At 64.9% G+C, this 111,663-nt stretch carries 104 protein-coding genes and 1 pseudogene (1 of these 105 only partly in view); 48 read left to right on the plus strand and 57 right to left on the minus strand.

The window, feature by feature from the left end; translation table 11 throughout:
• Nucleotides 1-14: 14 nt before the first annotated feature.
• Nucleotides 15-296, minus strand: coding sequence for a hypothetical protein (locus tag ACTJK4_RS09085; RefSeq protein WP_316869418.1), 282 nt, complete (start codon nucleotides 294-296; stop codon nucleotides 15-17).
• A 754-nt stretch (nucleotides 297-1,050) separates the two neighbouring features.
• On the minus strand, nucleotides 1,051-1,377 hold the full coding sequence (locus ACTJK4_RS09090; protein WP_440817628.1) for a hypothetical protein: 327 nt from the start codon (nucleotides 1,375-1,377) through the stop codon (nucleotides 1,051-1,053).
• A 168-nt stretch (nucleotides 1,378-1,545) separates the two neighbouring features.
• Between ACTJK4_RS09090 and ACTJK4_RS09095 the strand changes: the two genes are divergently transcribed.
• Nucleotides 1,546-1,944: a hypothetical protein gene (locus ACTJK4_RS09095; RefSeq protein ID WP_440817631.1), complete on the plus strand. Its 399-nt coding sequence runs from the start codon at nucleotides 1,546-1,548 to the stop codon at nucleotides 1,942-1,944.
• A gap of 186 nt (nucleotides 1,945-2,130) precedes the next feature.
• On the opposite strand, the gene ACTJK4_RS09100 is transcribed toward ACTJK4_RS09095, so the two are convergent.
• The 7 genes and pseudogenes from ACTJK4_RS09100 to ACTJK4_RS09130 form a co-directional block, all read right to left on the minus strand.
• Nucleotides 2,131-3,132 (minus strand): transketolase family protein, encoded by a 1,002-nt coding sequence (locus ACTJK4_RS09100; protein ID WP_414561801.1) that lies wholly within the window; start codon nucleotides 3,130-3,132, stop codon nucleotides 2,131-2,133.
• On the minus strand, nucleotides 3,129-3,980 hold the full coding sequence (locus tag ACTJK4_RS09105) for a transketolase (RefSeq protein ID WP_343619140.1): 852 nt from the start codon (nucleotides 3,978-3,980) through the stop codon (nucleotides 3,129-3,131). Before ACTJK4_RS09105 ends, ACTJK4_RS09100 begins: the two co-directional genes overlap by 4 nt.
• A 55-nt stretch (nucleotides 3,981-4,035) precedes the next feature.
• Nucleotides 4,036-5,361 (minus strand): MFS transporter, encoded by a 1,326-nt coding sequence (locus tag ACTJK4_RS09110; protein WP_414561803.1) that lies wholly within the window; start codon nucleotides 5,359-5,361, stop codon nucleotides 4,036-4,038.
• 99 nt (nucleotides 5,362-5,460) lie between these two features.
• Complete coding sequence (locus tag ACTJK4_RS09115) at nucleotides 5,461-6,210, minus strand: SDR family NAD(P)-dependent oxidoreductase (protein WP_343619142.1); 750 nt, start codon at nucleotides 6,208-6,210, stop codon at nucleotides 5,461-5,463.
• 149 nt (nucleotides 6,211-6,359) lie between these two features.
• A complete protein-coding gene (locus ACTJK4_RS09120) occupies nucleotides 6,360-7,250 on the minus strand; it encodes a LysR substrate-binding domain-containing protein (RefSeq protein ID WP_343619143.1) in 891 nt (296 codons plus the stop codon).
• Nucleotides 7,251-7,349: 99 nt separating this feature from the next.
• Complete coding sequence (locus ACTJK4_RS09125; protein WP_232039891.1) at nucleotides 7,350-7,673, minus strand: hypothetical protein; 324 nt, start codon at nucleotides 7,671-7,673, stop codon at nucleotides 7,350-7,352.
• Nucleotides 7,674-7,794: 121 nt separating this feature from the next.
• Nucleotides 7,795-9,369 (minus strand): annotated as a pseudogene (locus tag ACTJK4_RS09130) (methyl-accepting chemotaxis protein); the annotation flags it as partial.
• Nucleotides 9,370-10,112: 743 nt separating this feature from the next.
• On the opposite strand from ACTJK4_RS09130, the gene ACTJK4_RS09135 reads away from it, so the two are divergent.
• Nucleotides 10,113-11,156: a hypothetical protein gene (locus tag ACTJK4_RS09135; protein WP_440817636.1), complete on the plus strand. Its 1,044-nt coding sequence runs from the start codon at nucleotides 10,113-10,115 to the stop codon at nucleotides 11,154-11,156.
• Nucleotides 11,157-11,253: 97 nt separating this feature from the next.
• Here the strand turns inward: ACTJK4_RS09135 and ACTJK4_RS09140 are convergent, their stop codons facing one another.
• From ACTJK4_RS09140 to ACTJK4_RS09150, 3 genes are read right to left on the minus strand one after another with little or no spacing between them, the layout of a single operon-like run.
• Nucleotides 11,254-11,823: a YdeI/OmpD-associated family protein gene (locus ACTJK4_RS09140; RefSeq protein ID WP_433867841.1), complete on the minus strand. Its 570-nt coding sequence runs from the start codon at nucleotides 11,821-11,823 to the stop codon at nucleotides 11,254-11,256.
• 17 nt (nucleotides 11,824-11,840) lie between these two features.
• Nucleotides 11,841-12,266 (minus strand): lipocalin-like domain-containing protein, encoded by a 426-nt coding sequence (locus tag ACTJK4_RS09145; RefSeq protein ID WP_433867842.1) that lies wholly within the window; start codon nucleotides 12,264-12,266, stop codon nucleotides 11,841-11,843.
• A gap of 22 nt (nucleotides 12,267-12,288) precedes the next feature.
• Nucleotides 12,289-12,951: a dihydrofolate reductase family protein gene (locus tag ACTJK4_RS09150; RefSeq protein WP_260801449.1), complete on the minus strand. Its 663-nt coding sequence runs from the start codon at nucleotides 12,949-12,951 to the stop codon at nucleotides 12,289-12,291.
• Nucleotides 12,952-13,126: 175 nt separating this feature from the next.
• Here ACTJK4_RS09150 and ACTJK4_RS09155 point away from each other — a divergent pair, with 175 nt between their 5' ends.
• On the plus strand, nucleotides 13,127-14,050 hold the full coding sequence (locus tag ACTJK4_RS09155) for a recombination-associated protein RdgC (RefSeq protein ID WP_322018488.1): 924 nt from the start codon (nucleotides 13,127-13,129) through the stop codon (nucleotides 14,048-14,050).
• A 231-nt stretch (nucleotides 14,051-14,281) separates the two neighbouring features.
• On the plus strand, nucleotides 14,282-15,466 hold the full coding sequence (locus tag ACTJK4_RS09160; RefSeq protein WP_316869683.1) for a GGDEF domain-containing protein: 1,185 nt from the start codon (nucleotides 14,282-14,284) through the stop codon (nucleotides 15,464-15,466).
• Between the two features lie 13 nt (nucleotides 15,467-15,479).
• On the opposite strand, the gene ACTJK4_RS09165 is transcribed toward ACTJK4_RS09160, so the two are convergent.
• Nucleotides 15,480-16,337 carry a LysR family transcriptional regulator gene (locus ACTJK4_RS09165; RefSeq protein WP_232039883.1) on the minus strand — a complete coding sequence of 286 codons (858 nt, stop codon included), beginning with the start codon at nucleotides 16,335-16,337 and terminating at the stop codon, nucleotides 15,480-15,482.
• A gap of 123 nt (nucleotides 16,338-16,460) precedes the next feature.
• Here ACTJK4_RS09165 and mdtD (ACTJK4_RS09170) point away from each other — a divergent pair, with 123 nt between their 5' ends.
• Nucleotides 16,461-17,879, plus strand: coding sequence for a multidrug transporter subunit MdtD (mdtD, locus tag ACTJK4_RS09170; RefSeq protein WP_440077380.1), 1,419 nt, complete (start codon nucleotides 16,461-16,463; stop codon nucleotides 17,877-17,879).
• Nucleotides 17,880-17,907: 28 nt separating this feature from the next.
• On the opposite strand, the gene ACTJK4_RS09175 is transcribed toward mdtD (ACTJK4_RS09170), so the two are convergent.
• Nucleotides 17,908-18,339: a hypothetical protein gene (locus ACTJK4_RS09175; RefSeq protein ID WP_440817641.1), complete on the minus strand. Its 432-nt coding sequence runs from the start codon at nucleotides 18,337-18,339 to the stop codon at nucleotides 17,908-17,910.
• Nucleotides 18,340-18,724: 385 nt separating this feature from the next.
• On the opposite strand from ACTJK4_RS09175, the gene ACTJK4_RS09180 reads away from it, so the two are divergent.
• The 3 genes from ACTJK4_RS09180 (at nucleotide 18,725) to ACTJK4_RS09190 (ending at nucleotide 22,109) form a co-directional block, all read left to right on the plus strand.
• Complete coding sequence (locus ACTJK4_RS09180; RefSeq protein ID WP_232039880.1) at nucleotides 18,725-19,825, plus strand: branched-chain amino acid aminotransferase; 1,101 nt, start codon at nucleotides 18,725-18,727, stop codon at nucleotides 19,823-19,825.
• 7 nt (nucleotides 19,826-19,832) lie between these two features.
• Complete coding sequence (locus ACTJK4_RS09185; RefSeq protein WP_440077378.1) at nucleotides 19,833-20,645, plus strand: alpha/beta fold hydrolase; 813 nt, start codon at nucleotides 19,833-19,835, stop codon at nucleotides 20,643-20,645.
• Nucleotides 20,646-20,945: 300 nt separating this feature from the next.
• Nucleotides 20,946-22,109, plus strand: a complete 1,164-nt coding sequence (locus ACTJK4_RS09190; RefSeq protein WP_232039878.1) for an alkane 1-monooxygenase — start codon at nucleotides 20,946-20,948, stop codon at nucleotides 22,107-22,109.
• A 9-nt stretch (nucleotides 22,110-22,118) separates the two neighbouring features.
• Here the strand turns inward: ACTJK4_RS09190 and ACTJK4_RS09195 are convergent, their stop codons facing one another.
• A complete protein-coding gene (locus ACTJK4_RS09195) occupies nucleotides 22,119-22,382 on the minus strand; it encodes a cupin domain-containing protein (protein WP_440077377.1) in 264 nt (87 codons plus the stop codon).
• Between the two features lie 226 nt (nucleotides 22,383-22,608).
• Between ACTJK4_RS09195 and ACTJK4_RS09200 the strand changes: the two genes are divergently transcribed.
• From ACTJK4_RS09200 to ACTJK4_RS09210, 3 genes are all read left to right on the plus strand, one after another.
• On the plus strand, nucleotides 22,609-23,508 hold the full coding sequence (locus tag ACTJK4_RS09200; RefSeq protein ID WP_440077376.1) for a helix-turn-helix domain-containing protein: 900 nt from the start codon (nucleotides 22,609-22,611) through the stop codon (nucleotides 23,506-23,508).
• 95 nt (nucleotides 23,509-23,603) lie between these two features.
• Nucleotides 23,604-24,494 (plus strand): NmrA family NAD(P)-binding protein, encoded by an 891-nt coding sequence (locus ACTJK4_RS09205; protein WP_440077375.1) that lies wholly within the window; start codon nucleotides 23,604-23,606, stop codon nucleotides 24,492-24,494.
• Between the two features lie 102 nt (nucleotides 24,495-24,596).
• Nucleotides 24,597-25,118: a BON domain-containing protein gene (locus ACTJK4_RS09210; protein WP_440078069.1), complete on the plus strand. Its 522-nt coding sequence runs from the start codon at nucleotides 24,597-24,599 to the stop codon at nucleotides 25,116-25,118.
• 33 nt (nucleotides 25,119-25,151) lie between these two features.
• Here ACTJK4_RS09210 and ACTJK4_RS09215 read toward each other — a convergent pair whose 3' ends face one another.
• Complete coding sequence (locus tag ACTJK4_RS09215; protein ID WP_232039873.1) at nucleotides 25,152-25,631, minus strand: YbhB/YbcL family Raf kinase inhibitor-like protein; 480 nt, start codon at nucleotides 25,629-25,631, stop codon at nucleotides 25,152-25,154.
• Nucleotides 25,632-25,864: 233 nt separating this feature from the next.
• A complete protein-coding gene (locus ACTJK4_RS09220; protein WP_232039872.1) occupies nucleotides 25,865-26,227 on the minus strand; it encodes a DUF1304 domain-containing protein in 363 nt (120 codons plus the stop codon).
• A gap of 184 nt (nucleotides 26,228-26,411) precedes the next feature.
• On the opposite strand from ACTJK4_RS09220, the gene ACTJK4_RS09225 reads away from it, so the two are divergent.
• Nucleotides 26,412-27,128, plus strand: a complete 717-nt coding sequence (locus tag ACTJK4_RS09225) for a dienelactone hydrolase family protein (RefSeq protein ID WP_316869695.1) — start codon at nucleotides 26,412-26,414, stop codon at nucleotides 27,126-27,128.
• A gap of 420 nt (nucleotides 27,129-27,548) precedes the next feature.
• Nucleotides 27,549-27,821: a hypothetical protein gene (locus ACTJK4_RS09230; RefSeq protein ID WP_433867851.1), complete on the plus strand. Its 273-nt coding sequence runs from the start codon at nucleotides 27,549-27,551 to the stop codon at nucleotides 27,819-27,821.
• 24 nt (nucleotides 27,822-27,845) lie between these two features.
• Here the strand turns inward: ACTJK4_RS09230 and ACTJK4_RS09235 are convergent, their stop codons facing one another.
• Complete coding sequence (locus ACTJK4_RS09235) at nucleotides 27,846-29,468, minus strand: NAD(P)-binding protein (protein WP_440077374.1); 1,623 nt, start codon at nucleotides 29,466-29,468, stop codon at nucleotides 27,846-27,848.
• Between the two features lie 13 nt (nucleotides 29,469-29,481).
• Nucleotides 29,482-31,059 (minus strand): polyamine aminopropyltransferase, encoded by a 1,578-nt coding sequence (locus ACTJK4_RS09240; protein ID WP_440077373.1) that lies wholly within the window; start codon nucleotides 31,057-31,059, stop codon nucleotides 29,482-29,484.
• A gap of 175 nt (nucleotides 31,060-31,234) precedes the next feature.
• On the opposite strand from ACTJK4_RS09240, the gene ACTJK4_RS09245 reads away from it, so the two are divergent.
• The 5 genes from ACTJK4_RS09245 (at nucleotide 31,235) to speD (ending at nucleotide 34,873) form a co-directional block, all read left to right on the plus strand.
• Nucleotides 31,235-31,633 carry a DUF350 domain-containing protein gene (locus ACTJK4_RS09245; protein WP_232039867.1) on the plus strand — a complete coding sequence of 133 codons (399 nt, stop codon included), beginning with the start codon at nucleotides 31,235-31,237 and terminating at the stop codon, nucleotides 31,631-31,633.
• A gap of 49 nt (nucleotides 31,634-31,682) precedes the next feature.
• Nucleotides 31,683-32,732, plus strand: a complete 1,050-nt coding sequence (locus ACTJK4_RS09250) for an SPFH domain-containing protein (RefSeq protein ID WP_440817650.1) — start codon at nucleotides 31,683-31,685, stop codon at nucleotides 32,730-32,732.
• 88 nt (nucleotides 32,733-32,820) lie between these two features.
• Complete coding sequence (locus ACTJK4_RS09255) at nucleotides 32,821-34,269, plus strand: DUF4178 domain-containing protein (RefSeq protein ID WP_440077371.1); 1,449 nt, start codon at nucleotides 32,821-32,823, stop codon at nucleotides 34,267-34,269.
• Nucleotides 34,266-34,451, plus strand: a complete 186-nt coding sequence (locus ACTJK4_RS09260; protein WP_039375299.1) for a hypothetical protein — start codon at nucleotides 34,266-34,268, stop codon at nucleotides 34,449-34,451. The genes ACTJK4_RS09255 and ACTJK4_RS09260 overlap by 4 nt, the downstream gene beginning before the upstream one ends.
• Nucleotides 34,448-34,873 (plus strand): adenosylmethionine decarboxylase, encoded by a 426-nt coding sequence (speD, locus tag ACTJK4_RS09265; RefSeq protein ID WP_433867856.1) that lies wholly within the window; start codon nucleotides 34,448-34,450, stop codon nucleotides 34,871-34,873. Before ACTJK4_RS09260 ends, speD begins: the two co-directional genes overlap by 4 nt.
• A 1-nt stretch (nucleotide 34,874) precedes the next feature.
• On the opposite strand, the gene ACTJK4_RS09270 is transcribed toward speD, so the two are convergent.
• Nucleotides 34,875-35,921, minus strand: a complete 1,047-nt coding sequence (locus ACTJK4_RS09270; protein ID WP_440817655.1) for a sensor domain-containing diguanylate cyclase — start codon at nucleotides 35,919-35,921, stop codon at nucleotides 34,875-34,877.
• 90 nt (nucleotides 35,922-36,011) lie between these two features.
• A complete protein-coding gene (gene fumC / locus ACTJK4_RS09275; protein ID WP_440817658.1) occupies nucleotides 36,012-37,397 on the minus strand; it encodes a class II fumarate hydratase in 1,386 nt (461 codons plus the stop codon).
• A 135-nt stretch (nucleotides 37,398-37,532) separates the two neighbouring features.
• On the opposite strand from fumC, the gene mdtD (ACTJK4_RS09280) reads away from it, so the two are divergent.
• The gene (gene mdtD / locus ACTJK4_RS09280) at nucleotides 37,533-39,008 is read left to right on the plus strand and encodes a multidrug transporter subunit MdtD (RefSeq protein ID WP_440817661.1); all 1,476 of its coding nucleotides are present in this window, start codon (nucleotides 37,533-37,535) and stop codon (nucleotides 39,006-39,008) included.
• Nucleotides 39,009-39,033: 25 nt separating this feature from the next.
• On the opposite strand, the gene ACTJK4_RS09285 is transcribed toward mdtD (ACTJK4_RS09280), so the two are convergent.
• The 11 genes from ACTJK4_RS09285 to ACTJK4_RS09335 all read right to left on the minus strand — a co-directional run bounded on the left by ACTJK4_RS09285 (nucleotide 39,034) and on the right by ACTJK4_RS09335 (nucleotide 51,089).
• A complete protein-coding gene (locus tag ACTJK4_RS09285) occupies nucleotides 39,034-41,184 on the minus strand; it encodes an ATP-dependent helicase (protein ID WP_440817664.1) in 2,151 nt (716 codons plus the stop codon).
• 88 nt (nucleotides 41,185-41,272) lie between these two features.
• On the minus strand, nucleotides 41,273-41,590 hold the full coding sequence (locus tag ACTJK4_RS09290) for a hypothetical protein (protein ID WP_316870737.1): 318 nt from the start codon (nucleotides 41,588-41,590) through the stop codon (nucleotides 41,273-41,275).
• Nucleotides 41,591-41,730: 140 nt separating this feature from the next.
• Nucleotides 41,731-42,063, minus strand: a complete 333-nt coding sequence (locus ACTJK4_RS09295) for a YnfA family protein (RefSeq protein ID WP_316870738.1) — start codon at nucleotides 42,061-42,063, stop codon at nucleotides 41,731-41,733.
• Between the two features lie 79 nt (nucleotides 42,064-42,142).
• A complete protein-coding gene (locus ACTJK4_RS09300; protein WP_440077366.1) occupies nucleotides 42,143-43,090 on the minus strand; it encodes a carbohydrate kinase family protein in 948 nt (315 codons plus the stop codon).
• Nucleotides 43,087-44,586 carry a xylulokinase gene (gene xylB / locus ACTJK4_RS09305; protein WP_440817670.1) on the minus strand — a complete coding sequence of 500 codons (1,500 nt, stop codon included), beginning with the start codon at nucleotides 44,584-44,586 and terminating at the stop codon, nucleotides 43,087-43,089. Before xylB ends, ACTJK4_RS09300 begins: the two co-directional genes overlap by 4 nt.
• A gap of 68 nt (nucleotides 44,587-44,654) precedes the next feature.
• Nucleotides 44,655-46,073 carry a D-arabinitol 4-dehydrogenase gene (dalD, locus tag ACTJK4_RS09310; protein WP_440817672.1) on the minus strand — a complete coding sequence of 473 codons (1,419 nt, stop codon included), beginning with the start codon at nucleotides 46,071-46,073 and terminating at the stop codon, nucleotides 44,655-44,657.
• Nucleotides 46,074-46,106: 33 nt separating this feature from the next.
• Nucleotides 46,107-47,216 carry an ABC transporter ATP-binding protein gene (locus tag ACTJK4_RS09315; RefSeq protein WP_440817674.1) on the minus strand — a complete coding sequence of 370 codons (1,110 nt, stop codon included), beginning with the start codon at nucleotides 47,214-47,216 and terminating at the stop codon, nucleotides 46,107-46,109.
• Between the two features lie 34 nt (nucleotides 47,217-47,250).
• Complete coding sequence (locus ACTJK4_RS09320; protein ID WP_440817677.1) at nucleotides 47,251-47,967, minus strand: HAD family hydrolase; 717 nt, start codon at nucleotides 47,965-47,967, stop codon at nucleotides 47,251-47,253.
• Complete coding sequence (locus tag ACTJK4_RS09325) at nucleotides 47,964-48,785, minus strand: carbohydrate ABC transporter permease (protein WP_260801485.1); 822 nt, start codon at nucleotides 48,783-48,785, stop codon at nucleotides 47,964-47,966. The genes ACTJK4_RS09320 and ACTJK4_RS09325 overlap by 4 nt, the downstream gene beginning before the upstream one ends.
• Nucleotides 48,782-49,735 carry a carbohydrate ABC transporter permease gene (locus ACTJK4_RS09330; RefSeq protein WP_373407717.1) on the minus strand — a complete coding sequence of 318 codons (954 nt, stop codon included), beginning with the start codon at nucleotides 49,733-49,735 and terminating at the stop codon, nucleotides 48,782-48,784. Before ACTJK4_RS09330 ends, ACTJK4_RS09325 begins: the two co-directional genes overlap by 4 nt.
• Nucleotides 49,736-49,763: 28 nt before the next feature.
• Nucleotides 49,764-51,089: an ABC transporter substrate-binding protein gene (locus ACTJK4_RS09335; RefSeq protein WP_373407719.1), complete on the minus strand. Its 1,326-nt coding sequence runs from the start codon at nucleotides 51,087-51,089 to the stop codon at nucleotides 49,764-49,766.
• 216 nt (nucleotides 51,090-51,305) lie between these two features.
• Between ACTJK4_RS09335 and ACTJK4_RS09340 the strand changes: the two genes are divergently transcribed.
• Both ACTJK4_RS09340 and ACTJK4_RS09345 read left to right on the plus strand, forming a co-directional pair.
• Entirely contained in the window at nucleotides 51,306-52,259 is a 954-nt protein-coding gene (locus ACTJK4_RS09340; RefSeq protein ID WP_440817681.1) for a sugar-binding transcriptional regulator, read from the plus strand.
• Between the two features lie 21 nt (nucleotides 52,260-52,280).
• Nucleotides 52,281-52,589, plus strand: coding sequence for a DUF1272 domain-containing protein (locus ACTJK4_RS09345; protein WP_440817684.1), 309 nt, complete (start codon nucleotides 52,281-52,283; stop codon nucleotides 52,587-52,589).
• Nucleotides 52,590-52,593: 4 nt separating this feature from the next.
• Here ACTJK4_RS09345 and ACTJK4_RS09350 read toward each other — a convergent pair whose 3' ends face one another.
• Together ACTJK4_RS09350 and ACTJK4_RS09355 are read right to left on the minus strand one after the other, a co-directional pair.
• Nucleotides 52,594-53,616, minus strand: a complete 1,023-nt coding sequence (locus ACTJK4_RS09350) for a TraB/GumN family protein (RefSeq protein WP_440817686.1) — start codon at nucleotides 53,614-53,616, stop codon at nucleotides 52,594-52,596.
• A gap of 85 nt (nucleotides 53,617-53,701) precedes the next feature.
• Nucleotides 53,702-54,883 (minus strand): hypothetical protein, encoded by a 1,182-nt coding sequence (locus ACTJK4_RS09355; protein ID WP_440817688.1) that lies wholly within the window; start codon nucleotides 54,881-54,883, stop codon nucleotides 53,702-53,704.
• 188 nt (nucleotides 54,884-55,071) lie between these two features.
• Between ACTJK4_RS09355 and ACTJK4_RS09360 the strand changes: the two genes are divergently transcribed.
• The 4 genes from ACTJK4_RS09360 to ACTJK4_RS09375 all read left to right on the plus strand — a co-directional run bounded on the left by ACTJK4_RS09360 (nucleotide 55,072) and on the right by ACTJK4_RS09375 (nucleotide 59,640).
• Entirely contained in the window at nucleotides 55,072-55,473 is a 402-nt protein-coding gene (locus ACTJK4_RS09360; RefSeq protein ID WP_232039846.1) for a DUF2946 domain-containing protein, read from the plus strand.
• Nucleotides 55,474-55,553: 80 nt separating this feature from the next.
• A complete protein-coding gene (locus tag ACTJK4_RS09365; RefSeq protein ID WP_440077359.1) occupies nucleotides 55,554-57,872 on the plus strand; it encodes a TonB-dependent receptor in 2,319 nt (772 codons plus the stop codon).
• On the plus strand, nucleotides 57,872-59,125 hold the full coding sequence (locus ACTJK4_RS09370; protein WP_440078068.1) for an exo-alpha-sialidase: 1,254 nt from the start codon (nucleotides 57,872-57,874) through the stop codon (nucleotides 59,123-59,125). The genes ACTJK4_RS09365 and ACTJK4_RS09370 overlap by 1 nt, the downstream gene beginning before the upstream one ends.
• Nucleotides 59,122-59,640: a hypothetical protein gene (locus tag ACTJK4_RS09375; protein ID WP_440077358.1), complete on the plus strand. Its 519-nt coding sequence runs from the start codon at nucleotides 59,122-59,124 to the stop codon at nucleotides 59,638-59,640. Before ACTJK4_RS09370 ends, ACTJK4_RS09375 begins: the two co-directional genes overlap by 4 nt.
• A 247-nt stretch (nucleotides 59,641-59,887) precedes the next feature.
• Here ACTJK4_RS09375 and ACTJK4_RS09380 read toward each other — a convergent pair whose 3' ends face one another.
• Both ACTJK4_RS09380 and ACTJK4_RS09385 read right to left on the minus strand, forming a co-directional pair.
• A complete protein-coding gene (locus ACTJK4_RS09380) occupies nucleotides 59,888-60,166 on the minus strand; it encodes a hypothetical protein (protein ID WP_232039843.1) in 279 nt (92 codons plus the stop codon).
• Between the two features lie 17 nt (nucleotides 60,167-60,183).
• Entirely contained in the window at nucleotides 60,184-60,942 is a 759-nt protein-coding gene (locus ACTJK4_RS09385) for a sulfite exporter TauE/SafE family protein (RefSeq protein WP_440077357.1), read from the minus strand.
• Nucleotides 60,943-61,073: 131 nt separating this feature from the next.
• On the opposite strand from ACTJK4_RS09385, the gene ACTJK4_RS09390 reads away from it, so the two are divergent.
• The 3 genes from ACTJK4_RS09390 to ACTJK4_RS09400 all read left to right on the plus strand — a co-directional run bounded on the left by ACTJK4_RS09390 (nucleotide 61,074) and on the right by ACTJK4_RS09400 (nucleotide 64,473).
• Nucleotides 61,074-61,958 (plus strand): LysR substrate-binding domain-containing protein, encoded by an 885-nt coding sequence (locus ACTJK4_RS09390; RefSeq protein WP_147218306.1) that lies wholly within the window; start codon nucleotides 61,074-61,076, stop codon nucleotides 61,956-61,958.
• Between the two features lie 143 nt (nucleotides 61,959-62,101).
• Complete coding sequence (locus ACTJK4_RS09395) at nucleotides 62,102-62,623, plus strand: hypothetical protein (RefSeq protein ID WP_440077356.1); 522 nt, start codon at nucleotides 62,102-62,104, stop codon at nucleotides 62,621-62,623.
• Between the two features lie 152 nt (nucleotides 62,624-62,775).
• Nucleotides 62,776-64,473 (plus strand): AMP-binding protein, encoded by a 1,698-nt coding sequence (locus tag ACTJK4_RS09400; RefSeq protein ID WP_232039839.1) that lies wholly within the window; start codon nucleotides 62,776-62,778, stop codon nucleotides 64,471-64,473.
• Nucleotides 64,474-64,543: 70 nt separating this feature from the next.
• On the opposite strand, the gene ACTJK4_RS09405 is transcribed toward ACTJK4_RS09400, so the two are convergent.
• Nucleotides 64,544-64,885 (minus strand): DUF1488 family protein, encoded by a 342-nt coding sequence (locus ACTJK4_RS09405; RefSeq protein ID WP_004627574.1) that lies wholly within the window; start codon nucleotides 64,883-64,885, stop codon nucleotides 64,544-64,546.
• An 890-nt stretch (nucleotides 64,886-65,775) separates the two neighbouring features.
• On the opposite strand from ACTJK4_RS09405, the gene ACTJK4_RS09410 reads away from it, so the two are divergent.
• The 3 genes from ACTJK4_RS09410 (at nucleotide 65,776) to ACTJK4_RS09420 (ending at nucleotide 70,159) form a co-directional block, all read left to right on the plus strand.
• Entirely contained in the window at nucleotides 65,776-66,834 is a 1,059-nt protein-coding gene (locus ACTJK4_RS09410) for a hypothetical protein (RefSeq protein ID WP_433867874.1), read from the plus strand.
• Nucleotides 66,835-66,966: 132 nt separating this feature from the next.
• Nucleotides 66,967-68,565 (plus strand): S53 family peptidase, encoded by a 1,599-nt coding sequence (locus ACTJK4_RS09415; protein WP_440476785.1) that lies wholly within the window; start codon nucleotides 66,967-66,969, stop codon nucleotides 68,563-68,565.
• Nucleotides 68,489-70,159 carry a S10 family peptidase gene (locus ACTJK4_RS09420; protein ID WP_440077354.1) on the plus strand — a complete coding sequence of 557 codons (1,671 nt, stop codon included), beginning with the start codon at nucleotides 68,489-68,491 and terminating at the stop codon, nucleotides 70,157-70,159. Before ACTJK4_RS09415 ends, ACTJK4_RS09420 begins: the two co-directional genes overlap by 77 nt.
• Nucleotides 70,160-70,196: 37 nt before the next feature.
• On the opposite strand, the gene ACTJK4_RS09425 is transcribed toward ACTJK4_RS09420, so the two are convergent.
• Nucleotides 70,197-70,328, minus strand: coding sequence for a hypothetical protein (locus ACTJK4_RS09425; RefSeq protein WP_260801500.1), 132 nt, complete (start codon nucleotides 70,326-70,328; stop codon nucleotides 70,197-70,199).
• A 447-nt stretch (nucleotides 70,329-70,775) separates the two neighbouring features.
• Here ACTJK4_RS09425 and ACTJK4_RS09430 point away from each other — a divergent pair, with 447 nt between their 5' ends.
• Complete coding sequence (locus tag ACTJK4_RS09430; RefSeq protein WP_232039835.1) at nucleotides 70,776-70,922, plus strand: hypothetical protein; 147 nt, start codon at nucleotides 70,776-70,778, stop codon at nucleotides 70,920-70,922.
• 143 nt (nucleotides 70,923-71,065) lie between these two features.
• On the opposite strand, the gene ACTJK4_RS09435 is transcribed toward ACTJK4_RS09430, so the two are convergent.
• Nucleotides 71,066-71,692, minus strand: coding sequence for an FMN-dependent NADH-azoreductase (locus ACTJK4_RS09435; RefSeq protein WP_343620196.1), 627 nt, complete (start codon nucleotides 71,690-71,692; stop codon nucleotides 71,066-71,068).
• Nucleotides 71,693-71,819: 127 nt separating this feature from the next.
• Between ACTJK4_RS09435 and ACTJK4_RS09440 the strand changes: the two genes are divergently transcribed.
• Nucleotides 71,820-72,767 (plus strand): LysR family transcriptional regulator, encoded by a 948-nt coding sequence (locus ACTJK4_RS09440; protein ID WP_414561875.1) that lies wholly within the window; start codon nucleotides 71,820-71,822, stop codon nucleotides 72,765-72,767.
• 90 nt (nucleotides 72,768-72,857) lie between these two features.
• Nucleotides 72,858-74,438, plus strand: a complete 1,581-nt coding sequence (locus ACTJK4_RS09445; protein ID WP_440817699.1) for an MDR family MFS transporter — start codon at nucleotides 72,858-72,860, stop codon at nucleotides 74,436-74,438.
• Nucleotides 74,439-74,450: 12 nt separating this feature from the next.
• Here the strand turns inward: ACTJK4_RS09445 and ACTJK4_RS09450 are convergent, their stop codons facing one another.
• Complete coding sequence (locus tag ACTJK4_RS09450) at nucleotides 74,451-75,347, minus strand: oxygenase MpaB family protein (protein WP_440817701.1); 897 nt, start codon at nucleotides 75,345-75,347, stop codon at nucleotides 74,451-74,453.
• A 188-nt stretch (nucleotides 75,348-75,535) separates the two neighbouring features.
• Between ACTJK4_RS09450 and ACTJK4_RS09455 the strand changes: the two genes are divergently transcribed.
• Nucleotides 75,536-76,453 (plus strand): hypothetical protein, encoded by a 918-nt coding sequence (locus ACTJK4_RS09455; RefSeq protein ID WP_316870760.1) that lies wholly within the window; start codon nucleotides 75,536-75,538, stop codon nucleotides 76,451-76,453.
• Nucleotides 76,454-76,457: 4 nt separating this feature from the next.
• Here the strand turns inward: ACTJK4_RS09455 and ACTJK4_RS09460 are convergent, their stop codons facing one another.
• The gene (locus ACTJK4_RS09460; protein ID WP_322018451.1) at nucleotides 76,458-76,889 is read right to left on the minus strand and encodes a PGDYG domain-containing protein; all 432 of its coding nucleotides are present in this window, start codon (nucleotides 76,887-76,889) and stop codon (nucleotides 76,458-76,460) included.
• Nucleotides 76,890-77,217: 328 nt separating this feature from the next.
• On the opposite strand from ACTJK4_RS09460, the gene ACTJK4_RS09465 reads away from it, so the two are divergent.
• On the plus strand, nucleotides 77,218-78,645 hold the full coding sequence (locus ACTJK4_RS09465; protein WP_440817703.1) for a dipeptidase: 1,428 nt from the start codon (nucleotides 77,218-77,220) through the stop codon (nucleotides 78,643-78,645).
• A gap of 66 nt (nucleotides 78,646-78,711) precedes the next feature.
• Here the strand turns inward: ACTJK4_RS09465 and ACTJK4_RS09470 are convergent, their stop codons facing one another.
• The gene (locus tag ACTJK4_RS09470) at nucleotides 78,712-80,814 is read right to left on the minus strand and encodes a hypothetical protein (protein ID WP_440817705.1); all 2,103 of its coding nucleotides are present in this window, start codon (nucleotides 80,812-80,814) and stop codon (nucleotides 78,712-78,714) included.
• A gap of 251 nt (nucleotides 80,815-81,065) precedes the next feature.
• Between ACTJK4_RS09470 and ACTJK4_RS09475 the strand changes: the two genes are divergently transcribed.
• On the plus strand, nucleotides 81,066-82,184 hold the full coding sequence (locus ACTJK4_RS09475) for a helix-turn-helix transcriptional regulator (protein WP_440476791.1): 1,119 nt from the start codon (nucleotides 81,066-81,068) through the stop codon (nucleotides 82,182-82,184).
• Between the two features lie 7 nt (nucleotides 82,185-82,191).
• Here the strand turns inward: ACTJK4_RS09475 and ACTJK4_RS09480 are convergent, their stop codons facing one another.
• The 4 genes from ACTJK4_RS09480 to ACTJK4_RS09495 form a co-directional block, all read right to left on the minus strand.
• Entirely contained in the window at nucleotides 82,192-82,497 is a 306-nt protein-coding gene (locus ACTJK4_RS09480; protein ID WP_260801510.1) for an NIPSNAP family protein, read from the minus strand.
• A gap of 62 nt (nucleotides 82,498-82,559) precedes the next feature.
• Nucleotides 82,560-83,591, minus strand: coding sequence for a cytochrome d ubiquinol oxidase subunit II (locus tag ACTJK4_RS09485; protein WP_232039824.1), 1,032 nt, complete (start codon nucleotides 83,589-83,591; stop codon nucleotides 82,560-82,562).
• Nucleotides 83,588-84,961 (minus strand): cytochrome ubiquinol oxidase subunit I, encoded by a 1,374-nt coding sequence (locus ACTJK4_RS09490; RefSeq protein WP_260801512.1) that lies wholly within the window; start codon nucleotides 84,959-84,961, stop codon nucleotides 83,588-83,590. Before ACTJK4_RS09490 ends, ACTJK4_RS09485 begins: the two co-directional genes overlap by 4 nt.
• 18 nt (nucleotides 84,962-84,979) lie before the next feature.
• Nucleotides 84,980-85,540 (minus strand): GbsR/MarR family transcriptional regulator, encoded by a 561-nt coding sequence (locus tag ACTJK4_RS09495; protein ID WP_260801513.1) that lies wholly within the window; start codon nucleotides 85,538-85,540, stop codon nucleotides 84,980-84,982.
• 423 nt (nucleotides 85,541-85,963) lie between these two features.
• Here ACTJK4_RS09495 and ACTJK4_RS09500 point away from each other — a divergent pair, with 423 nt between their 5' ends.
• The 10 genes from ACTJK4_RS09500 (at nucleotide 85,964) to ACTJK4_RS09545 (ending at nucleotide 99,430) form a co-directional block, all read left to right on the plus strand.
• Complete coding sequence (locus ACTJK4_RS09500; protein ID WP_440817711.1) at nucleotides 85,964-87,508, plus strand: methyl-accepting chemotaxis protein; 1,545 nt, start codon at nucleotides 85,964-85,966, stop codon at nucleotides 87,506-87,508.
• Between the two features lie 112 nt (nucleotides 87,509-87,620).
• Nucleotides 87,621-87,875, plus strand: coding sequence for a GlsB/YeaQ/YmgE family stress response membrane protein (locus ACTJK4_RS09505; protein ID WP_004627540.1), 255 nt, complete (start codon nucleotides 87,621-87,623; stop codon nucleotides 87,873-87,875).
• Between the two features lie 161 nt (nucleotides 87,876-88,036).
• Entirely contained in the window at nucleotides 88,037-88,330 is a 294-nt protein-coding gene (locus tag ACTJK4_RS09510; RefSeq protein ID WP_316870764.1) for a hypothetical protein, read from the plus strand.
• Nucleotides 88,331-88,724: 394 nt separating this feature from the next.
• Nucleotides 88,725-90,047 carry an MFS transporter gene (locus ACTJK4_RS09515; protein WP_440817715.1) on the plus strand — a complete coding sequence of 441 codons (1,323 nt, stop codon included), beginning with the start codon at nucleotides 88,725-88,727 and terminating at the stop codon, nucleotides 90,045-90,047.
• Between the two features lie 14 nt (nucleotides 90,048-90,061).
• On the plus strand, nucleotides 90,062-92,617 hold the full coding sequence (gene nirB / locus ACTJK4_RS09520) for a nitrite reductase large subunit NirB (RefSeq protein ID WP_440476795.1): 2,556 nt from the start codon (nucleotides 90,062-90,064) through the stop codon (nucleotides 92,615-92,617).
• 26 nt (nucleotides 92,618-92,643) lie between these two features.
• Nucleotides 92,644-92,982 carry a nitrite reductase small subunit NirD gene (gene nirD, locus ACTJK4_RS09525; protein ID WP_260801516.1) on the plus strand — a complete coding sequence of 113 codons (339 nt, stop codon included), beginning with the start codon at nucleotides 92,644-92,646 and terminating at the stop codon, nucleotides 92,980-92,982.
• Between the two features lie 79 nt (nucleotides 92,983-93,061).
• The gene (locus ACTJK4_RS09530) at nucleotides 93,062-94,294 is read left to right on the plus strand and encodes an NAD(P)/FAD-dependent oxidoreductase (protein WP_232039816.1); all 1,233 of its coding nucleotides are present in this window, start codon (nucleotides 93,062-93,064) and stop codon (nucleotides 94,292-94,294) included.
• A 293-nt stretch (nucleotides 94,295-94,587) separates the two neighbouring features.
• Nucleotides 94,588-97,341, plus strand: a complete 2,754-nt coding sequence (locus tag ACTJK4_RS09535; RefSeq protein WP_440817719.1) for a molybdopterin-dependent oxidoreductase — start codon at nucleotides 94,588-94,590, stop codon at nucleotides 97,339-97,341.
• Nucleotides 97,342-97,451: 110 nt separating this feature from the next.
• A complete protein-coding gene (locus ACTJK4_RS09540) occupies nucleotides 97,452-98,066 on the plus strand; it encodes a DUF2239 family protein (RefSeq protein WP_440817722.1) in 615 nt (204 codons plus the stop codon).
• Nucleotides 98,063-99,430 (plus strand): MATE family efflux transporter, encoded by a 1,368-nt coding sequence (locus ACTJK4_RS09545; RefSeq protein WP_232039813.1) that lies wholly within the window; start codon nucleotides 98,063-98,065, stop codon nucleotides 99,428-99,430. The genes ACTJK4_RS09540 and ACTJK4_RS09545 overlap by 4 nt, the downstream gene beginning before the upstream one ends.
• Before the next feature lie 52 nt (nucleotides 99,431-99,482).
• Here the strand turns inward: ACTJK4_RS09545 and ACTJK4_RS09550 are convergent, their stop codons facing one another.
• The 9 genes from ACTJK4_RS09550 to ACTJK4_RS09590 all read right to left on the minus strand — a co-directional run bounded on the left by ACTJK4_RS09550 (nucleotide 99,483) and on the right by ACTJK4_RS09590 (nucleotide 108,511).
• On the minus strand, nucleotides 99,483-101,129 hold the full coding sequence (locus ACTJK4_RS09550; RefSeq protein ID WP_440817725.1) for a fatty acid--CoA ligase: 1,647 nt from the start codon (nucleotides 101,127-101,129) through the stop codon (nucleotides 99,483-99,485).
• Between the two features lie 48 nt (nucleotides 101,130-101,177).
• Nucleotides 101,178-101,495: a Rieske (2Fe-2S) protein gene (locus ACTJK4_RS09555; protein WP_440817728.1), complete on the minus strand. Its 318-nt coding sequence runs from the start codon at nucleotides 101,493-101,495 to the stop codon at nucleotides 101,178-101,180.
• Between the two features lie 5 nt (nucleotides 101,496-101,500).
• The gene (locus ACTJK4_RS09560; RefSeq protein ID WP_440817730.1) at nucleotides 101,501-102,220 is read right to left on the minus strand and encodes a DsbA family oxidoreductase; all 720 of its coding nucleotides are present in this window, start codon (nucleotides 102,218-102,220) and stop codon (nucleotides 101,501-101,503) included.
• Entirely contained in the window at nucleotides 102,207-102,782 is a 576-nt protein-coding gene (locus ACTJK4_RS09565) for an RBBP9/YdeN family alpha/beta hydrolase (protein WP_440817733.1), read from the minus strand. Before ACTJK4_RS09565 ends, ACTJK4_RS09560 begins: the two co-directional genes overlap by 14 nt.
• Nucleotides 102,783-102,884: 102 nt before the next feature.
• Nucleotides 102,885-104,018: a porin gene (locus tag ACTJK4_RS09570; RefSeq protein WP_440817736.1), complete on the minus strand. Its 1,134-nt coding sequence runs from the start codon at nucleotides 104,016-104,018 to the stop codon at nucleotides 102,885-102,887.
• 57 nt (nucleotides 104,019-104,075) lie between these two features.
• Nucleotides 104,076-104,924: a TauD/TfdA dioxygenase family protein gene (locus ACTJK4_RS09575; protein ID WP_316870774.1), complete on the minus strand. Its 849-nt coding sequence runs from the start codon at nucleotides 104,922-104,924 to the stop codon at nucleotides 104,076-104,078.
• A 9-nt stretch (nucleotides 104,925-104,933) separates the two neighbouring features.
• Nucleotides 104,934-105,914 (minus strand): quinone oxidoreductase family protein, encoded by a 981-nt coding sequence (locus tag ACTJK4_RS09580; protein WP_316879396.1) that lies wholly within the window; start codon nucleotides 105,912-105,914, stop codon nucleotides 104,934-104,936.
• A 129-nt stretch (nucleotides 105,915-106,043) separates the two neighbouring features.
• Nucleotides 106,044-107,384, minus strand: coding sequence for an MFS transporter (locus ACTJK4_RS09585; protein ID WP_232039805.1), 1,341 nt, complete (start codon nucleotides 107,382-107,384; stop codon nucleotides 106,044-106,046).
• Between the two features lie 71 nt (nucleotides 107,385-107,455).
• The gene (locus tag ACTJK4_RS09590; RefSeq protein ID WP_440817740.1) at nucleotides 107,456-108,511 is read right to left on the minus strand and encodes a 3-keto-5-aminohexanoate cleavage protein; all 1,056 of its coding nucleotides are present in this window, start codon (nucleotides 108,509-108,511) and stop codon (nucleotides 107,456-107,458) included.
• 143 nt (nucleotides 108,512-108,654) lie between these two features.
• Between ACTJK4_RS09590 and ACTJK4_RS09595 the strand changes: the two genes are divergently transcribed.
• The gene (locus ACTJK4_RS09595) at nucleotides 108,655-109,719 is read left to right on the plus strand and encodes an AraC family transcriptional regulator (RefSeq protein WP_232039803.1); all 1,065 of its coding nucleotides are present in this window, start codon (nucleotides 108,655-108,657) and stop codon (nucleotides 109,717-109,719) included.
• Here ACTJK4_RS09595 and ACTJK4_RS09600 read toward each other — a convergent pair.
• Both ACTJK4_RS09600 and cls read right to left on the minus strand, forming a co-directional pair.
• Nucleotides 109,674-110,936 carry an MFS transporter gene (locus ACTJK4_RS09600; protein WP_440817744.1) on the minus strand — a complete coding sequence of 421 codons (1,263 nt, stop codon included), beginning with the start codon at nucleotides 110,934-110,936 and terminating at the stop codon, nucleotides 109,674-109,676. The two genes, ACTJK4_RS09595 and ACTJK4_RS09600, sit on opposite strands and share 46 nt — an antisense overlap.
• A gap of 86 nt (nucleotides 110,937-111,022) precedes the next feature.
• Nucleotides 111,023-111,663 carry the end of a cardiolipin synthase gene (gene cls / locus ACTJK4_RS09605; RefSeq protein ID WP_232039801.1) on the minus strand. The gene runs 793 nt beyond the window's last position, so only the last 641 of its 1,434 coding nucleotides appear in the window; its start codon lies beyond the right edge, outside the window — the gene reads right to left on this strand; its stop codon occupies nucleotides 111,023-111,025.

A 111,663-nucleotide genomic window follows, 5' to 3' on the forward strand; every position in this document is an offset into this window, starting at 1 on the left:
TACTGCTGTTTTAGTTATTTCTTCTTGCGGTTCACGCGGTCCAGCACTTGCAGCACTTCCCACCGGTACAGGTCAACTGTCACACCATCGAGCGTGGTCAGCATGTAGGCCCCAATCGCGTCCATGAACCCGGCCTGGTAATCGAGGGCCTTGTCCTTGACGTGGAACTGAAGCTCAAAGCGCAGCGTATGCGGCTCGAACTGGCGGTGCATCTTCATGTGCATCTGCGTGCGCCGCAGATAATCCCGCGCGCTCAGGGCGCCTTGTGCATACAGGATGTTGGTCTCAAGGCTCATCGGGCACCTCCGGACGGAGGACGTTGCGCGATGCAGGTGGAACAGCAATTTGCAGGGCGATGCCCGCGTGGGATGGGTACGGCTTGGGTCGGTTGATCCATTGTCTTGCCTCTGGTTGAGTGAGGAGCCACCCACCGGTGAGGGTGGGCGGGCACACGACAAGGTCTGCAATACCGATCAAAACAAACCAAAAAATCGGCAGGGCCGAAGCCCTCCCTGCCGGGCCCGCCCATATAGGCGAACGACGGCACGCAAGGGCCTAACGGCACTCGCGGATTTGTCTTGATTCGGGATTGCAGTCCCGGCTGCGCTTGGTTTGCGCGAGCGGGACAGAGTTTAGGGGTGGCGAGCAGCGGCGGCAAGTTGCGGTTTGTCTCGGCGGCCAAATCAGAGCGCATTCGTGGAGTCCAGAACGCCGTGCGTCGGGTTCCGAACTCGAATCGCCGAGTTCCGAACCTCAAATGCCGAGCAAAAAGCCTGACACGCCGGGTTCCGAGCCTCAACCGTCGAGTCCAGAACACCAATGGCCGAGTTCAGAACCTCGACCGTGCTCAAAAAAGCAGCATGTGTTGCTGAAAAAAGCAGCAAAGGCGAGGCAAAAAGAGTCACGCGTCGAGTTCAGAACCCCATGCGTGGGGTTCGGAGCGTGGTGCGTCGAGGTCAAAGGTCCGATCTGTTGCTGCAAAAAGCAGCAGCGGCGGGGCAAAAAGCCCCACGGGTGGGGCTTGGAGGGCGGCGAGCGGGGGATTAAGCCTCAAATGTCGAGCTTGAGGCTCCGAATCCGCTCCGCCTGCCATGCCGCCAACGCAGTGCTCGCTTCGGCTTCTTCTTCCTTGGTCGCTTTCCGGGTTTTATAGGGCGACAAACTGGCAGACAAAATCGGCGCGCCGTTATGTATGTCCTGAGCGAGCCAGCTCAGGTAATCCCGACCCGCATCGCGATACCGTTGAACTTCCGCCGTGGTCAGCCGAATCATGAAGCTGTAGCCAAAAGCGCCATGGTTGCAATTGGCATCGAGATACAGCTCGCCATCCGCTTCAAATAAAAACCAGCTCTGCGGTTCGTGGTCCAGCACCTGCATCAACGCCTCCGAGCGCGTAGTGGATTGTGTGAGTGGTTGCGAGCGATGGTGAGATATGCCATGACGTATGTGCAGGCTTCGCATATGCGATCGCACTTTCGCATGATCGTGCTGGACGCTGCAATCGGCCGCCTAGCATGCAAGCGTTATTGACCATAGCTGCCCGCCATGCCGATTCCATCGAAGATCAGCGGACCGAGCGTCCAGACACACATCAGTAGCAACGACGCGCCGGGCTCGTCGCCGGTAAAGCCGCCGCAACCGCAGGGGCCGCAGCGCACCGCGCGTACATCGCAAGGGCAACTAGGGGCGTTGTCCGCGCGCGGCAACAAGCGCGCACATGCATCCGGCGGTGATGGTGCCGCTGCGAAACCTCAAGCCAAGCACCGCCGCTCGGAACTTCCCCGCACACAGGGGGATGCCGACTCGCGCATGGAGCGCATCATGCAGATGCAGGCCGACACCATGATCCGCAGCGCGGAGATGCAGAACGTGCTGAACCGCGCCAACGCGCAGGCCAAGCTGATGGAAGAGGGCAGCAAGGCGGCAAAGGATCTGATCAACTAGCGCCTACGTGCCGGCTAGGCGTGCTTGGCGCGCGCACGATGTCGCTCAAATCCAGCCATATGTCGCGGGTTTCACACCCGTCAGCGGTGGCCGATTTCATTGAACGGGCAGCCAATCAAGCCCAGCGCTAACTGCCTTGGGCGGCGAAATCTCTGCCTCCGCCACCGCGGGCGGAGGCTCACTCTGTCAGTCCAACCAGCTCCGAATCGTGGATGCCATGACATTGGTGGAAATGCCGTAGCGGTCGTGCAGCGTCGGGAGAGCCCCTGCATCCAGAAACGCGTCCGGCAGTCCTACCTGGCGGAACGGCACGCTCACGCCGGCGCGCATCAGGGTGCCGGCGACCGCCTCGCCCAAGCCGCCGATCACGGTGTGGTTCTCGGCCACCACCACGAGCCGGCCCGAGCGTCGTGCCTCGCGCAGGATCGTCTCGGTATCGAGCGGCTTGATCGTCGGCACGTGCAGCACGCCCACGCCAATGCCGTCGCCCTCCAGCGCCTTGGCCACTTCCAGCGCGCGCATGGTCATGATGCCCGACGAGATGACGAGCACTTCGGCGCCGTCGCGCAGCAGCTTGGCCTTGCCCAGTTCGAACTGATAGCCGTATTCGTCGAGCACCACGGGCACGTTGCCGCGCAGCAGGCGCGCATAGACAGGCCCTTCGTGCGCCGAAATGGCTGGCACCATCTGCTCGATCTCCAGCGCGTCGCATGGGTCGATGACGGTCATGTTGGGCATGGCGCGCATCAGTGCCAGGTCTTCGGCGGCTTGGTGGCTCGGCCCATAGCCGGTGGTCAGGCCGGGCAGCGCGCAGACGATCTTCACATCGAGGTTGTCTTCGGCAATCGTCTGGTGCATGAAGTCGTAGGCACGACGGGTGGCGAAGACGGCATAGGTGGTCACGAACGGTTGCGTACCTTCGTTGGCCAGGCCGGCAGCAGCGCCCATGAGCAGTTGCTCGGCCATGCCCATCTGGTAGTAGCGGTCGGGGAATTCCTTGGCGAAGATGTGCAGATCGGTGTACTTGCCAAGGTCTGCCGTCATGCCGACGACGTTCGGCTTCATGCGCGCCAGCTCGGCAAGCGCGTGGCCGAACGGCGCCGGGCGTGTCGCCTGACCCTCACCCGCAATGGAGGCAATCATTGCGGAGGTCTTCAGCTTGGGCTTGTTGATGACGGTGTTGCTCATGCGGTCCTCCCGGCTTCCAGTGCTTGCAGCGCGAGCTGCCATTCGTGCGCGTCAACGCGGATGAAGTGATTCTTTTCGCGCTGCTCCAGGAACGGAACACCGCAACCCATGCGGGTATCGCAGATGACCATGCGCGGCTGCGCACCCTTGTGTGCGCGCGCTGCGTCAAACGCGGCCTTCACCGCGTCGATGTCGTTGCCATCCACGCGCTGGGTGAACCAGCCGAACGCTTCAAGCTTCGGCAGCAACGGCTCGAACGCCATGATCTGCGTCGACGGGCCGTCGGCCTGCTGGTTGTTCACGTCCACCACGGCGATGAGGTTGTCCAGCTTCCAGTGCGCGGCGGACAGCAGACCCTCCCACACGGCACCTTCATCCAGCTCGCCGTCTGAGAACAGCGTGTAGACGAACGCGTCGGAGCCCTTGCGTTTGAGCCCGAGGCAGCGGCCGACAGCAATCGTGAGCCCCTGACCGAGCGAGCCGCCGGACATCTCCATGCCGGGCGTATAGCTGGCCATGCCAGACATCGGCAGGCGGCTGTCGTCACTGCCGTATGTCTCCAGCTCTTCGGCGGGCAGGATGCCGGCTTCGAGCAAGGCGGCGTAGAGCGCGATCGCATAGTGGCCGTTGGAGAGCAGGAAGCGGTCGCGGCCTTCCCAGTCGGGGTCTTCGGGTCGATAGCGCATGGCGCCGAAGTAGGTGACGGCCAGCACGTCGGCAATGTCGAGCGCTTGCCCGATATAGCCCTGGCCCTGCACTTCGCCCATCAGCAGGGCGTTGCGGCGGATCCGGTAAGCGCGCTCGGCCAGGGGCAGGGCGTCGGTTGGGGGCAATGATGTGGAAGTCATGATGGTTCCTGTGATGAAGCTGGAAGCACGGGGGGGGGCAGAGACAGTCAGCGCCTCAACGGTTGACGGTCTTTGCGGGCACGAAGAACACCAGCACGGCGCCAAGCACGATGGCTGAGGAGATGAAGATCAGGCCAGCCGTTGATTTGCCCGTCAGGTCGTTGAGCCACCCGACGATGGCCGGCGAGAAGAACCCGGCAAGGTTGGCGAAGCAGTTGACCGCAGCGATGCCCGCAGCGGCCGACATACCGCCCAGCATGGCGGTGGGCAACGACCAGAATTGCGATGAAGAAGACAGGATTCCGGCGGCAGCAATGCTCAGGCACACCAGCGCAGCGCCCACGTTGCCAATCAGCGGCAGTGCGGCGAATCCGCCGGCGGCCACCAGCATCGGCACGGCAAGGTGCAGACGGCGCTCGCGGCGGCGGTCCGCGCTCATGCCAATCAGCGGCAGCGCGACGATGGCGCAGATATACGGCACGGCGGTGAACACGCCCACCCACAGCGGGTCCGCCACGCCAGCCTTGCGGATCAGGGTCGGCAGCCAGAACGTGAGCCCGTATTGCCCAAGCACCACGCAGAAGTAGATGGCGGCCAGCAGCCACAGGCGGCGGTCTGCGATGAATGCACCCACGGAGCCATGCGCCGTCTTCTGCGCGTTGTCTCCCGCGACGTTGCGCTCAAGCAGGGCCTTCTCTGCGTCGGTCAGCCACTTGGCCTGTGCGATGCCATTGTCGAGATAGAACAGGATGGCGACGCCCAGCAGCAGCGACGGCAAAGCTTCGATCAGGAACAGCCACTTCCACCCAGCCAGCCCCGCCACATCGTGAAAGGTGTGCAGGATGTAGCCCGAGAGTGGCCCCCCGACGATGCCCGCAAGCGGAATCGCCATGAAGAACATCGACAATGCCTTGGCCCGGCGCTGCGACGGAAACCAGTACGTCATGTACAGGATGACGCCTGGCGCGAAGCCGGCTTCGGCCACCCCGAGCAGAAAGCGCAGCACGTAGAACGACGTCGGTGTGTTGACGAAGGCAAAAGCTGCTGAGATGAGTGCCCACGTCAACATGATGCGTGCGAGCCAGTTGCGCGCGCCGACCTTGTGCAGGATCACATTGCTCGGCACTTCAAACAGGAAGTAGCCGAGAAAGAAGATGCCGGCACCAAGGCCGTACACCGTCTCGCTGAAACGCAGGTCGTTGAGCATCTGCAGCTTGGCGAAGCCCACGTTGACGCGGTCCAGATAGGCGCCCAGGTAACAGATCATCAGGAAGGGAATGAGCCGACGCGCAACCTTGGCGTAGGTGCGGGACTCGAACGTGGCCGCATCCGCGCGCGCCGACTCGTCGCCCGGCAAGGGCGATGCAAACTTCGTGGCCATGGTGTCTCCTACCATGTGCCCCGGGTGGGCCCGGGTGCGTGTGTGTCTCGAAGAAGTCCACGGCCGGTGTACGCGCCGTGGCGATGTAGGTTGGATCGTTCAGTGAATCAGCATGCCGCCGTTCACGTCGAGCGTGATGCCGGTCAGGTAGGCAGACAGATCGCTCACCAGGAACAGGCACGCGTTGGCAACGTCGGCCGCATCGCCGAGCCGGCCAAGGGGGATGCCCTTGATGATCTCGGCGCGCATGTCGGGCGTGAGCTTGTCGCCGGTGATGTCGGTCTGGATGAGTCCTGGCGTGATGGAGTTGACGCGGACATTGTCGCCGCCGAATTCGCGGGCCATGGCCTTGGCAAGGCCAAGCACGCCTGCCTTGGCAGCGCTGTAGTGGGGGCCGCCGAAGATGCCGCCGCCGCGTTGCGCAGACACCGACGACATGCAGACAATGCTGCCGCGCTTGTGCGCTTTCATATGCGGCAGGACGGCCTGCGACATGTACAGCGTGCCGCGCAGGTTGACGTCTAACACCGCATCGAAATTGCCCGCCTGGATGTCGAGCGTGCGCAGAGGCTGGGTGATGCCTGCGTTGTTGATGAGCCCATCAATGCGGTCGTATTTGGTCAGCGTGGCCTGCACAGCCGCATCGCACGCAGCCCGATCGGTCACATTACAGGCCAGGCCCAGATGGCCTTCACCGAGTTCGCGCGCCGCCTGTTCGGCATCTTCACGCCGCAGGTCGAGTACGACCACATGTGCGCCTTGTGCGGCAAGTGCCTTTGCGGTGGCTCGCCCAATACCGCGCGGCGAGGCGGCACCGGTCACGATCACGACCCTGTTCTCAAGCAACATCGTTGTCTCCTGGCTGTTGGAATCTTGTTGGCTGCAGTGTTGTTCCAGCAGACGATTCGATCAACGCAGTTGGATTCAACTATGGCTGAGAAATTTTCAGATGACGCTGGGCACGCCACTGGTGCGGCGCACCATGCCGCCCCTGCACGTTAGGCGGGCGCGGCTTTGAGCTGCCGGTCGACCCAGGCGAGAAAGCGCGCCACGCGCGGCAGTTCGGCATTCTGGGGCGGGAACACGATATGGTGGCCCGCCACCTCCAGCGCGTGGTCCTTGCCAAATACCGGCACGAGCCGGCCGTGGTCGATCAGGACAGATGCGAGCAACGTGCTCTCCAGTGCGACGCCCAGGCCGAGCGCCGCAGTCTCGAGCGACATGTACGAACGGTCGAAGGCGAAGTCGAACGACACGTGCATGTGCTCGACGCCAACGCGTGCAAACCACTGCTGCCACTGCACGATCGGCGTCTCTGACCGAATGAGCCGATGCGCGAGTAAGTCTTGCGGCGACTGCACGGGGTGCCGCTCAAGGTATGCCGGTGAAGCCAGGGGAGCGATGTGCTCGGTGCGCAAGGTCCTGATCTGCACGTCGCGCCAATGCGCGTGGCCGTAGCGGATGTCGAGGTCGTAGAAGCCGCTGGTGAACGACACGTCTTCGTACGAACACGACACGTTCAACCGAATGTCGCTGTGATCCTCCTGGAATGCGGCGAGCCGGGGCAACAGCCACATCAGGCCAAAGCTGGGGCTGGAGTGCACGCGAAGGATCTCGACGTCGGTACGGCTGGAGGCACGTTCGGTGGCGCGGTTGAGCTCGGCCAGCGCCCCTGTCACGTCGCGCAGGTATTGCTCACCAACGGGCGTCAGGACCAGACCGCGGCCTTGCCGGAAAAAGAGCGGCTGCCCGATCGCCGCTTCCAGGTTGCTGATCTGATGGCTGACGGCAGAGGCCGTCAGCCCCAACTCTTCGGAGGCACGATTCACGCTCTTGGTCCGCGCGACGGACTCGAACGCGATGATCGCCTTCATTGGAGGAATACGCATCTTTTGCGTGGCAGAGGTTGATCGGCGGCTGATGAAGCACGGAAGCAATCTTATCGCCCGAACTCTCCCACGCGTACTGCTGCCGCATCCATCACCGGTTCACGCCTGCCACACGGCATACCCTTCCTCGCGCAATCCGATCGCCAGCTCGACTTCCATCTCCCGCGCCGCCTCGTAAGGCATCGGGTTGAAGCATTCGTACAGCTCGGGCATCAGACGCAAGCCGTACTCGCGCACAAACCGGTTCGATTTCAGCCCCGCCTTGTGCTTGTCAAAGCGCACGTCGGGCGACTGTCCTGTCATGCCGACATAGACGCATGGCTTGTCGCCGAGGTAATCCGGATTGGCTTTCACGAAGCGCGCTTCGCTCAGCACTTGCCGCGACAGCTCGACGACGTAGACGTGGTGATGGTGACGTGGCATTGGCGAACGCTTCACCGGCGAGGCAGCGAAGCAGAGAAGAAGCGGACGGTGGGCATGGATCCTAGCGCCCCCGCGCTTCTTCTGCCACAGCATGGCTGCCTCAGGCCCATGCAGCCACTTAAGACGCTCCGTGCAACCGGAAGAACGCCACCGCATGGCTCAGTTGCTGCCCCTGGCCTTCCAAGGATGTGGATGCTGCCGCTGCCTGTTCGACCAGCGCGGCGTTCTGCTGGGTCACTTCGTCCATCTGCGTGATCGCCAGGTTGATCTGTTCGATGCCACGGCTCTGTTCGACGGAGGCGGCAGCAATCTCGCCCATGATGTCGGTCACGCGGGCCACGGCCTGGGTGACCTCGGTCATGGTCTTGCCGGCGGTTTCCACCAGCGTGGAGCCGTCCTGGATCTTCTGCACCGAGGTGCTGATGAGTTCCTTGATCTCCTTGGCGGCGCTGGACGAACGCTGCGCGAGGCTGCGCACTTCACTGGCCACCACGGCAAAGCCGCGGCCTTGCTCGCCAGCGCGGGCCGCTTCCACTGCCGCGTTGAGCGCGAGGATGTTGGTCTGGAACGCAATGCCTTCAATCAGGCCAATGATGTCGACCACCTTGGTCGAGCTGCTGCGGATGTCGCTCATGGTGTCGACCACGTTGCCGACCACGGCGCTGCCGCGTTGGGCAATCTCCGAGGCGTCCGATGCGAGCACGCTGGCTTGCTGGGCGTTGTCGGCGTTCTGCTTCACGGTGGAGGTCAGCTCTTCCATGCTGGAGGCGGTCTCCTGCAAAGACGAAGCCTGCTGTTCAGTGCGCGACGAGAGGTCTTGATTGCCGCTGGCAATCTGGCCCACATCGCTGGCAATGCCGTGCGCGGCTTGCCGAACCTGGTCGATCAGCTTCACAAGGCTGGCCTGCATCTCCGACATGGAAGCGAGGATGCTGCCGCGCGGTGCGGTTGTGCCGCCTGGCACGGGGCCCAGGTCTCCGGCGGCTACGCGGCGCGTGATGTCGCTCAGGGCATCGGGCTCGGCACCCAGGGCGCGGGTCAGGCCACGGGTGATGAGAATGCCGGCAGCCAAGGCGCCCAGCACGGTGGCAAGGCAGATGCCGATGAGCAGCGTGCGCTGGAAGGCGTAGCGCTCGGCAGACTGCTGCTCCATCTCGTGTGCGCGCTCGCGGGCGTGTTCGCTGTAGGCATTGGTTGCCTTGATGAGGGCGGCCAGCAGCGGGCGGCACTGCTCGTTCATCATCGTGATGGATTCTTCATGCTTGCCAGTCAGCGCCGCGTTGACGATGGCAAGCGCCACGGGGCCGTACTTGACCTCAATGCTGTCGATGTCAGCAACCAGGGCCCGTGCACGGTCATCGGTGTCTCCGGCTTGCGCGGTCAACTCTTTGAGTTTGCCCAGGCGGCTCTGCACGTCTTCATGCGCCTGCGTAACGGCGGCCTTTTCCAGATCGATGTCCGACTGCTTCGTGACGAGTACGAGGTTACGTGCCGCAATGGCGCGGCGGTCCACTGCCGTGCGCACACGTTCGGACAGCACGGCCCGGGCGTTCACGCCGTTCACGTACTTGGAAAAACGCGCGTTCGACTCGCTCAGCGCCTGCACTGCCAGCGCGGAAACCAGCAACACCAGCCCCGCCAAAAAGCCAAACGCCACGGTGAGCTTGGCGCGCACCGTCAAATTATTGATGCTCATTGTGATTTCCCCGTTCGGCCTTTTAACCGCGCCGTTTGTTGATGGCAGGCCCCGATGGCGCTGCTCGAAACTTGCAACGGCAGGGAAACTTGATGCTGTAGCGACCCAGTGGGGGTAATCCTCTCTATGTGAGCAATGTTGAGAATTGGCGCAGCCAACGCGAGCGTCATGGACCGTTGCGATCTCAGTCCAGCACGAAGACGAAATGCCGCGGTGGCGCACGTTGCCTGGGCAGGTAGTTGCGCAGAGCCAAGCGGTGATTAGTCTTTTTGGAGGGGGCGATGCGTGGCCGCTTGAGGAGGGAAGAGCGGTTCCGCTTCCTGCATGGCCCAGCAACTTCGCTGGATGCACTGGCGTTTCGTGGCGGCGGCAGCACGCGGCGGGTGCCGCTCTAACATGGTCGTTGACGCTAGGCGGTTGCGCAGGGCACCGGATCGTCGTCTTTCTCCTTCCGAATCTTGGGAATGAAGTCCATGGGCAACCATCGCATTGGCTCGGCATCCACCGCGCTGCCACATCACAGTACCTTGGCGAACAAGGAAAACGTAGCGCCGCAGCAGCAGCCCAATGGCAAACAGGTTCGGTCTAGGCAGGGGGTCTTGGCGTCGCTAGCCGCGAGCCCGCGTCGTGCGGGGCGCGCGCTGCAGAGGATGTTGCATATCAATCGGCCCGCGGAGCCACCGGCCAAACCACAGGTTGCCCGACCGGCTGTGCAGGTGCGGCCATCCGTCCAGCAACCCCCCATGGCCAACGCCCCCGTGCGGCGCGAAGTTGCGGGGCCACCCAGATCGGTGCGTACGCCAGGTCATGGCGTGTCTGGCGGCAATACGTCGGTCCAGCATCATCGTGCGCGGGTGTTGAGCCAGATTGAGCATCTGCCGACCGAGCATGGCAAGCAGGCGTGGCGCAAACCGATCGAGGCCATGGAAACGCTGGATCGACACGTTGCCGGTTTGCCGCCCGCGCAATCCGTCAAGCTGCTGCAGCAGATGCAGGTCATCCTCAGCATCAAGGACAGCCATACGCGCAATCTGAACCTGGATCACTTCGTTGCCTCGCTCAAACCGGCGACCGTGCACGCGGCCCCCCCGAGGGGAAGTGCTTCGCCGGCACCGCGCGTATCCACGCCACGGGTGCCTGCCGCAGCGCCGCAGCGCCCGCCTGCCACACCGACCAAGCTGAGCTTCAAGGACCTGGAGGCGTTTGCAAGCCAGCGGCGGCGTCCGGCCACGCATGCGCAAGGCATGCCCGCGCGGGGGCCGCAGGCTGGCCGCCCGGCAAGCGCACCTGCCACGCCCGCACGTCAGAACACCGCCCCGACGCTGACGCTGGCCGACTTTGAGCGGGAAGCGGAGGACGAGGCCGCTTATCACGGCTACGCGCATGCGGACTACAGCGGCGCCCGTGCGAACTACGCCAGCTATCTCGCGCGCCACAATCCAGCGCCGGAACGCCGCGCACAGTCCGCACCACCGCGCGTCCAACGCACCGCCCCGCCCACGCTCGACCATGTGCAGCGCGCCCAGATTGCGCACGCTGAAGACGAGCGTGCCCGCTATCACAATGAAATGCCGAACTATCAGCAGGCCTACGCAGACCATGAGGCCCGCCAGCCGGCGCCTGCCGCCGTTGGGCTCAGGCGTGCGGCGCGCCCGGCACCTCGCCAGTTGACCGCCAGCGAGTTGCAGTCGATCCACCAAGAGGAAGATGAGCGCGCGAATTACTTCAACGAAACCCCGGACCATGCGGGCGCGGAAGCTGCATACCGGGCGCGGCATGGGCTGTGATGCGTATGCGGCGGGCCCGGCTCAGAGAAGAGCGCGCCCAACATGCTCAGCTTGGGCAGGGAATGCACCGGCCCACGGCTGTATCAGTCCGACACTGCTACGGATGAAGCGTCTCGCCCTTGTTCAGCATGTCAATGAATTGAGCGATCTTCTTTGCGCGCGTCTCCACCTTCTTCACGTTCTGGATTCTGAACAGAATCGCGTACCGATTCTGGCCATTCAGGGTGGCAAAGAACTGCTTGGCTTTCGGGTTGGCGTCCAGGGCCTGCTGCAGGTCATCGGGCACGGTTGATGTACTTGCAGACGAGTAGGCTGCCTCCCAACGCCCGTCTTGCTTGGCCAGATCGACTGCACGAAGCCCTGGCGGGCGCATCCTTCCGGCGCTGATCAACGCTTCAGCCTTGGCGGTGTTGATCTTTGACCAGATGCTTTTGGCGGTTCTGGGCGTGAACCGCTGCAGCCAGTGGTGCTCGTCTTCCGCCTGCTTTTGCCCGTCGATCCATCCGTAGCAGAGGGCGCTCTCAACGGCCTCTGCATAAGACACGGTGGATTGCTCGGCCGACCGCTTTGCGATGCGGAGCCAGACGCCGGCCGCAGCCTCGCCGTGGGTTTCCAGCCAGGCTTCCCAGGCTTCCTGGTTGATGAAGGAAAGTGTTGGATTCGCCATCGTGTTGGTCGGCGACGTTATTCGCGCCTGAAACCGAGCACACCTCTGCCCATTGCATTTTCAGACACCAGCGGATTCGGCATCCAGGCCGTGTGTACCTCCAACCTGTCTCCATCCAGCGTATAGAACCGTTCCTGCTCCGTGCCGTTCCAGGCTTCATTCCAGCACGCGTCGACCTTCGTGATGAACCGATCGCCCTCGACCCGATACCGCCCGGTGTAAGCCACGATCGTGCGGAACAGCGCCGCCAGCTTCTCGTCTGTGTTTCCCGGCTCGCGCACCTTCGCCGTGAGGAGCACCATCATGCGTCCGTCAGCGCCGAAGATCAGTGAACCCTGGGGGTCGGCGCCCCAGGGTTGCGTGCGCTCCTTTGTCTCCTGAAGCTCGGTCTCGAAAGACACCAGCCGCCAGCTGCCGTGCAGCTTTGTATCGTGCTCAGTCATCGTTCGTCCTGTCCTCGTTCGTTTAAATGCGCGTATGCGATGAGCGCTGCAAGACAACGTGCGTCGCCTTTTCCGACGCTACGGATTCAACGCACGTGTAGCCCAGCGCTCGCAAGTCGATGCCTTCGAACAGGGGTTCCCCACGGCCAAGCAGGATTGGCGAGATTGCAATGTGCAGTTCATCGATGAGGCCCTCACGCAGGTACTGCCGAATGGTGCTCGCGCCACCGCCGATTCGTACATCCTTCCCGCCGGCGGCCTCGCGCGCACGGTCGAGCGCTTCTCGAAAGCCGCCTGTGACGAAGTGGAACGTCGTGCCGCCCTCCATCTCGATGGGCGCACGCGCGTAGTGGGTCAACACGAAAACGGGAACGTGATATGGCGGGTTGTCGCCCCACCAGCCTTTCCAGTGGTCGTCGGGCCAATCCCCGCGAATGGGGCCGAACATGTTGCGCCCGAGAATCCACGCCCCGACGTTCCGGAAACTACGGGCGGCAAAGTCATCGTCAACGCCAGTGGTGCCGCCGTCCTTGCCGAACAGGTTCCGCTGGAACGTGCGCGTTGTGACAAGCCACTGGTGTAGGTCCATCCCGCCAATGCCGAGCGGATGGTCGATGTCCTGATCCGGACCTGCGCCGTATCCGTCAATCGAGATGGTGAAGCCCGCAACGCGAACGCGTGTCATCGTTTGTCTCCAGCGCCAATCGGACGCCCGATCGGTCATCAACGGATGCGGGCGTCAGGACCTGCATATTAGTACCGGCGCCAGCCGAGCGCGTCGCCTACGCCGGGTCGGGCATCAGCCAATGGGGGGAGGGGGCGCGCCATCCTTTAGAATCGCGGACTTTGCCCGTACTCCCATGTGGTTCAAAAACCTTCAGCTTCATCGCCTGCCGGCGCCTTGGGCCGTTACCCCTGAACAGCTTGAAAAGTGGCTGGCACCCCACGCGTTTCAACCGGGCAACAGTGTAGAGAAACAGACCTCCGGCTGGGCGTCGCCACGCGAGGATGGCGCGCTCGTGTATTCAAACAACGGGCAGATGCTGCTGACCTTTCGCGCAGAAAAGAAGCTGCTGCCGGCGTCCGTCATCAACCAGGTGACCAAGGCTCGGGCGCTCGAGCTGGAGGAGCAGCAGGGCTTCAAGCCCGGTCGAAAGCAACTGCGCGAACTCAAGGAACAGGTGACCGACGAACTGCTGCCGCGCGCATTCAGCATTCGGCGCGATACGCGGGTGTGGATCGATACGGCAAACGGCTGGCTGGTGATCGATGCGGCTTCGCAGGCGGTGGCCGACGACGTGCGCGGCCTGCTCGTGAAGTCGATCGACCAGTTGCCGCTCACCAATGTGCACGTGGCACATTCGCCGGTGGCTGCCATGACGGAGTGGCTGCTGTCTGGCGAGGCGCCCGGCGGCTTCACCGTCGACCAGGACGCCGAGTTGCGCTCGACGGGTGAGGGCGGCGCCACCGTCCGATACGTTGGCCACGCGCTCGAAGCCGAAGACATGCGTCGTCACATCGAAGCCGGCAAACAGTGCATGCGCCTCGCCATGACTTGGGACGACCGCGTCTCCTTCGTGCTCACGCCGTCACTCCTGATCAAGCGCGTAACGCCGCTCGACGTGATCAAGGAAGCCGAAGACCCCACCGCACAGAACGACGACGAACGCTTTGACTCCGATGTCGCGCTCATGACGGGCGAGTTGGCGCGGATGCTGAGCGACCTGGTCGACAGTCTGGGGGGCGATCAGCTCGATGCCGCGCAACAGGCCAAGGCGGCCTGAGCGGTACCTTGAACGCGCCTGAAGCGAGGGGCGCTTCACAGCGCGCGGAGTCAGGCAGGCCACAGTCAAAAGCGTTTGCCCAGGGATTCGGCCCATTTCGGGTACTTATCCCTGTGCATGACAGCGCATCACCCCCGTAGAGAGGGGGCAGGCCGGCCCATCCGCAGCGGCTTTCCCACGTAAAATCCGGAGCGCGCGCCGCCATGCTCGGCGCCCTGTTTTGATATCCGGATGTACGTCGATCTTCTTACCCTTTATCTCCTTGCCGTCGGAATCCTGCTCGCCAGCGCTGGAATGCTGTTCTGGGAGCATCGGACCAACCCTCGCCGCAGCAAGGCGTTGCGCCTGCTGGCGGCCGGGTTTGCGACGCTCGCGCTCGGCTGCACGGCCGTGCTGTTCCGCCATGTAGTGCCGGGCGCGACGGGCGCTGCACTCTGCAACCTCATCATGCTGTGTGGCTATCTGCTCGTGCTGTCGGGCGTGGCGGCGCTGAACGGGCGGCAGTATCGCGGCGCCGCAGCCGGCGTGCTCATCGGCATGGCCCTGGTCTGGGCGATCTGGGGCGCGCAGTGGCAAGGCATCCTGTGGAACTACGTCAGCGCGATTCCGATTGCGTTGGTCAGCGCGATGACGGCTCGCGAAATGTGGCGTAGCGATGCCATGAAGCCGCTGCGCCCGCGACAACTCGTGGTGGTTGTGACGACGTTGCATGCCGCGCTCTACCTTGCCCGCGGGATCGCGCTGCCCGGGCTGGTGTCGGCATTCGGGCCGGCCATGCAGCCGTTGGCCAGCAAGTTGACGATGATCGAAGGCGTCTTGTACGCGATGGTGTTGCCGATGACGTTGCTGAAGCTGATTCGGGACGAGGCCCACGGCCAGCTTCTGAGCGAATCGCAGACGGACTACCTGACCCGCCTTGGCAATCGCCGCTGGTTCTTCGAACGGGGCGAACGCCTGATCGAACGTATTGGCAGCAACCGGCCCGTCGCCATGCTCGTGTTCGATCTTGACCGGTTCAAGGCCATCAACGACCGCTACGGGCACCAGGCCGGCGACACCGTTCTCAAGGTGTTTGCGGAAATCGCGCAGGGTGTGCTCGGCCCCGACGTGATGCTTGCGCGCATTGGCGGCGAAGAATTCGCCGCGCTGCTGTCGGGCGATGACGCCCGCCATGCCAGAACGCGGGGTGAGGCCGTGGCCAAGTGCTTTGCGGAGGCGGTCCAACGCCGCAGCGACAGCGCCGGCATTCTGGCGACAGTCAGCATTGGGATGGCCCAGTTCGACGCCGACCTGCCCTCGCTGGCGGAAGGCCTGGCTGCGGCAGACAAGGCGCTCTATCGTGCCAAATCGCTGGGCGGCAATCGGCTTGAAGTCGCGCAGCCTGCCGGGCAAGTCGACGAGACGGTGTTCTCGTAACGGTGAACGTTGTTCAGTCCGTCCGCCCGGCGCGCAGGTCGCTCTTGCGGATGAGCTGCAAGAGCGTCTCCGCAGGCTTGCTCAGCCGTCGCGCAGACAACGTGATGAATTCGATGGCCGGCAGCGGCGGCAAAACGTCGCCATTGACGGGCGGCACCAGCCCTCCGCCGGCCAGGTTCTGCGCACGCACGGTAATCCCCAGCCCGCCGCGGGCCGCGGCAATACACCCGGAATGACTGCTGCTGGTGCAGACCACGCGCCACAGCCAGCCCGTTGCAGCCAGCGTGTCCAGCACGATCGAGCGCGTCACGCTCGGCTCGTTGACGAGGATGAGCGGCAGCGGCTGACTCACATCGACCACGGTACCGGGCCGCGCCAGCCATTCGAGCTGCCCTCGGAATAGCGGGACACCGCGTCGGCCGCCCTCGCGGCGCTTGCCGACAATGAGATCCAGCGAGCCGTCTTCGATGCCTTCGTACAGCTTGCTCGTCATCCCCATCGTGATCTCAAGCTCGACATCCGGATGCGTGGCCCGAAATGCGGCCAGCAGATTGGGCAGCGGCCCCTGTGCCAGGTCTTCCGAAGAGCCAAGGCGCACACGGCCCTGCAGCCGGGGCGCACTGAACTGCAACTCTGCGCGCGCCAGGGATTCGAGGATCAACTTCGCGTGAACGAGTAGTGCTTCGCCGTCGGGCGTGAGCGACACCGAATGGGTGTCGCGCACAAATAGCCGCCGGTTCACGCTTTGCTCCAGCCGGCGGATGTGATCGCTGACCGACGATTGCGAGAGGTCAAGCTGGCGCCCGGCCTCCGTAAAGCTATGGGCGGCGGCCACCGTGGCGAAGGTTTGAATCCAGACAGGATTGAGCATGCGGGCATTGTCATCGGAATTTCCGATAACAGTCAACGTCTCTAGAGGGGTTCCCGATTGGCTGTCCGTCGGTAGCATTGCGGGTGATGTCCGGCGCTTTCCGGGCAGCATTCCAGGATTCACATGCAGACCGCTTCAACTTCCGCTGCCCCGCAGAACACCTCTCAAAAGGCCATGCTGTCGATTGTCTTTGCCGGCTTCTTCATGCAGGCGCTGGACACGACGATCGTCAATACCGCGCTGCCATCGATGGCGCGCAGCCTCGGTGAAAAGCCCCTCGACCTGAAATCGGTGGTGGTGGCCTACACGCTCACCATGGCCATGCTGACGCCAGCATCAGGGTGGCTGGCAGACAAGTTCGGCACGCGGCGCGTTTATTTCACCGCGATCCTGATCTTCGTTCTCGGCTCGGTGTTCTGCGCGACGGCGCACACGCTGCCGCAACTGGTGGTCGCCCGCGTGCTGCAGGGCATTGGCGGATCGATGCTGTTGCCGATTGGCCGACTCGCGGTGCTGCGCAATATTCCGGGCGAGCAGTACATCGCCGCCTTGGCCTTCGTGTCGGTGGCGGGGCAGGTTGGCCCGCTCCTGGGGCCGGCGCTTGGCGGCTGGCTCGTGCAGGATGTCTCGTGGCACTGGATTTTCCTGATCAACGTACCGGTGGGTTTCGTTGGTCTGTTTGCGGTCCGGCGCTATCTTCCTCAAGACGCCGTGCGCGCCGTGGCGCCATTCGATTGGCTTGGCTGCGGGCTGCTGTCGTTGTGCATGGTGGCGTTCTCGCTGGCGCTCGAAAACGGCGCGCAGAGCCCCTGGAGCGCAGCGCTGATCGCTGTGAGCGTGGTCAGCGCGCTGCTCTACATTCCGCACGCAAGGCGGCGTGTGGCGCCGCTGTTCCAGCTTGCGCTGTTTCGCGAACCGAACTTCAGCATTGGGCTCGTCGGCAATCTGTTTTGCCGCATTGGTTCGGGCGCTGTGCCCTTCCTGTTGCCGCTGCTGTTCCAGTTGCAGCTTGGCTATTCGCCGTTGCATTCGGGGTTGCTGCTATTGCCGATTGCCATTGCCGGCATGCTCGCCAAGCGTTGGGTCGTCCCGCTCGTGAACCGCTTCGGATATGACGTGTTCCTGCAGGTCAACACGTGGGTCGTTGGCGTCTCGATTGCCTCGTTTGCGGCCATGGCGCCGGGCTGGCCGCTGGCGCTGTCGATCGTGCAACTGTCGGTGTTTGGATGGGCGAATTCGATGCAGTTTGCAGCCATGAACAGCATCACGCTCAAAGGCTTGTCGCATCAGGATGCCGGCAGCGGCAACAGCTTGTTCTCGATGGTGCAGATGCTCGCAATCGGCCTGGGCGTATCGATCGGGGGCGGGCTTGTCAGCCTTTTCTCGGTCAAGCTTGGTGTGGCCGCGCCGGCTTATCGGCTGGCGTTCTTCACCATGGGCGTCGTGACCGTGTTTTCTGCGTGGATTTTTCGCAGGCTCGATGCCAAGCCCGCGCCGCTCCGTGCCAAGAACGTAGACGCCAAGGCTGTTCAGGCGCGCTAACGATTGCAGGCGCTGCTTGGGCGGGGCCTCATCCGCGCATGCGCAGAAGATCGGCGTAAGAGACCAATTTGCGCTTTCCAGGCCCGAGCGTCTTGCGCTTTGACGTTGACCGGCCTGGCTTGCTGCGCTCGAACTTGGCCGCAGCGCGTGCGTCTTCCTTGGCATGCACGCTGGCGGATTTCGTTTCCGCCTTGACGCGTTCGGCTTCCAGCCGTGCGGCCACCCGCTCTTCGCGGGCAACTTCCTGTGCTGCCGAGAGGATCTCTGCCTTGAGTTGATCGCGTCGCTGCCGGGCGGCAATGCGGGCGGCCTGCAATTGCTCCTTCCGTTGCCGGAGCCAGTCTTTTCGGCTCACCGGCGCGGGCCGTGCCTCTGCCGGTACGCTCAGGCGCAATGCTCGGCTGGCGGCAACTTTCTCGGCGTGGATCTGGCGACGGGAATCGCGTTTCGCATCACTCATGGTGCGCAACGCTCCCTGGCGGCACCGTTGTGCCGCCGTGCACCGGCAGGGAATGGCGGGTCATGACATTCATTCCGTCAACCGTACCATAGGGTTTCAAGTCCCGCAGGGGTGATGCCTGCCCATCAAGCGTTCTGGCGCCCGTTCCGGCAGGCGCGCGAATGCCCAGGGGCCGGCGCTATTCCGGTGCGGTATTCCCCCTGCGCCAGGCGGCGTCTCGGCCAGGGAGTACGGCGGTTGATGCCCCTGGGCACTCGTCCAACCGCATTGTTTTTCCGCCGCCTGCAATACCGTATGTGCGTGAATACGCAACCAAATTGCATCGCCGTTGGCGCAAAATAGCGGTTTGGGCATTTTTGTGCCCCCCTGCACCCTTGGAGACGGTATGAACAACGTTGTCGAATCGGCCATTTCGATCGAGAAGCGCCCGGACCCTGTTCCGGCGGAAGAGCGCGCGCGCCTGCTGGAAAACCCCGCTTTCGGCCGCGTCTTCACGGATCACATGGCCACCATCCGCTACACCGAGGGCAAGGGCTGGCACGACGCCAAAATCGGCGCGCATGGCCCGATCCAGTGCGATCCGTCCACGCTGGTTCTGCACTACGCGCAGGAAATCTTCGAGGGCATGAAGGCCTACCGCCTGCCGGATGGCGGCGGTGCGCTGTTCCGTCCGGAGGCGAATGCGCGCCGGTTTCAGAATTCGGCCAAGCGCCTGGCAATGCCCGCGCTGCCGGAAGATCTCTTCCTGCAGGCCGTGCGCGAGCTGGTCAAGCTCGATCGCGACTGGATTCCGTCGGGCCAGGGCTCGTCGCTGTACCTGCGCCCTTTCATGATCGCCACCGAAGTGGTGCTGGGCGTGAAGCCGTCGGCCGAGTACCTGTTCTGCGTGATTGCCTGCCCGGTGGGTGCGTACTTCAAGGGCGACGCATCGTCAGGCGTCACCATCTGGGTGTCGGACAACTACACCCGCGCCGCGCCCGGCGGCACGGGCGAGGCCAAGTGCGGTGGCAACTACGCCGCCAGCCTGGTCGCCCAGGCGGAAGCCACCCGCGAGGGCTGCGACCAAGTCGTCTTCCTCGATGCGGTGGAGCGCAAGTGGATTGAAGAGCTGGGCGGCATGAACGTCTTCTTCGTCTTCGATGACGGTTCGCTGCAGACGCCGCCGCTCACCGGCACGATCCTGCCAGGCATTACGCGCGATTCGCTGATCACGCTGGCGCGCGGCATGGGCCTGACCGTGCGTGAAGAGCCGTACTCCATCGACCAGTGGCAGGCCGACGCGCAAAGCGGCCGCCTGCGCGAAGCCTTTGCCTGCGGCACCGCAGCGGTTGTCACGCCCATCGGCAAGGTCAAGGGCCACAAGCACAACTTCACCATCGGCGATGGCAAGGCAGGCGAGCTGACGACCAAGCTGAAGGCGGCATTGGTCGATCTGCAGAACGGCCGCGCACCGGACCCGCACGGCTGGCTCGATCGCCTGTTCTAAGACCAGGATGGCTGAGTCGCTTTCTGCGCTTTCGGTGGATGGGACCGAGGCATGGATCACCACACCCGATGGCCGGCTCCATGCCCGGCAATGGGGCGGCCCGCTTGACGATGCCGCCAAACCGCCCATCGTGCTGCTGCACGATTCGCTCGGCTGCGTAGCGCTGTGGCGCGATTTTCCGCAGCACCTGGCGCAGTCAACCGGGCATGCGGTCATCGCCTACGACCGGCTTGGCTTTGGCCAATCCGACGCCTTTGCGGGCCCGCTCGATCCGGGCTTCATTCAGCATGAAGCGTATGGTGGCTTTGCCGCGCTAACCGAGCAGCTTGGCGTGGACCGCTTCATCGTCTTCGGCCACAGCGTCGGCGGCGGCATGGCCGTGTCGATCGCGGCGGCGTATCCGGGCCGCTGCGCGGGGTTGATCACCGAGTCGGCGCAGTCGTTCGTGGAGCAGCAAACGCGCGAGGGCATCCGCGTTGCCCAGGCACAGTTTGCCCAGCCCGGCCAGATGAGCCGGCTCGAGCGGTACCACGGCAGCAAGGCGCAATGGGTGCTGGATGCGTGGGTCAACACGTGGTTGTCACCAGCGTTTGCGCAGTGGTGCCTGGACGACGCGCTGCTTGCCGTGCGCAGCCCCGTGCTGGCGCTGCACGGTACCGAAGATGAATACGGCTCGACCGCGCAGCCCGAACGCATCGTCACGCTGGCCGGCGCGCCCGCCACGCTCAAGCTCGTGCAGCGTTGCGGACACGTGCCGCATCGGGAGCAGGAGGCCGCTGTGCTGGATGCGGTCAACGCGTTCCTCCCCACATTGGCCTGATCCGCATTGCGCGCCGGCGCCTTCGGCGGCTGGCATAAACGGTTGTTGTGAGTCTGCGTTCAGGTGCGCCGCACCAAAATCGAACGACCGTTTTTAAATCGCCTGTTTCAATCGACTGCTTTTTTCCCGCCTCCAGAGGGCCGCGCGGCGGCCGCTTTGTTTGGAGTTTTGCGCCTAGTTTCTGGCGTTGGTCTCTCCTCCTGCTGCGCCTATAACGCAAGCGTCGGGCACGACCCCGGCGGCGCACGCATGTGCGTACACAAGCCAAGCTACCCGGCGGGGCAAAACAGGAGGAAGACAATGGCAACACCCGGCATGGTCGCGTCCGTAGAATGGACCGACGGCAAGCGCTATCTCTGGATGCTCGGCGCGCTGACCATCACGCTACCCATCATCGCGGCCGTTTCGGCGCTGGCGACGGGCTGGCATCCGCTCTGGTGGGCGGGGCCGTTCATCGTGTTCACGATCATCCCGCTGCTCGATTTCCTGATCGGCGACGATCGCGATAACCCGCCCGAAGACGTCGTCCCCACGCTGGAAAAACAGCGTTACTACCGCCGCATCGTCTACCTCGCCACCACCGTGCTCTACGTGAGCTTTGCGGTAGCGATGTGGGTGCTGCGCACGTATGACCTTGCCTGGTACGACTACCTTGCGTTCGCGTTTTCGGTGGGCGTGGTGACGGGCATCTCGATCAATACCGCGCACGAGCTTGGTCACAAGACCGATGGCTTCGAGCGCTGGCTCGCAAAGATCACGCTCGCGCCCGTGGCGTATGGCCACTTCTTCGTGGAGCACAACCGCGGCCACCACGTGCGCGTGGCCACGCCGGCTGATCCGGCAAGCGCGCGCTATGGCGAGTCGTTCTGGGAGTTTCTGCCGCGCACGGTGGTGGGCAGCGTCAAATCGGCGTGGGCATTGGAGAAGCGTCGGCTGGAGCAGCAGGGCCACTCGGTCTGGTCATGGCGCAACGATGTGCTTAACGCCTGGGCGATGACGGTGGTGCTGTGGGGTGTGTGCATCGCGTTTGTTGGGCTCAAGGCGGTGCCGTTCCTGATCATCCAGGCCATCTACGGTGCATCGTTGCTGGAGGTGGTGAACTACCTGGAGCACTACGGCCTGTGCCGCCAGCAATTGCCCAGCGGCCGCTACGAGCGATGCACGCCGCAGCATTCATGGAACAGCAACCACGTGGTGACGAACCTGTTCCTGTATCAACTGCAGCGGCATGCCGATCACCACGCCAACCCGACGCGCTCATTCCAGGCGCTGCGGCATTTCGAGCACTCGCCGCAACTGCCCGCCGGTTATGCGGCGATGATCCTGATTGCCTATGTGCCGCCGCTGTGGTTTCGCGTGATGAACCCGCGCGTGGTGGCGCACTACAACGGCAACATGTCGCTGGCGAACATCAAACCGTCGATTCGCGACAAGGTGCTGGCGCAGTATCCGGCGCGCGCCTGACCTGCGGACCTAGCGCCGCGCCACCAGGTACTGCACACCCTGCGGGCCGTAGCGCTCGGTGTGCGGTGCGTTGGCGGCCAGATGGAATGTGTCGCCGGGCCGGTAGACGCGCTCGGCGCCGTCTGCGCGGATATGGATTTCTCCTTCCAGGATGAGCGCTTTCGCCTCGAACGGGTGCGTGTGCGTGTCCAGCTCGCCCGCCTCTCGCATAACGAGGACAAACTCGGTAAAGCCTTCCGCTGTCAGTGCACTGACGAATGCGTCACGGTCCATTGGCGTGTCTCCGTGTTATGGGTGCTGCCGTTTCACCATAAGCGCGGGGCTCCGAAATAAAAAGACGGCCCGGAGGCCGTCGAAAATTCGGCTGTGGGGAAGCCAAATACAACGTTGGAAAGTATCTGGCTATCGGTGCTGCAAATCTAATTGATCTTTGTTATGGCGACGATAGGGGATGGGTGGGCGCAGAATGTCGTGGCGCCACCGGATTCCTGAGCCCGCCATGAACGCCATCACGCCCGCTGTCATGCTTGAACCCGCTCCAGTCAGCCTGCGCTCCAGCGAGGGGCTCGGCTGGGACGGCTTTGCCGCCACACTGCTCGGCATCCGGCCCGGCACGTACCGGGTGCCCGCCATGGCGCAGCACCGCGTTACCGTGCATGTCGGCGCGCCTGTGCGGGCGAACTGCGTATGCGACGGCCGCCGTTATTCGGGCATCCAGGCGCCCGGCGATGCGAATGTGATTCCCGCAGGCCTGCCTGGCATGTGGACGGACGATGCCGACTGCCGGATTCTGCGCATCGCCATCACCGATACGTTTGTACGCAGCATCGGCGAACAGGTGGGTGCACCGGCAGACATCACGCCCCGTCTGCAATGGCGCGATGCGCGCGTGCGGCATCTTGCCGCGGCGCTGGGGGCCGAGCTGGGGGCGGAGGACACATCCGATGCGCTGTATGCGGAAAGCCTGTGCACGGCGCTGGTCGTCCGACTGCTGCGCGGCAGTCAGGATGCGGCCGAGGGGGCAGCCAACAGTGCTCGCACGCTGGCGCCCCGCGTGGCTGCACGCGTGATCGACTACATCGAAGCCCACCTGCACCAGCGCCTGATGCTGGCCGATCTGGCAGCGCAGGCTGGCTTGAGCGTGCCGCATTTCAACGTGCTGTTTCGTGCAACGCTGGGCGTGCCGGTGCATCGCTATGTCGTGCAGCGCCGCGTGGAGCGTGCGAAGGCGCTGCTGCTCGATGGCAGGCGCAGCGCGTCGCAGATCGCGCTCGAGGTTGGCTTCGCGCACCAGAGCCATATGACGCAGTGGATGCAGCGGCTGCTTGGTGTGGGCCCGCGTGATGTCGTTCGCGCGGGCAAGGCTGCGGCCGCTTCGGTGGACACGCTGGCCACGTAGTCAATCCTACGAATCTGCCAGATTCCTCCGTTCCTGCAAGTTGCGTTTGCGGCGCCACCCTAAGCTCGTGCCTCCCACTTGAGAGGAGCGCGAACATGTTTGTCATCTTTGGGGCGTCGGGCAAAGTCGGCGGCGTCACCGCCAGGGCGCTACGCAACGCGGGTCGGCCCGTGCGCGCGGTGGTCCGCCATGCCCGGCAAGGCGAGGTGCTGGCCAAGCTCGGCTGCGACATTGCGATTGCCGACCTGACAGATCCGGCTTCGGTCGCATCGGCCATCAAGGGCGCCACGGCCGTGCAGATGCTGTGTCCGGTGCCAGTGCGTGATGCGGACCCAGCGTCGACCATGGAGCGCATGGTCGACGTGGCCGCCGATGCGCTGCGCGCCAACCCGCCCCCGGCTGTCCTGGCCCTGTCGGACTACGGCGCTGAACTGGACCGGGGCACTGGCCTGACGCGGTTGTTTCATCTGCTGGAAGAGCGGCTCAAGCCGCTGGCGACCCATCTGACGCTGCTGCGTTCAGCAGAGCACGCGCAGAACTGGGCGGCGATGCTGCCCGTCATGCTGGCGACGGGGCGGCTGCCCAGCCTGCATCAACCATTGGATCGCGCATTTGCGACGGTCGCCACGCAAGACGTTGGTGCGCTGGCCGCCGAGTTGTTGCTGGAAGGGCCATCGGGCAAGACGCTGCGCGTCGTCAGCGTGGAAGGCCCGCGCCGCGTGAGCCTGGTCGACGTGGCACGCGCGTTTGGCGCCGTCGTAGGCCGCGAGATTGTTGCCGATGCACTGCCGCGCACCGCTTGGGCGCCGATGCTGCAACGCGCCGGTCTGAGCCCGAACCATGTACAGCTCATCACCGAACTGTACGACGCGGTCAACGCTGGGCAGATCGACGTAGAGAAGGGCGTATCCGAGCAGCGTTTCGGCAAGACCGAGCTGCATGCTGTGTTTGCCTCGATGCTCGCGGCACACGTGCAGTCCAGATAAGTTGGGGAGTCGCCCGGTGCGCCTGGATGGTCCGCCGCTTTGCGCCTATGCTTCGCAGCATTGCTCAAGCCGACGCCCCGTGGGGGCGAGGAGGCCACCGTGATGATTTCCGCACGCTGTCTTGTCCTGGCGCTGCTGCTGGCTGCGCCGGCCACCCACGCTGAAGACGATCTGCAGAACCGGGGTCACGACCCGTTCTTCCAGATTTCGTCGGGCGTAGCCAACTGCCCTGAGCCGGCCGGCCCGCGCATCACCGAAGCCGAGTGGAAGCGTGATTCTCACCACCGAATCGAGCACGGCAACCATTGTTGGCTGGAAGGCCGCTGCCGCCAGTTCAACTCCTTCGCCTATGACGATGAGATTGCCGAGACTGCGAAGCGGCGCCTGCAATGGATGTCCATCCATGTGCCGGGATGGAAGCAGAACACCACGCTGTGGGTGACGATATGGGAGCGGTGGATGCTGGTGCAGGGCTGCGTGGCGCCGGGTTATGCGCTGGCGCCGTTCATGACCGCCCTGCGTGACGTGCCCGATGTCGAACGCTTCATCGACGAGACAACGGCACACCCGGAGCGTGGCGTGCCTTATGCGTTGTTCCACAAGGGCGCGGTTGCCAAGCCCTGAGAGCCAATCAGCCTCACCTTCTGACGTATCGGCTCAGCGATTGTGCTTCTGATAAGTGCCGACAAGTTCGGCTTCAGCCAGCACGTGGCCACGCATGGCCCGCTCCAGCTCGGCCTTGGTAGGTGCGCCAAGCTCGGGCAGTTCCACGTTCAGCGCGTAGAGCTTGTGGTAGTAACGATGGCGCCCGACGGGCGGGCAGGGACCGCCGTATGCGGTGCGTTTCCAGTCGTTGTTGCCGGGGCGTGTGCCGGGGGGCAGTCCCTTGCGCGACGCGTCTTCCGCCAGTGAAGTGGTGGCGGGCGGGATGTTGTAGAGCACCCAGTGGACCCACGTCATCTTTGGCGCCGCGGGGTCGGGTGCGTCGGGGTCATCGACGATGAGTGCCAGACTGCGAGTGCCGGCCGGAGCGCCGGTCCACGCAAGCGGCGGCGATGTATCCGCGCCTTCACATGTCAGGCGGCTGGGGATTTCGCCGCCGGCGGCAAAGGCCGGCGAGGTCAAGGTGAGCGTCATGGCGTTCCTCACTTGAGCGGAGACGGGAGGGCCCCACAGCAGGGTTGCCAGCAGTAGCGCCCGGCCCAGCACTCGGAGCGTTCGGCAGTCTGCAGGCGGCATGTGCGAGATCCTGGTTGGCGAGAGCGCATCGTCTGACGCGCTCCTGACTCCCTTCAAGCTAGTGCGCAGCGGCGAGGCAGACAAGCATTGCCGCCGTCGCTTCAGCGCCCAACGCCCAACGCCCAACGCCTTCAGGCGAACCACCCCAGCACCAACGCCGCCACAGCCGGCACCGTCTGGACGAAAAGAATCCGCTTGTTGACGGTGATGGCGCCCCAGATGCCGGCCACCGCCACGCAAATCAGCCCGAACAGCGCGAAAGATGCGTTGACGGTCGGGTCTGGCGCCACCAACCCAATCACCAGCGCTGCCACCAGGAAACCGTTGTACAGGCCCTGGTTGGACGCCATGGCCGCAGTCTCGGCAGCTTTCTCGGGCGTCATGCGGAAGACCTTGGGTCCGCGCGTTTTCCAGAGCACCATTTCGAGCACAACGATATAGACGTGAATCAGCAATACGAGCAGGTAGGCGATGAGGCCGAGGGTTTTGATCATGGGTGGCAATCCGGATGTGAACGTGCCGCCATGATAGAGACTTTGCGCCGCGTATCGGCACCCGGAGGGAGGGGTATCGGCAGGGCAGAGGCGCACGCAGCCCCTTCCCGCTGAGGCACCGCCTGCAAATTTCATCTGGCAGGACTATCCTGTGCGTTTTCGTTCCAGGCAGAGGAGCCATCGCATGACTGCATCGCAAGGATCCATGATCTCGTTCAAGCGCCCAGACGGGCAGGACGTCCAGGGCTACCTGGCCAAGCCGGCCAAGGCGGAAGGCGCCCCGGGCATCGTCGTCATCCAGGAGTGGTGGGGCTTGAACGACCAGATTCGCGGCGTGGCGGACCGCCTCGCGCGCGCGGGCTACGTGGCCCTGGTGCCCGATCTCTATCGCGGCAAGATGACGGTCGAGGAGGAGGAAGCCCACCACTTGATGACCAACCTCAATTTTGGCGACGCGGCCACGCAGGACGTGCGCGGTGCAGTGCAATACCTCAAGCAGACCTGCGACCGCGTGGGCGTGACGGGCTACTGCATGGGCGGTGCGCTGACACTGCTGACGCTGTGTAACGTGCCGGAAGCGGATGCCGGCGTGGTCTGGTACGGCTACCCTCCGCTGGAATACATCGACGCCTCGAAGATCAAGGTGCCGGTGCAGGGCCACTGGGGCACGCAAGACAACGCCTTCAAGATCGAGGGCGTTGATGCGCTGGAAAAGAAGCTCGTCGATGCCGGCGTCGATGTGGACTTCCACCGCTATCTCGCGCACCACGCGTTCGCCAATGAAACGGCCGTGGGCGAGAACCGCATCGCCATCACGCAGTACGACCCGGTGTGGGCCGAACATGCGTGGGACCGCGCGCTGACGTTCTTCGGCCGCACGCTCTGGTCTCGTCAGGGGTAAGCGCACACAGGACGGCGGGATTGGCGGTACGGCGCGATCACGAAATGCTGCAATTTTGCATGTGGGCTGCGCTGTTGCCGCCGCTATAATTCACGGCGCTGCCGCACCAACGGCAGCTGGGTTTAGCAGCCTATTCTTACCGTATGGCCGGACGGCCGCCTCGGGCGGCTTTTTTACGTCCGTGCTCGCGCACGCTTGTACCACGGCGGGCCGGGCAGGGGACCTTCGGGTCGCCGGCGTCCTACGGGCCGGTCTGCTAACCCTGTCGTCGGGCCCGCCACCCTCGTTTAGCAGCGACTAGTCGGGCCTTTTGCAATCCGTAGGAGGCTCCATGACTGTTGTGTTCAGCGGGCGTCGCCCCGCGTCTTTTCCTTCCCCGCCTTGGCTGTGCCCCGTTCCGTTGCGATCCGGGAGCCGCCCATGACACTCACCAAACGCCGCGTCTACCTTGATGGTGCGCTGGAAGCGCGGGCTTTCCTCTGCCGAACGCAGGCCTACGTGCGTGAGTTCGGGCAGCATCGGCCGCGCCTCTTGCGGCAGCAACTGATGGAGTACACGGGCAGCGGGTACCCGCCTGCGTTTGCGCGCGGGTTTGTCGACATGATCGGCGCATACGTGTCACTGGCGCTTGAGCGTAGCGATATCGATCCGGCCGCGTGGGATCTGATGGCCGAGGTTGAGCGGTTGCGCTGAACGTCCTGCGGCCGCGCCAGGAAATCAGCCGGCCAGAATGCGCCGCGCCGCGCGATCCCCCCACCACGCGGCTTCTTCAAACACGGAATAGCCGGACAGGTCCGCATGCGCGTAGTGCATCGGCCCGGCGCTCTCACGCAGGCGCGCAATGTTTGGCCGCGAGAGAAAGCCCGGTGTGGGAATCGCCATCGCGTGGCCGCGCAGTGTCAGGTCGGCCCGGCGGATCTGCGTGCGCAGGCGGATGCCGTACACCGCATCCAGATCGGCTAGCGCGCGATCGAGCAGCGCTTGCGGCGATGCCTTCAGCAGCCATTCACGTGCCGCCTTGGGCGTCATGTCCGACAGCGCCACGTAGGCCGTGAAGACGCTCTGCGCGGGCGGCCCGACGCGAATGTCCTGGTGATTGGCCACCACGTAGCCCAGGCCGGTACCGCGATAGACCACGTTGTCCCATGCCAGTGGTGTGTCGTCGTGTTCGGGCGGAAAGCCGTCGATAAGCAGGTTGGCAAGCAGCCACGGCGCGGCTTCGGGCAACTCGGCGGCGGGCACATCAAAGCCCTCGACGATGTGCTTGGCAACGTGCAATGGCATTGCGCTGACCACGTGATCGGCCAGTAGGCGCACAACGCGGCCGTCTGCCTGCAGCACATCGGCGAAGACGCGTGCGCCGGCTTCGCTCGTCGTGCCGATGCGCGCGGCGCTGCCAGGTAGGAAGCGGCCTGGCTCGGCCAATCGGGCGGCTTCGAACAGCCGCTCCGCCATCCAGTCCAGCCCCTCAGGCCACGTCAGCACGGTGCCCTGCTCGGCATTGCTCGCCATGCCGCCGCGGCTGGCGAAGTACGCAATGCCGGCCCATGCTGAGACGTGATCTGCCGTGGCGCCGTAATCGTCGCGGCAGCAGTAGTCGGCATACCAGTGCAGCGTGGCGGCGCGGTAGCCCTCGCGGTGTAGCCAGTCGCGAAAGGTCAGTGCATCGAGCGCGCGCCATGCCGGGTCTGCGGACGAAAGCGCAGTCGGCACGGCAAAGATGCGGCGGCCATCGGCGCCCTTGGTTTGGCGCAGGCTGTCGATCTGAGCGAAGAAGCGGGTGTGCTCGTCGCGCTCGTCGGGCGTAATGCCCTCGTGCGGCACAAAACCGTCTTGCCAGCGATTGCCCAGCCACAGGCGTTCATCGGGCGCGTGTACGAGCACGCGTTCGTCGTACGTCGGACGCAGCGAAAACGGGTCGCGTTCGATCACGCCAAAGTCGGCCAGCATCTCGCGCACGTGCGTCGATTCCATCGACGGCAGCGGCAGGTAATGCGCACCCGTCGGGAAGCGCTGCGTACCGAAGGCGCCACCGGCCGCATTGCCATAGCGCTCCGGGCCTTCGACGACTACCACGTCGCGCCGGCCGCTTTTTGCCAGCCGCCAAGCGCAGCTCAATCCGCCGATGCCGCTGCCGCAGATGGCCACGCCCACGCGGCGCGTTTCCGATAGTGCAGGCAACGCGCGCAAGTCGCGCAATTGGTGGCCCGCAGCCTGACCCGGCATGCGCACGTTGGGCGTGATTTCCGTAAAGGCCCGAAAGCGTGCCCACGAAGCGGCACCCGCGGCGGCCACACCGGCCGCTGCTGCACCCACCAGAAAGCTGCGTCTGCTGTTCATGATGTGCCGGTCATCAGCGCAGCACGCCGTGCCAGTCTTCTTCGAAATACCGCACCAGCGATTGGTTGTTCAGCCGGTTGGGCTCCACCTGCGGGCGCGGCATGTCGGGCGCGAAGCTGAACATCTGATGCGTGGTGTCGGCATCCAGGAAGCGTGTCGGCACGCGGTACGACGTAGGCGGCTTGAAGTCCGCGCGGCCCGGCGCGGCCAGGATGAAGCCCCATTCGCCAAACGAGGGGACCAGCGCGTGGTACGGCCACGTGCGGTAACCGGCTTCCTTCAAAGTCGCATCCACACACCAGTACGAACGCGGCGCGAAATACGGAGACGTGGCCTGAATGACGACCAGGCCCGTATCCGCCACATGGCGCGATAGCAGTCGATAGAACGGCACCGAATACAGCTTGCCGATGCTGAAGTTGGATGGGTCCGGAAAATCCACGATGGCCACGTCGAACATGTCGGTAGCGGTCTGCATCCATTGCGCCGCATCGGCGTTGACCACCGTCACGCGCGGGTCGCTGAATGCATGCTGATTGAGCGCGACCAGTGCCTCGGCGTGCGAGAACAGGTTCGTCATGCGCGGGTCCAGGTCGACCAGCGTGACGTGCTCGATCTGCGGGTACTTCAGGATCTGCCGCAGCGCGAGGCCGTCGCCGCCGCCCAGCACCAGCACGCGCCGCGCACCACGCACGGATTCCAGCGCAGGAAGCACGAGCGCCTCGTGATAGCGGTATTCGTCGCGCGACGAAAACTGCAGGTTGCCGTTGATGTACAGGCGCAGGTCATCCTTCCAGCGTGTCACCACCAGCCGTTGATACGGCGAGGAAATCGCATGGATGATCTCATCGCCAAAGAGCGCACGTTCAGACCAGTGCGTGAGCTTGTCCGACGCGCCAAAGCCCGCGAGCAATGCCGCTGCCACTGCGCCGGCGCGCCACGCCATCGCCGTGCGCATGCGGGCAGTGAGCGCCAGCTCGGTGCGGAAGTGCCAGAGCGTCCAGACCGCAATCGCCGTATTGAACAGGCCGAACAGGAAGCCGGTCCGCACCAGCCCCAGGCGCGGCGCCAGCACCAGCGGAAACAGCAGCGACACCGCCAGCGCGCCCAGGTAATCGAACGTCAACACGCGGCTGACGAGATCGGAAAACTTTGCCTGCCGCCGATGCAGCATGCGCATCACCAGCGGGATCTCCATGCCGACCAGCACGCCGATCACCGTAACCAGCGCATACAGCACCAGCCGGAACGGTGCCGATTCCAGTGCAAACAACGCAAACAATGCCGCCGCAGACACGCCGCCAAACAGCCCGACCAGCAATTCCAGATCGACAAAGCGGGCGAGCAGCGCGTCATCGGCCACGTAGCGCGAGAGCCACGAGCCGATGCCCATGGCAAACAGATAGGCGCCGATGATGGAAGAGAACTGCAGGATGGAATCACCCAGCAGGTACGAAGCCAGTGCCCCGGCAATCAATTCGTACGCCAGCCCGCATGAGGCCACCACGAAGACGGCGAGGACCAGCAAGGCATTGCCGCGGCCCGCAGGCTGCGTGGGTTCGTATGTGGCGTCAGGCTGCGGCGTCGACATGCTGCGAAGGTGAAAAATGAAGGGGCGTTAACAAACGGCGGATGCCAAGGCGAGCGCGATTGTGCCGCCTTTTTTCCCGGCCCGCGAGCAGGCTGGTGCACGGCAGCATCGGGGGGTACGCAAGCGGCGCATCAGCCGCTATAGTGGCGCCACCTATGTACTGCACGGCCATCCCATGCCCGACATGACCGCTTCCGTGATCGCCTACGCCTCGCACCTGTTGGCGGGCGCCGTGGTGTTCTCCGGCTTCTTCTTCATCTACCTGCGCCTGACGCCGTATGACGAGGTCAAGCTGATCCGCGAAGGCAATATTGCGGCGGCGCTGTCGCTGGCAGGGGCGCTGCTCGGCTTCGTGCTCACCATCGCGTCGAGCATCACGCACGCCGATGGCCTGGTGCCCTTCCTGTTCTGGGCGGTGATGGCGTCGGTGGTGCAGCTGATCGTCTTCCTGGTGCTCACGCGGCTGATGCCCGACTACCGCTTGCAGATCGAACACAACAATATCGCCGCCGGTATGCTGTTTGGCGTGAGCGCATTGGCCGTTGGCGTGATCAACGCGGCGTGCCTGTCGTGACCTTGTCCTGATTCTTCCTGAGCCGCGAATCATCGCGAAGGAGTTTGCTGTGAGCCTGTCCAGTTTCATCAAGAAGCAGTTCATCGACATCCTGCAATGGACGGAAAGCGAAGACGGCGTGCTCGCCTGGCGCTATCCGATGCAGGACATGGAAATCCAGAACGGCGGCACCCTGGTCGTGCGCGACTCGCAGATGGCGATGTTCGTCAACGAAGGGCAGATTGCTGACGTGTTCGGCGCCGGCACCTTCAAGCTGACCACGCAGACGCTGCCCGTTCTCACGTATCTGAAGAACTGGGACAAGCTGTTCGAGTCCCCCTTCAAGTCCGACGTCTACTACTTCAGCACGCGCCAGCAGCTTGGCCGCCGCTGGGGCACGCCGCAGCTGGTGACGGTGCGCGACAAGGATTTCGGCATGGTCCGCCTGCGCGCCTTTGGCGTGTATGCCTACCACGTGGCCGATCCGAAGCTGTTCTACCAGCAGGTGAGCGGCACGCGCGACATTTACACCGTCGATGAAGTCGAGGCGCAACTCGCCCCCGTCATCATGGGTGCGATGGCCACGGCGTTTGGCGAATCCGGCGTGCCGTTCCTCGACCTGGCCGCCAACCAGATGCTGATGTCGAACAAGGTGCGCGAGGCGCTGCTGCCGCAGTTCACGCAGTACGGCTTGGCGCTCGACAGCTTCCAGGTGTCCAGCGTCACGCTGCCCGACGAACTGCAGGCCGCGCTGGACCGCCGCATCAGCATGGACATGACCGGCGACATGCAGCGCTTCACGCAATACCAGACGGCCGAATCGCTGCCGCTGGCCGCACGCAACGAAGGCGGCATCGCAGGTACGGGTGCCGGCCTGGCAGCAGGCTTGGCGATGGGCCAGGCGATGGCCGACAGCCTGCGTACGGCGGTGCAGGGTAACGCGGGTGGGGCGGCTGCTCCTGCAGCGCAACCTGCCGCGCCGGCACCGGCTGCACCTGCGGCGGACGACCCCACCGCTCGCCTGGCTAAGCTCAAGGAATTGCTGGACAAGGGGCTCATCACGCAAGCGGACTTTGATGCCGGCAAGGCTGCCGTGCTCAAGGCGCTGACCGGAGGCTGAGCTTCGGCCCGCTGATCGGATGACCGGGCGGCACCGCAAGCCGCCCGTTTTTTCTGCGCAATTTTTCGCGCAATTGAACGACCTGACCATGTTTCATGCCAACTGCCCGGCGTGTGGCGCGCCGGTGGAACTGAAGTCTGCCGCTGCCGTGATGGCGGTGTGCAGCTTCTGCAAAAGCACGCTCCTGCGCGATGGCGAGACGCTTTCCGACATCGGCAAGATGTCTGCCGTGCTGGAGGACTACGCACGCGTGCAGATCGGCACCACCGGGCGCTACAAGAATAAGGCGTTCACAGTTGTTGGCCGCATCCAGTTGCGCTACGACGCGGGCTTCTGGAACGAGTGGTACGTGTTGTTTGACGACGGCACCGATGGCTGGCTCGCAGAAGCGTCCGGGCAGGTCACGATGACGTTCGCGCGCGGCACGCCCGCCAATGCGGTCGCGTTCGAGGCGCTGCGGCCCGGTCAGCTGTACGACGCCGAGGGCAAGCAGTTCGTGTTGTCCGACGTGCGCGAGGCCGATTGCACAGGCGGTCAGGGCGAGTTGCCGTTCCGCGTGGGTGAAGGCTGGCATGCGCGCGTAGCCGATGGCCGCCGCGAAGACGCCTTCATCACGCTGGATTACTCCGACGGCACGGCCCCCACGCTCTACGTGGGCGAGGCCACCACGCTCGACGTGCTCAAGTGCCAGCTTCTGCGCACTGACGCCGAAATCAAGGAAACCGCCGGCCGCGTCCCGCGCAAGCTCACGAATCTCGACTGCCCGCAGTGCGGCACGTCGATTCCATTCAGCCCCGGTGTGACGGGCCACGTGCTGTGCCCCGGCTGTGGCGCGGCCATCGATGCCGCCACGCCGCGCGGCGACATCATTGCGCGTGCGCGGTCGGTGCCGCAGGTCGTCACCACACTGGAGCTGGGCGACAAGGCGCTTATCGACGGCCTGCAGTGGCAGGTGATCGGCGTGATGCGCCGCGCGGTGGTCGATGGCGGTGGCGAATGGTTCGAATACCTGCTGTACACGCCCAAGCGCGGTTTCAGCTGGATGGTCGAAACCGATGACGGGTGGTTCCGCGCCAACGTGCTCGACCGCTGGCCCACCCAGAAGGACGGCCGCACCGCGGTGCTCGACGGCAAGGCCTTTACTCGCGACGAGGACTACACCTCGCGCGTGACCTACGCCGCCGGCGCCTTCAACTGGCGCGTTCAAACGGGCGACCAGACGCGTGTGGTCGAATACACCGCCGGCGAGGAAAGCCTGGCTGCAGAGAGCGACGCGCATGAGCTGACGTGGTCCAAGAGCACGCCGGTGAGCGCCGCGCAGATCAAGGCGTGGTTCGGCAAGGTGGTGGCCGAGCCGACCAAGTCTTCGTCGTCGAGCTACATGACGGTGGCGGTGGTCGCCTGCGTGCTGCTCGGTCTACTGAACCTCGTACCGTTCTTCATGGCGCCGGGCTCGGTGTTCGGTATCACGTTCTTCGCGGCGCTGCTGTTGCTCGTGCCCGCGTGGCTGGTCGCCAAGATTGGGGGCGGGGAATGAAGAACTGGTTCGTTCTCTATGCCGTGGCCGTGGTGATTGGCGCGACCTATATGGACTGGAAGGCCGGCTTTGCGGCGCCGCGCACGCCGTCGTACGGCAGCAGCACGGGTGGCTCGTCTTACTGGGGTGGCTCGTCGGGCGGCAGCGGTTATGGCGGCGGCTTCAGCGGGGGTCACAAGTGACGCGCACTGACGCAGCGCTGCCTGTGGATGAAGCATCCGCCGCCGTGGGCGAGCATCTCCTGCTCGATCTGTACGGCGTGGCCCCTGCACTGCTGCGCGATGCGGTTGCATTGGAAAGCGCGCTGCGTGATGCTGCCGGCGCGCTGGGCGCCACCATCCTGCATGCGTATCTGCATCGATTCGATTCGGTGCGCACAGGGCTGCCCGCGGGCGAGCAGGGCGGCGTGACCGGCGTGTTGCTGCTTGCTGAATCGCACCTTTCCATTCATACCTGGCCAGAACACGGCTTTGCCGCCATCGACGCGTTCATGTGCGGCACCGGCACGACGCATGCCGCGCGCGCGGTGTTCGAACGTGCGTTGGTGCCCGAACGTGTTGACGTGCGCGTCGCCCGCCGCGGCGGTGTGCCAGCGCCAGACTGACCTACACCGGCTGGCCGTCGAATATCACGCGATTGCGCCCCAGCCGTTTGGCAGCCAGCAGCGCAGCATCGGCGCGCAGGATGAGGTCGGTGGGCGTGCACAGGTTCTGCCCTGGCTCACAACTCGCCAAGCCCAGGCTGATCGTGCACCGGATGTCGGCCTCGGGCGTGCAAATCTCCAAGGACTCCACCGTGCTGCGTAAGCGCTCCGCAATGCTGGTGGCCTGGGGGATGTTCGTGTCGGGCAGCACCACCAGAAATTCCTCGCCGCCGTAGCGGCCTACCGCATCGATGGGGCGCGAATTCACACGCAGCGTGCGAGCGATCTCAACCAATACCGTATCGCCCACGGGGTGGCCGTAGGTGTCGTTCACGCGCTTGAAGTGGTCGACGTCAACCACCAGCAGCGAAAGCGGGCGTCCATGCAGCATCGCGTGGCCGCATTCGCGCGTGAGCAGTTCCATCGCAGCGCGCCGGTTCCAGATGCTCAGCATCGGGTCGGTCAGGCTCTCATGGCGCGCCACCTGCAGCTCGGTCAGGATGGACCGCTGCGTTTCGCTCAGTTCGCGTTCGCGAAATCCCGATTCCACCCAACTCGCCAGGTCGTTGAGCAGTTCTTGCTCGGCCTGGTCGAACGCCCGTGGCTTCTGATCGATCACGCAGAGCGTGCCCACGGCGTAGCCCGCGAGGTTCCTCACGGGGCGCCCAGCGTAGAAGCGGATGTGCGGCGCGCCGGTGACGAGCGGGTTATCGGCAAAGCGGGGGTCGGCCATGGTGTCGGGAATGACCAGCATCTGGTCTTCGGCCACGGCATGTCCGCAGAACGAGATGTCCCGCGAGGTCTCACGCACGTTCAGCCCGATGCACGATTTGAACCATTGGCGCTGGGCGTCGATGAGCGACACGAGCACGATGGGGGCTTCGAACACGCGCTTGGTGGTGCGGGTCACGCGATCGAACAGTTCCTCGTCTGGCGTGGACAGCAATAGCATGTCCTGGAGGGAGGCCAGACGTTGTGCTTCGTTATCCGGAATCGGGGCGGGTTTCATGCACAAGAGGCGCCGGTCTGGCCGGCGCGCTTGAAACGGGCAATGGAAGAGGGCCAAGCTTAGCAAGCCGCGGGCCTGCGACACATCACTTTAGCGGCCGACCATGTTCTCCGGCCGCACCCACGCATCAAATTGCTCGGGCGTGACATAGCCCAGCGCCAGTGCGGCTTCGCGCAGGCTCGTGCCTTCCTTGTGGGCCTTCTTGGCGATCTGCGCCGACTTGTCGTAGCCGATATGCGGGTTGAGCGCCGTCACCAGCATCAGAGAGCGCTGCACCAACTCGTCGATACGGTCGCGGTTCGGTTCGATCCCCACGGCGCAATGGTCGTTGAAGCTGCGCATGCCGTCGGCCAGCAGGCGCACGCTGTGCAGGAAGTTGTAGGCGATCATCGGGCGGAATACGTTCAGCTCGAAGTTGCCCGACGCGCCACCCACGTTCACAGCGACATCGTTGCCGAAGACCTGTGCGCACAGCATCGTCACGGCTTCGCTTTGCGTGGGGTTGACCTTGCCGGGCATGATGGACGAGCCCGGCTCGTTTTCGGGGATGGAGATTTCGCCCAGGCCGCTACGCGGGCCGCTGGCCAGCCAGCGGATGTCGTTGGCGATCTTGGTGAGGCTGGCCGCCAGTGTTTTTAGCGCGCCGTGCGCATGCACGAGGCCGTCGGCCGATGCCATGGTCTCGAACTTGTTCGGCGAGGTGATGAAGGGCAGGCCGGTCAGTTGCGCCAGTTCTGCGGCCACCTGCTCGGCGTAGCCGGCCGGGGCGTTCAGGCCTGTGCCGACGGCCGTGCCGCCCAGTGCCAGTTCGCACAGGTGCGGCAGGGCGGCGTTCAGGTGCGTCTCGTTGTGCTGCAACTGCGCGACGTAGCCGGAGAACTCCTGGCCCAGCGTGAGCGGCGTTGCGTCCTGCAGATGCGTGCGGCCGATCTTGATGATGTCGCTGAAGTCCGCGGCTTTCTTGGCGAGCGTTTCGCGCAGCGCGCGCAGCGAGGGCAGCAAGTGTTGGGTGATGGCCGTCACGGCCGCCACGTGCATCGCCGTGGGGAACACGTCGTTGGACGACTGGCTACGGTTCACGTCATCGTTCGGATGCACGAGGCGCGCTTCGCCACGCTCGCCGCCAAGAAGTTCGCTGGCGCGGTTGGCAAGCACCTCGTTCACGTTCATGTTGGTCTGCGTGCCAGAGCCCGTCTGCCAGACCACCAGCGGAAATTCAGTCGGATGCTTGCCCGCGATGACTTCATCGGCGGCGCCCACGATGGCGTTGGCCTTGTCTGCGGACAACAGCCCAAGACGCTGGTTGACGGTGGCGCTGGCACGTTTGATGCGGGCGAGTGCGTCGATCAACTCGCGCGGCATGCGGTCGCCCGCAATGTCGAAGTTCTGCAGCGAGCGTTGTGTTTGTGCACCCCACAGGTGGTCGGCAGGGACTTCAATGGGGCCAAAAGTGTCGCGTTCAGTACGGGTGGTCATGGCAGAAGGGCGGGCACGAGGTGACTGGGAATAACGCTCCAGTATAGGCAGAGCCCAGTGCCCTTGTTGGCGGTAGGGCGGATACGTCAGCCTGGCCGGGTACAGCGTTTGCGGGCTGGGGCGAGGCACGCCACAATGACGGCTGCGTCGCACACCCTGCCTGTTCTGCCCCTCCGCCACATGCCCACCACGCCCTCCGCCTCCGTCGACAAATCGCTGAAACCGCTGCTCTGGCTGGTGGCGATGGGTCTGTTCATGCAGACGCTGGATTCGACCATCGTCAACACCGCACTGCCGGCCATGGCGCGCAGCCTGTCTGAAAGCCCGCTGAAGATGCAGTCGGTCATCATCGCCTACACGTTGACGACCGCCATGCTGATGCCGGCCTCAGGCTGGTTGGCCGATCGCTTCGGCACCCGAAAGATGTTCTTCGCTGCCATCTTCCTGTTCACCATTGGTTCGTTGCTCTGCGCGGAATCCCGCAGTCTGGACATGTTGATTGCCTCGCGCGTGGTGCAAGGCGTGGGCGGCGCGCTGCTGATGCCCGTGGGGCGGCTGACGGTGCTGCGCGTGGTGCCGCGCGAGCAGTTTCTGCCCGCCATGAGCTTCGTCACCATTCCGGGGCTGATCGGCCCGCTGATCGGCCCGACCTTGGGCGGCTGGCTGGTGGAGGCGGTGTCATGGCACTGGATCTTCCTGATCAACATTCCCGTGGGCGTGATCGGCGCGCTGGTCACGCTCAAGGTGATGCCCGATGTGCACGCTGAAGACGACAACCGCTTCGATTGGTCCGGCTATCTGATGCTGGCCTTCGGCATGGCGGCGGTGTCGTTCTCGCTCGATGGGCTGTCGGAACTGGGCTTTCAGCACGCGACGGTGCTGGTGCTGCTGGTCTTCGGTCTGGCGGCGCTCACAGCATACTGGCTGCACGCGGGGCGCGTGCCCGGGCCGCTGTTTCCGCGCACGCTGTTCGGCATTCCGAGCTTTTCCATTGGTGTGCTTGGCAACCTGTTTGCGCGCATCGGCAGCGGCGGGATGCCGTTCCTCATTCCGCTGCTCCTGCAGGTGAGCCTGGGGTACACGCCGCTGCAGGCCGGCCTGATGATGGTGCCGGTGGCTGCTGCAGGCATGGCCGCCAAGCCGTTGGGCACCTGGGCCATCAAGCACTACGGCTATCGGCGCATGCTCTCTGTCAACACGGTCATGGTCGGCCTGATGATGGCTAGCTTTGCCGTGATGACGCCCAACGTGCCGGTGTGGCTGCGGATCGTGCAATTGGGGGTTTTCGGCACCTTCAACTCGATGCAGTTCACGGCCATGAACACGCTCACGCTCAAAGACCTGAGCGGCCCGCTGGCCAGCGCGGGCAACAGCATGCTCTCGATGGTGATGATGTTGTCGATGAGTCTGGGCGTGGCCGCAGCGGGCGCGTTGCTGACGGGCTTTACCGACTTCACCGCCGGGCCGGAGGGACGCGACACGCTGGCTGCATTCCACAAGACGTTTGTCTGCGTGGGCGTCATGACCTGCGCCGCCGCGTGGATCTTCGCGCAGCTCTCGCGCTTTGAGTCAACGCATGTCGTCAAGCGGCCCGAGATGGAAGTGCATTGACGGCGTGCTTCGGCTGCCGCACTGACTACTTTTTCCAGTAGCCGCGCATCCTCTGGCTCAGGTCTACCTTGGCTGCGGCACGTGCTTCGGCTGCGGGGTCCGCACCGGGCTCGGGTGTCGGCCATGCGCATGCTTCGAACAGCGGTAGCAGCGCAGGCGGAATGAACCGCGTGCGCGACGCGTAGATGTGCCGATCGCCGTTGGGTGTTTGCTGCGTGACGTAGAAGCGCTGGGGCACCAGGATGTCGAGGTGCTCGCGCGCCCGCGTCATCGCCACGTAAAGCAGCCGGCGTTCTTCTTCCAGTTCTTCATGCGAACCGGCGCCCAGATCGGCCGGCATGCAGCCGTCTACGGCGTTCAGCACATACACCGCCTTCCACTCCTGGCCTTTCGACGAATGAATGGTCGAGAGGATCAGGTAGTCCTCATCGCGGTACGGGTCGCCTGATTCATCGCTGGTCAGCTCGGGTGGGTCGAGCGTCATCTCGGTCAGGAAGCGGTCGCGCGTAGCGTACGTGGCGGCCATGCGGGCGAGCTGGTCCAGATCGCCCTGGCGCACGGCCGCATCGTCGTGCAGGCGCTCCATGTGAGGTGAGTACCAGGCGCCGACGGCTTCGAGTTCACCGGCCCATTCCAGGCTGTCTTTGGGCGTGCGCAAGGTATGCATGAGTGCCATCAGCGCAGACCAGTCGCCGACCAGGCGTGCCGGGGGCTCGTACGCGAGCAGCGCGGCAACCGGGTCCACCGCTTCCGCCATGGCGTCGAGCACGCGTGCTGCCGTGGCAGGGCCAGCGCCGGGCAGCAACTGAATCACGCGAAACCCGGCGATGCGGTTGCGCGGGTTTTCGGCCCAGCGCAGCACCGAGAGCACATCCTTCACATGGGCAGCCTCCAGAAACTTGAGGCCGCCGTATTTCACGAACGGGATGTTGCGGCGCGTGAGTTCAATCTCCAGCGGCGCGCTGTGACTTGCGGTGCGAAACAGCACCGCCTGCGATTTCAGCGTCAGCCCGCCTTCCCGGTGATGCAGCACCTGCTCGGCCACGCAGCGCGCCTGCTCGGCTTCATCGCGCACCGAAATCAAACGCGGACGATGCGTCGATGCGCGGTCCGTCCACAACGTCTTGGCAAAACGCTCCGTGGCAAAGCGCATCACGCCGTTGGAAGCATCCAGAATCGGCTGCGTCGAACGGTAATTGCGCTCCAGCAGCACCGTGTGCGCCGGCCGCGAAAAGTGGCGCGGGAAATCGAGGATATTGCGCACCGTTGCCGCGCGAAATGCGTAGATCGACTGCGCGTCGTCGCCCACCACGGTCACGCCGCGGCCGTCCGGGCGCAGCGCACGCAGGATGGACGACTGCAGCCGGTTCGTGTCCTGGTATTCGTCGACGAGGATGTGGTCAAAGCGCGCGCCAATCTCGGCCGCCAGTTCTGCGTCGGACACCATCGCGTGCCAGTAGAGCAGCAGGTCGTCGTAGTCGAGCACGTGCTGCGCCTGCTTGGCTTCGACATACGCATCGAACAGCGTGCGCAATTGCGTCTCCCACATCGCGCACCACGGAAAGTGGTGCTTGAGCACGGCGTTCAGCGGGCTCTCGGCGTTGATGGCGCGCGAGTAGATGGCGATGCACGTCTGCTTGAGCGGGAAGCGGCGTTCCTTGGTCGATAGGTTCAGCTCATGGCGCACCACGTTGAGCAAATCGGCGGAATCGCTGCGGTCGTGGATGGTGAAATCGGGCGCGAGGCCGACGCGCTCGGCGTATTCACGCAGCAGGCGCGCGCCGATGCCGTGGAAGGTGCCGGCCCAGGGCAGGGTGGTTTTGTACGAAGTGCCAGCCGAATTGAGGGCGCTGTTCGATCGCTCGCCCTGCATGGCACGCGCCAGCAGGTGGCCAGCGCGGTTGGACAGCTCACTCGCCGCCCGGCGGGAGAACGTCAGCAGCAGGATGCGTTGCGGATCGGCGCCGTTGGCCACCAGGTGCGCCACGCGCCAGCCCAGGGTGTGCGTTTTGCCGGACCCAGCACCGGCCAACACGAGCAGCGGGCCGGTTTCCGCTGCGTCCGCCCCGGAAATACCGAACTCGACCGCCTGGCGCTGCTGGTCGTTCAGTTGGGCCAGGTAACCGGGGCTGGCCGGGGCATTGGCGGTGTCTGGGGTAGGGGAGGCGGCAAGCACGGCAGGGCGTCACAAAAAATAACTGTATGAATATACAGCACTGTGATACCTGCTTCCGGAAAGTGAGGGCGGTGAATGGGAGGGCCGATCAGATCCCGTCCCGCAGCGTCTTCGCAAAGTCTTGCGTTGAGGCACGCCGGTTGAAGGCCTCCACCAGATCCGCCACGAACCAGGGCAGCACGAGCTGCGTGCCCGGATCGCTCAGGCCGACGCGGAGCCCGTCCATAGATGCCGATTCGGCAGGTTGGGCCGGCTGGATCGGCTGCGGAGGCTGGCTGTGCGCGAGCATCCCTTGCAGGTCCTGATCGGTGAACGTGAAGGTTGACGTGGTGAGGGCCGAGGCGGTCATTGCTGCCGACATCAGGGTGGCGGCCACGATAAGGCGTTTGAGGGTATTGGCAGGCATCGTGGCCTCCAGAACAGAACGGTTGGACGAGTAAGCGACCGGCGCAGCGCGATGGCCGCAGCCATGATCCCCCCTCCGATCCTGGCGGTGGCTTAGGGTTCCGTTTCGCTCAGGAAATCCTAAATATCTGCGCAATTCGCTCAGTTGGCCTGCGGTTGCAGGGCGATCACCGCCATGCCCGTCAGCGCAATGGCCGCACCGCCGATGTCCCAGCGGGTGAGCGCGACGCCGTCGACCAGGCGCAGCCACACCAGCGCCACGGCGATATACATGCCGCCGTATGCGGCATAGGTGCGGCCGGCTGCGGTCGGGTGCAGCGTCAGCAACCACGCAAACAGCGCCAGTGAGGCGGCCGCCGGCAGTAAGAGCCAGACCGGCTTGCCCTGCCGCAGCACGAGCCACGGCAGATAGCAACCGACGATTTCCGCCACGGCGGTGACGGCAAACAGCACGGCAATGCGAAGCAGTTCCAAAGCGGGCCCCGGAGCAATCAATACGCAGACGGCGCCGATTGTGGCATGTGGGCGCGCGCTGCCGCGATGTCGCCCGGTATCAGGGGTGCGCTGCGGCGTGCGCCTGCAGCAGTGCATCGATTTCGGCTTGCGTGCCCGCATACGCACCTGCGCGCGTGGCGGTGAGGGCCGCTGCCGCTGCGGCTTGGCGCAGATGCGCCTGCACGGGCGCATCGGGCCACTGCAGCAGGCTCACCAGCCAGCTGCCCATGGCGGCATCGCCGCAGCCGACAGTGTCCGCCACCGGCACGGCAAAGGCCGGTTGCGAGATGCGGGCATCGTCTTGCCCGCCGTGCGCCGCTGCCAGCCATTCCATGCCCTCTGCACCGAGCGTGAGCAGGATGTCGGCTTGCGGCGCGAGAGTGCGCAGCGTTGTGAGCGGATCGGCATCCCCGGGAAACAGGCGGTGCAAGTCTTCATCCGACACCTTGATGACCGATGCGATGGCGGCCATGCGCAGCAGCAGCGGCGCGTAGTGGGGTGCGTCCATGGCCGTGCGCCAGTTCGGGTCGAAGGTGATGCGCGTGCCTTGCGCGGCCAGCGTCTCGGCCAGCGTCACGAGGCGGCTGCCCAGCGGCTCGCGCGCGAGGCTGATGCAGCCGAAGTGGGCGATCTCCACGGCGGTTTGCCAGCCGGCAGGCAGGCCTTGCACATCGAAATGCAGGTCGGCGCTATCGTCGCCCACGAAGAAATAGTGCGGCGGCTGGGTCGACGTGACCATCGCCAGCAGCGGCGAGCGATCCACGCGCTGCAGATAGCGCAGATCGAGCCCGGCGGCCTGGGAATCGGCGAAGAGCGCATCGCCGAACACGTCGTTGCTGATGGCGCCCGCGTAACCCGTGGGCACACCCAGACGCGCCGCCACGCGCGCCACGTTCCAGCATGCGCCGCCTGGCCGGGCGAGCCATTGGCCGTTGCCTTGGTGCAGGAAATCGGTCAGCGCTTCGCCAAAGACGACGAGGCGGGGCAAGGGCAGGGCGTCGGTCATGCAGGCAAGGGGAGATCGGAGGTTTGGGCAGAAGGCGCGACTGGCAGCGGCGAGGCGCGCCGATACAGCGCACGGAATGTCGACAGCCGTTCGGCAAGGCGCGCGTGGCGTGCGGCGTCGGGCCGATACGTGGCTTGCACGGGTGGCTTGGCGCAGACGGCCGCTTCGATGCCGCCGTCGGCCATCCAGCCCAGGCGCGCGGCACCGAGCGCACCGCCGGCTTCGCTGCCGACGTGCGTCGTCAGTTCGGTGTTGAGCGTGTCGGCCAGCAATTGCGCCCAGAACGGGCTGCGCGAGCCGCCGCCCACAAACGAGAGCGAGGCCACCTGCGTGCCGGCTGCGCGCAAGGCGTCCAGGCCATCTGCCATGCCGAAGGCGACGCCTTCGATCACGGCATAGCCGAGCGCGGCGCGGTCGCTGGCATGCGTTAGGTTGTGGAAATGGCCTTGCGCAAACGCGTCGTTGTGCGGCGTGCGCTCGCCGCTGAGGTAGGGCAGGAAGAACGGCGCTGACTGGCGTTCGGATTCGGCCAGCGCAGCGATTTCAGGCAGCAGCGTGGCTTCCGGCACGCTCGTCAGCCGGCAGAACCAGCGCAGACAGCTCGCCGCGGACAGCATCACGCTCATCTGGTGCCAGCGCCCCGGCAGCGCATGGCAGAACGCGTGCACGGCTTGAGCCGGGTTTGGGCGGAAGCGGTCATTGACGACAAAGATCACGCCTGATGTGCCGAGCGACAAAAAGCCATCGCCCGGCTGGGTCGCGCCGATGCCCACAGCGCTGGCCGCGCCATCGCCACCGCTGCCAGCTACGACGACGCCACGCGCCAGGCCCCATGCCTCGGCCACCTCGGGCAGCAGCGTGCCACTGGGCGCACTGCCTTCCACCAGGCGCGGCATCTGGCTGCGTGACAAGCCCGTCGCGGCGAGCAGTTCGTCAGACCACGTGCGCCGTGCAACATCCAGCCAAAGCGTGCCGCCCGCATCCGAGGGGTCGGATGCCCGCTCGCCCGTCAGGCGCAGGCGCAGGTAGTCCTTGGGCAGCAGCACGCAATCGATGGCGTTGAACACATCGGGTTCATGGTGCGCGCTCCACAGCAGCTTCGGCGCGGTGAAACCCGGCATCGCCAGGTTGCCGGCAACAGCGTGCAGGTCTGGCACGCGGCGGGTGAGTTCCAGGCATTCGGCGGTGCTGCGCGTGTCGTTCCACAGCATGGCGGGGCGCAACACGCGGTTGCGCGCGTCGAGCAGCACCGCGCCGTGCATCTGGCCCGACAGGCCGATGGCGCGGGTGGCGGCAAAGGCTTCTGGCGCCGCATCACGCAGCTTGCCGATGGCGGCACAGGTGGCCTGCCACCAGTCTTCCGGCGTTTGCTCGGCCCAGCCCGGATGCAGTCGCGATACGGTGAGCGGCTCACCGGCCGTGCTGACGATGGTGCCCGCCGCGTCCAGCAACAGCACTTTGACTTCCGAGGTTCCGAGATCGATGCCGAGGTACATGAGGCCGCCGGGTCCGGTTGCTTGAACCGTGGATTGTCGCGCGAATCTGCTGATGCGTTTGCTGAGGACTAGCCGGCCGTTGCGGTTTGTTCGACTGCCAGCCACGCCCGCACACGCTCGATGGCGTTGCGGACAAGGCCCGTGAGCGCTTCCGTGCCCGCGAGGCTGCCCCACAGCGCGGTGTTCCGGCAGTACACGGCAACCGGGTCGTCGGCCTCGAGCATGGCGTGTGCGGCAACCGGATCGAACTGGCCATCCTGGTAGGCATACGGCAGCGTGCCCGCGTGCCAGCGCTCCAGGAAGACGAAGAACAGCGCCGGCAGCATCGCCGTGGCAAGGGGCACATGCCCGCGCGCAAAGCATTCCGCCAGCGTGGGTGTGATGAACCCGGGAATTTTAGAAAAGCCGTCTGCCGCCACGCGCTGGTTGGTGTCAAGGATGTGCGGATTGGCGAAACGGTCGAGCACGGTGTCGCGGTAGGCGGCCAGGTCGATGGGGCTGGGCTGGTTGGCCGTGAGACACGGGATGACATCGTCGGTCACGTAGGCGCTCGCCATGCGGTGGATGGACGGCACGGCTACGCTTTCATCGATGGTGTGCAGCCCCAGGAGCGTGCCGGCCCACGCGATGCAGCTATGGCTGGCGTTGAGCACGCGGATCTTCGCTTCCTCGTACGGCAGCACCGAGGCGACGAACTCCACGCCCACGCGTTCCAGCGCGGGCCGCCCGGCGCGGAAGTCGTCTTCCACCACCCATTGAGCAAAGGTCTCGGCCATCACGGGGCAGCGGTCTGGCCAGCCGGTCTGTGCAGCCACGCGTTGGCGCAAGGCGTCGGTGGGGCGCGGCGTGATGCGGTCGACCATCGTGTTGGGCGTGCTGGCGTGTGCGTCGAGCCATGCGATGAGGTCGCTGTCGCCGGGCTCGCCCCGCAGCGTGAGGAACTGGCGCACGCCGCTTCGGAAGCGCTCGCCGTTGTGGCGCAGGTTGTCGCAATTGAGCAGCGTGAGGGGAGCGCCGCCGCGCTGCAAACGCAGGCGCAGCAGGCGCGCCAGTGCGCCATAGAGCGTGCTGGCACCGCTGCGCAGGTCGGCGGCGATGTCCGGCTGCGTGGCGTCGAGCTGATGCTGCTGGTCGAGGTAATAGCCGCCTTCCGTCACGGTGAACGAGATCACGCGCGTGTCGGGTGCCGCGCCGATCTCGCACAATGCCGCCAGTTCGGCATCCCATGGCACGACCGCATCGATGGACTCGATGCGCGTGTATTGGCGATGACCGGCGGTGTCGACTGTCTCCAGTGTGTAGGCGCCGTGCTGGGCGGCGAGGTCATGCAGCAGCGTGCCGGCATCGTCGCGGATGTTGGCAAGCGCCAGGCGCCACGATGTGTCGCCGGTCTCGCGAAGGCGATGCAGATACCACGCCTGGTGCGCGCGGTGGAAGGAGCCGGCACCCAGGTGCAGCCAGGTGGAAGAAGCGTTGGGGGAAGGCATGGTCGGGGCGTGCAACGTTGGGCGGTGTGAACCTCAGGCGGCCTGTTGGGCTTGGGGCGCTTGCAGGCGCGGCAGCGCGCGGCCTTCGGCGTCGAACAGATGGCAGTGCGCGGCGTCGGCAGACAACGTGATGGCGCTGCCGTGCGCGAGCCGGGTCGATTCCGGCACGCGCAGCACAAGGCCGTCGGGTGCGGCTTCGCAGTCGGCATGCAGATACGCCACGTCGCCCAGGGACTCGATATGCGTGACGGTGCCCCGCAGGCTGCCGGCCGCGTCGAGATGCAGATGCTCCGGGCGGATGCCGAGCGTGACGGCATCCCCCGCACGCAGCTCGCCCGGGGACACGGCGACCGGCTGTTGGCCCCCCGCGAGCGCCACGGAGACGCCCGACGCATCGGCACGATCGACGACGCCACGCAGGAAGTTCATCTTGGGCGAGCCGATGAAGCCCGCCACAAACTGGCTGGCCGGATGGTGATACAGCGTCTGCGGAGAGCCGACCTGCTCGATGCGTCCGTCACGGAGCACGACGATCTTGTCGGCCAGCGTCATGGCTTCCACCTGATCGTGCGTGACGTAGATCATGGTGGTCTTCAATGCGTCGTGCAGGCGGGCAAACTCCAGGCGCATCTTCACGCGCAGCGCGGCATCGAGGTTGGAGAGCGGCTCGTCAAACAGGAAGACCTTGGGCTCGCGGGTGATGGCGCGACCGATGGCCACGCGCTGGCGTTGGCCGCCGGAGAGCTGGCGCGGCTTGCGATCGAGCAGCGCATCGATGTGCAGGACCTCGGCGGCGCGACGTACGGCGGTGTCGATGGCATCGCGCTTCATGCCCGAGAGCTTCAGCCCGAAGGCCATGTTGTCGTACACGCTCATGTGCGGGTACAGCGCGTACGACTGGAACACCATCGCAATGCCGCGCTTGGCGGGTACCACGTCGTTCACGCGCGTATCGCCGATCAGCAGGTCGCCGGCATCGATGCCCTCCAGGCCTGCAATCGTGCGCAGCAATGTCGACTTGCCGCAGCCCGATGGGCCGACGAAGACGACGAATTCGCCATCGGCAATGTCGAGGTTGATGTCGTGCAGGACGGTGTTCTGCTCGTAACGCTTCTGCAGATTGCGCAGGGTCAGGCTGGCCATGGCGAGGTCTCCTTGGGCGTGTTCTGTATGCGGATCAGGCGGGCGTGGCGAGGGTCGACGAAAGCGCGTCGGCCAGTGCCCGCATGTCGGTAAAGACGTGGCGCGCGCCGGCGGCCAGCAGACGTTGTGTGGCGACTGCCGGCATATGCGCCACGCCGGCAAAGCCGAATACGGTCAGGCCGGCGGCTCGGGCGGCGCGCACGCCGGTGTCACTGTCTTCAATGACGAGGCATTGCGCGGGGCTGGCGCCCAGGCCCGCGCAGGCTGCGAGGTACACATCCGGTGCCGGCTTGGGTCGCGGTGTTTCGTAGGCGCTATAGATGTGTGGGCCAAATACGTCGAGCAGGCCTGCTCTGCGCAGGCTTGCTTCAATGCGCGGGCGGCTGCTGTTGCTGGCGACCGCCTTGGGCTGCGGCAACGTGGCGAGCAGGTTGGCAATGCCGGGCACCGGCTGCGATTGCGTGGCGCAGTCGTGTTCGACGTCGGCCAGCACGCCGGCCAGTTGTGTGTCGGACAGATGAAAGCCGATGCTGCTCTGCAACTCGCTCAGCAGTGCCATCGTGTTCATGCCCAGGCGCGGTTCAAGCATCTCTTCCAGCGCGGCGGACGAAAGATGCGGCACGTGCGGACCGAGCGTGCGGATCAGCGCGCGCAGCGCCACCGACTCGCTGTCGATCAGCACGCCGTCGCAATCGCAGATGAGGTAGGCGGGGGCGCGCGCGTTGGCATATTCGTTGGCATGTGGCGTCATTTCACGGCCCCGAACGTCAGGCCGCGCACCAGTTGCCGTTGTGCCAGCCAACCCAACACGAGGATCGGCGCAATCGCCAGGACCGACGCCGCCGACAATTTCGCCCAGAACAGCCCCTCCGGGTTGGAGTACGACGCAATGAAGACGGTGAGCGGCGCCGCATCGATGCTGGTCAGGTTCAGGCTCCAGAAGGCTTCGTTCCACGACAGGATGAGCAGGAGCAGCGCGGTGGAGGCCAGGCCCGGCAGCATCGTCGGCAGCAGCACGTAGACGAGTTCCTGCCAGAGGTTGGCGCCGTCCATGCGCGCGGCTTCCAGAATCTCGCGCGGCACGTCGTTGCAGTAGGTGAAGACCATCCACACGGCAATCGGCAGGTTGGCGAGCGTGTAGACGATGACGAGCGCCGTGATGGAGTCCAGCAGCCCCGCCGTCTTGGCAAGCAGGTACACCGGTAGCAGCACGCCCACGGCGGGCATCATCTTGGTCGACAGCATCCACAGCAGGACCTGCTGCGTGCGCTTGTTCGGGAAGAACGCCATCGCATAGCCCGCCGGGATGGCAATCGCCAGCGCCAGCAGCGTAGAGATGATCGACACCGCCAGCGAGTTTCCGAGAAAGCTCGGGTAATGCGCGCGCTCCAGCACCTCGCGGAAGCTGTTGAGCGTGGGCGTGAACCAGAGCGTGGGCGTATAGGCGTCCTGCTCGGTCTTGAAGGCGGTCAGCGTTGCCCAGGCGATGGGGAAGAACAGCACCAGGGCGATCGCCCACGCCAGCACTCCGGCCAGCCGCGTGCGCCAGGTTGCGGTGAGGGTGCTCATTGCTCGTGCACTCCCTTCAGGTTGCGAGCCAGCATGCGAACGAGGAAGAACGCCACCACGTTTGCCAGCACCACGGCCACGATGCCGCCCGCCGACGCAATGCCGATATCGAACTGCTGCAAGCCGAGGCTGTAGACAAAGTAGGCGAGGTTGGTGGTGGCTGTGCCGGGGCCGCCGGCGGTGGTGGTGTGGATCTCGGCAAAGATCGAGAGCAGGAAGATGGTTTCGATCATCACCACCACGGCAATCGCGCGCTTCAGGTGCGGCAGCACGATGTGCCAGAAGATGCGCACGGGGCTCGCGCCGTCGAGCTGCGCGGCTTCCTTCTGCTCGGGGTCGAGCGATTGCAGCGCCGTCAGCAGGATCAGGAAGGCAAACGGCGTCCACTGCCACGCCACGATGATGATCACGGAGAGCATCGGCTGCGTCGCGAGCCAATCCACCGGCTCGGCACCGAACAGGCGCGCCACCCAGGCTGCCAGGCCGTACACGGGGTGCAGCATCATGTTCTTCCAGATGAGCGCCGCCACCGTCGGCATGACAAAGAACGGGCTGATCACGAGAATGCGCGCCACGCCGCGCCCCGCAAACGGCTGGTCGAACAGCACCGCCAGCAGCGTGCCGGCCACGACGCTGATCACCAGCACCGAGCCGATCAGCACCAGCGTGTTGCCGATGGCCGGCCAGAAGGCGGGGTCTTCGATCAGGAAGCGGTAGTTGTCGAGCCCCGCCAGGCCGGTCTGATCTGGGTTGAGCAGGTTGTAGCGGCTGACGGAGAAATACAGCGTCATCGCCAGCGGCACCGTCATCCACAGCAGCAGGACCAGCACCGACGGCGACACCAGCAGCGTCGGCAGCCAGCGCCGCGCGCCGTTTTGTGGTTGTACGGGCTGTGCGGGTGACGGTGTACCGCCCATGCCGTTCACCCGCGACTCCAATACATGTTCCATGACACCTCCCGGCGCAGCAGCGGCTGCATCACTTCAGATAGCCGCCCTGGCGCATTGCGCGCTGTGCCTGCGATTGCGAGACGCGGAGTGCGTCGTCCACCGTCGTCTTGCCTGTGAGCGCGCCGGCAATCGCCTGGCCAACCACCGTGCCCAGCGACTGGAACTCCGGAATCGTCACGAACTGCACGCCGGTGTAAGGCACTTTCTGTGCGGATGGATCGTTCGGGTTGGCGGTCTCGATGGCGTGGCGCACGAAGCTCGAGAACGGCGCGGCTTTCTGGTAGGCCGGGTCGTCATACGTCGATGCGCGCGTGCCCGGCGGCACTTCGCCCCAGCCCTGCGCCTTGGCCACGGCGCGGATGTACTCCTTCGATGTCGCCCACGCCGCAAATGTCTTGGCAGCCTCCGGCGATTTCGACGACTTCGGCACCGCGAGCGCCCAGATCCACAGCCAGTGCGAGCCCTTCGGTGTGCTGGCGATGGGTGCATTCGCAAAGCCCACCTTGTCGGCCACCTTGGAATCCTTCGCGCTGCTGACCATGCCGGCCGCGACCGTGGCGTCGATCCACATGCCGCACTTGCCGCCCGAGAACAGCACCAGGTTTTCGTTGAAGCCGTTGCTGCTTGCCCCCGGCGGGCCGTATTTCTTCAGCAGGTCGACATACGTGTTGACCGCCTGTTTCCATTGCGGCGTGTCGATGGTCGGCTGCCATTTCTCGTCGAACCAGCGGCCGCCGAACGTATTGACCATGGTGGATACCAGCGCCATGTTTTCGCCCCAGCCCGCGCGGCCGCGCAAGCAGATGCCGTACACACCCTTGGCGGGGTCGTGCAGCTTGGCGGCGAACTTGGCGATGTCGTCATACGTCGGCTGCTCGGGCATCTTCAGGCCCGCCGCGTTGAACAGATCGCGCCGGTAGTACGTCATCGAGCTTTCGGCATAGAACGGCACGGCGAACAGCTTGCCGCCCTGCGAGAGGCCATCGCGCACCGTCGGCAGCAGATCGGCCGCGTCATAGCTGGCGGGCATGTCCAGCGGTGTGAGCCAGCCTTTCTTGGCCCACAGCGGCGCTTCGTAGCCGCCGATGGTCATCAGGTCGAACTGGCCGCTGCCGGTGGCGATGTCGGTGGTCACGCGCTGGCGCAGCACGCCTTCTTCCAGCGTGACCCAGCGCAGTTTGATGTCGGGGTGCGCCTGCTCGAACTGGCTCGACAGTTTCTGCAGCACGATCATGTCGGGGTTGTTGATCGTGGCGATCGTGAGCGTGGTGGGCGCGGCGTGCGCGGAAATGGCGGTAAAAGCCGGGAGGGCAGCGAGGGCGGTCAGCTTGAGTAGCCGGGATGGGCGGGCCATCCCGCGCAGCAGCGTGCGGAACATGCAGTCGTCTCCTTTCTTGGAATGTGGCGATGCGGGCGCACCGCCTGGACTTGCTTCGGGATTTGAGCAATTGTCCGTGTTGTGAGCAAATAATCGGATGCGATGTTGCTCTTGTCAAGCAAATGCTCGTTGAAAGAGCAAAAGCACGCTACGATGCATCCCATATCGCCGAGGTTCTAGAGGAGGCGCTGCGTGTCCAAGCAGCAGGAAAAACGAGACCAGGCTGCGCGTGCAGCGTGGCTTTACTACGTGGGCAACCACACGCAACACGACATCGCCGAGCAACTGGGCGTGTCGCGCCAGATCGCCCAGCGGTTGATCGCCTATGCGGTGGAGCACGGGCTGGTGAAGGTGCGTGTGACGCATCCGGTGTCAGCGTGTCTGGAGTTGGCGGAGAGCCTGCGCAGCCGTTTCCGGCTGGAGACCTGCCATGTGGTGCCGGCCAGTGCCGACGATGCAGACGCTGCCCAACGCATGATTGCCGTGGCCGCCGCGGAAGTCATGGAGCGCTACCTGCTGGCCGATGCGCCGCGCGTGGTGAACGTCGGCTCGGGCCGCACGCTGCGCGCCGCGATCGACCAACTGCCGGACCTTGACCGGCCGCAGCACCGCATTGTCTCGATGGTTGGGGCGATTGCGGCGGATGGGTCGTCCAACCGCTACGACGTTGCACTCGCCGCCGCGGAGAAAACCCGCAGCCGCTACTACTTGCTGCCCGCGCCGCTCGTTGCCGACAGCGCCGAAGACACGCGCCAGTGGTGCCACCACCGGCTCTACGGCGTGGTGGCCGATTTGGCAGCGCAGGCGGATGTCACCTTCATCGGGGTCGGCACGATCGGGCCGGGTTGCGCATTGCAGGTCGATGGCTTCATCAGCGCGAAGGATGTGGATGATCTGCTCGCCCATGGCGCGGCCGGCGAGTTGATCGGCAGGCCGATCGATGCCCAGGGTCGTTTGCTGGAGGCGCCGCTGCAGACCCGCATCACGAGCTTGCCGCTCAGGCCGATGCCCTCTCGCCCCGTCATCGCCATTGCTGGCGGTGTGGCCAAGGCGGGCGCGATCGGGGCGGCCTTGCGAGGCGGCTGGCTGACCGGCCTTGTGACCGACGAAGCCTGCGCGCAGCAGATCCTGGCTGCATTGGACTGAACCCACCACACCGACGACGCAATGCTCGAACTCCGCCCGACCTGCGAACACTGCAACACGGCGCTGCCGCCCGATGCGACCCACGCGCGCATCTGTTCATTCGAATGCACGTTCTGCGCGACGTGTGCAGACGGCGTGTTCGGCAATGTCTGTCCGAACTGCGGGGGCGGCTTTACGGCACGGCCGATCCGCCCGTCGAAGGATTGGAAGAACGGCAACTTCCTGGGCAAGCACCCGGCCAGCACGACAGTCAAGCATCGTCGCGCAGACTTGGCCGCGCATGCCGAATTGGCGGCGGCTGTCGGCGCCACGCTGCCGGAAAAGCGCTGATGGTCTAACGCGCTGCAGGCGCCGGTAACACCGGCGTGACCTTGTAGCCGCGTGCCGCCAGCAGCGCCGGAATCCCCTTGGGCCCGATCATGTGCAACGCGCCCACGGCGCCAAACACGCGCTGGCCGCTGTTGTGCACGCGCGCGATGTTTTCGGCCATGGCGCGGTTGCGGTTCGTCACGAGGCGTTGGAAGGCGCGTTTGTCCGACGCCGTTTTCAGGCAATCGCACCACTGGGGGTAGTGCTCCAGCGTACTGATGTCGCTGTCGGCCCAGGCGTTGGCGAGCGTGAGCGTCTGTGTGCGCGCCTCGCCTGATTCAATCGCGTCGAGCACGGTATCGAATTGCTGAGCGACCTCGTTCTTCGGCACGATCTCGTTGAGCACGCGCACCTGCTGCGCCAGCGTTTCGAGCGGCACGATGGGCAAATGCACGCTCTTGGCGTAGGTCGTCAGAAACAGGTCAATGCCGAAATCCGGATAGAGCCCGTCTGTGCGCACTCCCAGCACCGCCAGCGAGGCCAGTTGCATGGTCGGCTGAAACTTGCGGATCTGTGTGAGCGCCGTGTCGGGCAGGCACGCGGCGGAGAGCAGCTTGTTGAAGCGTTCACCGCGCCGGCCCGCCATGAGGCGGCGATCTTCGGCCGTGTTGTGTGCGATGAGCGGTTTGCGGTCGGTGCCCTTGTCGAGCAGGTCGAGTTCGAGCGCGATGCTGTCCACCTGCTGAAGCGCGCTGCGCACGGTGGGGCCGGGCAGCATCCAGTCGGCCCGCGCAACATGGATCGTCCCGTAGAGCCACGAGGTGTGACCGTTCTTTTCGATACGCCAGAGCAGGCCGTGGTCGGTCGCGCGTTGCGCGGCGGCGGCCCAGCCGTCCTTGGGGATGAAGCTGGAGGCCGGGGGCGGACAGTTCGTGGCCGGGGCCTGTGCCTGTGCTGGCGTTGCATCTTGCGCGACAGCGGCGCCCGCGCCCGTCAGCAGAAAAAACGCGGCCGCCAGCGCGCGCCACGTGGTGCGATTGCGTGCCATTTGGCTGCTCCCCGAAATATTGTTGTGGTCGTCTGTGCAGTTTAGCGGGCGCGGGCCATTGCATCCCACGTGACGATCAGCGGCGCTACTTGCTCAACCGCGGCGGCACGGCATGCGCGCCTCGCGTCTCGCGAAACCACAGCGCCAGGCTTTCATCTTCCAGCGCGTAGGCGCCGCGGGACTCCTTCCAGATCAGGTTCTTGTCGCGCAGCGCATCAAGCGCGGCTTGCACCGTGGCGGTGGAAAACTCGCTGTGGCCGAGCTTGGCCGCATATGCCTTCATCGAGTCTTCCGAAAACGGCGAGTAGCCTTGCCCGCGCTCGATCAGCACCGCCAGCACGGCACGCTGGATTTCGGTCAGCGCGCTGTAATCGCTCTCGATCTCGCCCCAGATGCGGTCGCGAAACCCCTGCGCGCCGCGCTTGAGCAGCTCGCCCAGGCTGGCGGCTTCGCCCAGCTCCAGGGCGATCTCGCTGACGATGCCTTTGAGCATCTCCGGCCGGTGGCCGACCAACTGGAAGGCGGCAAACATGTCGTCTTCCTTGAACTGGTTGTTCGGCGCCAGGTGCTGGTTGACCCACGCCGTGTACGCCGACACATACGGCCGGCCCAGCAGCGGGAAGTTGGTCACGCGCGAGCCGAAGAACGGCTGTGTGCGATTGAGCAGCAGGTTGGCAAGCTTGTCGCGGTTCGACCCCGTAAAGACGAGGAAGAGGCGCGGTTCTTCCACCCCCTGGTTCATCTGGTCCCGCGCGGCCTTGAGCGCGAACATGGCGTTGGTGCCGGCCTCGGTGGACAGCGCGTGCTGCGCCTCGTCGATGATCAGCACGACGGGCCGCTGCACTGCTTTGTAAAGCACATCCAGCGCATCGGCCAGGGTGATGCCCGGCGGCAGCCCGATCTTGCCGAGGTTGAACGTGAAGGTGCGTAACACGTCGACCTTCTCCATGCCGGCCTGCTTGGCGAGCTTGGCGATCGGCCCGTCGAACTGGGCCAGCTTGGTCTTGATAGCGTCGGCGATCAGTAATCCGGGGTCGCGGGCACGGTCGGCCCATAGATCCACGTAGATGGCGATCCACTTGCGGCGTTCGACCTCCGGCACCAAGTCTTCGCGCAGGAACGTGCTTTTGCCGGTGCGCCGGGGCGCCGCCAGGAACAGGCCGGAGCGCGCATCGGCCAAGCCCTTGCCTTCCAGGCTGTCACACAGCGTGTTGGCAAGGTCCTGGCGGTGGAAGTTGAAGCGGCCGGTATCAGTGTCGGAATCCATGGAAAGCCCTGTTTTAGACCTGATTATGAGAGTCGGTATAAATTATAGTTGATCCAATAATTAAGGCTAATTCCAATCCAAGCGCCCGTCGATTTCCGCCGATTTTGCCTATGCGCGGCACTGTGCCGCAGGCAATTCGGGGAACCGTGTGCAGCGCTATACTCGCCACATTCTGACGTTGTCCATCCATGCTCCATCGCCGTTGGCTCTTCCTCGTCTGGCTTGCGATCGTACTGAACGTACTGTCGCCGGTGCTCGCTTCCGCACGCGCGGCCGCCACGGGCACGCTGGCCGTCGAGCTGTGTAGCGCAACGGCACCGCATGGCAGCACCGTCCAGGTCGCCATCGACGTGCAAGGCGATGGCTCCGCCGACGATTCGGCCGCCCACCACAGCGTGGCGCACTGTCTGTATTGCCCGGGGTTTGCCGCCGGGCTGGCGCTGGCCTCGTTGCCGGCGCTCGATGTTCCTTCCGCCCATTTCGTCTATCGCGTGCGGCAGCCGGCCACCCCGGCGCCCGTCTACGCGCGCAGTGCGCTGCGCGTGGCCGAGTCGCGCGCGCCTCCTGTGTCTGCGTCGTTGTCGATCTGACGCGCCTGCGGACGTAGCTCCGTGGCGCCTTTGCGTTCGGCCTGCTTGGGCCGACGCCATCGCAATCCGGAGACCGTCCGATGTCATTCCACAAGCGCGCCGGGGCCGCCGCCCCTAGGCGCACGCTGGTGTGCCGTGCTGCGCTCGCGCTGGGCGCAGCGGCACCACTGTCTGCTTTTGCTGCCGAGGACGCGGCATCTGCGCCCGTGCCTGTCATGCAGGAACTTGCTCCCACCGTGGTGCGGGCCAACGCCAACCTCGCGCCGTTCGCTCGCAATACGCCGGCGGTCGTGCAGAGCGTCACAGCCGATCAACTGGCCGACCGCAACGTCGTCACCACCGAAGACGCCGTCAAATACCAGCCCAACGTGATGGTGCGCCGCCGCTTCATTGGCGACCGCAACTCCATCTTCGCCGGCCGCGACTTCAACGAGATTCAAAGTGCACGCGGCCTGCTGTATGCCGACGGCATCCTGCTCTCGAACTTGCTGGGTTCCAGCTACAGCTTCCCGCCGCGCTGGTCGATGGTCGGGCCGGACGACCTGGCGCGCGTCGATATTCTGTATGGGCCGTTCTCTGCGCTGCTGCCGGGTAACTCGATGGGCACGACCATCGCGATGACGTTGCGCCGGCCCGAAAAGTTCGAGGCCGCCGCGCAGACGCAAGTGATGAGCCAGCACTACAACGATGCCTACGGCTTTTCCCGCAACGTCACCGGCAACCACGAGAGCGCCTCGCTGGGCGACCGGATCGGCAAGTTCTGGTATGCGCTGTCGGTCGACCGGCTGGAGAACGACAGCCAGCCGATGCAATACGCCACACCCAACTCCAGGTTCACGGCGGGCGGCACGCCCGTGCCGGTCACGGGTGCGCGGCAGGATCTGGGGCCCAACGGCCAGCCGCGCGTGATTCTCGGGCCGCAGATGCTCGAGCGCACGCAGCAGCTGCAAGAGACGCTGCGATTCGGCTACGTGTTCAGCGACAGCCTGGAGGCATCGCTCACGCTGGGCCATTGGGAGAACCATTACAACGATCAGGCGCTCAGCTTCCTGCGCGATGCCGCCGGCAACGTGGTCACGGGCGGCAATGTGCTGATCAACGGCACGCCATACACGATCGCCCCGAACACCTTTGCCCCGCAAAACGGCGACCAGGAAAACTGGCTCTACGGCCTGGGCGTGAAGGGCAAGATCAGTGGCTGGAAGATCGATACCAACGCATCGGCCTACAACGTTTCGCGCGACATCCTGCGCGCGTCGAACACAGCGGCCGGCAATGGACCCGGCACGGTGTTCTACGGCGACGGCACCGGCTGGTCCAACTTCGACATCAAGGCGACGTCGCCCACGGTGTCCGGCCATACCTTCACGACCGGTTACCACTACGACCAATACCACCTGCGCAACCAGACCTTCAACGCGACGAACTGGTCGGCGGAAACGCTATCCACGTTGAAGTCCAGTTACCAAGGCGACACGCAAACGCAGGCCGTGTTCCTGCAGGACGCATGGGCGTTTGCGCCGCGCTGGCTCGCCACGCTGGGCCTGCGCTATGAAAGCTGGCGTGCCTACAACGGCCAGCTCGGCAACGGCACGAGCAGCTTGGGCTACGCTAGCCGCACCGAAGACGCGTTCTCGCCCAAGGCGGCCATCCAATGGCAGGCCACGCAAGACACGCTGCTGCGCCTGTCGTACGGCCGTGCGGTGCGCTTTCCGACGGTGGCGGAGCTGTTCCAGGGCACGATCAGCGGCAACACGATCGTCAACAACGATCCGAACCTCAAGCCGGAACGCACCAACGATTTCGACTTCACCGTCGAGCAGGCTGTGCCTTACGGCGTGCTGCGTACCAGCCTGTTCCAGAGCGACGTGCGCGACAGCATCTACACGCAGACCAACATCACCGTCACGCCCAACGTGACGAACGTGCAGAACGTCGATCGCGTGCGCACGCGCGGCATCGAACTGGCGTACTCGGGGCAGGACGTTTTGCAGGATGCGGGCGTGCGTGGCGTGGACGTCGAAGCCAACGTCGCCTTCACGCAATCGAAGACGCTGGCCGACGCCGCGAACCCGACCTACGTCGACAAGACCTGGCCGCGCATGCCGCGCGTGCGCGCCAATCTCTTTGCGAGCTGGCATGCCACGCCTGACTGGACAGTCGGCGCGGGCGTGCGGTACTCCGGCCGCCAATACGGCACGCTCGACAACACCGATGTGCTGCCGAACGTCTACGGTGGCACCAGCAGCTTCTTCACCGTGGATCTCAAGGCCAGCTACCGCATCGACAAGCACGTCACGCTGGCGCTGGGCGTCGACAACCTGACCGACCGGCGGTATTTCGTGTATCACCCGTATCCGTCGCGCACCTTCTATGGACAACTGAAATGGCGTCTGTAATGCAGTCGATTCCTCGATTCCTAGCCGGTGCGCTGCTGGCTTTTGCGGCAACGCTGGCGCTCGCGCACGAAGGTCATGATCACGGCGCCATGGCAGGCAAAGCTGCCGCCAAACCGCAGCTCGCCACGTCGGCGGCGTTCGACAAGGCAGGGCGCTTGTGGGTGACGTGGGCGGAAGGGCCGCATGTGGTGGTCGCCTCGTCCAACGATCTCGGCAAGACGCTGTCCACGCCGCAGCGCGTGAACCCGCAACCCGAGCCGATCTATACCGACGGCGAGAACCGCCCCAAGGTCATCGCCAGCCCGGACGGTGCGCTCTATGTGAGTTGGTCGCGCCCGCTCGATGCGCCGTACACGGGCTTCGTACGTTTCTCGCGCTCGCTTGACGGCGGCAAGACGTGGAGCGCGCCGGTCACCGTGCACCACGACCGCCAGCCGATTACGCACCGCTTCGATTCGATTGCGGTCGATGGCGCCGGCCGCATCTTCGTCACGTGGATCGACAAGCGTGACCTGCTGCGCGCGCAGGCAGCCAAACAGCCGTACGACGGCGCGGCAGTGTATTACACCGTGTCGACCGACCGTGGCGCCACCTTCGCGCCCGAGCGCAAGATCATCGACCAGACCTGCGAATGCTGCCGCATTGCGCTGGCGCCCGATGCCGACGGCCACATGCTCGCGCTGTGGCGCAACGTGTTTGCCGGGCAGATTCGTGACCACGCATTGGCGACATTACCGATCGATAACACGCCGCTTGCCGTCACGCGGGCAACGTTCTCGGAGTGGCGCGTCGATGCGTGTCCGCACCATGGTCCCGCGTTGGTCGTGACGGCCGATGGTGTGCGGCACATGGCGTGGTTTTCCGTACTGCACGACAAGCCGGGGCTGTTCTACAGCCGGCTTTCGGCCGACGGCAAACCGATCGGCGAGGCTTGGGGTTTTGCCGGTTCGCCACAAGCCGGCGCGCAGGCATCGCACCCCGCATTGCTCGCCGCGGACGGCGCGCTGTGGCTGGTCTGGAAACAATTTGCCGACGACCGCATGCAGATCCTGCTGCGCAAATCCACGGACGGCGGCGCGCACTGGACAGCGCCCGCCAGCCTGGCAAGCACCAATGGCGGCAGCGACCACCCGCAACTGCTGGCACGCGATGGCCATGTCTATCTGTCGTGGCGCACGCAGGCCGAGGGCTATCGGCTGATCGATATCGGCAATGTCACTTCGTCCAATCCATCGTTGGAGGCATCCGAATGAAGATTCGATGGAAATCGTTTGCGGTGGGCGTGGCGTTATCCGCCGCCGCCTTCACCACCACCTTCGCCGCCCAGGCCGCAGGTGCGCTGCAGTTCCAACCGTTGCATGCCCGCGATGTGCCGGCACTGCTGCAGACGCCGCACGCGCGCCCGCTCATCGTCGAAATCTGGTCATTGGAGTGCGGCTACTGCCGCGAGAACATCGCCCGGATCGCGCAATGGCGGCGCACCGCCAAGCAAGATGTGGATGTGGTGATGGTGTCGATGGACGGTCCCGACCAGGCCGAGATGCTGAACCGTGCGCTGGCACCGCTGGCCCGCGACGGAAAGATCGGCATTGCACGTGTGCCGCAATACGCCAATGCCGAAGACATGCCGGAGCGCCTGCGCGCCGCGCTTGATCCCGGCTGGCAGGGCGAGATGCCGCGCACGATCATCCTGCGTCCTGACGGCAAGCGTCATGCATCGAGCGGGTTGCTGACACCGCAGGCGCTGGACACGGCGCTCAGGGATTAATCAGAAATGACACGGACCCCCCTCGTTGTTGGGGTATGGCGGGGGGCGCGCACTTTTTATAATGGCCTCGCTTTGTGAATTCCGGCGCATTGCTCGTTCACAAAGCACACCCGACCATCTTTCGTCGTCAAAGGCTGAAGATGTTAAGCCCGCCCGCCCCCCGGCCCGCGGGCTTTTTCTTTGCCCGCTCGATACTGGATTGGTATTGAACGGGCCTGTGCTGCGGGGGGCGGATGATAACGCGCCGTCAGCGCGCTGTCGCCTGCGAAGAAGAGGGGTATGCCGTGGAAGGTTGCTCTGCGTCGTTGGATGCGGCTCCCAGGCCCACCGATAGGGCGGCCAGCAAGACCGCAACACCACGCGCGATATAAAACACCGCTTGCGCCCCCGCCATTTCCGGCTCGGCAGAGGCGGTTTCAGCAATGTGGGCGTGCCAGGCACCGCGCGTCGCGCGGTGGGCCAGCGGATCGCGATAGGCGCGTGGCGCGGCCGTGCGGTGTGCGGGATGAGGTTGCATGTGGGACATGGCGGTTCTCCTCATGCTCAAACGTGCGACCAGGCGCGCCAGAACAGCAGCGCCGTCATCGAAAAACCGAAGGTGGAAATCAACGCCCGCACAACCGGCACCGGCAAGCGCTTGCCGACATGCGCGCCCAGATAACCGCCCAGCGCGGCTGCTACCAGCATGACCAGCGTCTGTGGCCACCACACCATCCTGGCAAGTGCAAAACAGGCTACGGCGACGAGGTTGGTCGCGCCCACCAGCAGCGTGCGCGAGGCGTTCAATGCTTTGATGTCGTCGTGGCCGAACAGTGCCCAGACCGCCATCATCATGATCCCCACCGCGCCGCCAAAATAGCCGCCATAGATAGCCAACGCACCTTGCGCGACCAGCAATGTCGTGCGCCCGATCTGCATGCGCTGGCGCAGCCACACACCGGCCTGTTTGCCGAAGGTAAATGCGAGCGAGCCGATCAGCAGCAGCCACGGCACGATGAAATCGAACGCGCGGGACGACGTATTCATCAACAGCAGCGCGCCGAGCAGTCCGCCGACAAGGCTGATCGCGACCATGGCCCGCATCGAGACCTGCCCGAACCCGCGATAGTCCCCGCGATACGCCCACGCCGATGTGGCCGCGCCGGGCAGCAGCGCCACCGTGCTCGACGCATTGGCAAACACCGACGGCACACCCGCGAACATGAGCGCGGGCAGCGTGACAAACGAGCCGCCGCCCGCCAGTGCATTCATCATGCCGGCGAGCAGGCCCGCGCCAAAAAGCAGCAGCGTGGTGGATTCCATTGGGGGCGATGTCTGGGATGTTTTGTTTTTAGGTGCCTCAGTTTCGGACACTGGCGACCCCGCCGCAATGTGCGATACATTGACCTAGCCTCAGTGCAAGACTGAGGCTGGCGATAATTTTGAGATGCATCGTGCGCTTTGACCTGACCGACCTCCGACTCTTCCTCCATACCGCCGAAGCCGGCAGCATCACGGCGGGGGCCGAGCGTGCGCACCTGACATTGGCGTCGGCGAGCGCGCGCATCCGCGGGATGGAAGACACGCTCGGCGTCCCGCTGCTCACGCGCAACCGGCGCGGTGTGGAAACGACCGCAGCCGGCCGCACGCTCGTCCACCACGCCCGCGTCGTCCTGCAACAGATGGATCGCATGCGCGGCGAGCTGGGCGAATACGCGCGCGGTCTCAAGGGTTACGTGCGGCTGCTTTCCAACACGGCGGCCATGACCGAGTTCTTGCCGGAAACGCTCAGCGCGTTTCTGGCCGCACACCCTGAAGTCGATGTCGATCTGGAAGAGCTGGTCAGCCACGAGATTGTCGAAGCGATTGCGCAGGGGCGCGCCGACATCGGCATCGTCAACGACGCGGTCGACCTGTCCGGGCTGGAGACCTTTCCGTTCCGCCACGACCGCCTCGTGCTGGTGACCGCGCGCGACCACCCGCTGGCCGAGCGCCGCGAATTGGCCTTCGTTGAAACCTTGCAGGAAGATTTTGTCGGCCTGACGGGCGACAACGCATTGCAGGCCTATCTGGCGGGGCACGCCGCCCGCGCCGGCCATCGGCTCAAATACCGCGTGCGGCTGCGCAGCTTCGACGCCGTCTGCCGCATGGTGGAACGCAACGTGGGCGTGGGCGTCATTCCCGAGCATGCGGCGATCCGGCTGCAGCGCTCCATGGGCATCCGCCGTGTGCGCCTGACCGACGCCTGGGCGACGCGCCTGCTGCGCATCTGCGTGCGCCATTTCGATGATCTGCCTGTCTTCGCACGCCAGTTGATCGAGCATTTGCGCGAGGCCTGAGTGCGTTGCGCGTCCGTCATTTGGCGGAGGGATGTTGTTTGAACTCGCGCCGGTGAAAACCGGTCGGTACACTGCAAGCAGTTGCGGGCTGCCCAGCTACAGACGTGCGGCGCCGCACCAACCTTCCGCTCATGGAGCACATCATGGCGTCTGCCAGTGTTCCCCCAGGTGTTCCGCCGATCGGCCTGCTGCACGCGGCGCGTGCACTGCGCATCTATCGGCGCCACGAGATCCATGCGCTGGCGTGGATCGCGCTGGGCGTGTGCCTGCGCACTCCGGCGCCTATGGCCGCCATCAGCGTAGCGTTGCTCATCGTGTGCGCGTGGTCGCTCACACGGCACATCCAATATATGAAGCCCCTGTATGAACTGCCGGTGTTCAGCCGCCTGCTGGCACACAGCGGCATGGCATTCGCGGCCATCAATGCGGCGCTGTTGGCGGTGGAACTGGCCACGGGCGCCGGACGCGGCGCATGGTTCGACGCCGACGGCTGGCTTGCGCCGGCCTGGCCGCAGATACTGCCCGACATGGCCGGCACGATCGAGCTGATGCTGGTCAGCGCTCAGTGGATCGTCGTGCTGGGTGCCGTGGTTGCCGCAGCGGCCTGGGCGTGGCTGAGCCTGGGCGGCGGCCGCTCGCTGCGTTTTCCGCCGCGCTCGCAATGAGCGCATGGCTCGGGAGAATCCGGGCTGGTCTGGCGGAGGAATTCCTCCTATAAGTGGCGATGTTGGTTGCAGGTGCGTTTCCGTAGCGCCCGGACGAGGCGCGTGCAGTTGGAGCGTGCATAACGCCGCGCTCCGAACCCAAGGAGACAGGCATGACATCGCTGGACGCTTTCCTGCGGTGCCGCGACTTTCTGCTCGCGCACCGTGAGGATTACGACACCGCCGTGCGCGATTTTGTATGGCCCGAGTTGGATCGTTTCAACTGGGCGCTGGATTATTTCGACGCCATGGCGCGCGGCAACGACGCCATCGCCCTGTGGGTGGTCGACGATCAGGGAAACGAGACGCGGCTGTCGTTCGCACAGATGGCGGAGCGCTCGGCGCGCGTGGCCAACCATTTGCGGGCGCTGGGCGTGCAGCGCGGTGATCGCATCCTGCTCATGCTCGGCAACGTGCCGGGGCTGTGGGATGTGATGCTCGCCAGCATCAAGATCGGCGCGGTCATCATTCCGGCCACGACGCTGCTCACGGCAGAAGACCTGCGCGAACGCATTGCCATGGGTGAGGTGAGCCACGTGGTGGTCGGCGGGGCAGATTGCGCCAAGCTGGACGCGGTCTCAGGCACATTCACACGCATCGCGGTCGGTACGGACAAGGCGCCGGCCGGCTGGCACCGTTTTGAAGACGCCTACGATGCCTCCGCTGAATTCAAGCCCGACGCACCAACGCAGGCCAGCGATCCGTTGTTGCTGTATTTCACGTCCGGCACCACGTCCAAACCCAAACTCGTGATGCATACGCATGCGAGCTATCCGGTGGGGCATCTGTCGACGCTGTACTGGATCGGCCTGCGCCCCGGTGATGTGCACTGGAACATCAGCTCGCCGGGCTGGGCCAAGCACGCGTGGAGCTGCTTCTTCGCGCCGTGGAATGCCGGCGCCACCGTCTTCATCTACAACTACGCGCGCTTCGAGCCCAAGGCGGCGCTCGATGTGCTGTGCCGCGCCAAGGTGACGACGCTGTGCGCACCCCCCACGGTGTGGCGCATGCTGATCCAGGAAGACCTGGCCGCGTGGAAACCCGCGCTGCGCGAACTCGTGGGCGCAGGCGAGCCGCTCAACCCCGAGGTGATCGAACGGGTGCGCGCCGCGTGGGGCATCACCATCCGCGACGGCTACGGCCAGACCGAAACCACCTGCCAGATCGGCAACAGCCCCGGGCAACCGGTCAAGGCGGGCTCGATGGGCCGGCCGCTGCCGGGCTACCGCATCACGCTGCGCGACCCCGACGGCCACGAGGCGGAGGAGGGCGAGATCTGCATCGAATTGAATGCACGCCCGACCGGCCTGATGGAGGGCTACGCCGGCAACCCCGACAAAACCGCCGAGGCCATGCGCGGCGGCGTGTATCACACCTCCGACATTGCGGCGCGCGATGACAGCGGCTACCTGACTTACGTCGGCCGCGCCGATGACGTATTCAAGGCATCGGATTACCGAGTCAGCCCGTTCGAGCTGGAGAGCGTGCTGATCGAGCACCCGGCCATCGCCGAGGCCGCCGTTGTGCCGAGCCCCGACCCACTCCGTCTGGCCGTGCCGAAGGCTTTCCTGGTGCTGCGCGCGGGGCACGAAGCCGGGCCGGAACTGGCGCGCGACATCCTTGGCTTTTGCCGTAGCCGATTGGCTTCGTACAAGCGCGTGCGCCGCATCGAGTTTGCCGATCTGCCCAAAACCATCTCAGGCAAAATCCGGCGCGTCGAATTGCGCATGCGTGAAGCCACGCGCAGCGAAAGCGCCGCGGGCGTACGCAACCTGCAGGAATATTGGGAAGAGGATTTCCCGGCCGATTAATCGTGCGTTGAGCTTTGGCACTCACGGAACGTGCGGCCCCCCGACCGCACGTTCCGCTGCGCCAGCGCTATCAGCGCGACGAGCGCGGGACCAGCCGCAGTTGACGCGCGCGATCCAGATCGTAGGCCGGCACGCCACCGTGCGGCAGCGAGGCACGAGAAGCGGCCAGGTCGCGGCCGCGCACGATGACCGGTGCGAGCGAGCCAGCGCGGATCAGGTCCGACGCAGCCAATTCGATCCAGTCGCGGTAATTGCGATAGACCTCTTCGGCCGTGATTTTTTGATGCGCGCAATCGCAAAGCGAGAGCGCTTCAGATGTGACGAAACAGCTCACGACCTTGCCGTCGACGATGGCTTGGAAGAACAGGTCGCCTACGGACCTGAAGGTCTTGCCGGTGAATGAAATGTTCATGATGCTCCCCCATTGATCAGGCGCGCCGGTTGAGCGGCGAGCCCCACATGCCGCTTTCGCGGCGCAATGGCCACATGCAGGAGCGTTGTTTCCGAATGGAGGGATGACGATGCTCCAGATGCTGAATCCATCCGGATGCGATTGACCCAGTGAAGCGGGTCGGACTATCCCTCGGTGCCGTTATACGGTCTGTCAATTCGGTGGTTGACTGCGGGTTCGCTCTCGCGCTGCGACCTTCCCCGTACAAAATTCCTTTATGTTTTTTTGGTTACCACAATTGGTGCATCAGCCCGACACCGACGGTGATCGAGATGGCCAGAATCCAGAGCAAAACGGTGGAGGTGCGCGTTGCCGGAAGGCGTGTTTGAAAAAGGCGCCGACGCGTAGGGATCACCTGCCAATTAGCAGGGTGACGTTCCCACCCCAGGCGAGCACTCAAGCTCGCTGTTCCCCGTTTGATTGTTCCCATGGCCCGCTCCCGAAAGCTCGCCGCTGCCGCGTATTTAGTTTTATTTAAATCTACTATTCTTCGGTTGCATTCTAGGACACTCTCTGCAGACCGCTAGCGCCCCTTGGCATGATTCTTATCCTCCATTTGGCTCATAAACGGGAGGTTTAGGACATATTGGGGGTTCGAATATGAAGTGATTTTCATCACTCGCCAAGACGATTAATCGACGCGCAAACGCTTACGTTTGAAACGCATACCGATGGAGTCCCCGCAACCTGCCTGCAAGGTGCCGCCGATACAGTCATGCGCGTTCGCGGAGGACATGTTGCAAGACTGCACAGCAGCAGGCACCCCTGCGTCAAAACAGCGAAATACCACGCGTGCTGCGGTACAGTGCCGCCGGGCTGGCTAGGCATCAGAAAACGAGCAGGACATCGACATGACGCAAGCAAGACGCGCCCAGAACAACAGGGCGTTCGCAGGGTTCGGGCGAGGGACGGGCGCCGCTTTGGTGGCATGGGCAGCGTTGGTGGCAACGGCCGCGGCGCACGCGGGTGTACCGAGCTTGGAAACGCGCCGTGCCGCCGTGGAATCCACACTCGCGAATGCCGGCAGTTGTCAGCGCTTGGGCGATTACTACTGGGAAATCGGTGACGCCCATGGCGAACTGATGCACGGTCAGCGGGGCCAGCGGATCGGGCCCAACAAGACGGTGCGGCTGGCATCGGCATCCAAATGGGTGTTTGGTGCCTACGTGGTGGAGCGTGCGCAAGGTAAGCCCACACCTGCCGAAATCGATGCGCTCACCATGCGCTCGGGCTACGACGGGCTCAATCCTCTGCTGTGCAATCGCAACGACACCGTGCAAAGCTGCTTTGCGCGCGGCCGTAACGCGACCTTCACGCCTGGGCACGTTGGCCGCTTCAGCTACAACGGCGGCCATGATCAGAAGCTGCTGATGGATCTCGGTCTGGGCCGTGCCGACGCCGAGGCGCTCAACAACGACCTCGACCGCCAGCTTGCCAATGCTCCGGGCCTGCGCGATTCCGGCCAGCCACTCGGCATTCGCTACCTCGCACCTGAACCGGCCGGCGGAATGATCGCCACACCGGCGGCTTATGGCCAGTTCTTGCGTCGCCTCATTCGCGGCGAATACCAGCTCGGCAAGATGCTCGGCCAGCATGCTGTTTGCACCGAGCCGGGCACGTGCTCAACCGCTGTCAGCACCCCGGCCGCACTGCCGTGGCATTACGCGCTCAACTACTGGATCGAGGACCAGCCCGGCGGCGACGGTGCGTTCAGCTCTGCCGGCGCCTTCGGCTTCTATCCGTGGATCACCGCTGACAAGCAGCACTACGGCATGCTCGTGCGCGAGACTCTGGCCCCCCGGGCCTATGTGCGCAGCGCGGCATGCGGCGCACTGATCCGCCGTGCCTTTGCCGAAGGCAAGCCGCAGCACGCAGCAGAAGGTGCCAGCAGCGCCGATTTTGCCGACTGACGAACGCTGTAGATCAAGCGGGCAAGCCATCGCCTAACGTGGTTGGAGGTGGCGCCGCATCCTGTCGGCACCCTCCGTACCTCGGCACGCCGGTTGCGACGCACAGGCCACCTACCTACATGGAGATGGCCCATGGTCCGGCACCCCCTGCGCGGCAGCGAGCGCACCATTCCTGAAGACGCGCGCATCCTCGGCGATGCGCATCCGGCAGAGCAGATCCGGGCGCTCGTGCAATTGCGCCGCCCGAACGAGGCTGAGCTCGATGCGCGCCTGTCCGGATTCGTCCACGCGCATGCCGCCGGAACGCCACCGCCCACACCGCTCACCCGCGAAGAATGGGCCGCCCAGTTTGGCGCTGCCACGGACGACATCGACGCCGTGCGCACCTTTGCCCGCGAACAGGGCCTGCAAGTGGTCGAAGTGAACGTGGCCGCTGCCACGGTCATGCTGGAAGGCTCCGTCGAACAATTTTGCCGGGCGTTCGATACGCACCTGCACCGCGTGGCACACGGCGACTGCGAATACCGCGGACGTTCGGGCCCGCTGCGGTTGCCGGAATCATTGCAGGACGTGGTGGTTGCCGTCCTGGGGCTCGACTCACGCCCGCAGGCGGCGCCGCACTTTCGCTTTGTGCCGTTGCCTACCGGATCGGTTGAGCCGGGAGGCATCCGGCCCGCCCGTGCGGCGCCCACTGCGTCGTACACGCCGGTGCAGCTCGCGCAGCTCTACGGCTTTCCGCAGGGCGATGGCGCCGGCCAGTGCATTGCGTTTGTTGAGCTTGGCGGCGGCTATCGGGAAGACGATCTGCGTGCGTACTTCCAGGAGGTGGGCGTGCCGATGCCGACGGTGACGGCCATACCGGTCGGGCCGGGCGCCAACCGCCCGACCGGCGACCCGAGCGGGCCCGACGGCGAAGTCATGCTCGACCTGGAAGTGGCAGGCGCTGCGGCGCCGGGCGCCAAGCTGGCTGTGTACTTCACCGTCAATACCGACGCCGGTTTCGTGCAAGCCATCAACGCCGCCATCCATGACACCAAGCTGCGGCCCTCGGTGGTTTCCATCAGTTGGGGCGCGCCCGAAAACGCCTGGACGCCGCAGGCCATGCAAGCCGTCAACGCCGCGCTGCAGAGCGCCGCAACCATGGGCGTGACGGTGTGTGCGGCCTCGGGCGACAACGGCTCCAGCGACGGCCAGTCTGATCGTGCAGATCACGTCGACTTTCCCGCCTCCAGCCCGTACGCCCTGGCATGTGGCGGCACCAGCGTGCGTGCCAGCGGAAACCGCATCGCAGAGGAAACCGTCTGGAACGACGGCGCACGAGGCGGCGCGGGCGGCGGCGGGGTGAGCACCGTCTTTGCATTGCCGAGTTGGCAGCAGGGCCTGGCCGCGCAGCAAACCGGCGGCGAGAGTGTGCCGCTGGCGCGGCGCGGCGTGCCTGATGTCTCGGCCGATGCCGACCCGCTGACCGGCTATGTCGTCCGCGTGGATGGGGAGTCCGGCGTAGTGGGCGGCACCAGCGCCGCCGCACCGCTGTGGGCCGCGCTCATCGCACGCATCAACGCCATCAAGGGGCGCCCGGCGGGTTATCTGCATGCGCGGCTGTATCAGAACCCCGCCGCGTTCAACGACATCAAGCAGGGCAACAACGGCACCTTTGCCGCCGCGCCCGGTTGGGACGCCTGCACAGGCTTGGGCAGCCCCAAGGGCGACGCAATCGCGAACCTTTTCTAGCAGCGAGGCACGCATGACCACCACCGACCAGCCGTTCTTCGACCCCACCGCATACGGCAACGGCCCCGACGACAACGTGACCGACACCAGCGAGGGCATGGCGATCACGCATCACACCGTGCGCATCGGCGGACGCAATATCGCTTACACCGCGCATGCCGGCCACCTCGTCACGGTAGACCCGAGCAGTTCGCAGCCTGCGGCCAAGATGTTCCACGTGGCCTTTGTGGCGGATGCGCCAGCGGGCGGCGCACAGGCGCGGCCGGTGACGTTCTTCTATAACGGCGGGCCGGGGTCTTCGGCGGTATTTGTGCTGCTGGGGTCGTTCGCACCGCGCCGCATCGTGACATCGATGCCGTCGTTCACGCCGCCCGCGCCGTATCGCATGGAAGACAACCCGGACAGCCTGCTCGATCGCTCCGACCTGGTTTTCATCAACCCGGTCGGCACCGGCTATTCGACGGCCATCGCGCCCAAGCGCAACCTCGATTTCTGGGGCGTTGACCAGGACGCGCGCAGCATCGCGCAGTTCATCAAGCGTTGGCTGACGGCCAATGATCGATGGAATTCGCCGAAGTTTCTGTTTGGCGAGTCTTACGGCACGGCGCGTTCCTGCGTGCTGTCGTATGTGTTGCATGAAGACGGGGTCGACCTGAACGGCATCACGCTGCAGTCGTCCATCCTCGACTACACGCAGGCGGGCAACCCGGTGGGGCTGTTGCCGACCTGTGCGGCGGATGCGTGGTTCCACAAGCGAGCCACCTCGCCCAAGGGCGGGCCACTGCCCGCGGATGTGGGCGACTTTGCCGAAGCTGCCGCCGTATTTGCCAGCACCGATTACGAAAAAGCGCTTGCCAAGCCCACGCATGCCGATCCGGCCGTGCTGAAAACGTTGTCTGCCTATACCGGCATCGATGCGGCGACGTTGCAGGGCTGGCGGCTGGATGTGGCAGCTTATGACGGCGCGGGCACGTCGCTGTTCCTGACCACGCTGCTGGCCGACAAGGGCTTGTCGCTGGGCGCGTACGACGGCCGCGTCACGGGCATCCACACCGGCATTGCAGCCAGCGTAGATCCGAACTCGGGCGGCAATGATCCGACCATGACGGCAGTGTCGGGCGTCTACACCGCCATGTGGAACACCTACCTGAACGACGACCTGAAGTTCACGTCCAACTCCGCCTTCACGGATTTGAACGACCAAGCCTTCCGCCATTGGGACTTCCGTCACACCGACCCGACCGGCGCGCAGAAAGGGCTTGATGCCAACGGCAACGTTGCCCTTTACACCGCCGGCGACCTGGCGGCCACGATGAGCTTGAACGTGGATCTGAAAGTGTTCTCCGCCAACGGCTATTACGACTTCGTCACGCCGTTCTACCAGACCATGCTGGACCTGAAGGCGATGCCGTTGCTGGATGCGGGCGTGCGCGGGAACCTGTCGGCGGGGTTCTATCCGTCGGGGCACATGGTGTATCTGGACGGCGGTTCGCGCACGGCATTGAAGGCCGATCTGGCGCGCCTTTACGACGCTGCCACGACCGACCACCAGGCTGTCGCGCGCATCCGCATGCTGCAGGCGCGCAAGGCCTGAGCGGCGGGCTTGCAGGCCGCGCCGCGCAATGTGTGGATCAATAGCCGCGGTAGTACGGGCGGTAGTAATGCGGGCGGTCGTAATAGCCGCCTGCCGGCACCACTACGCACGCGCTCAGCGCAGAGGTGGCGGCAGCAGCAAGGATGAGGAGGGCGATGGTGCGTTTCATGATGAGGCTCCGTGGTGATCGTTGGACTTGGCTTCACTGTATGGACACCCCTCGAAACCGTGCTTTACCGTTTGTAAGAAAAACTGTGACGTTCAGGCCGGTAATCGACGGCCCGCCCCGTGCTGGCAACGCTTGCGTCACGGTTGCCGTAATTTGCCGTTACCTTTGCGATCAGACTGTGGAGCCGCTCGGGCCTGTTCAGGCACTGTCAGCACAGCGCCACAATGTTCCACGAACTTATCGCCACAGTATTGACAGATCCTCGAGATCGGCGGGAAATAGAACAAACGGCAAACGTTGGGCTTCAAGTTTGAACGCACAGCGCCGATAGCCGTTCATATAGATGTCAGGGCGTCTCGGCTCCAGCCGAGGCAGCAAAGCCCTGCGGGGACCATGCGATGCGCGCCGCCCAACCGTGCGCATCGGCAACACATCGGGGGACGCATCATGACGAATCTTCTGGAATCCACCATCGCCTGGGCCGCACCGTGCTTGATCGCTACCGCGATCGTCGCGCCGGTCATGTGGAACAAGCTGCGTACGCGCCGGATGCTCGAAGCGATGCACGAGGCACGCGAACACCGCGACGAGTGATCTGCCGATCGGCCATCTGCGCCGATCCCATCTTCTTGTCACGCCAGTAAAAACGAAAACGGGCGCCGCATTGCTGCTGGCGCCCGTTTGGCATTCTGCGATGCCGGTTGCGGCGCGTCCCGTTGCGCCGCAACCGTGTTCGCTCAGGCTGCCACGGCCTGGCTGACAACGTCGCGCATGGCGGCGTGTGCTGCTTCCAGGGCTTGCGTGCGGGCGTCCGGGCCCATCGCCAGGCGTTCTGCGCGTACGAACTGCACATCGGTGATGCCAAAGAAGCCGAAGACGGTCTTTAGATAGGCCTCCTGGAAATCCATGGCGGCTGCCGGGCCGGCGGAGTACATGCCGCCGCGTGTCGACGCAACGATCACCTTCTTGCCACCGGCCAGGCCAACCGGGCCGTTTTCCGTGTACTTGAACGTACGGCCGGCTTGCGCCACGCGGTCAATCCAGGCTTTGAGCTGGCTGGGCACCGAGAAGTTGTACATCGGTGCGCCCACCACGATTACGTCGCTGGCGAGCAGTTCATTCACGAGCGCTTCTGACCGGGCATGCTCGGCGCGGGTGGCATCGTCAAAATCATCGGCGCCCGTGGCGCGAAAGCCGGCGGCAATAGCGCCGTCCAGGTGCGGAATCGCTTCGACCGACAGGTCACGGTGGACGACGGTGGTGCTGGGGTTTTCGCGGCGCAGCTCGTCAACAATGGCGGCGCTCAGGAGGCGCGAGGCCGAGGCGTCACCGAGGATGCTGGAATCAATGTGAAGGACTTGCATGGTGTCTCTCCAAGAAAAAGGTGGGTTGCTGCAAAGATAGTGCGATGCAGCAGGTTCCAGTAGTGGGTCGAATCGACACACATCGTTCTATGAGTGAGACAATGCGCCGGAGCTTTGGAGAACGGCCATGGAAGACCTGAACGACCTCGTCCTGTTTGCCAGTGTGGTGACGCACGGCAGTTTTTCCGGCGCCGCCCGGGCGCTGGGGATTCCCAAATCGCGCGTGAGCCGCCGCGTGGCCGATCTCGAGACACGTCTGGGTGTGCGGCTGCTGCAGCGCTCAACGCGGGCGGTGCATGTGACGGACGTGGGCTCGGCGTTCTTTACGCATTGCGAATCGATGACGCAGGCCGCCCGCGCCGCCTTCGAGGTGGCCGAGCATGCCAGCGAAAAACCTTCCGGCCGCCTGCGCGTGAGCTGTCCGGTGGGCGTGGCGCACGTCTTCATCGCACCCGTGCTGTCGAAATTCCTGCGTGCGCAGCCCGACGTGCGGCTGGAGCTGGACGTGACGAACCGCCGTGTCGACGTGATCGGCGACGGCTACGACGTCGCGTTGCGCGTGCGCTCGACGCTGGACGATTCCAACCTTGTCGTGCGCAGCTTTGGCGTGAGCGATCAGGTGCTCGTCGCCAGCCCGTCATTTGTTGCCGAGCATGGCCCGTTGGAGACGCCGGAATCGATGCGCGGCGTGATGGGCGTGGGCGTCGACGGCACGGCCGGAGAGCGGACGCGCTGGCGCCTGACCGCCCCCGAAGGCGGCGCGGTCGATATCGACTACACCCCCGCGCTGGTGACGGACGACTTGTACCTGATGGGGCAGACGGCGCTGGCCGGGATTGGCGTTGCGCAACTGCCGTTCAACCTGTGCGCGGAGCCGGTGCGCGATGGGCGGCTGGTCGTGCTGCTGCCGGAATACCGCTTGCCGGTGCACCAGTTTCACGCAGTGTTTCCGTCACGCCGCGGGCTGGTACCGGCCGTGCGCGCATTCATTGAATTTCTTGCAGAAGAGTTGCCCGGCATGACGGCAAATGTCAGCCGTTGTTATGAGGACATCGTCCGGCAACCCGATCGTTGACTCTGCAACGAATGCGAATCGGCAGTATCATCAACGGCTTCGCTTCTCCCATTGGCGCGGGTGCCTTGAGCGGCATTCGCGCACATTCCCATGTCCTCCCGCCCGAGCATCGAACCGCCCAAGCCAGACACGCCTACCGCGCCCATTGGGACGGTATCCAGCCCGCTGGATACGCCACCGGTGGCCGAAATTCAGGTGATGGCGGTGATGGGCGGGCTGATGCTTGCCATTTTGCTGGGCGCGCTGGAGCAAACCATCGTTGCGGTGGCGTTGCCCGTGATCGCGGGCGAATTCAACGGCTTTGCGCTGATGGCGTGGCTGGTGTCGGCGTACCTGGTGGCGTCCACGGTCGTGACGCCGATCTACGGCAAGTTGAGCGACCTCTACGGCCGCCGCGCCATGTTGACGACGGCCATCGTCCTGTTCGTGCTGGCTTCCGTAGCGTGTGCACTGGCCACGAGCATGCCGATGCTGCTGCTCGCACGCGTGCTGCAGGGCCTCGGCGGCGGCGGCCTGATTTCGGTATCGCAGGCCACGATTGCCGACGTGGTGCCGCTGCGCGAGCGTGGCCGCTACCAGGGCTACGTGAGCGGCATGTGGGCCATGGCCAGCCTCGCGGGACCAGTAATCGGCGGTTATCTGACGCATTACCTGTCGTGGCGGTGGATCTTCTGGATCAATCTGCCGCTGGGCATCGTCGCGCTGCTGGTCGTACGCCGCACGCTGCGGCATCTGCCGGTGGCGCATCAGCGTCGGCCCATCGACGTGCCGGGCGTGGTGCTGTTTGCCGGCGGGCTGACCGCGCTGTTGTTGATGATCACCCGTGTGGGGCAGGGCACGCCGCTCACGCAGCCCGAGAACCTTGGCCTGCTGGCGGGTGCCGTGCTGCTGCTGGGCGCGTTTGTGTGGCAAGAGAACCGTGCCGTCGAGCCGATCATTCCCCTGTCGATGTTCCGTGTGCGCACGGTCACGATCTGCTGCCTGGCGCTGTTCCTCTGCTTCTTCCAACTGATTGCCACGTCGGTGCTGATGCCGCTGCGCTTCCAGATGGTGGCGGGTGCCAGCCCCGATGCTGCGGCACTGCGTCTCGTGCCGCTCACGCTGTCCATTCCGCTTGGCGCCTTTATTGCCGGAAAGTGGATGACGCACAGCGGCCGCTACAAGCCCCTCATGCTGGGTGGCGCGTGCGTGGTGCCGTTTGCCGTGGCGTCGCTTGGATTGTTGGACCCGCACAGCGTACTGGCGCTGACCCTGGCGATGATCGTGCTCGGCCTGGCGATTGGTGTGCAGTTCCCGACCGGCCTGGTCGCCACGCAAAACGCCGTGCCGCCGCAGACGGTGGGCCTGGCCACAGCGTTGACGGCGTTCTCACGCCTGCTGGGTGGCGCGGTGGGTGTGGCGGTGCTGACGTCCGTGCTGATTGCGCTGCTGCGTCAGGCGGCACCTGAAGCGCAGGTAGCGGCCGGCGGCGATGTGCTGATGGACCTCTTCCACGCCGCGCTTGCCAGCAGCGGCGCCGATGCCGAGGCCCTGCAGCGCGCAGGCGAGAGCGCCTTCAGGCATCTGTTCTTCTTTGCGGCTGCCGTGTCGGTGATCTCGCCGCTGCTGATCATCCGGCTGGAAGAGAAGGTGCTGCGCGGCAAGGTGTCGCTTGCCGAAGCCATCGAGTAACGCGCGGACGCACTATGTCGTTGCGGGCGCCAGTGCGCGGTGCCTGGCCCGGCGCGCGACGCTGCCCTCGTATAGCGCCCAGCGCAGCGTGGGCGCCACGGTGCGCATGGCCGCCGACGCAAACGCTGCCTGCAGCGGCGGCTGCTTGAGATCGAGCATCTGTATTGCCCACGGCGGCAGCAGCTGGATGCCCGCGTCCAGGAAGAGGCGTACCGCCGGGCGCAACCCCGGGCGCGGCGCCTGCCACGTCATCAACACCTCCACCACCGTGCGCGTGCGATCGCTGGCCACCAGCTCGGCGCGCATTGCATTCAGATAGGTTTGCACGGCCGCCCGCGATTTCGGCACGTCGCGCGCGCCGAGCATCTCGGCCACCAGCGCGGTCTCTTCAAAGTAACGATCCTGCTGGGCGCCGCCGAGGTAGCCGTCTACGTAGCGCAGATAGCCTGCCAGGAAGCTGGACATCTCAGCCACATGCACCCAGGTAAGCAGGTCTGGGTCGTTGGCTGAATATGGCCGGCCATCGGGCGCGATGCCCTGCACGCGGTCGTGGATGGTCTTCACGCGCTCGATGAGGGCCAGTGCATCATGCCGGCTGCCGTACGTGGTGCCGGCCACGAACTGTGCGGTGCGGCCCAGGCGCCCTTGCAAGTCTTCCCGGAAGTTGGAGTGGTCCCATACGCCGGCCAGCGCGCGGGGGTGCAGCGCCTGCAGCAACAGCGCGCTGATGCCGCCGGCCATCATCGCCGGGAAATCGGCATGCACCTTCCAGCAGACCGCGTCGGGGCCGAACAGCCCAGGGTCGCCCGGTGGCGAGGCAATGTCGAGGGTGAGGCTGCCGGTCGCGCGCGTAAGGCCGCGGACCTGGTTGGCGATGCGTTCGCGAATGGCGACGAGGGGCGAGGGCATGGTGCCGGAAGTGCCGGGAAGCACGAGGCGAAGAAGCGTTCATTTTACCGAGCCGCGTCGGAGCACGCCTTGGCTGTCGTGATGACAGAACGCCGCATGGTCGATGTGCATCCGCAGGCCCATTTGTTGCGAGACTGTGGGCGTTAGCGCCTCCTAGAATGAAGATCAATTCCACAAGAACGCCGTTTATGACCTTGCATCGACATCCCGCCTGGCTGCGCCCCATTGCCCTGCTTGCGCTGGTGGCCGGCCTATGCCTGAGCCCCGCCTTGCGCGCGGCAGACAATGCGCAGGGCCTGCGCGACAAATATCAGAGCGTGGCGCCCCAGTTGGCTGACAACCCGTTCCACCGTCCGCTGGTGTTGGAATCCACCGAGACGCCCAACATGCTCCAGGGCGACATCTACAGCGTGGTCGATTACCCGTTCGCTACGGTGAGCGGCGCGTTGAGTGACGCAACGCAAGGCCCCGGCAACTGGTGCGACGTGCTGATCCTCCACCTCAATATCAAGTATTGCCGCGCCGGGTCCGGGCCCCGTGGCACCGTGCTCGACGTGAATCTGGGTCGCAAGGTTGAGCAGAGCTTGTCCAGCAGCTATCGGCTGGAATTCAACTACCGCCCCGTTGCCAGCAGCGCGGGCTACTTCCGCGTGGAACTGAATGCTGAGTCCGGGCCGTTCAGCACGAAGGATTACCGCATCATGCTGGAGGCGATTCCGGCCCCGGCCGGCGGCAATCACACCTTTCTGCATCTGACGTACGCGTACGGTTACGGCACCGCAGGGCGGCTGGCCATGCGCACGTATCTGGGCACGGTCGGCAGCGACAAGGTGGGTTTTACAAAGACGGCAGAATCCTCAGCCGCCGCACCGGAATATGTGGGCGGTGTGCGTGGCCTGCTCGAGCGCAACACGATGCGCTACTACCTCGCCATCGATGCCTATCTGAAGGCGTTGTCGGCGCCGCCTGACAAGCGTTTGCAGCAGCGGCTGAATACGTGGTTCAACGCCACCGAGCAGTACCCGCGCCAGTTGCACGAAGTAGAGCGCCAGGACTACCTGCAGATGAAGCGCCACGAGACTGAGCGCCAGCAGACGGCGCAGTAGCGCTTCAGGCGGGACGGTAAACTTTGGCGAAGCGCTGCGCCTGGACGACGCCGTAGTCGCCGGGGGCGTATTGGAGCACCCAGTCGCCGGCCTGGCCGTGCAGCACGTCGCCGGCCTCGGAGCGCGCCATCGAGAACGCTTCGTTCATCTGCCTGGCAAGCACCACGCTCGGGCGGTTGCGATAAGCGCCTGCCTGCCCATGCGCGAGCGCCGCATCGGCAGGGGCGTACTTCGCATCGAAACGCTCGCGCGAGACCACCCAGCGGTCGCCCGTTGAACCGGTGATCAGCGCGTCGCCAGGGGCGTAGCGGTTGGGGCCTTCCAGACTCATCAGCTCGCCGGCTTCGGCGGCAAAGTCGACGTGGACGGTCTCGTCCTTGACGAAGGGTCGGGCGGCGGGGTCCGTGCGCAGGTCGACGTGTTGCAGCGTGGGCATGAGGTGACGCGAAAGCGATGAAAGCGAGGTCGGGCGAAAGGCCGTAAGCGTAGCGCAAATAGCACCGCTACAGCGTGGTGGCCTTGCCGTTGCGGTCGCGTTCGAACACCTTGTGGCGGATACGCAATGCGGTTTCTGAAGGAGATGCCTTGCCAGTTTGGGCTCGACGACGTCGCGCACCACCATCACCTGTCGTCCGAGTTGATGTCGTGGGGGGGGCGTGCTTCCGTGGTGGTCCGTAATGCGTTGTAGGCCCATGTAACCAACGGCGATAGAGCGATGGTGCGTTCGCGCGCACAATACCGCAGCTCAATCTTGCGGAGTGCGCATGCTGATCGATTGGTCCCTCATCGCCACGCGCGAGGCTGACACGCTTCACGACACGTTTGTCGATATGGAAGGCTGGGCGATGCCGCTGGACGCTGCCGCCCGGTCTGCCGACTACTTCCTGCTGAGCGCCGAAGCGCCATGCTGCGGCGGTTGCGTGCCGCGCAACCCTGCCACCAGCATCGAAGTGCTGGCAGCCGCCCCTTTGCCGGTGGGCGACATGACGCGCGTGCGTGGCCGGCTGATCCGTTTGCAGGACGACCCCGCGGGCTGGCGCTATCAATTGGTGGATGCATCTCTTGCACCCGTGCAATCCACTGCCAGATCGCCCCGCGTCAGCCGTCGCGTGTTTCTGGCCGCAGGTGCCGCAATGGGCTTGGCGGCCTGCGCGCCGGGACGCTTTGCCAATTACACCGACGCACCGTCCGACGCAGCTTCCAAGTGGACACCGCCACCCGGCGCATTGACCATCGATATGCATTCCCACGCCGGGCGCGTCATCATCTCTCGCGACCCCAGGATCGGAGCCGATCGGCCGTTTTTGCCAGCGGCCGAGTCGATGCGCGCCGGGGGCATGAACGTCATTTGCCTGGCCATCGTGACGGACACCACGGTCGTGCACGTGGGCGCTGGCGGCCACCGCTTCGAGGCTTTTCGCAGTCCGGAGCCAGGTGAGCTGTATCGACTTGGCATGACGGAATTTGCCCGCGCACAGCGGCTGATCGAGCGCGAACAACTGCATGTGGTGACCGACGCCGCGTCGCTTGCCGCCATGGGCACGCAGGGGCCGAGCGTCATCATCGCGTCGGAAGGGGCAGATTTTCTGGAAGGCCGCATCGAGCGCGTGGACGACGCCTACACGCAGCACCGTCTGCGGCACCTGCAGCTCACGCATTACCGTGTGAACGAACTGGGCGATATCCAGACCGAGCCACCAGTGCATGGCGGCTTGACCAATTTTGGCGCAGACGTGGTGCGCCGCTGCAATGCGCTGGGCATTGTGGTGGACGTAGCTCACGGCACGTATGACCTCGTCAAGCGTGCAGCGGCGACGACCACCAAACCGCTGGTGCTGTCGCATACGGCGTTGTCGGGGTCACTCCGGGCGCGCAGCCGGTTGATTTCAGCCGACCATGCACGCGCGGTGGCGGACACTGGCGGCGTGATTGGCGTGTGGCCCAATGCGGCAGATTTCCCCAATCTCGATGCCATGGCGATGGGCATCAAGCGCATGGCCGATGTGGTGGGCGTGGCGCACGTGGGGCTGGGCACCGACATGCTCGGTTTTATCCGGCCGCCGGTGTTCACCAGTTATGCGCAGTTGCCGGCGCTGGCCGCGGCGCTGCAGAAAGCTGGATTCACGGCAGTGGAAGTTGGCCAGATTCTGGGCGGAAATTACCGGCGCGTGTTTGAGGCGACGGTGGGTTGATCGAGGCCCGCAAGGCAGACAAACCTTGCGGGCCCGATCACCGCACTTCCCCGTGTGCCCTGCGCGTTAGCGGTCGTACTCGACCGACGTGGTGAAGTTCAGATCCAGCGGGTCTGCCCACGACATGTTGGTGAACGACATGTCCTGCGCGCCCGTCCAGCCCGTCACCGCCGGGAAGGCTGCCCCCTGGTCACCCGCCACGTTCAAGGTGATCGTGGTCCCGGGCGCAGCCGGTGATGCGCGGCCCGCACCGTTCACGAACACCGTCGGCTGGCCCGACATCGTGGAACGGATCTGCACGTTGACGCGCTTCACGAATGGCACGCCGGCCTTGGTCGTCCAGGTGACAGGCAGGGCGGGGCCGCCCGCAAACGTCGATGCCGTGCCCGGGGTGAGGATGTCGCGCGTGGCCTGTGAGATGTCCTGCCACGTGTACTGGCGCAGCGCATCCGGCGAGGGCGACGGCGTGCGCAGCCGCACCGTGTAGGTCTTGGATGGCTGGCTGGTCACGCCCCCCTGATAGATGGCGATCGTGTAGGCGCTGAACGGCGTGATGGTCGCCAGCTCAGACGCTGTCAGTTGCGGCTTGGCCCATGCCGTGTTGTTGCGCGGTGCATCGCCGGGCCACGTGAAGCTGCCCTGGTTGGCCGGGTCCTGTGCTACGCCCGCGAGGCGAAAGTTATTGCGGCAGGCGCTTTGCTTGGCGAGCAGGGCGAGCTGCGCCGGGGTCTGGCCTGCGCCAACCTGGGCGCGGATGTTGAGCGTGTCGCAGGTGCCGGAAGACGGCTGCAGGAACACGCCATTGCGCAGGCCCGGGCCGGTCACGATCGCAAAATCGACCGGCGTGCCGGCGGCGTCCGCGATGCCCACCTGCATGTTGATCGAATCGACAAACGCGTTGGTGCCCGTCATTGCGGTGGCGCTGTTCAGCCAGTCCCACTTCTGCGCATTGGCGTTGACCTTGGTGAACACGGCGCGTTGGTTGCCGACGATACGCCAGCCGTTGTCGCCGCTGGCGCGGGAGGCGGGCTGCACCGCCACTTGCACGTGCTGCTGCATGCCGTCGCGAAGGCCGTCGGCGCGGGTCCAGGCGAGCTTGATCCACAGCGTGTCACCGCTGCTGGACGTCACGCGGATGATCTCCGGCAGGCTGAAGCTGGCGTTGTTCATCGCGTCGTCGGCAAACAGGCCTGGGTTGCCCCCGCCCGATGCCGGCCCGAATTCCTGGTCAGCCGTCATGCCGTTGTTGAGGTAGGCCGAGGGCACGCCGTTGATGAGCGCGCCGCTGGTCACGTCGTCCACGAAAATTTGACCGCAAACGGGCACGCTTCCGCCTGTGCGCGCCGCACCTGTAGAGCCGGCAAAACACTGGTTGAGCGCCGTTTGCAATGCGGCCAGATCCGAGGCGGTTGGCAGGTTGGCGACGGGGTTGCCATTGATGGTCGCCACGCTTGGCAGGCTCGCCTTGTCGCTGGGCTGGGGCGCTACGCCGGGCAAGAGCTGCAACTGCGCGGGCGTATCGCTCGACGCGCCGGCGACGGAGCTGATCTGCACGCTGCCGTCCGGCAGCACGTTCACTTTCAACTGATCGAGCAGGCGGTCGAGCCCTGGGGCGCCTGCGGTCAGCGGGCCCGAGATCAGATCTACCCCGGTGTTGCCGGTGGCGGCCAGCAGGTCGGCCAGCGCGGCGGCATAGGCGGCCACCGTATTGGAGACGGTTTGTGCAGTCACCTTGCTTTGCAGCAGGCCCGTGTTGCCCAGCAGTTTGCTCGGGTTGTCACCCACGATGGTCGCGGCAATGGCGTTGGTGATGGGCGTGATGTTGATCGTCTGGCTGCCCGCACTGGCGGACAGCGCGATCAGCGTGGCTTGCGAGTCGGCAACGTTGCCCGATGCCGACAGCACGAACGGCGCGGTAAGGCCTGTGACCGTGCACTGGAAGGCCCCCGTGGTCGCGTTGGCCGGGCAGTCGACCGACTTGCCGGTCGCGTCCATCAGCGTCACTGTGGCGCCCTGCATGGCCGCACCCGAGGCGGCGACACCGCTGACGGTCTGTGCAGCCGGAACGTTCGGGCCGGGCGATGTGCTTGCGCTGCTGCCGGAATCGCCGCCGCCGCAGGCCGAGACGGCAAGCGTGACCAGTGCGATTGCAATGGGGGTAAGTTTCATGGAGTCCTCCCTGGATCGTGGGTGCGCCGTGCGTGCGACGCCGTTATTCCGTTATTCGCACGGAGATTCTCAAAGCGCGCCCTAAGCGTGCGCATCATTCATTTGGAGGAAAGCGCCGCCAAATGAACGATGTTGATCGGCGCACGCGCGTGCTACGTTTGCGCACACAACGTGTCCGCTGCCACTTCGATTGCATCGGGTGAGCACGGCGGGCGCCATGGCCAGACAGCCATCCTTCGGGGGAGGGAAGTGTGCTCAAAGACCAGCTCATCGGTGATCTGTACGAAGCTGCGGTGACGCAGGATGGCTTCCTGGAAATGTTTCACGACGTCACCGAAGCGCTAGGCGCCAACGTGTTCCACATGTTCAGTTGGGACCCCGTTCGCAACGCACCCCACCTCTCGACTTACTCCCCAGGGCGGGGATGGGACGACATCATTGCCCGCTACGACCAGTACTACGGTGCGCTCGATCCGCGCCGGGAGCATGTCGCACGCGCCGCGCTAGGTGAATTTGCCTTTTGCCAGGACTACGTGTCCGACGCCTACGTCGAGCGCAGCGAGTTCTACCAGGACTATCAACTTCCCTCGGGATTTCGCTACCTGATGGGCGTGCGGCTGGCGCGCCCCGGCGGCAGCGACATCCTGCTCGGTATGCTGCGCGCGAACGGGCGCACACCGTTTTCGGACGAGGAGCGCGCCACGGCCGCCGGCATGACCGGTCACCTGCAGCGCACCATCAATCTCTGGCAGGACACGCGCGTGCTGCATCGCGATGCGGCCCTCGGCGCCGAATTGATGGAGCAGCTTGGCCTGGCCGTGTTCGCACTCGGGCGGGATCAGCGTGTGCTGTTTGCCAACGCACAGGCCGAAGCGTTGCTGCGCGCATCGACTTGCCTGCGGCTGGAGCACGGCCGACTGACTGCAGCGTTTGCTGCCGACAACGATGGGTTGCAAGCCGCGCTGGCGCGGGTGGCCAAGTCACGCAAGGGCGAGAGCTTTGCCGTGCGGCCGGCGCTCGGCTCGGCGCACGAAGTCTTCCTCGGTATTTCGCAATTGCCCGCCAATGCCGCGCATGCCGCGTTTGGCGATGCCGCCATGCTTGTTACAGCGCGCCGCAAGGGCGATGCCGCACCGGTGACGGCCATGCAATTGCGCCAGGCCTTCGGCTTGTCGGCCGCTGAGGCGGCGGTGGGCGAAGCGCTGATCGCCGGTAAGACGCCCGACGAATACGCGGCCGACGCCAACGTCGCCATGTCGACCGTGCGCTCGCAGCTACGGGCCATCTTCGAAAAGACCTGCACGCGCTCGCAGGCGGAGGCCGTGGGCGCAATGCTGTGGGTGCTGTCGCAGCACAGGCCGCAACGCTAGACGGCTGTCAGGAAAATACCGGACGGAAGAAGCTGCGCTCGTAGCTGACGATGCAGCCGGTGTCTTCTGCGTACTGGAAGGCCGCCACGCAATCGGGGTCGCTCTTCGAGCGTTCCCGATAGACCTCATAGGCCGCCAGACTCGGGAACGAGAACAATGCCAGCGCGACATTGCTGGCACCTTCCGACGGCAGGAAGTAGCCGTGGTGTTTGCCGCCGAACTTCTCGACCAATGGAATCCACATCTTGCCGTAGGTCTCGAACTCGCGGAGTCGGGCGGGGTTGACGATGTAGCGGATATAGCAGGTGATCATGTTGTTTGCGGGCGGGTGACTGAGCCGATGAGCCTAAACGCCTGCCCGCTACCTGTTCAATCTCAGTAGTACCGCAGCTCCGTCGCCTTGCCGTGGAACACCTTGTACGAGTAGATCGTGTAGCCGACGATGGTCGGCAGCACGATGGCCACGCCCACCAGCATGAACTCGAGCGATTCCGGCGCGCTGGCGGCCTGCCAGATGTCGAGCCTGTCCACCACAAGATAGGGGAAGAGGCTGTAGGCCAGGCCGTTGAAGGCCAGCAGAAAGATGGCGCCGGTGCCGACGAACGGCGCCCAGATCAGATGTTCATCGCCCTTGGCAATCTGCTGCGGCAAGCGGCGCAGTACCCAGTCGATCAGCAGGAACAGCACGATCGTCACGAGCGGCACGGGCGCCAGCAGGATGATGTTCGGCAGCGCAAACCACTTGTCGAACACGCGTGTGCTGACCCACGGCGTTGCGAGCGACACGGCGGCCACGCCCAGCGCGGTGAACCACAGGCTGCCGCGTGCCCACTGCACCGCGCGCAGCTGCAGCGCGCCTTCCGTCTTCATGATGAGCCACGTTGCACCTAGCAGCAGGTAGCCGGCAATGAGGCCGCCCGCCGTGCAGATCGCAAAGACGACGTTGGCGGCGTCGTACTGGAAGCCCGTGATGTACAACCCGAGCATCAGGCCTTGCGCAGCGGTGGCGATGACGGAGCCCGCATAGAACGCGCGGTTCCACCACGGCTTGTGGTGCGCGCGCGCCTTGACGCGAAAATCGAATGCCACGCCACGCAGGATGAGGCCGAACAGCATCAGCGCCACCGGCAGATACAGCGCGCCCAGGATCTCTCCATGTGCGGCGGGGAACGCCACGAGCAACAGCCCGACCCCGAGCACGAGCCAGGTTTCGTTGGCGTCCCAGAACGGGCCGATCGAGGCGATCATGGTGTCTTTCTCGGCGTCGTCGGCGCGGCGCAGCAGGATGCCGACGCCCAGGTCATAGCCGTCGAGCACGACGTAGGCCAGCACGGCAATCCCCATCAGGGCCATGAAGACCACCGGCAGCCAGCCGGCGGGTTGGGTGAGATCAGGGATGGTGCTCATGCGTGGCTCGCGAGGGTCGCAGAAAATTGAGTGGTGTGCTTGCCGGGAATGTCGGCGTCCGTCGGGTCGATGGCGCCACCGGCCTTGCGGGCCAGATAGAAGACCACGCCGATGTAGGAGGCGATGAGGAACGCGTACAGCGCGAGATACATCGCCAGCGTGCTGCCGATCATCCGCGCGGGCACGGAAGACGCAGCCTGCGCGGTGGTCAGCACGCCATAGACAAGCCACGGCTGGCGGCCAATCTCGGTCACGTACCAGCCGGCCACCACGGCCACCCAGCCCGAGAACGTCATGGCGACGAGCGCGCGTGCCAGCCAGTTCGGCAGTTCACCATTCCGGCGAAGGCGCCAGGCGCTGGTCCATGACACCGCCAGCATCAGCAGCCCCACGCCCACCATCAGGCGGAAGGCAAAGAACACCGGCAGCACGGGCGGATGCTGGTCGAACTGGTCGAGCCCTCGCACTTCGCCATCAAGCGAATGCGTGAGATACAGCGACGCCAGCTTCGGCACCGCGATCTCATAGCGGTTGCTGTGCGAAGCCGCATCGGGAATACCGAACAGCACGGCGGGCACGCCGCGTTCGGTTTTCCAGATGCCTTCCATCGCGGCCAGCTTGGCCGGTTGATGCTCCAGTGTGTTGAGACCGTGCGCATCGCCGGCGGCAATCTGCAACGGGATCAACATGGCGGCAAGCACTACGCCCGTCTTGAGCGCCGCACGCACATCGCCACCGCGGTCGTTGCGCAGCCAGCGGTAGGCCGATACCCCGGCCAACAGGAACGACACCGTCAGCCCCGAGGCCAGCAGCATGTGCGTGAACCGGTACGGAAACGACGGGTTGAAGATGATCGCCAGCCAGCTTTGCGGATGCGCGCGGCCGTCGATCATCACGTAGCCGGCGGGCGTCTGCATCCACGAGTTGAGCGCGATGATCCAGAACACCGAGATGGTCGTTCCCAGCGCAACCAGGAACGTCGCGAATGTGTGGATGCGCGGGCTTACGCGGCCCGTGCCGAACAGCATGATCCCGAGGAAGCTGGCCTCCAGAAAGAACGCCGTCAGCACCTCATACGCCAGCAGCGGCCCGGCGATGTTGCCGACGGTATTCATGTAGCCCGGCCAGTTCGTGCCGAACTGAAAGCTCATCGTCACGCCGGACACCACGCCCAGCGCGAACGTCAATGCAAAGACCTTCACCCAAAGGCGATAAGCGGCCATCCACGCTTCGTCACCGGTCTTCCGATAGCGCAGCTTGAAGAACAGCAGCACCCACGCAAGCGCGATGCTGATGGTGGGAAAGAGGATGTGGAACGTGATGTTGGCGCCAAACTGGATGCGCGCCAGGACAACGGGATCGAGCGACATGATTTTTCTGGATACGGGCTACTTCGATTTGCCGCCAACGACGACGGCAAGCTTGTTCTTCATTTCCAGCAGCTTGTGCACCTTGGCACCCATCTTCATGAGTTGCTGCAACGATTCGGCGTCAAGCTTCTGCACGTCGTCAAACCAGGTGGTCATGAGCGTGATGAGCTGATACATCTCTTTCATGCGCGCCTGGGCGTGGCGGTCGTCCGGGTCGGTCGGGGATTCGAGCATCACGTCGCGCAGCAGCGAGAGCGTGGGGTCGATCTCGCGCTTGCGGCGCTCTTCAGCCAGTGTGCGGAAGATGGTCCAGATGTCGTCCGGGGCGGAGAAGTATTCGCGCCGGTCGCCCGGCTTGTGCGACAGCCGCACGAGCTTCCAAGACTCCAGCTCCTTCAGCCCGATGCTCACGTTCGAACGGGAGAAGCCCAATGCCTCGGCGATCTCGTCAGCGTTGATCGGCTCGCGCGCGGCGTAGAGCAGCGCGTAGATCTGCCCGACGGTGCGATTGATGCCCCAGCGGCTGCCCATCTCGCCGAAATGCAGGACGAAGCGCTGTTTCAAGGGAGAGAGTTGCATTGTTTTGATCTTTCTCAATTTTTAGGAATTTCTGAAAGTTTAGCCTCCGTTGCCGCCCTTGGGATGTGACGCGCTGTCGCGGCGGGCGTGGGACGCTGCCCGCGGCCGAAGATGCTACAAGTGTGAGATAAATTCACAAGAAAACGTGTGTCGCTTCAATATCACGCTTTTATCTTATTTATCCGCCAATAATTAACGCAGATAAGGTATTGCCGGACTGGACGTACGAAATTTCGTTCGCATCGTTTGCTGAGAATGACGAGCAAGAGCGCGGGCAAAGCAGATAAGAATCATTTTCAATGAAGCAGTATCTGCTCGGGCAGGTGTATGGGTGTGGGCTGCAGAACGGGGTTATCGGTCTTAATAAATCCAGCTATGTGCCGATAATCCCTTGCGAAGTAAATCAGCAAAGGAGAATCCCCCATGCGTGTCAACGAACCTGTTACCCAGCGCGAATACGAGTTCCCGGACAACGCCACGCTCATGTCGACCACCGACACCCAAAGCTACATCGCCTATGCGAATGCAGCGTTTGTGGAGGTGAGCGGTTTTTCCCGCGAAGAGATCGAGGGCCAGCCACATAACATCGTGCGTCACCCCGATATGCCAACCGAGGCATTTGCCGATATGTGGGCCACGCTCAAGGCGGGGCAGCCATGGACGGCGCTGGTCAAGAACCGCCGCAAGAATGGCGACCATTATTGGGTGCGTGCCAACGCCACGCCCGTGGTGCGTAACGGACGGGTCAGCGGCTATATGTCGGTGCGCACCAAGCCCACGCGCGAGGAAATCGCCGCGGCCGAAGCGCTCTACAAGGATTTCCGCGCTGGTCAGGCGGGCAGCCGCAAGTTTCACAAGGGCCTGATCGTGCGAACGGGCTTGATGGCCTGGCGTTCGGTGTTCCAGCTGATGCCGGTGCGCTGGCGCATCCGGCTCACCTTTCTCACATTGCTGCCCGCGTTGCTGGCGGTAGCGTGGGCGTTTGGCCTCTCCGGCGCGGCGCTCGGTGGTTTTGCCGGCGCATTGCTTGTGGCCCTGGCGCTGGCGTCGTGGTCATTGAAGGTGCAGATCGCTACGCCACTCGAAAAGCTGCAGGAGCTGGCGCTGAGCGTGGCCTCGGGGGAGAGCCGGAAAGTCGCCATCGCAGACCGCGTGGACGAGATCGGCATGACGTTGCGCACGGTCAGCCAGCTGGGGCTGATGTTCCGCTGGTTGATCGATGATGTGGCCGAGCAGGTCGTCAACGTGCAGTCGGCCAGCCAGGAGATCGCCGAGGGCAACGGCAACATCAACACCCGCACCGAGCAGGCTGCTGCGAGCCTGGAAGAAACCTCCAGCTCGATGACGCAGATGACGGCCACGGTGGCCAGCAATGCAGAGACGGCGGGGCAGGCGAATACGCTGTCGGGCGCGGCCACGCAGGCGGCGGTCAACGGCGGCCGTGCCATGGAGCAGGTGGTGGCCACCATGAGCGCCATCACGCAAAGTGCCAAGCAGATTGCCGACATCATCGGCGTGATCGACAGCATTGCCTTTCAGACTAACATCCTGGCACTCAATGCCGCCGTGGAAGCCGCGCGTGCTGGCGAACAAGGGCGGGGCTTTGCTGTCGTGGCGGGCGAGGTGCGCGCGCTTGCGCAGCGCAGCGCCGGCGCTGCCAAGGAGATCAAGGAGCTGATCGGCACCAGCGTTGACAAGGTCGAATCGGGAGCGCGGCTGGTGGACGATGCAGGCAAGACCATGGACGACATCGTCGAGCAGGTCAAAAAGGTCTCCGCCATGATCGCCGACATCAGCCTGGCGACGGCGCAGCAGACCGACGGCATCACGCAGGTCAGTCAGGCGGTCAACCATTTGGATCAGGTCACGCAGGAGAACGCCACGCTGGTGGGCCAGAGCGCAGCGGCGGCCGAGGGCTTGCGCATCCAGGCGACACGGCTGGTGGAGGCGGTCAACGTGTTCCGTTGAGCACGATGCAATTGCAAAAACCGTGTGAGCACCACATCGCGATTGTGCGGTCTTCGCCTACTATGCCTGTGCGGTAACGTCCCTCAAAACGCACATTCTTTGGAGCGCGAACATGGCCTCACACGGTTTGATTGCTTGGCTGATCATCGGCGCGGTGGCGGGTTGGCTTGCCGGCATCCTGGTCAAGGGCGGCGGTTTCGGCATCTTTGTCGACATCGTGGTCGGCATTGTCGGTGCGTTCATCGGCGGATGGCTGGCGGGGGTGCTGGGCATCTCGCTGGGCGGCGGGTGGATCGGCTCGATCATCACGGCGGTGATCGGCGCGGTGATCCTGCTGTTCATCATCCGGCTCATCAAGCGCGCATAGCGCAAGGCAGCACCAGTCCCACGAACGGCGGTGGATGGCAGAGTCATCCAACCGCCGGATTTCAACATGCATCCCATCACCTAGACTGGTTGAACCAAGGGCAGCCGTGCCGCGCCACAAGCGCCGGCCCGGCAGGTACACGCTAACCCAGCGAGGCCACCATGTCTGACCAGCTCATCACCGCACCGCAAGAACTCTACGAAGGGTTCGAGATTCACGTGTCGCCCAGCCCGATCCGGGCCGACAGTGGTTGTTACACCTACACCGGCTACGTTTGTCACCCCGGCGCGAATCCTCAACAGCCGGGACGCGCCGTGCCATTCCATGCTGACGGCAACGACAGTTTCGGCAGCCCCGAAGCGGCCGTGGAAGACGCCGTCCATGTGGCGCGCAGCATCATCGACGGCACGCACCCAGATCTGTCGGTGCTGTCCATCGTGACGAACGGCTACTGACGCCGATACCTGCCGATACCAGCGTCGGCGGCTTCCCTTCCGATCAGTCCTGCACGTGATGCTCTGGTCGCCATTGGCGGCGGCCGACGCATTTGCTGTGCCGCACCATCACGAATCGTATCTGCACCGAAACCGTGCGATGCGGTGCTCGCGCATGAGGCACGCGCGCCGGCCGGTTCTTGGTCAATTTCCCGCAAACGCAGACAGCACAAGGCTTTGCCCGCCTGGCATACCTGTTGCATAGCACCATTGCGCGGGTCAAAGGCGATTCGTGCTCTTCGTGGTGAAGGCCCTGGTGCTCAGGGCTCCTTGGACAACGGCGTCCCAGACCCTGGCTAATGCAGCCGGGCTCTTGGACGCCTTTCTTTTTTTTGGCCCCTGATTGGGATTCAACATGACCGGCAAAGCCACCCGAATCGATCTGTTCAGCCTGCGCACGCCGCAGATGCGCGCCTTTCATCTGACGTGGCTGGCGTTCTTCGTCTGCTTCTACGCGTGGTTTGCCTGCGCACCCCTCATGCCGGTCCTCAAGGGCGAGTTCCACCTCACGCCCGGGCAGATTGCCAACATCAACATCGCCGCCGTGGCGGTGACGATTCTGGTGCGGCTGATCGTCGGCCCGCTGTGCGACCGCTTCGGCCCGCGCAAGACCTATACCGGCCTGCTTGCGCTGGGTGCGATCCCGGTGCTGGGCGTGGCGCTCGCGCAGAGCTACGAAGCGTTCCTGTTCTTCCGCCTGGCGATCGGTGCGGTTGGCGCGAGCTTCGTCATCACGCAGTACCACACGTCCGTCATGTTCGCGCCCAACGTGGTGGGCACGGCCAATGCGGCTTCCGCTGGCTGGGGCAATGCTGGCGGAGGCGTGGCGCAAGGCACGATGCCGCTGCTGCTGACGGCCATCGTGATGATGGGTGCCACGCAGAGCCTGGGCTGGCGCGTGGCGATGATCGTGCCGGGCGCGGCCATGCTGATCGTCGCAGCGCTCTACTGGCGTTACACGCAGGACTGCCCCGAAGGCAACTTCAGTGATCTGCGTGCCGCAGGCAAGACGATCGACGGCGGCAAGAAGGGCGGCTGGGGCAGCTTCGTGGCGGCTGCTGGTAACTATCGCGTGTGGCTGCTGTTCATCACCTACGGCGCGTGCTTTGGCGTGGAAATCTTCATCCACAACATCGCCGCCACCTACTACGTCGACCACTTTGGCTTGTCGCTGTCGGCAGCCGGCATGGCGGCGGCGAGCTTCGGCCTGCTGGCGCTGTTTGCCCGGGCACTCGGCGGCATCGTGTCGGACCGCGTGGCCGCCAGGCGTGGCCTGGATGCGCGTACCCAACTGCTGTGCGTGCTGATGGTGGGCGAGGGCCTGGGCCTGTTCGGCTTTGCCCACGCAGGCAGCGTCACGGTGGCCATCCTGGCGATGCTCGGCTTTGGCCTGTTCACCCACATGGCATGCGGCGCGACGTATGCGCTGGTGCCGTTCATTGACCGCCGCGCGCTGGGCGGCGTGGCCGGCATCATCGGCGCGGGCGGCAACGCCGGCGCGGTGGCGGCGGGCTTCCTGCTCAAGGGCATGGCCGATACGCAGGCCACGCTCTCGGTGCTGGGCGCGCTGGTCGGGCTGTCCGCCATCTGTGCGATTGCCGTGCGTTTCTCGCCGGAACACAAGGCGCGCGAACAAGCGCTGTACGACAACACGCTGGCCGCCGCCGGCAACGCCTGAAAGAGGACATCACCATGACCATGAAGATCGTCGTCATTGGCCACGGAATGGTGGGCCACAAGTTTCTGGAAAGCCTGCTGCACGCGCCGGGCCATCACCTTGAGGTGACGGTGCTGTGCGAAGAGCCGCGCCCCGCCTACGACCGCGTGCACCTGTCGGAATTCTTCACGGGCAAGTCGGCGGAAGACCTTTCGCTCGTTGCTCCGGGCTTTTTTGACCGCGATGACGTGGTGCTCAAGCTCAACGCCCGCGCCACGGCCATCGACACTACCGCCAAAACGGTGACGGCCTCGACCGGCGAGGTGCTGCCGTACGACAAGCTCGTCATCGCGTCGGGCTCGTCGCCGTTTGTGCCGCCGGTGCCGGGCAAAGACCGCAAGGACTGTTTCGTCTATCGCACCATCGAAGACCTCGAAGCGATGGCCGAGTGCGGCCAGCGCGCCAAGACCGGCGTCGTCATCGGCGGCGGGCTGCTCGGGCTGGAATGCGCCAAGGCGCTGCGCGACATGAACCTGCAAACGCACGTGGTCGAGTTTGCCGGCCGCCTGATGGCCATGCAGGTGGACGACGGCGGCGGCCGCATGCTGCGCCGGAAGATCGAAGACCTTGGCGTGACCGTTCACACGCAGAAGAACACCTCGGAGATCGTCGACGGCGAAACGGCAACGCACCGCTTGAACTTTGCCGACGGCACGCACCTGGAAGCCGACATGGTCGTCTTCTCGGCCGGCATCCGCCCGCGCGATGAACTGGCGCGCGCCTGCGGGCTGGAAGTGGGCGAGCGCGGCGGCATCGTGATCGACTCCGAGTGCCGTACCTCCGCGCCCGACGTGTACGCGATTGGCGAATGCGCGCTGTGGGGCGGCAAGGTCTACGGGCTGGTTGCGCCGGGTTATGAGATGGCACGCATCACCGCCAAGCAGATCCTGGCGGCGGACGACGCGGCAGAGTTCAGCGGCGCCGACATGAGCACCAAGCTCAAGCTGATGGGCGTGGACGTGGCCAGCCTGGGCGATGCGCAGGGCGTGACGCCGGGTAGCCGCAGCGTGCAGTTCACCGACGAGCGCAAGCAGATCTACAAGAAGCTGGTGGTGTCGGAAGACGGCAAGTACCTGCTGGGCGGTGTGCTGGTGGGGGATGCGGCCGAATACGGCACGCTGCTGCAGATGATGCTCAACCGCATCGAGCTGCCGGAAGCACCGGAATTCCTGATCCTCCCGCAGGCCGATGGCAATGCGCGCCCGGCACTGGGCGTGGATGCGCTGCCCGATAGCGCGCAGATCTGCTCGTGCAACGACGTATCGAAGGGCGCGCTGTGCCAGGCCGTGTGTGCCGGCGCCACCACCGTGGGCGCGCTCAAGGACGCCACCAAGGCCGGCACCTCGTGCGGCGGCTGCGTGCCGCTCATGACGCAGGTGATGAAGGCCGAGATGAAGAAGCAGGGCCTGGCCGTCAACAACCACATCTGCGAGCACTTTCCGTATTCGCGCCAGGAGCTGTATCACCTGGTGCGCGTGGGCCGCATCGAGTCGTTCGAGGCGCTGCTGGAAGCGCACGGCAGCGGCATGGGCTGCGACATCTGCAAGCCCGCCGTGGCGAGCATCCTCGCTTCGTGCTGGAACGACTTCGTGCTCAAGAAGGAGCACGCCAGCCTGCAGGATTCCAACGACTACTTCCTCGCCAACATCCAGAAGGACGGGACGTACTCCGTGGTGCCGCGCATGCCCGGCGGCGAGGTCACGGCAGACGGCCTGATCGCCGTGGGCCAGGTCGCCAAGAAGTACGGCCTGTACACCAAGATCACGGGCGGCCAGCGTGTCGACCTGTTCGGCGCGCGCCTGGAGCAACTGCCGCTGATCTGGGAAGAGCTGATTGCGGCAGGCTTCGAGTCGGGCCATGCCTATGGCAAATCGCTGCGAACGGTGAAGTCGTGCGTGGGTTCCACCTGGTGCCGCTACGGCGTGGGCGATTCGGTGGGTTTTGCGGTGGCGCTGGAGAACCGCTACAAGGGCCTGCGCTCGCCGCACAAGCTGAAGTTTGGCGTGTCGGGGTGCACGCGTGAATGCGCCGAGGCGCAAGGCAAGGACGTTGGCATCATCGCCACCGAGAAGGGCTGGAACCTGTATGTGTGCGGCAACGGCGGCATGAAGCCCCGCCATGCCGAACTGCTGGCGGCAGACCTCGACCAGGAAACGCTCATCAAGTATGTCGACCGTTTCCTGATGTTCTACGTGCGCACGGCTGATCGCCTGCAACGCACCAGCACATGGCGCGACAACCTCGAAGGCGGTCTCGACTATCTGAAGGATGTGGTGATCAACGACAAGCTGGGCATCGTGGCCGAACTCGAAGCCGAGATGCAGCACGTGGTCGACACCTATCAAGACGAGTGGAAGACGGCCGTGACCAACCCCGACGTGCGCAAGCGCTTCCGCCACTTCGTCAACAGCGAGGCGAAGGACGCGAATGTGGTCTTCGTCGAGGAGCGCGGCCAGATCCGCCCGGCGACGGTGGAGGAGCGTGCGAAGACGCGGCCCGTGCGCATTCCTGTTGTTGCTGAAGCCGCTTGAGCCTGATAGAGGAAGAGGAGGACGTCATGCAAGCATCCCGTTGGACCCCGGTCTGTGCCCTGGACGACATCGTTCCCAACACCGGCGTTTGCGCGCTGGTGGACGGTGACCAGGTTGCCGTGTTCCGTGTGGGCGGCAACACGCCGCAAAGCGTGTACGCCATCGGCAACTACGACCCGAACTCCGCCGCCGCCGTGCTGTCGCGCGGGCTGGTCGGCAACCTGGGCGAGCGCATCGTCGTCGCGTCGCCGATCTACAAGCAGCACTTCGACCTGACCACGGGCGAGTGCCTCGAAGCGCCGGCCAACTCCGTGCATGCGTACGCGACCAAGGTGGAAGACGGCAAGGTGTGGGTAGCGGCATAAGCTGCAAGCCGTAAGCCGGGGGCCATGGCCGCCGGCACTGAGTGAATCCAATGACCGACAACCTTCAGGAGAAGGCAGCATGAACGCCAAGACCGTACGCCCCAAGCTGGTCGTCATCGGCAACGGCATGGCCGGCATGCGCACGGTCGAAGAGTTGCTCAAGCTCGCGCCGGACCTGTACGACGTCACCGTGTTTGGCGAAGAACCGCACGGCAACTACAACCGCATCCTGCTCTCGCCGGTGCTGGCGGGCGAGAAGCAGGTTGACGACATCATGCTCAACACGCGCGAGTGGTACGACCAGAACCACATCACGCTGCACGCCGGCGACCCGGTGGTCGCCATCGACCGCCCGCGCCGCACGCTGCGCTCGCGCGACGGCGTGGAGATGCGCTACGACCGCCTGCTGATCGCCACGGGCTCGCGGCCGTTCATCCTGCCGGTGCCGGGGCATCTGCTGCCCGGCGTGATCGCCTTTCGCGACATTCAGGATGTGGAGACGATGCTGGAAGCGGCCCGCAACCACCGGCACGCGGTCGTCATCGGTGGCGGTCTGCTCGGGCTTGAGGCCGCCAACGGCCTGATGCGCCAGGGCATGGAGGTGACCGTGGTGCACCTGCCCGACAGCCTGATGGAGCGCCAGCTCGACAAGCCGGCCGCCAAGCTGCTGCAGAAGGCGCTGGAAGCCAAGGGCCTGCGCTTCCTGCTGGGCGCACACACGGCGGAGCTGCTGGGCACCGACCGCGTGACCGCTGTGCGCTTCAAGGACGGCACCGAGATTCCCGCCGACCTCGTCGTCATGACTGCCGGCGTACGCCCGAACATTGAGCTTGCCAAGGCGGCCGGCCTGCATTGCGAACGGGCCATCATCGTTGACGACACGCTGCAGACCTACGACCCGCGCATCTACGCCGTGGGCGAATGCGTGCAACACCGCAGCGCAACGTTCGGCCTCGTCGCGCCGATCTGGGACCAGGCCCGCGTGTGCGCCGCGCACCTGGCCGGCGCCGGGCACCGCCGCTATGTCCAGCAGGCCACAGCGACCAAGTTGAAGGTCACGGGCGTGGACTTGTATTCCGCGGGCGATTTCATCGGCGGCGACGGCACCGAAGACATCGTGCTGCGCGACCCGCGCCGCGGCGTCTACAAGCGGCTCGTCCTGAAGGAAGACCGCATCGTCGGCGCGGTGCTGTACGGCGATGTGGCCGATGGCCCGTGGTACTTCGACATGATCCAGCGCCAGACCCCGATCACACCGATTCGCCAGCGCCTGTTGTTTGGCCGCGCGCTGTGCGAAGCCGAAGCCGCGTAATGAACATCGGCAAGACGCGAAACCGGCAACACCGCTTGCCCGCCGTGGGTGTGGCCGTTGAAGCCCTAGATGGCGCCTTGAATTTCTGTTGCAGAGAGGAAAAAGGAAGGGAAACTGTTTGAGCGAAGCGAGTTTTTCCCTTCCCCTCTCTGCAACAGAAATTCAAGGAGGGGGTCGCCATCTCGGGCGCGCCTTTCTTTTGCTTACTTTTCTTTGGCAAGACAAAGAAGAGTGAGTCAGCCCCGGCAGGGGATGAAACCAGGGATGCACCAATCACGCAAAGCAATACAGAGATGACGATGACAACCATCCCCATTCACCCAGTAACGGACGCCGTGCGCACCACCTGCCCCTACTGCGGCGTCGGCTGCGGCGTGCTCGCGACCCCACAGGCGGATGGCAGCATCGGCATTGCCGGGGACCCGGCGCATCCGTCCAACGCCGGGCGCCTGTGCGTGAAAGGCTCGGCCCTGGGCGAGACCGTGAGCCTGGACGGCCGGCTGCTCTTCCCAGCCATGCGCGAGCGTTCGCGCGACGCTGGCGCTCCGCAACTGGCCAAACCTGCGCCATTACAGCGCGTCTCGTGGGACACCGCTCTCGACGCCGTCGCGCAAGGCTTTCGCCGCATCGCCGAAGAGCACGGCCCGGATTCCGTCGCGCTCTACGTCTCCGGCCAGCTGCTGACCGAGGATTATTACGTCGCCAACAAGCTGATGAAGGGCTTTATCGGCACGGCCAACATCGATACCAATTCGCGGCTCTGCATGTCGTCGGCCGTGGCGGGGCACAAGCGCGCGTTTGGCGAAGACCTCGTGCCCGTCTGCTATGACGATCTGGAAACGGCAGACCTCGTCGTGCTGGTCGGCTCCAACACGGCGTGGTGCCACCCGATCCTGTTCCAGCGCATCGTGCGCGCCAAGGAAGCGCGGCCCGAGATGAAGGTGGTGGTGGTCGACCCGCGCCACACGGCCACGTGCGAACTGGCCGATCTGCATCTGCCCATCAAGCCCGGCACCGATGTATGGCTGTTCAATGGCCTGCTGTCGTTCCTCTCGCGGCGCGGTGTGGTGGACCGTAATTTCGTCACGCAGCACACCAACGGCCCCGATGCCGCCCTGGAAGCGGCCGGCACAGAGAGCCACGACGTTGAAGCCGTTGCCAAGGCCTGCAAGCTCAAGCTCGACGATCTGCTGACCTTCTACAGCTGGTTTGCCGACACCGAACGCACCATCACCGCGTTTTCGATGGGCGTCAACCAATCGACGGCGGGCACGGACAAGGTCAACAGCATCATCAACTGCCACTTGCTCACGGGGCGCATCGGCCGCGCTGGCATGGGGCCGTTTTCGATTACCGGCCAGCCGAATGCGATGGGCGGGCGCGAAGTGGGCGGTCTGGCCAACATGCTGGCCGCGCACATGGAGCTGAACGAGCCGTCGCATCGCGACCTCGTGCAGACGTTCTGGGGCGCACCGCGCATGGCCGACAAGGTGGGCCTCAAGGCGGTCGACCTGTTCAGCGCCATTGAAGACGGGCGCGTCAAGGCCGTGTGGATCATGGGCACCAACCCCGTGGTCAGCCTGCCCGATGCGGACCAGGCGCGCCGTGCGCTGGCCAAGTGCGAACTCGTTGTTGCTTCCGATATCGTTGAAGCCACCGACACCACGGTACTGGCCGACATCCTGCTGCCCGCGCTGGGCTGGGGCGAGAAAGACGGCACCGTGACGAACTCTGAGCGCCGCATCTCGCGCCAGCGCGCCTTTCTGCCGGCCCCCGGCGAGGCACGCGCCGACTGGGACATCATCGCCGACGTTGCCCGCCGCATGGGTTACGACGGTTTCGACTTCAGGAGCGCGGGCGATGTGTTTGATGAACACGCGCGCCTGTCTGCCTACGCCAACGATGCGAGCGGCACCCGTCGTGCCTTCCACCTCGGCGGCCTGACAGGGTTCGATGCCGAGGCATACGACGGCATGTCGCCGGTGCAATGGCCCATCGCAACGTCGGGCAACAGCGAAGCGCGCCTCTTCAGCGATGGCCGTTTCGCCCACGCCGATGGCCGCGCCCGTTTCGTGCCGACGCCCGCCCGTGCGCCCGCGCATGCGGCGGATGGCGAATATCCGCTCATCCTCAACACCGGCCGTGTGCGCGACCAATGGCACACCATGACGCGCACGGGCCGCGCGCCCAAGCTGGCTGACCACGTGCCCGAACCGTTTGTCGATCTGCACCCGCACGATGCGCTGCTGGCCGGCGTGCGTGAAGGCGGCCTGGCGCGCGTGTCGTCACGCTGGGGCAGTGTGGTGGCGCGTGTGCGCATGACGGGCGGCATCGCGCGTGGCAGCGTGTTCGTGCCGATCCACTGGAACGGCCAGTTCGCTTCCGATGCGCGCGTGGGTGCGGTCGTCAATCCGGTGGTCGACCCGGTGTCGGGAGAGCCGGAGTTCAAGCACACACCGGTGATGGTCGAGCCGTTCGATGTGGCATGGCATGGCTTTGTGCTCTCGCGCCGCGCACTCGACACCGACGATGCAACGTGGTGGACGCGCATTCAAGGCAAGCAGTTCGTGCGCTATGAACTGGCCGGCCGCCAGCAGCTTGGTTCCGTGCACGATTGGGCGCGCGCGCTGCTGGGCGTAACCGACCCACACGCCGACTGGCTCGAATACGAAGACACCACCGCGCGTGTCTATCGCGCTGTGCACGTGGTGGATGACCGCATCGAAGCCTGCGTGTTTTTGTCACCGCGTCCGGATCTGCCGTCGCGCAACTGGCTCGCGGGCCTGTTCGCGCAAGAGCGTCTCGAAGACGTCGATCGTGCGGGCGTGCTGCTCGGCCAGCCGATCGAGGCGGGTGTCGATGTGGGGCCAACCGTGTGCTCGTGCTTTGGCGTGGGCCGCAACACCATCTGCGATGCCATCCGCACCAAGGGCCTGCAAACCACCGGCGAGATCACGGCCTGCCTGAAGGCGGGCGGCAATTGCGGCTCGTGCGTGCCGGAACTCAAACGGCTGCTTGTGGAGGCGCGCGTGCAGCAGGCGGCGTGACCTTTGCGTCGCGTTACACGCAATATCGCTTTTATGCCCGGGTAATATTGACATCCAATTAAACCCGGGTAGAATGCGTTCCTGTTGAAACTTCAGCAGGAGCGCTTCTCATGGATGCCGCAACAATCCACGCGTGCACGGCCTTTGCCGGCACCCAACGCCTGGCCGGCGGACCCGTCCGCGATGTCGCACGCGCCGTCAAAACGCACCTCGATGCCCACCCCGAATCGCAGGTCCTCGTGTTCGACAACACGAGCGCGCACCCGGTGGAATTCGATTTGCGCGGCACGGTTGAAGACGTGGTTGCGCGCATCGATCAAGCCGCCCCATCTGCCGCTGAACCCGCCGAATCTGAAAGCCGCCCCCGTGGCCCTGGGCGCCCCAAGCTGGGCGTGATTGCCCGCGAGGTGACCTTGCTGCCGCGCCACTGGGACTGGCTGGCCGCGCAGCCGGGCGGGGCGTCGGTTACGCTGCGCAAGCTGGTGGAAGATGCGCGCCGCGCCGCCGAAGGGGCCGACCGCCGCCGCGTGGCGCAAGAGGCGGCGTACCGCTTCATGTCCGCCATGGCCGGCAACGCCGCGGGCTTTGAAGAGGCCACGCGCGCCTTGTTTTCCGCAGATGCCGCGGCGTTCGCGTCTCTCACCCAATCCTGGCCCGCCGACGTACGCGACTTTGCGCGCGAACTGGCGAGCCGGGCCTTCAATCCTCAACAGGAGGCTGCATGACAGCACCTGCCGCTCGCCCGTTGTGGCGAACATTCATTGCATTCCTCGGCCCGCTGATCCTGGCCAACATCCTGCAATCGTTATCGGGCACGCTCAACAACGTCTATGTCGGACACATGCTCGGCGTGAAGGCACTCGCCGCGGTGTCGGCGTTTTTCCCGATCCTGTTCTTCTTCATCGCTTTCATCATCGGGCTGGGGTCGGGAGCAGCGGTGCTGATCGGGCAGGCGTGGGGCGCCAAGAAGCCCGAGGCGGTCAAGACGGTGGCCGGGACAACGTTGTCGGTCGGCTTCATCGTTGGGCTGGCGGTGGCGCTGCTGGGCGGCCCGTTCGCCAACGCGCTGCTGGGGTGGCTCGGCACGCCCGCCGACATCCTGCAAGACGCCACGCTCTACGCCAGCGTCATGCTCTATGCCATGCCGGGCCTGTTCGTCTATCTGCTCGCCACGGCGATGATGCGCGGCGTGGGCGACACGCGCACGCCGTTGCGCACGCTCGCGCTGTCGACGGCGATCGGGCTGGTGCTGACGCCGACCTTCATTCGGGGCTGGTTCGGCTTGCCGCAACTGGGCGTGGCAAGCGGCGCCGCGGCCACCATCATTTCGTTCACGATCGCGCTGGTGTGGCTCGCATTCTTCCTGCGCCGCCGCAATCATCCGCTCGCCCCCGATGCCGTGCTGGCGCGGCACCTCTGGGTCGATGTTGGCGTGCTCAAGACCGTGCTGAAGATCGGCGTGCCGACGGGCGTGCAGCTTGTGGTGATCTCGATTGCCGAGCTGGCGCTGCTGTCATTCGTCAACGGCTTCGGTTCCGACGCGACGGCCGCTTACGGCGCCGGCACGCAGATCATCAGCTACGTGCAGTTTCCGGCCATGTCGATCGCGATCACGGCGTCCATCCTCGGTGCGCAAGCCATCGGCTCGGGCAATACAGAGCGGCTCGACGCCATCACGCGCACCGGCTTGTGGCTGAACGTGGCCATTACCGGCGTGCTGGTGGTGATGGCGTTGCTGTTCTCGCGCGCTGTCATCGGCTGGTTCACCACGAACACGGAGGTGATGAGCCTTGCCCAGAGCCTGCTGCATATCTCGCTGTGGAGCTCGGTCATCTTCGGCATGGCGAGCGTCTTCTCGGGCGTGATGCGCTCCAGCGGCACGGTGATGGCGCCCACGGCCATTTCCATCCTCGCCATTGCGGCGGTGGAAGTGCCGGTGGCCTGGGTGCTGAGCCGGCATATCGGCACCGATGGCATCTGGGCTGCGTACCCGGCCGCCTTCCTCGCCATGTTCGTGATGCAGGGGCTGTATTACGCGCTCGTGTGGCGCCGCCGGGCGCAGCGGTTCGGCATCCGCCGGATGGTTTGACGACATCCACGCCGGCAGCCGCCGTGCTGCCGGCGGGGAACGCGCGTGAGGCTTACGCCGTGCTCTCGCGCAAGGCCTTCTTGTTGATCTTGCCGACGCTCGTTTTGGGGATCTCTGCAACGAAGGTGATACGGTCCAGCTCTGGCACGGCGTATTTGCTGATGTGTTTGGCCTCGGCGTGTGCCAGCAGGCAATCGCGGATAGCCTCCGCCTTCAGGCGCGCCCCTGGCTTGCCAACGACAAACGCCATCGGGCGTTCTCCCCATTTGGCGTCGCGCACACCGATCACGGCGCTCTCCTGCACGCCCGGTACCTGGGCAATCAGGCTTTCCACTTCAATCGACGACACCCACTCGCCGCCGGTCTTGATGACGTCCTTGATGCGGTCGACGATCTGCACGAAACCATCGGGCGTCATGACGGCGATGTCCTGCGTGTGCAGGTAGCCGCCCGCCCACAGCTCTTCTGATGCTTCCGGCTTGTTGAAATAGGCCTGCGTGAGGTAGGGCGTGCGCAAAACGATCTCGCCCTGGTGCTTGCCGTCGTGCGGCACATCGCGCAATTGTTCGTCGACGATGCGCAACTCGGCCAGCGGCACGGGGCGCCCCGTGGCGCAGCGCATGCGGATCTCCTCCTGCCGGTCTGTCGGCTTGCGGCCCGCCGGCAGTTGTGCGAGCGCCACCACGGGGCCGGTTTCGGACATGCCATAACCGGCAAACACGTCAATGCCGCGATCAAGCGCCGCCTCGCACAGGGCCGGAGACAATGCCGAGCCGCCGATCAGCACCTTCCACCCCGACAGGTCATGCATGCCGCCTTCCGACGCTTGCAGCAGCATCTGCAGCAGCGTCGGCACGCAATGCGAGAAGGTCACGCGCTCCGTGTCGTGCAGCTTGAGGAGAAGGTCAGCTGCGTAACGGCCCGGCAGCACGATCTTCAAACCGAGCATGACGGCGATGTACGGCATGCCCCACGCCAGCACATGGAACATCGGCGTGATCGGCATGTAGACATCTTCTCGGTGCAGGCGCTGGCCATCGCGCGGTGCGCACAGCGTCGTGGCAGTTGCCATGGTATGCAGCACGATGTCGCGGTGGCTGTAGCTCACGCCTTTCGGGTCGCCGGTCGTGCCGGTCGTATAGAACGTTGCGGCACGCGTGCGTTCGTCGAAGTCGGCAAATACAAAATCGGGCGAGGCGTGGGCCAGCAGCGCTTCGTATTCGCCTGCCACTGGCAGCGTGGTGTGCGGCATGGGGGCGTTGTCGGCCAGCACGACAACGTGACGCACGCTCGTCAGCTCGGCCCAGATCTCTTCGAGCAGCGGCACGAAATCGGCGTGCACGAGCACGACTTCGGCCCGCGCATCGTTGAGCGTGTAGAGGATCTGCTGGGCGGAGAGCCGCACGTTCACGGTGAACAGCGTTGCACCCATCATCGGCACGCCGAAGTAGCACTCGAGGTAGCGGTGGCTGTCCCAATCCAAGACGGCCACGGTCGAGCCGTGTTGAACTTCCAGCGTGCTCAGTACCGACGCAAGCCGGCCGATGCGTTCGCGAAACGTGCGATAGCTGTAGCGCAGCGCACCGCGATAGGTGATTTCCTGCTCGCCGTAGAGGCATTGCGCATTGGTCAGCAGGTGCTTGACGAGCAGCGGATAGGTGTACGCCGAAGGTGTCGGGGTGATGAGGTTCGCGTGCATGATCGGGAAGGCGTTGTTCGGTATGCAGGTTCGTACGGGCGTGGCGGTTCAGGCAGCGTCTTCCAGCTGGATGACGATGTGCCCGTCGGTCTCGTGAATGGCGTAGGTCTTCAGACACAGGCCACCGGCGCCGGGCATGCAGCCGGTGGCGAGATCGAAGCGCAGGCCGTGCGCCGGACACTGCAATACGTTGCCATCAAGGCGCCCCGAGGCCAGCGAAGCCCCGTTGTGCGGGCAACTGTTGTCGACGGCATGAAGCCGGCCTTCGATGTTGAGCAGGACGATGCTGCGACCGTTGACGAAGACGAGCTTGCGGTCTCCGGCGCCTAGGTCGCCGGACAAGGCCACGGTGACATTGGATGCCATGGTGCTCACTGCGCTTCCTCTTGCGATTGCAGTGGCGATTGCGACAGCGCGTTCTGCATGGCGTGCACGAGCGTGCTTGCCGGATGCGCACCCGAGAGCGCGACGTTCGAGTTGAAGATGAAATGCGGCACCCCGGAAACGGTCACGCCGCGACCGATTGGCTTGCAGACGCTGGGTGGGCCCGCATCGAGCACCATGGCCCGGGCGATGGTGTGCTCGACCTCCAGGCGTTGCAGCACGTCTTCGTTACCGATGTCTGCGCCTTCCACAAAATAGGCGCTGAAGATGCGTTCGATAAGCTGGGCCGGCTGTCCGCCCGCGTCGACCCGGCGATATTTCCGAACCACACCGTGCGCGCGCTCGGTGTTGGGCAGGACGTTGATGCGCGTGAAATCGAAGTCGATGCCGGCGGCTTGCCCGGCGCACTGCACCTCAGCGCGTCGCATCGAAACGGCAGTGGGGCTGCCGAGGCGGCTGAGGTAGAACGCCTGGTAGGGCAGCCCTTCGAGCGGGGTGTCCGGCAACAGCGGATACGGGCGCCATCGTACCTTGGTCTTCACCTCCGGATGCAGCGTTGCGAGCATGCGCAGCGCGCTGGCCAGATGGCGCGTACCGATCCAGCACCACGGGCAGATGAAGTCGAAGAAGACATCGATCGTGAGCGTTGCGCGCCGACCGTTCGCGCCGGCCGGCAGTCCCCGCACGGGTGGGTCAAACAAGTTCATGGATCAGCGCTTCCGCCATGGGCCAGGGGCCAAATCCCGCGGCGGGATTCAGATGCCCCACCTCTCCGAGATCGACCAGGCGGCTGCCCCAGTCGGCGGCCATACCGGCCACGCGCTCGAACGATGCCAGCGGATCATTCCGGCTGGCCGCGACGAGGCTCGGAAACTGCAGCGGGCGCCGCGGGCAGGGCAGCCAGCCATTTTTCTGCAGCACGTCCTGCGTGGGGTAGCCCGACGGCAACTGCGTCTCGAGATCGGCCGGGGTGGCCAGCAGTGCGCCGTGGATCTTGCGCGCGTGCCGTTTCGCCCAGTGCACGGTGATCATCACGCCCGCGCTATGCGCCACCAGGATCACCGGCCCGTCGATGGCGGTGATGGCTTTGTCCAACGCTGCCACCCGTGCCGCGCAGCTCAGCCGGTCGACTTCCAGCGGTGGGACTGACGCAGCCTTGTGGCCTGCGGCCTGGAGTTTGGCTTCGAGCAACGTCTGCCAGTGTTCGGCCACGTGGTCGCGCAGGCCGGGCACCATGAGGATGGTGGGAGAAGTGTTGGACAACGTCATGATGAAATGCCATGAAGAAAAAACGAGGAGGTCACCCTCCTCGAATGCCGACCGGGGAGACGGCGGAGCCCGCCTCCCGAGGTGCTTTTGGGTACCGGCCGCTCAGAACTTATGGCGGATGCCGACAGCCGCGCCGAGCATGCTGGTCTTGCCGGCACCCAGGCCGTAGCCGGTGGCGTTGAGGTCTACCGTGGACTGGTCGAGCGCCAGGCCCGCGTTGCGCGCATAGGCCGTGGTCAGGTAGAGGTCGGTGCGCTTGGAAAGCGTGTAGTCGGCAATGAACGCGAGCTGCCACGGGTTGGCCTGCGTGGACGGCGCGCTGTTGATGGTCTTGATCTTCTGGTACGAATATTCGAGCGAGAGCATCACGGCGTTCGTCGCCTGATAGTTCACGCCGGCCCAGAAGTAATCGTCGCGCAGCGCCACGCCGCCGTTGGCGTTCTTGTTCTGGCCCCAGCGGTAGCCGCCCATGATCTTGAGCACGTCGCCAAAGAGGTAGCTGCCCGCCAGCGCTGCCTTGCGCACCGTGCCGGAGCTGAATGCGCCGCCACCGAGCGGGGTGCTCGGGTTGTACTGGTCATATGCAAACGTGGAGCCCAGCGGCCCGCCCGAGTAAGCCACCCCCGCGCCATAGCCGCTGTCGCGCCGTGCCTGGCCCGGCACCTCGCCGTTGCCGCCGCCCGTTGGGTTGGCGCTCGGGGCGCCGGTGCCGAACGACCAATGGGCTTGCGCAGTCACCGGGCCGAAGTTGCCTGTGTACATGGCCGTGTTGTCGGAGCGGAAATTGACGCCGGTCTGGACGGCCGCCGGTTCGTACTGCGTGGAATACGCCATCGGCTCGAAGTTGGCCAGCAACTGGAACAGCGTCGTGTACTGGCGACCGAAGGTGAACTGCCCGATCGTGCTGCTCTTGAGCCCAACGTAGGCCTGACGCCCGAACAACCGGCCGCCTTGTTGCGATTGGCCCGTGTCGCTGGCAAAGCCGCTTTCGAGCACGAACAGCGCGCTCAGGCCGCCGCCAAGATCCTCCACGCCGCGCAGGCCCCAGCGCGAGCCTGACAGCCCACCGCTTTGCATGGACACGCGGTTGCCCGAGCTGCCCGGCGTGGCGCCCGCCAGGTTGGTCGCATATTCGATGTTGGTATCCACCACGCCGTATAGCGTGACGCCGGATTGCGCGCAGGCCGCGCCGGCGCAGGCCAGCAGTGCCGCGGGGGCGATGTGCTTCGTCTTCATGTTGCAGGGTCTCCTCTTGGTGTTGTCGCCGACGGGTCCGATGTGTCCCGACGGTCGTTAGAACGGCTTGCCGCCGATGATGCCGGCGCGTTCCATCTTGCGATGGCACGGCGCGTAATCCATAACCGCGTAGTGCTGCGTGGCGGTGTTGTCCCAGATGGCCACGCTGTTGGGCCTCCAGCGCCAGCGCACCTGGTATTCAGGAATGTAGGCCTGGCTGATGAGGTAGCGCAGCAGCTCCGACGCGCCGCCGGTGGCGTCCTGCCCAAAGCGCACGCGCGCGGGTGTGTGGTAGTTCGTGAAATGCGTTGTGAACCCGTTCACGTACAGCACCTTTTCGTCGGTCTCGGGGTGTGTGCGTACCACGGGGTGTTCCGGATCGGGGTACTGCGCCTTGAGCGCGAGACGCTTTTCGATCGGCATGACTGCGCCAAAGCTGGCTTCGATGCTGTGGCGGGCGCGCAGGCCGGCAATGTCGCGCTTGACGTGGTCGGGCAGGTTTTCGTACGCCAGCACCATGTTGGCCCACATGGTGTCGCCGCCCACGGGCGGGCATTCCACGCAGCGCAGCACGGCGCCAAACTGTGGTGCCTCGCGCCACGTGGTGTCGGCGTGCCAGCAGTTTTCGTAGCGGTCGTTCGGGTGTTCGGGCGTCTTGTAGATGCGCACGAGGCCCGGGTGCTCCGGGTCGCTGCCGGCGACGGGGTGGTCTTCCAGCTCGCCGAAGCGGCTGGCGAATGCGACGTGCTGCGCGCGGCTCAGGTCCTGATCGCGCAGGAAGATCACGCGGTGCTTGAGCAGCGCGGCACGAATTTCGCCAAACAGGCCTTCGTCTTCGATCGCGTCGGCCAGTTGCACCCCGGTCAGCTCGGCACCCAGGGCGTTGGTCAGTTGTTCGATGCGCATGACGGCCCCTCAGATGACGAAGACGGACGAGCCCGTCGTCTTGCGCGATTCAAGATCGCGGTGGGCCTGCACGGCGTCTTCCAATGCGTAGCGCTGGTGGATCTCGATCTTGATGCGACCGGCGGCTACATGGTCGAACAGCTCGCCGGCAAGTTCGGCTTTCTCGGCTGGTTCAGCGATGTAATCGGCCAGGGCCGGGCGCGTGAGGTAAAGCGAACCCTTCATCGCCAGCAACTGCGGGTTGAACGGCGGGATCGGCCCCGACGCCGTGCCGACGCACACCATCAGGCCGCGTCGCTTGAGCGAATCGAGCGAGGCATCGAAGGTGGCCTTGCCCACGCTGTCGAACACCACGTTCACGCCCACGCCATCGGTGAGTTCGCGCACGCGTTTTGCAACGTCTTCGTGCGCGTAGTTGATGACGTGGTCGCAACCATGTGCGCGGGCGATATCCGCCTTGGCTTCGCTCGATACCGTGCCAATCACGGTCAGCCCAAGCAACTTGGCCCACTGCGAGACGATGAGCCCCACACCGCCGGCGGCCGCATGCAGCAGGATCGTGTTGCCCCTCGCAAACGGGTAGATGCGGCGCAGCAGGTAGGCCGACGTCAGGCCCCGCATGGTCATGGCGGCGGCGGTTTCGCAGGCAATGGCGGCGGGCAGCTTGATCAGCGGTGCGGCCGGGATCAGTCGCTCGGTGCTGTATGCGCCCAGCGTGTTGATGAAGCCGGTGTAGGTCACGCGGTCGCCCACGGCGACGTTGCTCACGCCATCACCCACGGCTTCAACGATGCCTGCCGCTTCAACGCCCATGCCGGCGGGGCGGGGTACGGGGTAGAGCCCCGAGCGGAAGTACGTATCGGCAAAGTTCAGGCCGACGGCCTCGTGGCGCAGACGGACCTGCCCCGGGCCGGGCTTGCCGACTTCGACGGTCTCGCAGCGCAAGACCTCAGGGCCGCCGGTTTCATGAAAGCGGACTGCGGTTGCCATGGGTATCTCCTTGGTTCTTTTCGGATGTTCGGGGTGCGCGCCGCCCGCGCGCCTCGCTTAGGAGACGCGGTCAAAGCGGAGAGGGGATGGGTGCCTTGAGGGCGGCGCGCGGTTAGCGGAGCAAGGCCGTCATGCGGAAGCCACGGCAGTGGGTGCGGCGGCGGGTGCTGCGTCGATCGGCACGTTGGCCACGCGCTTGAGTTCGGCTTCGTAGCTGCGTGCGGCCAGCAGGAAGCAGCCCGCTGCAACCACACCGAAAATCGGCATCACGGCCAGGGCGGTTTGCAGGCCCCATGCGTCGGACATGGCGCCGCCCACAAACGGCCCGATGGCCAGGCCGAACAGGTTCTGGAACAGTGACAGCACCGCGGCGCCCGTTGAGCGCACGCCGGGGTGCACCACGTCGAACACCACGCTGGAAGCCGGCGCGACCGTGCACGTCATCAAGAAGCCGCCAAAGGCGATCATGAGGAACTGCTGGTTGGCCGGCATGGTGGTACCGAACGCCGTCATGAACACGAGCAGCGTGACCACGGCCAGCACCGCCACGGCAATCAGCCGGTTGCGCTGGCGGCGTGCTGCAACCACATCGGCCACCACACCCCACACGAAGGCGCCCAGCGCGCCGCACAGCACCACCAGCGCGGCTTGCATGGCGGCACGGTCCGGCGGCGTGCCGTGATAGCGATTCAGGTAGCTCGGCAGCCACGACCAGATGGTCGACACGACGATCAGCTGGAAGGCAGCGCCCAGGCAAGTCCACCACAGGGTGCGCGAGCTGGTGAGCGCGCCTGCCACGCGCTGCAGGAGCGTGCCAGCGGGCTGCCGCGCTTGCGTGCTACCCGGTGCCATCGCCACCGTTTTGTAGTCCGGCACGAACACATAGAGCAGTGCCAGCAGCAGGCCTGGGACACCCACCACGCCAAACGCCGCCTGCCAGCCCCAGCGCGCTGCGATCACGCCACCGAGCAACACGCCCAACACCGACCCGACGGATGCCGCGGCAAAGAAGGCGCCCATCAACGTGGCGCGCAGGCGCTTGGGAAACAGGCTGGCAATGAGCGCCGCGCCCACCGAGCCGTAGCCGGTTTCACCCACGCCCACGATGGCGCGCGCGGTGAAGAGCTGTCCGTAATTGCGCGTGAACATGCAGGAGATCGTTGCCAGGCTCCATACCGTGGCCATCACGACGATGCTCTTGACGCGGCTGAAGCGGTCGGCCAGCAGCGCTACCGGCAAGCCGCCCACCGCCACCACGATCGAGATGACCGAGACGAGCGCGCCAAGTTGCTTGTCGGACAGTGCCCAAGCGGTTTTCAGATGCGGAAACAGCGACACGATGACTTGCCGGTCGATGTAATCGAACAGCATCAGTGCAAAGGTCATCGCAAATGCAAACCACGCCTGGGGGCGGCTGACGAGGTAACCGTCTTCGTGGTCTGCGCGCAGGTCAGCGGCATGCAGATTCATGGTTGTCTCCGAGTGGCGGCGCTTGCGTTGAGCGCCGCCTGTGTTGGCCCGGTGATACTGCGGCTTCTAGTTTAGGCCGCGCGCAGCGGCAGGTTTTTCACGTTCGGGGCACGGTTGGGGGACATGCCGTTCTTCGCCAGCGTTTCTTCCACGCTGTCATATTGCACGCCGATGCGGTAGATGGCGCGAGCCTCCTTGCCGCTGGCAATCTCGCGGCCCAGTTCATGCGCCACGCGCACGCACTGCTTGATCTGCTGTACGGATGTCATGCGGTTGCCGTGCTGATCGATGATCGTGTCTTCAATGCCGCAGCGCGGGTGCAGGCCCATTGCCATGGCCATCATGTTGAAGGGCAGCACGTTCTTGAGCAGCGACTCGGCCGTCAGCGTGCAGCCATCCGGCGCGCGGTGGATGAAGTTGAAGAAGTTGAACGGGTTGGGGCCGTCGAAGCCGCCGCCAATGCCGATCCACGTCAGGTTGAGCGGGCCCTTGTAGACGCCTTTGCGCACCACCCGTTCGAGCGTTTCCAGCGCGTGGATGCCGGTCAACTGGAAGTGCGGTTGCACGCCGGCGGCCTGCAGACGGCGCAGGTGTTCCTCCAGCCAGGCGGGGCCGGCGGGCACGGTCATTTCGGCATAGGCTGCGGCCAGCGCGGGATTGGCCAGCGAGGTGCCTTCCAGATACGCCGGATACAGCAGCTCCATGATGTTCATCTGCGTGGTGTTGACCGCCACCGTCACCTGGTCGGGCGACGGCGTGAGGTCGGCCAGCATGTGGCGCGTGTCGTCCGACAGCCACTTGGCAGCTTGCCCTTCGTCTTCCGGTGCAAACGAAATCGAGCCGCCCACCTGGATGATCATGTCGGGCACCGCCGCGCGCACGCCGGCAATCAGCTCGTTGAATTTCGACAGCCGCTTGGAGCCCTTGCCGTCCAGCTCGCGCACATGCAGGTGCAGGACCGTGGCGCCAGCGTTGTAGCAATCGACGGCCTTCTGCACCTGTTCTTCCATCGTCACCGGAATGTCTTCAGGAAAGTCTTCCGGCATCCATTCCGGGCCGTACGGCGCAACGGTAATGACGACCTTGTCCTGGTTTTCCGGGTGCAGCGAATCATCGAGGAATTGCATGTTGGGGGCTCCTGTAGGGGATGTCTCGGCTGGACTTCACTATAGGGAAGCGGTAGCTTTGAATTTCTCAATTGGCGCCAAGTTTTTCTCTTTTTGCGCCATTCCGTGTAAACACCAAGACGGTTCAAAGCCCACAGAAACCTATGGAAACGATGGTGCGTGCCCGGTCGCTCAACGGCTACTTCCAGGTCGTGCGGCGGCTCGGTTTCAACCCGCAGGAGGCACTGCGTCAGGTGGGGCTGGATCCGGCCAGACTGACCGATCCCGAGCAGCTCGTCTCGGTCGTGGCGACATGCCAGTTGATGGAGATCACCGCCGTCAACGCCCCGTGCCCGACGCTCGGGCTGCAGATGGCCGAGGCGCGTCAGGAACTGGATTTCGGTGTGCTCGGGTTGTTGCTGGCGCACAAGCGAACGCTGCGCGAAGCGCTGCAGGCCATCATCCAGTACCGCCACCTGCTGAACGAGGCGCTGGCGATCTACCTGGAATCCGACGGCGACATGGTGGTCATTCGCGAAGAGGTCATCACCGAGACGCCCGTGCCGCTGCGGCAGGCCAACGAGCTGGCCGTTGGCGTGCTCGCCCGGACGTGCAGTGCGCTGCTGGGCGTGCACTGGAAGCCGCGCAGCATTCACTTCTCGCATACCGCCCCCGGTGACCTCAGCTTGCACAGGCGCGTGTTCGGCTGCCCGATTGTGTTCGGCAGCGACTTCAACGGCATCGTCTGTTCGGCTGCCGATCTGGACAGGCCCAATCCCGCTGCGGATCCGGCGCTCGTACGCTATGCGGAAAGCCTTGCGGAGCCGCTCAATGTATCGGCGCAGGAGGCGGTGGTGCAGGATGTGCGCCGTGCGATCTACCTGCTGCTGCCGCTGGAGCGTGCGTCTGTCGAGCAGGTGGCGGACCACCTCCACCTGAGCGTGCGGACCTTGCAACGGCAGCTAGAACTGGCCGGCATGACGTTCTCTGACCTGGTGGAAGAGGTGCGGCACAACCTTGCCGTCCGCTACATGGCCAACCCCAGCTATCGGATCGGGCGGGTGGCTGCGCTGCTCGGCTATACGCGGCAGGCGTCGTTCACGCGCTGGTTCATCGCCCACTTTGGCATGACGCCGCGTGCGTGGCGCGATGCCCAGCGCGGTGACCGGACTGGCGATGCGGCTCAGGCAGGTTCGAGCGCGGCCGACGTATCATCCGCACGCGGCTGACGCGCCAGGCGCACTGCCGGCGATTGCAGAATGCACAGCAACTGCAGTGCAAAGCCCGCCACCGCCATCAGCAGGCACGCCCCCGCACCAGCGTGTGCGGCAACCCACGCGGCCATTGCCGCGCCGACCGGCCGAGCGCCATACGACATCACATTCACTGCGGATACACGCGCCAGCAGCGCGGGCGGCGTCACCGTTTGCCGAAGCGTGGTGGTGCTCACCACCCAAAGAATCGGCCCGCAACCCAGCAGGAAGAAGCCGGCCTGTGCCAGCGCCGGCCACGGCTGCCAGAGGGTGGCCGCAAGCAGCACACCGCCCGCCAGTCCGCACACGGGGCCAGTCGCCACCACATGACCGAAGCGCCAGCGCGCGAGAATGCGCGCGGCGAGCAGCGCGCCGACCACCATGCCCGCGCCGTACATGCCGAGCGTCAGCCCGATCGCCTGCGCAGAGAGGTTCAACTGATGCGCCGCATACGGAACGAAGATGGCAAACACCATGAAGAACGCCATGGTGAAGAGGCATTGCGTGATGAACACCGGCCGCAGCAGCGGGTGATGAAACACGAAGCGCGCGCCTTCGGCGATGTCCCGCAGCGGGTGCGCCGCGCGCCGTGCCACGGGCTCCGGAGCCGTCACACCTGCCAGCAGTGCCGCAGCCATGGCGGACAACGCCGCCGCCAGCGCGAATGCTGTCATCGAGCCGGTCCAGCCGATCAACGCGCCGCCGATGGCCGGCCCGCACGCAAATGCAATCGTACGCGCCAGCTCGATGCGGCCGTTTGCGCGCGCAAGCATCGTTGCCGGCACGAGCGCGGGCACCAGCGCTGGCGCCGCCACGCTGAACACCACCGTGCCGCACACGGCAATAAAGCCCAGCACCCCCAGCGTAGCCAGGTTCAGCAGCCCGGCCACCAGCAGGCCCGCCACAACAAACAACGCCAGCGCGCGCACCGCCTCTGCGCCGGCCATCAATGCGCGTTTGGGCCAACGGTCCGCCAGCATGCCCACGGGAATGGCAAACAGCACGAACGGCAGCGTGAGGGCCACTTGCAGCCAGCTCGCTGTGCTGGTGTCGGCATGCAGGGTAAGCACCGCAACCATTGGCATGGCGGCCAGCGCAATCTGTTCGGCCGACTGCGCGGCCAGGTTGGAACCCGCCAGCCGGTTGAAGCCCGGCGGCAGGCGGTCGACAGCAGGGTCATGGGGATCGGACATCGCACACTCCTGAAAATGTTCACTTCAGGGTAGGGATGGCGATGCGTGGAAGCGCTCCGCTTCTTGCGGGCGAATTCGCGGCGTGACTACAGGATGGGAGCGAACAGCTTGGCCACGTGCATGATCACGCGGCGCAGCGGGTGTGCACGTTCGTATTCGTCGCGGCCAACGCGGGCGGCTTCGGCAAAGTCGACTTCGAGCATCTGTGCGACGTCATTGGCGAAGCGCGGGTCGGCGGTCATGATCATCAGCTCGAAGTTCAGGCGGAACGAGCGGTTGTCGAGGTTGGCACTGCCCACGGCGGCAGCTTCGTCGTCGATCAGCACGACCTTCTGGTGCAGGAAGCCGGGCAGGTAGCGGTAGATTTTCACGCCTGCGCGAATCGCCTGATATGCGTACAGCGTGGAGGCCAGGAACACCATGTGATGGTCCGGCCGCGAAGGGATCAGGATGCGCACATCAACCCCGCGCAGCACGGCCAGGCGTAGCGCGGCAAACACGGCTTCGTCTGGTATGAAGTACGGCGACGTGATCCACAGCCGCTTGCGCGCCGACTGAATGGCTTCCATGAAGAACAGCGAGCAGGTTTCCTGCTTGTCCGCCGGGCCGCTTGCGACCACCTGGCAGACCATGTCTTCTTCGGGCCGCAGTTCGGGCACGATCAGTTGCGGCACTTCGCGGGCAGCCCAGTACCAGTCTTCGGCAAAGGTGAGCTGCAAGTCCATCA

The organism is Ralstonia sp. 22111, from assembly GCF_052045895.1.
Lineage (GTDB): Bacteria > Pseudomonadota > Gammaproteobacteria > Burkholderiales > Burkholderiaceae > Ralstonia > Ralstonia wenshanensis.

Bases quoted from the DNA above. Each gene is read 5' to 3' on its own strand.
- ACTJK4_RS09135 (WP_440817636.1), top strand. From the start codon at position 10,113: ATGGCCAACGCCCCCGTGCGGCGCGAAGTTGCGGGGCCACCCAGATCG.
- ACTJK4_RS09290 (WP_316870737.1), bottom strand. From the start codon at position 41,590: ATGCCTGCCAATACCCTCAAACGCCTTATCGTGGCCGCCACCCTGATG.
- ACTJK4_RS09395 (WP_440077356.1), top strand. From the start codon at position 62,102: ATGGCGTCTGCCAGTGTTCCCCCAGGTGTTCCGCCGATCGGCCTGCTG.
- ACTJK4_RS09350 (WP_440817686.1), bottom strand. From the start codon at position 53,616: ATGGCACGCAATCGCACCACGTGGCGCGCGCTGGCGGCCGCGTTTTTT.
- ACTJK4_RS09210 (WP_440078069.1), top strand. From the start codon at position 24,597: ATGATTTCCGCACGCTGTCTTGTCCTGGCGCTGCTGCTGGCTGCGCCG.
- ACTJK4_RS09540 (WP_440817722.1), top strand. From the start codon at position 97,452: ATGGATGCCGCAACAATCCACGCGTGCACGGCCTTTGCCGGCACCCAA.
- ACTJK4_RS09410 (WP_433867874.1), top strand. From the start codon at position 65,776: ATGACGCAAGCAAGACGCGCCCAGAACAACAGGGCGTTCGCAGGGTTC.
- ACTJK4_RS09405 (WP_004627574.1), bottom strand. From the start codon at position 64,885: ATGAACATTTCATTCACCGGCAAGACCTTCAGGTCCGTAGGCGACCTG.
- ACTJK4_RS09325 (WP_260801485.1), bottom strand. From the start codon at position 48,785: ATGAGCACCCTCACCGCAACCTGGCGCACGCGGCTGGCCGGAGTGCTG.
- ACTJK4_RS09150 (WP_260801449.1), bottom strand. From the start codon at position 12,951: ATGACACGCGTTCGCGTTGCGGGCTTCACCATCTCGATTGACGGATAC.
- ACTJK4_RS09100 (WP_414561801.1), bottom strand. From the start codon at position 3,132: ATGAGCAACACCGTCATCAACAAGCCCAAGCTGAAGACCTCCGCAATG.
- ACTJK4_RS09455 (WP_316870760.1), top strand. From the start codon at position 75,536: ATGACCTTGCATCGACATCCCGCCTGGCTGCGCCCCATTGCCCTGCTT.
- ACTJK4_RS09110 (WP_414561803.1), bottom strand. From the start codon at position 5,361: ATGGCCACGAAGTTTGCATCGCCCTTGCCGGGCGACGAGTCGGCGCGC.
- ACTJK4_RS09240 (WP_440077373.1), bottom strand. From the start codon at position 31,059: ATGTCGACGCCGCAGCCTGACGCCACATACGAACCCACGCAGCCTGCG.
- ACTJK4_RS09085 (WP_316869418.1), bottom strand. From the start codon at position 296: ATGAGCCTTGAGACCAACATCCTGTATGCACAAGGCGCCCTGAGCGCG.
- ACTJK4_RS09270 (WP_440817655.1), bottom strand. From the start codon at position 35,921: ATGAAACCCGCCCCGATTCCGGATAACGAAGCACAACGTCTGGCCTCC.
- ACTJK4_RS09195 (WP_440077377.1), bottom strand. From the start codon at position 22,382: ATGGACCGTGACGCATTCGTCAGTGCACTGACAGCGGAAGGCTTTACC.
- ACTJK4_RS09125 (WP_232039891.1), bottom strand. From the start codon at position 7,673: ATGCCACGTCACCATCACCACGTCTACGTCGTCGAGCTGTCGCGGCAA.
- ACTJK4_RS09165 (WP_232039883.1), bottom strand. From the start codon at position 16,337: ATGCTCAATCCTGTCTGGATTCAAACCTTCGCCACGGTGGCCGCCGCC.
- ACTJK4_RS09220 (WP_232039872.1), bottom strand. From the start codon at position 26,227: ATGATCAAAACCCTCGGCCTCATCGCCTACCTGCTCGTATTGCTGATT.
- ACTJK4_RS09445 (WP_440817699.1), top strand. From the start codon at position 72,858: ATGTCCTCCCGCCCGAGCATCGAACCGCCCAAGCCAGACACGCCTACC.
- ACTJK4_RS09205 (WP_440077375.1), top strand. From the start codon at position 23,604: ATGTTTGTCATCTTTGGGGCGTCGGGCAAAGTCGGCGGCGTCACCGCC.
- ACTJK4_RS09570 (WP_440817736.1), bottom strand. From the start codon at position 104,018: ATGAAGACGAAGCACATCGCCCCCGCGGCACTGCTGGCCTGCGCCGGC.
- xylB (WP_440817670.1), bottom strand. From the start codon at position 44,586: ATGTACCTCGGCATCGATCTCGGAACCTCGGAAGTCAAAGTGCTGTTG.
- ACTJK4_RS09510 (WP_316870764.1), top strand. From the start codon at position 88,037: ATGTCTGACCAGCTCATCACCGCACCGCAAGAACTCTACGAAGGGTTC.
- ACTJK4_RS09515 (WP_440817715.1), top strand. From the start codon at position 88,725: ATGACCGGCAAAGCCACCCGAATCGATCTGTTCAGCCTGCGCACGCCG.
- ACTJK4_RS09245 (WP_232039867.1), top strand. From the start codon at position 31,235: ATGCCCGACATGACCGCTTCCGTGATCGCCTACGCCTCGCACCTGTTG.
- ACTJK4_RS09530 (WP_232039816.1), top strand. From the start codon at position 93,062: ATGAACGCCAAGACCGTACGCCCCAAGCTGGTCGTCATCGGCAACGGC.
- ACTJK4_RS09580 (WP_316879396.1), bottom strand. From the start codon at position 105,914: ATGGCAACCGCAGTCCGCTTTCATGAAACCGGCGGCCCTGAGGTCTTG.
- ACTJK4_RS09495 (WP_260801513.1), bottom strand. From the start codon at position 85,540: ATGCAACTCTCTCCCTTGAAACAGCGCTTCGTCCTGCATTTCGGCGAG.
- nirD (WP_260801516.1), top strand. From the start codon at position 92,644: ATGCAAGCATCCCGTTGGACCCCGGTCTGTGCCCTGGACGACATCGTT.
- ACTJK4_RS09180 (WP_232039880.1), top strand. From the start codon at position 18,725: ATGAACAACGTTGTCGAATCGGCCATTTCGATCGAGAAGCGCCCGGAC.
- ACTJK4_RS09565 (WP_440817733.1), bottom strand. From the start codon at position 102,782: ATGACGTTGTCCAACACTTCTCCCACCATCCTCATGGTGCCCGGCCTG.
- ACTJK4_RS09155 (WP_322018488.1), top strand. From the start codon at position 13,127: ATGTGGTTCAAAAACCTTCAGCTTCATCGCCTGCCGGCGCCTTGGGCC.
- ACTJK4_RS09095 (WP_440817631.1), top strand. From the start codon at position 1,546: ATGCCGATTCCATCGAAGATCAGCGGACCGAGCGTCCAGACACACATC.
- ACTJK4_RS09490 (WP_260801512.1), bottom strand. From the start codon at position 84,961: ATGTCGCTCGATCCCGTTGTCCTGGCGCGCATCCAGTTTGGCGCCAAC.
- ACTJK4_RS09335 (WP_373407719.1), bottom strand. From the start codon at position 51,089: ATGGCCCGCCCATCCCGGCTACTCAAGCTGACCGCCCTCGCTGCCCTC.
- ACTJK4_RS09430 (WP_232039835.1), top strand. From the start codon at position 70,776: ATGACGAATCTTCTGGAATCCACCATCGCCTGGGCCGCACCGTGCTTG.
- ACTJK4_RS09315 (WP_440817674.1), bottom strand. From the start codon at position 47,216: ATGGCCAGCCTGACCCTGCGCAATCTGCAGAAGCGTTACGAGCAGAAC.
- ACTJK4_RS09595 (WP_232039803.1), top strand. From the start codon at position 108,655: ATGGAAACGATGGTGCGTGCCCGGTCGCTCAACGGCTACTTCCAGGTC.
- ACTJK4_RS09425 (WP_260801500.1), bottom strand. From the start codon at position 70,328: ATGAAACGCACCATCGCCCTCCTCATCCTTGCTGCTGCCGCCACCTCT.
- ACTJK4_RS09090 (WP_440817628.1), bottom strand. From the start codon at position 1,377: ATGCAGGTGCTGGACCACGAACCGCAGAGCTGGTTTTTATTTGAAGCG.
- ACTJK4_RS09230 (WP_433867851.1), top strand. From the start codon at position 27,549: ATGACACTCACCAAACGCCGCGTCTACCTTGATGGTGCGCTGGAAGCG.
- ACTJK4_RS09575 (WP_316870774.1), bottom strand. From the start codon at position 104,924: ATGCGCATCGAACAACTGACCAACGCCCTGGGTGCCGAGCTGACCGGG.
- ACTJK4_RS09225 (WP_316869695.1), top strand. From the start codon at position 26,412: ATGACTGCATCGCAAGGATCCATGATCTCGTTCAAGCGCCCAGACGGG.
- ACTJK4_RS09505 (WP_004627540.1), top strand. From the start codon at position 87,621: ATGGCCTCACACGGTTTGATTGCTTGGCTGATCATCGGCGCGGTGGCG.
- ACTJK4_RS09460 (WP_322018451.1), bottom strand. From the start codon at position 76,889: ATGCCCACGCTGCAACACGTCGACCTGCGCACGGACCCCGCCGCCCGA.
- ACTJK4_RS09600 (WP_440817744.1), bottom strand. From the start codon at position 110,936: ATGTCCGATCCCCATGACCCTGCTGTCGACCGCCTGCCGCCGGGCTTC.
- ACTJK4_RS09215 (WP_232039873.1), bottom strand. From the start codon at position 25,631: ATGACGCTCACCTTGACCTCGCCGGCCTTTGCCGCCGGCGGCGAAATC.
- ACTJK4_RS09175 (WP_440817641.1), bottom strand. From the start codon at position 18,339: ATGAGTGATGCGAAACGCGATTCCCGTCGCCAGATCCACGCCGAGAAA.
- ACTJK4_RS09470 (WP_440817705.1), bottom strand. From the start codon at position 80,814: ATGAAACTTACCCCCATTGCAATCGCACTGGTCACGCTTGCCGTCTCG.
- ACTJK4_RS09370 (WP_440078068.1), top strand. From the start codon at position 57,872: ATGCAGTCGATTCCTCGATTCCTAGCCGGTGCGCTGCTGGCTTTTGCG.
- ACTJK4_RS09140 (WP_433867841.1), bottom strand. From the start codon at position 11,823: ATGGCGAATCCAACACTTTCCTTCATCAACCAGGAAGCCTGGGAAGCC.
- ACTJK4_RS09560 (WP_440817730.1), bottom strand. From the start codon at position 102,220: ATGAACTTGTTTGACCCACCCGTGCGGGGACTGCCGGCCGGCGCGAAC.
- ACTJK4_RS09435 (WP_343620196.1), bottom strand. From the start codon at position 71,692: ATGCAAGTCCTTCACATTGATTCCAGCATCCTCGGTGACGCCTCGGCC.
- ACTJK4_RS09480 (WP_260801510.1), bottom strand. From the start codon at position 82,497: ATGATCACCTGCTATATCCGCTACATCGTCAACCCCGCCCGACTCCGC.
- ACTJK4_RS09120 (WP_343619143.1), bottom strand. From the start codon at position 7,250: ATGCGTATTCCTCCAATGAAGGCGATCATCGCGTTCGAGTCCGTCGCG.
- ACTJK4_RS09345 (WP_440817684.1), top strand. From the start codon at position 52,281: ATGCTCGAACTCCGCCCGACCTGCGAACACTGCAACACGGCGCTGCCG.
- ACTJK4_RS09400 (WP_232039839.1), top strand. From the start codon at position 62,776: ATGACATCGCTGGACGCTTTCCTGCGGTGCCGCGACTTTCTGCTCGCG.
- ACTJK4_RS09360 (WP_232039846.1), top strand. From the start codon at position 55,072: ATGCTCCATCGCCGTTGGCTCTTCCTCGTCTGGCTTGCGATCGTACTG.
- ACTJK4_RS09235 (WP_440077374.1), bottom strand. From the start codon at position 29,468: ATGAACAGCAGACGCAGCTTTCTGGTGGGTGCAGCAGCGGCCGGTGTG.
- mdtD (WP_440077380.1), top strand. From the start codon at position 16,461: ATGCAGACCGCTTCAACTTCCGCTGCCCCGCAGAACACCTCTCAAAAG.
- dalD (WP_440817672.1), bottom strand. From the start codon at position 46,073: ATGCCTTCCCCCAACGCTTCTTCCACCTGGCTGCACCTGGGTGCCGGC.
- ACTJK4_RS09260 (WP_039375299.1), top strand. From the start codon at position 34,266: ATGAAGAACTGGTTCGTTCTCTATGCCGTGGCCGTGGTGATTGGCGCG.
- ACTJK4_RS09535 (WP_440817719.1), top strand. From the start codon at position 94,588: ATGACGATGACAACCATCCCCATTCACCCAGTAACGGACGCCGTGCGC.
- ACTJK4_RS09105 (WP_343619140.1), bottom strand. From the start codon at position 3,980: ATGACTTCCACATCATTGCCCCCAACCGACGCCCTGCCCCTGGCCGAG.
- ACTJK4_RS09145 (WP_433867842.1), bottom strand. From the start codon at position 12,266: ATGACTGAGCACGATACAAAGCTGCACGGCAGCTGGCGGCTGGTGTCT.
- ACTJK4_RS09440 (WP_414561875.1), top strand. From the start codon at position 71,820: ATGGAAGACCTGAACGACCTCGTCCTGTTTGCCAGTGTGGTGACGCAC.
- ACTJK4_RS09190 (WP_232039878.1), top strand. From the start codon at position 20,946: ATGGCAACACCCGGCATGGTCGCGTCCGTAGAATGGACCGACGGCAAG.
- ACTJK4_RS09330 (WP_373407717.1), bottom strand. From the start codon at position 49,735: ATGGAACATGTATTGGAGTCGCGGGTGAACGGCATGGGCGGTACACCG.
- ACTJK4_RS09300 (WP_440077366.1), bottom strand. From the start codon at position 43,090: ATGACCGACGCCCTGCCCTTGCCCCGCCTCGTCGTCTTTGGCGAAGCG.
- ACTJK4_RS09550 (WP_440817725.1), bottom strand. From the start codon at position 101,129: ATGCACGCGAACCTCATCACCCCGACACCTTCGGCGTACACCTATCCG.
- ACTJK4_RS09500 (WP_440817711.1), top strand. From the start codon at position 85,964: ATGCGTGTCAACGAACCTGTTACCCAGCGCGAATACGAGTTCCCGGAC.
- nirB (WP_440476795.1), top strand. From the start codon at position 90,062: ATGACCATGAAGATCGTCGTCATTGGCCACGGAATGGTGGGCCACAAG.
- ACTJK4_RS09585 (WP_232039805.1), bottom strand. From the start codon at position 107,384: ATGAATCTGCATGCCGCTGACCTGCGCGCAGACCACGAAGACGGTTAC.
- ACTJK4_RS09545 (WP_232039813.1), top strand. From the start codon at position 98,063: ATGACAGCACCTGCCGCTCGCCCGTTGTGGCGAACATTCATTGCATTC.
- mdtD (WP_440817661.1), top strand. From the start codon at position 37,533: ATGACGGCTGCGTCGCACACCCTGCCTGTTCTGCCCCTCCGCCACATG.
- fumC (WP_440817658.1), bottom strand. From the start codon at position 37,397: ATGACCACCCGTACTGAACGCGACACTTTTGGCCCCATTGAAGTCCCT.
- ACTJK4_RS09385 (WP_440077357.1), bottom strand. From the start codon at position 60,942: ATGGAATCCACCACGCTGCTGCTTTTTGGCGCGGGCCTGCTCGCCGGC.
- ACTJK4_RS09185 (WP_440077378.1), top strand. From the start codon at position 19,833: ATGGCTGAGTCGCTTTCTGCGCTTTCGGTGGATGGGACCGAGGCATGG.
- ACTJK4_RS09115 (WP_343619142.1), bottom strand. From the start codon at position 6,210: ATGTTGCTTGAGAACAGGGTCGTGATCGTGACCGGTGCCGCCTCGCCG.
- ACTJK4_RS09320 (WP_440817677.1), bottom strand. From the start codon at position 47,967: ATGACGCCACATGCCAACGAATATGCCAACGCGCGCGCCCCCGCCTAC.
- ACTJK4_RS09590 (WP_440817740.1), bottom strand. From the start codon at position 108,511: ATGCAATTCCTCGATGATTCGCTGCACCCGGAAAACCAGGACAAGGTC.
- ACTJK4_RS09255 (WP_440077371.1), top strand. From the start codon at position 32,821: ATGTTTCATGCCAACTGCCCGGCGTGTGGCGCGCCGGTGGAACTGAAG.
- ACTJK4_RS09355 (WP_440817688.1), bottom strand. From the start codon at position 54,883: ATGGATTCCGACACTGATACCGGCCGCTTCAACTTCCACCGCCAGGAC.
- ACTJK4_RS09160 (WP_316869683.1), top strand. From the start codon at position 14,282: ATGTACGTCGATCTTCTTACCCTTTATCTCCTTGCCGTCGGAATCCTG.
- ACTJK4_RS09465 (WP_440817703.1), top strand. From the start codon at position 77,218: ATGCTGATCGATTGGTCCCTCATCGCCACGCGCGAGGCTGACACGCTT.
- ACTJK4_RS09450 (WP_440817701.1), bottom strand. From the start codon at position 75,347: ATGCCCTCGCCCCTCGTCGCCATTCGCGAACGCATCGCCAACCAGGTC.
- ACTJK4_RS09200 (WP_440077376.1), top strand. From the start codon at position 22,609: ATGAACGCCATCACGCCCGCTGTCATGCTTGAACCCGCTCCAGTCAGC.
- ACTJK4_RS09485 (WP_232039824.1), bottom strand. From the start codon at position 83,591: ATGAGCACCATCCCTGATCTCACCCAACCCGCCGGCTGGCTGCCGGTG.
- ACTJK4_RS09555 (WP_440817728.1), bottom strand. From the start codon at position 101,495: ATGGCATCCAATGTCACCGTGGCCTTGTCCGGCGACCTAGGCGCCGGA.
- ACTJK4_RS09415 (WP_440476785.1), top strand. From the start codon at position 66,967: ATGGTCCGGCACCCCCTGCGCGGCAGCGAGCGCACCATTCCTGAAGAC.
- ACTJK4_RS09380 (WP_232039843.1), bottom strand. From the start codon at position 60,166: ATGTCCCACATGCAACCTCATCCCGCACACCGCACGGCCGCGCCACGC.
- ACTJK4_RS09365 (WP_440077359.1), top strand. From the start codon at position 55,554: ATGTCATTCCACAAGCGCGCCGGGGCCGCCGCCCCTAGGCGCACGCTG.
- ACTJK4_RS09375 (WP_440077358.1), top strand. From the start codon at position 59,122: ATGAAGATTCGATGGAAATCGTTTGCGGTGGGCGTGGCGTTATCCGCC.